Here is a 115,343-nt window from a genome sequence, read left to right as displayed (position 1 = left end):
ATACGTCACATTCATATTTCTCAGATAAAACTGAATCTCGTTGTAACGGTGTTTTAATAACGATATCTTTCATGCAATTATGAGCCATTAAGATATCTTCAATTTTCACTCTCTCCTTTACATTTTGCACCATTTTATATCATCCTTATCTCTTTTTATATTGGCTCAATCAAAATTCGGGATTTTCAGAACTGCACCTGTATTCGCCGATGTTACCATTTGTGCATAACGTCCAAGCCACCCAGTTTTCACTTTTGGTTCTGGTCGTTTCCACCCTTTTTTACGCTTCTCTAATTCCTCATCACTAACTCTCACTTCTAACAAGCGTTCCTCAACATCAATACATACAATATCTCCTTGTTCAAGAAGTGCAATCGTTCCGCCAGCTGCTGCTTCTGGTGAAATGTGCCCTACCGAAATACCACGTGAAGCACCGGAGAAACGACCATCAGTTAAAAGTGCAACATCTGCTCCTAATCCCATACCAGCAATTGCTGATGTTGGTGCTAACATTTCGGGCATACCAGGTCCGCCTCTTGGTCCTTCATAGCGAATAACAACTACATCTCCTTTCTTAACTTTCCCAAGCATAATGCCGGCAAGCGCCTCATCTTGTGAATTAAAAATAACGCAAGGTCCTTCAAATCGTTTTACTTCTGTTGCTCCGCTTTTAATAACCGCTCCGTCTTTCGCAAGGTTTCCTTTTAATATACGTAATCCTCCTTCTTCACTATGAGGATTTTCTAGAGAATGAATAACTTCCTTATCTTGAATCTCTGCATGAGCAATGTTTTCTCTTAATGTTTGCCCAGTAGCAGTTATACGATCAAGGTGAAGTACCCCTTCTTTTCGGCTCATCTCTTTCAAAATTGCACTAATCCCGCCTGCGCGATCGATATCTTCCATATGCCAATTAGAAGCTGGACTTACTTTACATAAATGCGGTACACGCCTTGAAACTGCATCAATGCGGTTCATATCGTAATCTAACCCCGCCTCTTGTGCGAGTGCTAACGTGTGTAATACTGTATTCGTTGATCCACCCATCGCCATATCAAGTGCAAACGCATCATCAATTGCTTCTTCTGTTACAATGTCGCGTGGTTTAATATCTCTTTCAATTAAAATTTTTAATTTTTCTGCTGCTTGTTTAATTAACTCCTCACGTCTTGGATCAATCGCTAAAATACTCCCGTTACCAGGAAGAGCTAAACCTAACACTTCACATAAACAGTTCATAGAGTTCGCTGTAAACATACCGGAACAAGAACCACAAGATGGACAGCCATGATCTTCAATATCCTTTAATTCTTCTTCTGAAATTTTCCCAGATTGATAGGCTCCTACCCCTTCAAAAACAGAACTTAAATCGACAACTTCCCCTTTAGATGTTTTCCCCGCTGCCATCGGACCACCTGAAACGAAAACAGTTGGAATGTTTATTCGAAGTGCAGCCATCATCATACCTGGTGTAATTTTGTCACAGTTTGGAATACAAATCATTCCGTCAAACCAGTGTGCATTTACAACTGTTTCTACTGAATCTGCAATGATTTCACGACTCGGAAGCGAATAACGCATACCGATATGACCCATCGCAATACCGTCATCCACTCCAATTGTATTAAATTCAAATGGAACCATGCCTGCTGCACGTACTGCTTCTTTAACAAGTTTCCCAAACTCATTTAAGTGCTTATGACCTGGAATAATTTCAATAAAAGAATTACAAATTGCTATGAATGGTTTATCAAAATCTTCATCTTTTAAACCAGTTGCTTTTAATAAACTACGATGCGGAGCTTTATCAAAACCTTTTTTAATCATGTCACTTCTCATCTTGTCAAATCCCCTCTTACACATTTTTTCTCTTACTTAATCTATTTTTTAAAATAAAAACTCTCACCTCAGCAATCAACTACTACTTAATAGTAGCTTTGATTGCTGAGGCGAGAGTTTCGCGTTACCACTCAGCTTCCTTACACTTCTCACGAAATATAAGCTTTGTAGGTCCAACCAGACCCCCGTCCTTTTACCGGAGACGATACCGCCGCCCTCTACTCAGTTTCCCTTTCGCAAGCGATGCTCCGAGGTGATATTCAATGATTCGATGCTTACTACTCTCGCAGCCTTGGAGTAGCTCTCTGAAACAATCATAATCATCTACTTTCCTCTTCTTTGCATATACATATATAAAGTCTGAAAATTCATAATTGACTTTTATTTGTTAAACGTATTATAGGACTTTGTTCTTTTCATTGTCAACATATTTTTTGGATTTTTTTCATTTAAGTTCAGTTCGTCTACTGGAGGGTTATTTGTTTTTTATTATGAACTTCTAATGCAGACTCATATATTTCTTAATAATTTATGTACACAAAAAAGCCAGCATTTTTGCTGACCTTTTTTCACTGTGTAAAACGATATCCTACTCCCCAAATTGTTTCGATGTATGATTTATCAAATGGATCGAGTTCAATTTTTTGACGAATATTTTTCACATGTACAGCAACCGTTGCTGCATCACCAATTACATCCATCCCCCAGACAGTTTCAAAGAGACGATCTTTACTAAATACTTGGTTTGGATGTTCCGCCATACAAGTTAATAAATCAAATTCTTTTCCTGTTAACATGACCTCAGTTCCATTTATAAATACACGTCGTGCCGATTTATCAATAAGCAATCCTCGAATACGAATTTCATCTTTTATTTGTTCTCGCTTTCCTGTTAAACGATCATAACGGGCTAGATGAGCGTTTACACGTGCCACCATTTCACTTGGGCTAAATGGTTTTATAATATAATCATCTGCTCCAAAACCTAACCCTTTAATTTTATCGATTTCCTCTTGTTTTGCGGACACCATAAGTATTGGAATGTCCTTTTTCAATCGAACTTGTTTACAAATTTCATATCCATCTATTCCTGGTAACATTATATCTAAAATTAACAAGTCATAATCTTTCAGCAAAACCCTTTGCAAACCTTTTTCACCGGAATAATCAATATCTACTGTATACCCGGCAACCTCTAAATAATCCTTTTCTAACTCTGCAATAACAGCTTCATCTTCAATAATTAAAATTCTTTTCAAGATGCTCTCCTTTTTCTAATTAATTTTTTGTAATGTGAATGCAAGTGTTGTTCCTTTACCTGTCTTGCTTTCTACCCAAATTTCGCCACCATGTTGTGTGATAATCTGATGTGCAATTGATAAACCAAGTCCACTTCCACCCGTTTTAGAATTTCTAGAATGATCTGCACGGTAAAATCTTTCAAATATATGAGGTAACGCCTTCTCTTCTATTCCTTTTCCATTATCTTTTATGTAAATCGTTACATAGTCATTAGATTCAGTCATACGAATTCCAATATATCCTTCTTCTTTATCCATATACTTCACACTATTCCAAATGATATTTGTAATAACACGACGTAATTTTTCACGATCACCTTTTACAACAATAGAAGCATCCTTTTGAGCATCCCATCTCACTCCAATTCCCTTATCTTGCAATTCAAGCTGTAATTCTTCTATACAATCAGATAAGTATTGGTTAATTTCAACCTCTTCAAATTGAAATGGTTCCTCTTTCAAATCAAGTTTTGAAAAGAGAAAAAGCTCGTCAATTAATTGATCCATATCAAACACTTTATGATAAATAATCGTTAAATATTTATCTAATTGTTCCGGCGTTCGAGCGATACCTTCTTTAATCCCTTGTACATAACCTTTAATAGCCGTAATCGGCGTCCGTAAGTCATGAGAAATATTTGAAAGCAACTCTTTACGATTTTTTTCATATTGCATTTGCAACTCGACCGATTCCTTCAACCTGCCACGCATCTCTTCAAACGATAAACTTAATTCACCTATTTCATCTTTCGCAAGTGGCTTTACTTGAAATTCTAAATCACCCTTTTGAATTCTTTCCGTTGCCTGCTTTAATGAATGCAATGGTTTAATAATACTCCGTGATATAAAATATGTTAATATTCCATTCGTAATAATTAACCCCAGTATTAAAGAGAATACGAAATACGGGAAAAATTCTCTAATCATTTCTTCTAAAGGGTTTACATACTCAAATACAAAAATACTAACCTTATCCTTCTCTGCATCGTAGTAATCAAATTGCTTATAGTAAAAAGAATTACCCTCTATTTTCACATCCATTCCTTTTCTTTGTCCTTCCGTTTCAAATGCGGGTAGGTATTTATCAAACGAAGAGATTTTAAAATATGGGGATGAATATTTAAGCTCATCATTTTTTCGAATTAGTAATCCTGCTTGATTATCGTTTAATTCTTTATCAGTTTCCTTTAAAAATTTTATATCCTCCAATTTATCTGGAGCATACGATGAAAGAATTTTCAACCTACTAAAAATATCATCTTCATCTTCTTTTGTACGAATAGCTCCCTCCTGCTCTTTATCAATGAGAGAATGACTATTTTGATTAAGACCAATGATTGCTTTTGCAATACGAATATCACCAAATAAAGTAACACTAATTAACATAACTGCTATACCGCAAAAAACGATTGGAATAATTACCATCGCAACATACGACAACAGCAATCTAATACGGATTGACATTACAGAACTCCTATGAACATTATAATTTTAGCTTGTTACAGAATTCACCGGAAACGAAACTTGACTCATCCAAATACCAGCTAATAATACGAGTATAGCTAGAACAATTTCTAAGAGCAATAAACGGCGATTAACTGTTCCGATATCGTTACCCCATGTTTTCGTTTGTCTCCATGCTACAATGGTAATTATACATACAGTAAGAATCTTTATATTTAAAAGGTTCGTCCATATTGAATTAAAATTAAAAAGTACCCAATTCCTCGTCTGTAAAAGCACAATTAATTCCCCAGAAAGAAATGCTAGAATAAATGAAGTACCAGCAATAATACTAAAATGTTTACGAAAACGCTTTTGATCAAATGTAATTTTGTATAATGTTGTCCACTCTATAACAAGAGCTAAATAAATAAGTGCTCCTAGCCACACTGCAATACTCATAACATGGATCATTCTAATTATAACTGCTGCCCAATTTGGATTAGTAATCCATACATGACCTGTGAAAGAAAAACTAGCCACAAGAAATCCCCAAATTAGCGCATACCATTCGTTCCCCATATGCTGCAAAGACATAAGAACTAATAATAGCAGTTGAATCATAATAATAACTGAAAATGGCGAATGAATAAGTAAACTCCCCTTCGGAATAATTGACTTATACACTATTAATTCGGCTATCAATCCTACTACAAGTATAGAGAAGAAAATCTTTTTCATATTCTTCATTCTTTGCAATATGGGAGGTAATCTATAACGTTTTACAAACATATCGAGCCACTTTACTCCTGCTCCAATTAAAATCATTCCCTCTACAATATAGCGTAGTGTTACTATCATAACATCTGAAAATACTGAGCCACTCGCATTTCCCTCTACCACTACATTAGTTTGTACTTCTTCTCCAATTGAAAAGGGATAGCCTCCTTCACTCGGATGTCCGTCTGCAGATATCATAGACCACCTTACTGTGTAAGTACCATTATTTAAGTTTGGTATTTTCACTTTTATTTTTGCTGGGTTATCTAATATTTCAACCTTTGATACTTGCACTCTCTTTGCACTTGGATCTAGCAATTCAATATTGACTACATTTCCTGTAACTGGTTCACTAAATTCAAGAATAATCTGTTCCGGTTGTACTGTAAGAACCTCACCCTCTTTAGGGGTGGCTCCTATAACACTTGTATGAGCAAATACACTACTATGAGAAAATAAAAATATACTTGTACTTATTACAATAAATACTATCATTCTATAGAGCATGAAAACCTCCGTATTATTATTCTGGATGATTACCTGAGTGATCTCCGGTAGAAAATGGAGTAGTTACCCCCTCATAATTCATCATCGTATGCATTCCTTTTTCCGCATGAACGAGATGATGACAATGAACCATCCATAGTCCACTATTATTTGCCTCTAAAGCAATTTCATATTCTTCTCCCGGAAAAACATTAACTGTATCTAAGTAAATCGGACTTCCCTCCATTGGTTTACCATTTTTAGAAATAACCTGGAATGTATGTCCATGCAAATGCATTGGATGAATTTCTTCCCCCTTATTTTTAAATCGAATCTTAACTTTATCCCCTTTCTCTACTTTAATTGGTGGAATGTCAGGTGATGTCTTTCCATTAATCGTATACACCCATTTTTCTTGTCCATTTACATCTTTCACACCTTCTGCCAAATCCATATCATAGACCTTTGTAAACTTTGAATCTATCGTAAACTTGCCAACTTCTTTTTCTCCATATTTCGTAAAGTCAAACCATGGATAACTCTTTATATCAACAGGTTTTTTCGGCAAAGAACCGTTCCCAATAGTCGTCGTTAACATTCGATTCATTTTCTTAGATGGATCAACATTAATAAGTTTTACACTCGTTGTTTCTGGCATTTTAAAAACAAGGTCATAACGTTGTGCAGCTCCCATCGGAAGAATTGCTTTATCTAGCTCGTCCCCACCTTTTATATCACGACCATCTAATGCAATAATTTGAAATGGCGCCCCAACTAATGTCATTAAATGCGTATTATTCCCAGCATTAATTAAGCGAAGGCGTACTGTTTCACCTGGTTTTGCATCCAATCGTAGTCCCTCACTTGTATCATTTAATGTAAATACATCGTAATCATCTCCATCAGATAAATCTTTGAGTTGATCATTACTTGGTATCATAAGCGGCCCTTCTAAAGTTTGTGCCTTTTCATTTCGAATATAATTGCTAGGATAGCTATCCCAATCTTTATCTTGTCCGCCATTATGCTTACGGGTTTTTATGGCTCCTGTTTTCCATTCATGGATCGCCACTGTATAATCCTTTTCATATTTTACAGCTGGTTTATTCGGTTCAATAACAATGGTTCCAAATAGTCCCCGTTCCGTTTGTATTGCACTTTTTTGATGTGAATGATACCAATATGTCCCTACCTGATCAGCATTAAATGCGTATGTATATGTTTCACCTGGTTTTATAGCATTTTGCGTAACACCTGGAACACCGTCTACTGCTGCTGGAACATCTAATCCATGCCAATGGATTGTAACCGGTTCTGGTAATTCATTTTTCAAATTTACAACAATACGTTCACCTTGTTTAACTCGAATTTGAGTACCCGGTGATGTTCCATCAAAGGTCCATGCATCTACCTTTTTCCCATTTCCCAAATCTAAACTTGCTACTTTCGCCGTAATATTAAAAGTTTTTGTAACCCTTTCTTCGGCAGCTGAATTAGCAAGAGACGTAATTGATTCTGAAGTAGATGTTGCATCTGTTAACTTCTTTTTTTCATTTGCACCTGGGTAATTATTAATTAAAAAATATCCGAAAATAACTAACCCTAATAGTAAGCATGCTGCAATCAATATATTTCTTAAATCGCTTTGTATAAATTCCTTTTTCATGTTAGTCTCTCTTTCATTTTTTCTTGTAAACTATTTATTTTCATACGTGGAGTCATTACCTATCACCTTGCATTTTCACTTCGGTTTACATCATAACACCCAGAAAAAAAGAAACTTTGAAGGAATTTTAAAGAATTTATAAAGAAATACATTTCAATTTTTATTCACTTCTAAATCTTTTTTATTGCGCAATAAAACAATTTATATAATACTGTATAAAACATATATATTTAGGAGGATTACAGCAATGTCTGAAAAAACATACGAACTCGCAACCTTCGCAGGCGGTTGTTTTTGGTGCATGGTAAAACCATTTGATGAGCTTCTCGGTATTCAAAAAGTACTTTCCGGCTATGCAGGTGGTCATGTAGAAAACCCAACATACGAACAAGTAAAGACTGGAACATCTGGACATTTAGAAGTTGTACAAATTACATTCGATCCTTCTATTTTTCCTTATCAAAAATTACTAGATTTATATTGGCCACAAATTGATCCAATTGATGACGGCGGACAATTTTTTGACCGTGGTCCCTCTTACCGCACAGCAATTTTTTATCATAATGAAACACAAAAAGAGCTTGCAGAAAAATCGAAGCAAACTCTAGCAGAAAGCGGTATGTTTAAAGATCCTATTGTGACTGAAATTCGCTCAGCTGCACCTTTTTATGAAGCAGAGGAATATCACCAACATTTCTATAAAAAGAATCCAGAGAAATATGCTACCGAGCAAAAAGAATCTGGCCGTGAAGATTTCATAAAAGAAAATTGGCAAAAAAAATAATAAAAATGCATCGTGCTTTCTTTTCAAAGTGCGATGCGTTTTTATCTTTGAGTAAAATAATATTACCAGCGATTTACTAGAAATTAAACATTCTTATTACCCATCAACAAATATTTAGATTGACAAAATGTTTGGATCGGGCAATCGGATACCGTGCCAGCTGTCTACATCGCATTGACCATATTCGTTATCACCCACAGCTACCACCGTGCCATCTAATTTCAGACCGACCGTATGCGCACAACCCGCCGCTATCGCTACAATATCGTGCCAATCACTTACATCACATTGACCATGTTTATTATTACCCACAGCCGTCACCATGCCGTCTGATTTAAGACCAATTGTATGATTACTCCCTGCCGCTATCGACACAATATCGCGCCAATCACTTACATCACATTGACCATGTTTATTATTACCCACAGCCGTCACTGTACCGTCTGATTTAAGACCAACTGTATGAAGATAGCCTGCCGCTATCGACACAATATCACGCCAGCCACTTACATTGCATTGGTCATACCGATTATTACCCACAGTCGTCACCGTTCCGTCCAATTTAAGACCGACTGTATGCCAGTCACCCACCGCGACCGCCACAATATCACGCCAGCTATTTATATTGCATTCACCTTCTTTATTTCGCCCCACTGCTACCACCGTGCCATCCGATTTAAGACCAATGGTACGACGCCACCCCGCCGCTATCGCTGCAATATCGCACCAATCGTTTACATCGCATTGGTCATGCTTATTCCACCCCACCGCTACCACAGTATTATCACTTTTAAGAGCGATTGTATGAGCGTTCCCAGTGTTCGTCGCCATATGAACATTGCCCGCAGCGACTGCTTCCATATCACACCAGCTGCTTACATTGCATTCTCCTTCTTTATTTCGCCCCACTGCTACCGCTGTGCCATCCGATTTAAGACCAACAGTATGACCACGCCCCGCCGCTATCGTATCTTTAGGCCATCGTTTCACCTTTAACCACTTATCTTTCGGTGAAATGTAATTCATGTTTTACCTCCTTACATATAAGTAACTGTATCCAAATAGATGTTTTTATCAAATTTCATTATAAATGACCTGACTTTTTTTATAAATCTACAGCTACAAAAGAAGCCTATTATTACTTCTTCAAAAAATAAAAACCTCCAGTTTAAGTACTAGAGGTCTTCCATTTTATTTCTTTAATCTCTCGATAAAATCCTGTAATTTATCAAGCGATTTCATATTATGATTACAAGCTACACCATCTTTGCAAATATAGTTTCCCTTTCTAACGAAAGTTCCTTGTACATCACCTTTAATTTCAACTAAAAACATTCCTACTTCTTCATGCCCATGACATAATGAACAAATGCTTTTTTTATTTAAACTTTGAAATGTTCCTTGCAGACCAACAAACTTATTTTTATCATTTTTCGCTACAATAAATTTCCTACTTGACCCTTTATCAATCCAGCTTAAATAAGATAATTCTTTCATGTCCAGTTCTTCCATATCAGGCAGTTTTAATTTTTTTGCTTTAGGGAATAGTTTTTTTAACGTTTGTGCTGTAACTTCCTGAAACGGAATGACATACGGATTTATTTTCATTAAAAACGATTCTGCATCTTCTCTATTTTGAACTGTTAATACTGTATCAATTAACTCTTTCTGTTCATCCGTTAAATTCTCAAATACATGTATTATCTTTTCAATTGCAAGTGACTTTAACGCTTGAATTACTCCTCTATCATTTGCCGTCGCGTGTCCATTTGCTAAAATATAAGCTTGTGACTTTATAAAATTGTATTGATCACTTCTAATAAAAGCTTCCATCTTTATCACTCCATACAAATTGTTGAATTAGTTTTATTGTATACAATAATTATCTTTTACGGTATGTAAAAGACGATTTACAAAAGAACATTACATAACAAAACCGCCTCTAAGTTTCCAATTAGAGGCGGCTTCCTTATTTAGAATACACGATTTTCTTAATCGTTTCTCCAGACAGAAAATATTCTTCTGCTAATTGATGAATTGCAATTCCACTTTTAAAAGCGTCTTTAATTGCTTTATTTCTTTCATCTAATTGTTTTCTTCCTCCAGATCGTGTACCCCATTTATAATGTTTCGTTTCTTGTTTTGGAATATAAATTGTTTCACCTTGTATATACTTTTGAATTTCAGCAATTAAACTTTCTGGTAAAACGGCCTTAGCCTTTACGTATTTCATTTCTGCTCGCCCCTTATTTTTTATGGTTCATTTCAATAAGGTGCAAAGCCAAATATAAAAAATGATACGAGCTCATTTTGGCGATTGATTGTATATTACTTGTCTACCTCACGCAAAGTATCGCCATTTCCATACTTGGCTTTGCATGAGACGCTGCAGTGTCTGGCAATTGAATTGTAATCGCCATATAAATACCTCCTAATATACCTTTTATATTTTATTATATGCTAATTTTTCTCGCCTTGCATCTTCATAATCTTTTAAAGAAAAAGCGCTAGTCTTTTCGTTAAAACGATAGACTAACGCTTTACATTAAATGATTCCTAATACATTTAGGAATACGATAATAATCGCAATTGGTGCAATATAGCGAAGTAAGAATAACCATAATACAAACAGTTTATAGCCTTTATTTTTACTTACACCAAGTTCTTTCATTAATACATCTTTCTTCATTTTTAAAGGGACAAAGATGGAAACTAATAAAACACCAAGTGGCATTAGTATGTTACTAACCGCATAGTCTGCTAAATCAAAAATTGTTTTCCCAAATGGTTTCACATCACTTAACAAACCGAATGATAAGGCTGATGGAACCCCTACAACAAAGATTAACAAGCCAACAATTAATGCCATTTTTTCACGTTTCCCTTTACTTTTACCTTTAGTTGTTAAAGACGCAACACTAATTTCTAACATCGAAATTGCTGATGTAATAGTAGCAAAGAAGAATAGTAATAAGAAAACAATGAAGAATAACTTCCCGAACGCCATTTTACTGAAAATAGCTGGCAGTACGATAAATAATAGCCCTGGTCCTTGAGATGGTTCCATCCCAAATGCGAACACTACTGGGAAAATTGCAAGCCCTGCAAGTAATGTAATAACAAGCGTTAAAGCTACGATAGAAAATGCTGAACGTGGTAAGCTTTCTTCTTTCGGTAAGTACGAACTATACGTTACCATAACGGCTACCCCGACAGATAACGAAAAGAACGATTGCCCCATTGCATATAAAATGATTTCTGATGTTACGTTTGAGAAATCAGGTTGTAAGAAGAATCGAACTCCTTCTCCAGCACCATCTAACGTAAGTGCACGAACAATTAATACGAAGAATAAAACGAATAATGCTGGCATGAAATATTTATTTACTTTTTCAACACCATTTTGTACACCTTTACTTACGATAAAAATAGTAATAAGGATGAATAATAGCTGTGATCCAACTGCTAAATACGGATTGGAAATGATTTCACCAAACGTAGCTTCGTATGCTCCATTTCCTTCCCATAGTCTACCTGTAATTGCATTCCATAAGTATAATATAATCCATCCTCCTACAACACTGTAGAAAGAAAGTAATATGAAACATGTTACAATCCCTAACTTCCCTAACCATGGCCATAATGTTTTTGGTGCGATTTCTCTATATGCATCAACGGCCTCTTTTTGTGTACTTCTTCCGATAACGAATTCAGCTAATAATAGCGGTAAACCAATTAATAATGTGAAACCGATGAAAATAAGGAAGAACGCGCCGCCCCCTCCAATTCCGGCCATATACGGGAACTTCCAAATCGCCCCTAGACCAATTGCTGAACCTGCTGCAGCTAATACGAAACCTAATTTTGATGTCCATTGCTGTGAATTCATTTATTAATCTCCTCTCTTTATCTTTTTCTGTTTTACAATCCGGTATTTATATTGTTCTATCCATACTCTTTTCTAATACGTTCACTTCCTCCCTAATAATAAAAAAAACGCCCCTACGTAAATACGTAGGGACGACAAAAATATCGCGGTACCACCCTAGTTATGAAGATACACCAAAGTTAGGACCTAAATAAAAAACGTCCCTACGCAAATACGTAGGGACGATAAAATATCGCGGTACCACCCTAGTTATGAAGCCACACCAAAGTTAGGACCTAAATAAAAAACGTCCCTACGTAAATACGTAGGGACGATAAATATCGCGGTACCACCCTAGTTGTGAAACAATCTTCACCACTTTATTTGATAACGGTATAAACTACCGTCTTTCATTTCCTCATAATGTGAGATTTATGAAAGATGCTCCAGGACGAACTTCATGAATAATCTATATACTGATTCACACCAACCATCAGCTCTCTGAAATAGGGAGATATTCACTACTATACCCTTTCATTGCCCAAATATTATTTTCCGAATTGATTACTATCATTTTTATCATACATTAAAAATAGTGTCAACTTATATTTTGAAATTTTATGCATTACATTCTATTTAAAAATTCAAAATATGACTTTTGTATGAATAGTATTAGAACATTTATGGTTTATACTGTATTAACTTCTCTAGCAGGTTTATAGTAGTATACGATAAAGTGAAACTTTAATCAGTGGGGTTTTGTTCATCCCTCACTGATTATTAGTTGAACCAATCGGGCGTTTACCGGCAGTTGATCTCCCACCTAACTTCTTTGCTCCAGTCGCATTTTGAGGTGGGAGTTTTACTGCCCGCAAATAGCGGGATAAATGCAAGACAGCACGAGTAGGAGGAAAGAATTTTGTCTACTTCAAAAGTTTTAAAAGGTACCGCTTTATTAAGTGGTGCAACAATGATTTCACGAATTTTAGGTTTTATATACTTTTTCCCCTTTCAATTATTAGTTGGAACGCAAGGCGTCGCTTTATATGGATACGCATACTCTTGGTACGGTATTTTATTAAGCTTTTCAACAGCTGGTATTCCTATTGCCGTCTCAAAATTTGTTGCAAAACATAATGCGCTCGGTGATTATAGTACAAGCAAAAAATTATACAACTCTAGCGTAAAATTAATGTTGTTTATGGGCTTTTTAGGGTTTTTAACTTTATTTATTGGGGCACCGTACATATCACAATTTATTATTCGCTCAAAAACGCCAGATCCACAATTTATCGCTGACGTAACACTTACGATGCGAGCATTAAGTTTCGCACTTATTATCGTACCAGCTATGAGTGTTACACGTGGTTATTTCCAAGGTTTTCAACATATGAAACCAAGTGCTGTTTCTCAAGTCGTAGAACAAATCGCACGTGTCGTTTTCATTTTAGTTGGTAGTTTTATCGTTTCAAAACTATTAGGGGGTTCAGTCGCCTCTTCTGTTGCAGTTGCTACGTTTGGCGCTGTTATCGGAGCGCTTGCCAGCGTCTCTATTTTAATGATGTACTGGAAAAAATATAACGGATTAAAGCCTCCCGAAGGTGAATTAAAGTCAAGGGCATCCGATATTCCATTAAAAAATATTTATATAGAATTACTTCGATATGCAATCCCAATTGTATTTGTCGGTATTGCAATTCCGCTCTATACGTTAGTAGATCAATATACCGTAGCTGATGTCCTTAGAGCGATGGGAGAGCCTTTAGAAACCGCGAATGCAGTTTTCGCTTATATAACGAACTATGCACAAAAGTTAATTATGATTCCCGCTTCACTTGCAACTGGATTCTCATTAACAATTATTCCGGCTATAACGAAATCATTTACAAGCGGGAAACTAGAAGAATTACAAGAACAAATTTCAAAGATATTCCAAGTATTGTTATTCTTCACTATCCCAGCCGCATTCGGTCTAGCAAGTATCGCTTACGATGCATTCCGCATGGTTTATGTAAATCCTGAAATTGCACTTGGTGGATCACAATATTTAATTTCATTTGCACCTTCTGCTGTATTAAGTGCAATTTTCACAGTTTCAGCCGCTATATTACAAGGAATTGATTATCAAAGAAAAACAATGATCGCATTCTCAGCCGGTATTCTCGTTAAAATTGTGATGAACACACCGCTCTTACATTTATTCGGTGGACATGGTGCTGTACTTGGAACAATTCTTGGATATCTCGTTTCAAATATTATTATGTTGTACTGCATCGTTAAGTTTGCGAAATTTAAAATTGGCGAAACGGCAAAAACAGTATTTCTTATTACGATTTACTCCGCAGCAATGTCTGCTGTTGTAATTGCATTAAGAGCAATTATAAGCTGGATTATTCCTGGACAATCTTATGTAGAATCACTGATCATTGTGTTTATATGCGCCGCAGCAGGAGGACTTGTTTATCTTTTATTCGTATTAACGAGTGGACTTGCCTCGCATATTCTCGGTGATAGGATTCAACGATTACCTATACTAGGAAAGTTAGTAAAATAAAAAAACAAGAGATGTAACGCGTTGTTACATCTCTTGTTTTTTCACTTCGCATATTGAATGCGCTTTTGTTGTTCAGCAATATTTAATTCTGGAGCATATTGTTCTACTAAATGTAATACCTCTTCGATCAACACTTCTAACTCCTGTACACTATACTCCGGTTCCCCTATCAGCGTATCCGCCATACGCTCATATAGATTTTCAGGTTTAATATTCATACGCTCTACATTATAAGCCATCCATTTAAATGCAGGATGGTGCACGTACATTCTATTCAAACCGAATAAAACACCGAATAAATCCCTTTGTACTTCACAAATAACATCATAAAGCATAAGCCAATCTTTCCGTTTTAAAAGCGCCTCTCGATTATGCCAACGATTACTAAACCAAAGATTTTCTGAGATCATCCTTTTCGCCAGTTCTTCTGGATATGCTTCAACCCTATCTTTTAGAGCATGTACTTTCACTTCTCCATACAAACTCACACCATCATGAACCGATGATACAATACATTGTTTCTCATAATTTATATCATACTGCTCTACAACATCTGAAATAACCTTTTTTGCTGTCACTGTTAAAAAATTACTAATCTCTAGTTTAATTCCTTCTTTCGTCAAATACGTTTCCGACCATTCTTCTTCCTCGTATGGATGATATGACAAAATAGTGCCACCTATAGTTTCGATTGGCTTTTGACGGTCTTTATCCTCAGGTAATGCTGACCATAAAATATGTAATTCGATATCCGAATGTTCATCTTCTAATTTTCTCGCTACAGAGCCTGCTAAAATAATAGATTCGACTTTCGGATTTCGCCTATAAATCTCCGATATTTCTATCGCTTTCTCTTTTAATCCCATCTCATTTCCCCCTAAAACTGCAGTACTCCCCTTACTTTTCATTTATCTATTTCGATATTAAACATTATATTACCTTTTCAAATTCCCACTAAATCATATTTCTACCCAATAACGTTGAACAATTTCGCCAGAATTAGAAGAAACTACTTCATTTTCTAGCACACCACCAACCTTTTGAATCGTTTTAGCCGAACCAATATTAGCTTTATCACAAGTTATTAGCACTTTCTTCAACCCTAACTTTTGCGCTTCACTTAATGCAAGTTTCAATTGTTTTGTCGCGTAACCTAGGCGACGTTTATTCGGATGGATACTATAACCGATATGACCGCTTTCCAGCAATAATTCTGGATTTAATCGATGTCTAATATTCACAAAACCGATAAGTTCTCCTTTTTCAAAACTTAAAAACTGACTAGATGGCACTCGATTTGCTTGTAAGTTTTCTCCTACTTCTTGTATACTCACTTTTTCAAACCATTCATCTAGTGAATCAAAATTTTGTAAAGAACAACTACCGTGCGGTTCCTCTCCTGCATGTAAAAATGCCTGCCTATACTCCATAATTTGTTCGCTATATTCGTATGTTGGTTTCAATAGCTTCATTGTCATTCTCCCCACTCACCCATTATCTATTTTTCTAAAAGAAACACCTTAATAGGGGATTTTCATCCTTACTATTAAGGTGTTTCCATCAATTTTATTCAAATAGCCCCATACTTAAATAGCGTTCCCCTGTATCAGGTGCAATACATAAAACCTTTTTACCAGCACCTAAACGCTTCGCTATCATTATTGCGGCGTACACAGAAGCTCCTGAAGATGGTCCTACTAATAAGCCTTCTTGTCTTGCTAAGTTTCTCATTGTAGTTAATGCTTCTTCATCCGCAATTTGAATAATTTCGTTATACACTTCTGTATTTAAGTTTTTGGGAATAAACCCTGGGCTTGTTCCGACTAGTTTATGAGGGCCTGGAACACCGCCAGATAACACTGGGGATCCTTTCGGTTCTACTACTGCAATATATAAGTTTGGTAGTTTCTCTTTTAACGTTTCACCGGCCCCTGTAATTGTTCCGCCTGTTCCTGCGGTTGCTACAAATGCATCAAGTTCTCCATCCATTTGTTCATAAATTTCAAGTGCAGTCGTATAACGATGAATATTCGGATTTGCTGGGTTTTCAAATTGCTGCGGAATAAAACTATTTGGAATTTCTTTTTGTAACTCTACCGCCTTCGCAATTGCTCCTGGCATTCTTTGTTCTGCTGGTGTTAAAACTACTTCTGCGCCGTATGCTTTCAATAAATTAATACGCTCTTTGGACATATTATCTGGCATAATTAAAATAGCTTTATATCCTTTAGCAGCTGCATTCATCGCTAAGCCAATTCCTGTATTTCCACTTGTCGGTTCAATAATTGTATCACCTGGCTTAATGAGACCGTGTTCCTCGGCAATATGAATTAAGTTATAAGCAGCACGATCTTTCACACTGCGTGACGGATTAAACATTTCCAGTTTTACATACACATCCGCTGCGTCCTCTGGAATAAATTTAGATAATCGGACAACAGGTGTATCTCCTATTAATTCTGTAACGTTTTCACATAATTTCATAGCGCATCCCCTATTCTATCGTTTTCTTATCATTTGGCAGTAACAATGAAGTAAGTCCAATTAATGGTAAACCACTACATAATAGCATAATAAATTGAAGACTATACATATCAGCTAATTTCCCAAGGACTACAGCACCTAATGCTCCAAGACCAAACGCAAGACCGACAATTAATCCTGACACCATTCCAACTTTCCCTGGAACAAGTTCTTGTGCATATACAACGATTACACTAAAACTACTAGAGCTAATAAATCCAATGCATAAAAATAACGGTACAACCCACATAAGAGAAACGTGAGGTAACAATAGTGCAAGCGGCGCTGAACCGAGCATCGAAAAGACAATAATCTTTTTCTTACCGAATCGATCCGCTAGCGGACCACCAAAGAAAGTACCTAATACACCAGCAATCATAAAAGCGAAGACGAAATACTGTGCATTTTTTATAGATAAACCGTAATGCTCTATTAAATAAAATTGATAGAAATTCCCGATACCAGCACCGTACCAAGAACGTACAAATGTTAGAAAAACAAGAAGTATAATAACAAATTTAATGTGCGTACTTACAATCGCATTTTCAGCCTCAAGTGCAGCCCTCTTTTTCCTTCTTACAGCACCAGTGGCTAATTCATTTTTATACCAATTTGATACGAAAATTAGTAATACAATTCCTACTGCTGCAAAGGCTGTAAAACCTAAAGAACCAATTTGACCGAGCGGAACGAAAATTAATGCTGTAAAAATAGGTGCTAGAGAATTCCCTGTATTTCCCCCCACTTGATAAATCGCTTGTGCTAAACCTCGTTTTGCACCGGCTGCCATATAAGCAACACGAGCGCCCTCCGGATGAAAGACCGCGGAACCTAATCCTATAAATAAAACAGAAATAATAACAACTATAAAGTTCGGTGCAAATGCGAGTCCAATCATCCCAAGCATACTCGAAAACATACCGAGCGGTAATAAAAATGGTGACGGCTTCTTATCTGAATACATCCCAAAAACCGGCTGCATAATCGATGACGTCATATTTAACGCAAACGCAATCCACCCTACTTGCATATAGGATAAATTCATCGTTTTTTCCAAAATAGGAAACAACGCTGGCACAACTGCTTGCATCGAATCATTCAAAAAATGTCCGAAACTAATCGCAAATAATATTCGATATATTGTCGGTGTTTCTACTGTATTTTTTTGTGAAACTGCCTGCATATGTGTATTTCTCCTTCCTGTACAAAATGTATATTTATTACAGTTATTGTAATAAATTTAGACTTTAATCAGAATAAATTCTGAGTTTTGAAACATTTCTATTCTATACTGGTTTCATTTCTTTTTCCAGAAATTCAACTTCTAAAAAAATATATTTTTTCTATCTGCTTTGTCGGATTTATTCATATGAACTCTTTGTATTTTCTTTTATACTAAGGCAGGACGAAAGGAAGGCTTGCAATTATGAAGAAAAAGACGATCCTAAAACATATTAGGATCGCCTTTTTTTATTAAATAGAAAAACGCTTATATTTCTCATAATCACTCGTCTTACATTCTAGTGCCATTTTCGTACCTTCGTTTTCATAACTCGTAGATAAAACGTGTGCATGATTGTTGAAATACGAAACTACCTGCCCTTGATCATACGGAATTAACATTTCACACGTCGTATACTCTTTATAAATGTGTGAGCGAACTACTTCTACAAGCTCTTTAATTCCAACATGTTTCTTCGCAGATAGATAAACGCGATCTTCTTGCACTTTCGGAATTTCAACATCTACCAAATCTGATTTGTTATATGCATAAATCGTCGGGATATTTTCCACGCCAATTTTCTTTAACGTTTCATTTGTAATATCAATTAATTGCTCATAATTGGGATTTGAGTAATCTACAACGTGAATAAGTAAATCTGCTTCCGCCACTTCCTCTAACGTTGAACGGAATGCTTTCACAAGATGATGCGGTAATTTACTTACAAATCCAACAGTATCCGTTAATAAAAATGATTTATTATCCGGCAAATCAATATTTCGTACAGATGTCTCTAACGTCGCAAATAACATATCTTTTTCAAATACTTGTTTTTCTACAGTACCATTAAAAATTTCAAGCATTGTATTCATTATCGTTGATTTACCTGCATTCGTATATCCTACTAATGATACAACTGGCATTTCATTTTTCTTACGTTGTTTACGCTGCGTTTGACGCTGTGCAACAAGTGCCTCTAATTCTTTATTTAGAGCTACAATTTGTTCTTCAATTTTACGACGGTCTAATTCCAACTTCTTCTCACCGACGCCTTTATTTTTCGTGCCAACTCCCCCGCTTTGTCTTCCTAAAGATTCACGAAGACCGATTAAACGAGGCATCATGTACTGAAGATGGGCCACTTCTACTTGCAACTGCGCTTCTTTCGTTTTCGCACGCTGCGCAAAAATATCCAAAATTAAAATGGTACGATCAATTACTTTACAATCTAAATCCTCTTCTAAATTTCGAATTTGTGAAGGAGATAATTCGTCATTAAAGATGACCATATTTGCATCTGCTTCTTTCACATATGCTGCTACTTCTTCAATCTTCCCTTTTCCAATATAATGCGACGGATTTACTCGTTGTAAATTTTGCGTCACTTGACCGATTACTTCCACATCACAAGCTTCCGTAAGATTTGCTAACTCTTCCATCGAATATGCAAAATCAGCTTCCTTACCTAAATTTACTCCAACTAATATTGCTCTTTGTAATAATTCTTCCATATATTTATTCCTCCATTTCGATTACGCAAAATAAAAAACACAGGTCACTGCCTGTGTTTTTGTAAACGGATAAGGGTTCACCAAAGAAATAGAAGAAAGCAGTGCTTTCGTCCTATACATGGTCAAAAAGTCCCAAGATAGTATACGTATCCAACAAGTGTTCACCTATACTATCCCATTCTATTTATAAAGGCAAAACAAAAAGAGGGCGTATTCGTCCCTCCCTCTTTTTCACATATAAGCTTAATAAAGGGTTCCTTTAAAATAGGCAGACCAATCCCGTTCACTCTGTACACAGACAGAGCCTTTGAGCGCTATTCAATTATCGGCACAAAGTATTGAGACGTAATCTGATTAAGATCAAAGGAAGCCCCTCCGTTCATTTTAAGTTACATAAAGTGTAGCATAAGTAATTCGCTTTCACAAGATTAAACCACCTATAGAAACCGAAAGAAAATCTTTATATTTTTACTTTAATCGTCATTTATTGCGAGTTCTTCTCACAATAAAAATAACAACAGCAATTAACAATAAAACACCTATAGAAATGATAGTTACTTGCCACCAACTTAAACCGCTTACCATTTCATCTTTTAAATCCACTTTCTTCGTCGGAACAGACTCTTTTGCAATATGACGTAAAGCCATTTTCTCTATCTCTGCCTCATCTAATCTCTTCGTTCCACTGCAGCTAGATGTCTCCAACAGTTTCACTTCTCCTCTATGAGAAGAGAACACTAGGTACTCTCCTCCCTCTGCAAAACGAAACGCACAACTACTACTACTGCTTGTATATATAATAATTTGCGAAGAACTTGTCCCTTTCCAAATTTTCTTCACTTCAAATAATGTTGTCATTCTTCCGTCCTTCTCTTGAACTTCTAATACCTTACCTTCAAACACTACATCATTTTGTTGTAACCTCTCTTCTGGTGATGCTTTAGTACAATCACAAGCATAAGATTTCTCTGGTAAAATAAAATAAGTAAAGCTACAAATTAAAACAAGAGACAATACATATACGATTCTTTTCAAGAATCTCAAACCCCTTCATTATCAAATTTAGAAGCTTTCCGTATATTATTTGGACATCACTCCTCAAATCCCTTTCCGTTTATTAAAATATATTAATTTTATTAAACAGAAAATCTTTATCAATATTTTTACGATCTAATATTAGTATCAGATTATAAAAATAAGTTAGGAGATGTTCTTATGAATTCTCAATCTCGTATTACTGCAATTGGTACTTATGTTCCAGATCAAATATTATCTAATAACGATTTAGAAAAGAAGGAAAATTAAATAATGGAGATACACTTTTACTGTAGGGATTTGGCGATGGGTGTATGCATTTAGGGCTTATTGTGGAGTGGGATTTAAACTGAAATTTCCTTTTATACAACTAACATTACGGTAAATGAAATTATATCAACGATTCCAGTTAGACTATTAGTTGATCACAAAAAAGCGGCATTCAAAGATTGATTATCTCCCTTTGAACGCCGCTTCTTTTATCTGAATTTTATTTACCTGTCCGAGACCATATCACAACTGGAATAAGCAGTAAGGCTACAGCCCCTCCCGCTAATGATAATGCCGCATAACTTGAATTAGCTACTACCATACCTGACATCGCTCCACCAGAAGCTCCAGCTAACGCAACAAATACATCTATTTTCCCTTGTGTTTTTGCACGTGTAGAAGGTATAGTTGCATCAACAATTTGAGCTGTACCACTTATTAAACCGAGGTTCCACCCTAACCCAAGTAAAGACAGAGCAACAATTAATAATAGTAAAGAATCACTCGGCGCTATCGCAGCTATGACACCCGCCGCTAGTAAAATTACTCCACCAGCTATACTCATCGTAGTTCGGCCGATTTTATCAATTAACATTCCTGTAACGAGAGACGGAAGATACATTGCACCTACATGAAAACCAATTACAAGCCCTATTGCACTTAAACCATGACCATGATGCCCCATATGAACTGGCGTCATCGTCATAATCGCAACCATCACTATTTGAGTAAGTATCATTACGATTGCTCCAACAGTAACACCACGTTTATTTTCTATCATTTCTTCTGTTACTGGTTGCCCTTTATATGTATGTTCTTGTTTATATGTTTCTATTATGTTAGCAATAATTAACGGATCTGGACGAAGCATAACAAAAAGTACAAGACCCGCAAGTATAAATGCCGCTGCTGATAATATGAACGGACCAGCAAGGTTAGGAATTCCAATTGAATGGGCAAAATCTCCCATTACGCCTACTAAATTTGGACCAGCTACCGCACCAAAAGTCGTCATAACCATCGTAATACTAATAGCAGTTGCTCGTTGTTTCTTATCTGCTAAATCGGTACCAGCATAACGAGCTTGTAGATTCGTCGCTGTACCCGCACCATATATGAGTAAAGAAACTAGTAATAGAATAATACTATTTGTTAACGCAGCCAATACAACTCCAATAGCTCCTAGTCCTCCTACTATAAACCCTGTTGCAAGTCCTATTCGGCGACCATATTTTTGCGATAACTTCCCAACAAAGAAAGCCGCTACCGCAGATCCCATTGTAAACATAGCAGCCGGTAATCCTGCATACGCATCCGTCCCAAGCATTTGCTGCGCAAGAAGTGCACCTACTGTAATTCCAGCGGCTAACCCGGCTCCGCCAAACATTTGTGAAATACTTACGATTATTAACGTTCGTTTATATAATTTTTGTTGCTCTTCTTCTGTATACATATGATTACTTATTGAAGCATCCGCCTTATCTAGCATTTTCTCACCCACTTAATAAAATTCATTACTCTTGTTAATGTACTATGTTTAACGTTACATATTCAATGTCATTTTTCATCCGTCTCTTTAATTATTAAAAAATCTCTAACTATAACTTATCTCATGCTATATTAAAAATACTACTATTCACAATATACAAGGAGAAAACAATAAAAAAAACACTAGAATTATGCGAAGCTTGCAAACATAATCCAGTACAGGAAATAGAAGAATCTGATGAAGCAAATCAACCTTATAAATTATGTAGCTTAGAACCTTGCATCGGCATAGATTTTGTTGGTTTTAATAATAAGAGGCATTACAGTCATAAGTTTAACGAATTAAACCCAGATTTTTCATACTAGCGTAAAGAAAAACAGGCTGCTATTAGCCTGTTTTTCTTTACACTTCCTCTACCACTCTTTCCCTTCTCTTTTTACTCAAAGCCTTTCCTTCCCAAAATAACAAACTTACTAAAGCACAAATTAAAATAACTGGAACACTCGCTTTATATAAATCAGTAAAACTCATAGCCATCTTATTTTTGGCATACCGACTTACATCTTTTGAAAATGCAAGTACTTCTTTCTTTATACTCTCCTCTTGTTTTTCAACTTCTTTTGTTACTTGATTCGTAATTTCTTCTCTTTTTATCTCTCGATATTCTACTGGAACGCCACTTAATACTTCATCCACTTTTTGGTGAATTAATTCGTCTTTTTTCTCTTTACTTAATCCCACCAATGTTTCATTTTGTTTCTTTTCTACATTTGTTTCTATACTTTGTTTCTCTATTTTTTCTTTTGTTATTTGTAATATCTCAGCTCGCTCGGCACTACTCACATGAATATTACGCACTTTTTCTTTTGCATAACGATATACATTCTCTTTATTTAAAGATAAGTTGTGAGTTAAATTAGATACAAATATTGCAACCGCTAATACAATACCTACTTGACGTAACATCGATACGACAGTTTGAGAAGCAGTTAATAATTCCCCTTCAAACGAAGATGCACTTAAAACTGTAATTGGCCCCACTACTAAACCATATCCAACACCTAATATCATACACGGAATAATAATTTCTATATTTGTTGAATTGACGTCAATCATTTGCAACCAATAGTAGGATAGGCCCATAACAAGAAACCCTGACAAAATAATAGTTACTTTTCCAAGCTTTTTAATTAAAGTTGCTGCAACAGGTGAGATAAAAAATATCATCGCTGAAATAGGTGTCACTAGAAAAGCAGCTTCAATTTCCGTTCGATGCTGTATTTTTGTCAAAAAAGTTGGAAGCAATACAGTAACGCCAATTAAGAATAAATTACTTAATATAACAACGATAGACGCTCCGACAAACATTCGATCTTTAAATAAATTTAAATTCACCATTGGATTATGAATCTTTCGTTCCACTAAAACAAATAGAATAAGAGAAATAGTGCTAATTGCATAACAAGACAAAGCAATATTACTTTGCCATCCCCACGTATTGCCTTTCACTAATACGAGAGTAAAAGAAAAAATCGCTAAACTACTTAATACGAGTCCAATCCAATCAATTTTTGAGATAATACGTTCTTCATTTTTTATTTGTAGCATAATACAGCATAAAATGATTCCAAGAATACAAATCGGAACATTGACGAAGAACACCCATCTCCATCCTACATTTTGCGTAATAATTCCGCCTATTACCGGACCAAGTGCAGCTGACAATCCTTGCGTTACTCCTAAAATAGCAAGTGCAACATGCCTCTTTGCTAACGGCATAGCTGATACACCTATTACCATACTCGTTGGAAATAAAATTGCAGCACCAACACTTTGTATAAAACGAGAAAAAATAAGGAAGTCACCTGTATTAGCAAAAGCACAAAGCACTGATCCACCACCAAAAATAATTAAACCGAGAATATACACCTTTGCTTTCCCAAAAATATCAGCTATCCGTCCTAGCGGGATTGCGAGTACTGCAATCGTCATTGTATAAACATTTAATACCCAAGACATCTTCTCTAATGAAGTATTTACACTCGATTGTATTGCTGGTAAAGCTATATTCATAATCGTTGTATCAATCATACAAAGAAAAATACCTAAGCACATTAAAAAGACAATCTTAATACCCTTTGACTGCTCCATGTTAATCTACCCCTTTATTTATTGTGAACGTGTTTTTCATTCTTCCGTTTTATTGTTTTCTTTTGCTTCTAATTGCTGTAACTTCCTCTTCAACATCTCTACTTGTGCACTATATGATGCAATACCTACATCGAGCGAAATTTCTTCAACAAAAGTAATACCTTCTCTCCATTTTTCATATTTCAAACGAAGATCCGCAATGTACGCTTCTTTCCTTTCAATTTCGTCTTCAATCCATTTTTTTATCGCCCTATCATCACTATAATTACCAAAATACATCCTCATTAAAAAATCTGAACGTAAAACGTCTTTCTCTACATCCGTTTGCATGTATTTATAAAACTCTTCACGCCCTTCATCTGTAATAAAGTACATTTTCTTATTCGGTTTCCCTTCTTGCATAACAACCTCTTTTTTTATTTTCCCCTCTTTTTCTAATTGTCTTAAAGTTGGGTAAATCATTCCAAAGCTTCCATCAAAAAAATGAGTAAATACATCTTCAAACAAAATTTTAATATCATAACCAGACAATTCTTTTTCCATTAATAAACCTAAAACAACATCTCTTCCCTTCAAAATAAGACCCCCACATAGTATATAATCAATAATCATATTAACAATGTTAATATGATTATTGATTATATACCTTATTCTGTAAATTGTAAAATGTTTCTAACTAAAAAAGCTGTCTTGTAATTTGGTTTTTCCAAATTACAGGACAGCCTCTATTCATAGTTCCTATACAAAACTTTTTACTATTTAACTCCTACATCTTGCATAGATTCAGTTTCCTTTTTCTTACCTTCTTTTATTTCATAGTAATAAGAAGGTAATTCTATATTATGTTCTAAGAAGTAATCCTCAATTAATGAAATAATCACTTTCAATGTTTTCAAACGAGCGTATAATTTATCATTACTCGCAATAATATTCCATTTAGCATTCGGCTTATTTGTTTCTTCAAACATATCTTCCATTGCTTCGACATACTCATCCCATTTTTCACGATTACGCCAGTCTTCGTCTGTAATTTTCCATCTTTTAAGAGGGTTGTTCTCTCTTTCTGTAAATCTCTTTAACTGTTCGTCATTACTAATATGATAGAAAAACTTTCCTATTATGTAATGATCATCAGTTAATAGTTTTTCGAAATCATTAATTTCACCATACGCTCTCGTCCACTCTTCCTTTGTGGCGAACTCTTCAACACGCTCAACTAATACACGCCCATACCATGAACGGTCGAATATAGTAATTTGCCCATATTGAGGAAGTTTCCGCCAAAAACGTTGCAAATAATGATACCGTTTTTCATGAGGAGCAGGCGCTCCAATTGGATTTACTTGGAATCCGCGTGGATCAAGATGCTCAGTCACTCGCTTAATTGCTCCGCCTTTACCTGCCGCATCCCAACCTTCCATAACAATCATAACGGCTATTTTCTCTTCTTTTAATATTTGTTGTAGTGCTAATAAACGCATTTGATATTTTTCAAGTTTCTTATTGTACTTAGATTTTGATTCAATTTTTTTCGTTAAATCTACTTTAGCAAGATGCTCTTTTTCCATCAAACGAATCCCCCTTGTTATATGACAATGTTATTTTAACATATTTATTGGTAATTTTTTCTTGTTTGAAAAAAGCTGTGTAGAAAATCTCTACACAGCTTCTTTCTCTAATTGTACATCCACCTCAATATTCTCTCTTCTATTCCTTACAGCTTTCATAAAGAATACAACAGTTAAAATAACTGTAATAATCGCACCTACAATATACGATGTATTTAGCGGAATATTAAAACCAATTTTCGCATTTAAAATATAAACAACTGTCATGAGCGTCATAAATATCGCTGGAATTAAAGAAACGATATACTGTTTCCCTTTTATAAATAAATACATCGTTCCAATCCATAACGCAATGGCTGCAGTCGATTGGTTAGCCCAAGAGAAATATCTCCATAATAGTGTAAAGTCAATTTTCGTTAAACCATATGCAATAACAAATAATGGAATCGCAATAATTAAGCGATTTTTTAATTTTGTTTGATTGAAATGGAAGTAATCCGCAATAATAGAACGTGCCGTACGGAATGCTGTGTCTCCAGATGTAATTGGTAATACAATGACACCAAGAACAGCTATTGTGCCCCCCACAGCACCTAACATCGTCTTCGAGATTTCACTTACAACCGCAGCTGGTGTACCCGATTTAATTAGCTCATTTAATTCACCGTAAGAGAAAATACTCATTGCCGCAGCTGCCCAGATCATTGCAATTATCGCTTCTGCAATCATCATACCGAAAAATACATAACGGCCATGTTTCTCCGTTTGAAGTGTACGTGAAATAATTGGTGATTGTGTTGCGTGGAATCCTGATAAGGCACCACACGTAATCGTCAACATTAATAATGGGAAAATAGGTGCATTGTCTGGATGCATATTTTCAAACGTTAGCTCTGGAATAGGAGAGCCTTTTATTATCATCATTCCCCCTATGCCAATAGCACTTATTAGCAATAATGCACCTAATACCGGATAAATTTTACCAATAATTTTATCAATCGGTAAAATAGTCGATAAAATGTAATATATGAAAATTACAGATAAAATAATAGTTATTGACACTTTTCCTTGCAATACAATATCAAGTAATGATGCTGGTGTTGTTATAAATACAGTTCCTACTAATACTAAAAGTAACAATGAAAAAACATTTACAATATGTCTCATTGCATTCCCTAAAAATTTCCCTGCTAATTCAGGAATATGCGCCCCTTTATTTCGTATAGAAATCATCCCTGTAAGATAATCATGAACGGCTCCTGCAAAAATCGCTCCTATCACAATCCAGACAAATGCAACTGGACCATATAAAGCACCTAATATTGGTCCGAATATAGGACCAGTACCTGCAATATTAAGTAATTGAATCATAGAATTCTTTCGCCTATCCATAGGTACATAATCTATCCCATCTTGATTCACATAAGCTGGTGTCTTTCTCGAATAATTTACTCCAAATATCTTTTCAATTAACTTTCCATATGTAAAATAACCGATTATCAATACGACGATTGACACTAAAAATGTAATCACTTCTATCCCCTCCCCCTTCAGAAAGCATTTTCTTATTTCCATATAAGAAATCGCTTTCAATTTATTCTAGCATATTTAACTATATTAAATAAATGATTTATACAGAATTTTTAGCATATTCTTTTTATAAGATAAAAAAACAGCCTCTCTTATTTACAATATCCCCTTACATTATATGGTATATTTTTTCACAAAGAGAAGATAATAACAAATAAATCCATTAAAGAATGGGAGCTCTCTAAAAATGAAACGAAAAATATTTTCTCTCTTTTCACTAATCTGCTTAGCACTACCAATACAAGCTAGTGCATACACATTTCAATCACTACCAATTGCGTCAAAGTCTAAACAGTGGTATATCGAAATTGACAAATCTCATAACTCAAACAAGCAAGCCGTGCAGCCAAAACAAGGTGTATATGATACGTATAGTTTACTCTTAAAAAATATTGGTAATGATGTTGCAAATGTATCGGTGGAAATACTTGATAACACACCTACATCTAAAGCTACCTTTAATCCTACTTCATCTAATAACAACGTTTCAAAAAGTCATACAAGCTTTGACTACATGGTATTCCCATTAGACTTTAATAGCCATAATTTTAAAGTTGTCATTACTTGGGAAGAAAAGAATTTCTCTTACAACGGTCATCCAGTACATGAGAGTAAAAAAATGAAGCAAACATTTGTGTTTAATGAAGAGTAAGTCCTAATTTGATTAGGGCTTACTCTTTATTTACAAAACCCGATTGAATTGCTTCTGTCACTTCTTTTGCAATATGTATTTTTGTAGCGTCTACACAGATTTTTTTGTCCCAAACATGTACGGAAGGCTCTTCATTAGACAAATGCTTAATTAAGATGAGTCGATTATATATCATTTTATTTTCTATAGGAGTAGCAATATACACCGTGAAATTCCTTGCTTCAAATACCTTTTCTCCCAAAACGTATTTACATCCCAACTCATGTACTACTAAATCATGTAGATTTTCTATAGTCATATACCATTCCCCCTTTTTGCCTACATAATCAATCGAACCGCCGAATACTTGGTACAGACAATGCCATTCCAATTGTTATGAGTACTAAAATAGCTAGCATTATAATTGTTATCTTTCCACCTATTACAGTAGCTAACCAGCCTACCACCACATACCCTAATGGTAATAAAGCAAATGAGCCTAACATATCAAGACTTGCCACTCTTCCAAAAGCTTCTTCTGGTACAAGCTCTTGTAAACTTGTTTCCCAAATAAGCCCAAATATCATGATACCGAATCCTTCAATTGCCATTAATCCAATTAAGGCGGGTGCCCAAGAAACGAAAGGCATAATTAATAACGCCATTCCACTAATTAAAACACCACCATACGCAAGTAATCCTCTCTTATGCCACCGCTGCCTCCCACCAAAAATTAGTGCTGCAATTACAGCTCCAGCACCAGAAGCAGCCATACCTAAGCCATACACGTAAGCTTCAAAATGATGATGAACATTAAACAACCATGGAATTAATACAACGATAATGCCTGCATAACAAATATTAACGAAAGAAAAGACTAGAATGGTAATCCACAACCACGGATGACTTTTTAAAACTAAAATACCTTCCATAAACTCTTGTTTGTAATCGATCTTACTCTTTTCAATGGGTTTTACTTTTTTAAACTTAATTTCTTTTAAAAATAATAAACATAAAAATGATAACAAATACGTTGCTGCATCTAGTCCGAATCCTATCCCTGCAGATGTAACCGATACTATTAACCCACCAAGTGCTGGGCCAATTAATCGTATTCCTTGATTACTCATTTGCGTTAATGCATTAGCTGCATTTCGAATTTCCGGTACAAATACTTTCGCTCTTACAGCTGAATACGCCGGCTGAAATATCCCTTCCATAAGTCCATATAACGCTACGAGTACATATAGAAGTGAAATTGTTAAAACGTCCATAAATATAAGCGTTGCAAGTAATAGCATTAATATGCAGCGGATTATATCTGTAAATAACATCAATTTCACCCGGTCAATTCGATCCACGACTAATCCAGCAAACGGTAACGCAAGAATATTAGGAAGCATGTACATTGCCATAGTCATTCCCATTACAACTGTTGAACCAGTTAATGAATACACAACGACTGGCAGAATAACCATCGTTATCGAACTACCTAAAGTCGAAAGTAATTGCCCAATCCATAAAAACTTAAAGTGCGGTGACACTTTAACTGGCAATAACAATTTACCGACATAACCTAAATTTTTCTCTGTTGGTATTTCTCCTTGCATATCTCTCTCCTCTTTTCAAATTAAGTCAATACCAAAAACAAACACAGAAAATTCAATCTTTAATAACTTTAATTATATATGGAACTGTTAAATTATTGGTAGAAATATAAAAAAGAACATCATAATGAATCTACACATATTACGTGTTGAATATAAATAAAAAAGGTGTTTTCATATATGAAAACACCTTTTTTATTTATAATTTTAAGTTCTTCTTCAATGTCCAATATTTTTCTGGAGCATTTTCAAGTGAGAATTCTACCCAGCCATTTGGATCTTCACGATATACGTTTACTTTTGTACCATTTTCTAATTTTCCAACTTCATTTTGTGTAACGTTTGGTACACTCTTAATTGGGTTGTTAAACGGGAATGGAACTTGATAGTAAGACCCTACCGACTGAACAGTAGTTTTTGCGTCTTTTGCATAATCTTTATATGGAATTGTTTCGCCTAATGCATCTACATTTAATGTATTAGGGTTTTTCGGTAATCGTTTGACATTTTGATAATCCTTGTTATTGAAAGGCTTAATACGTTCCATAATATTAGCAATTTTGCCAGCCCATTCTTTATCAGTTGAATACATTACATTCATCGCAGGTAATGTGTAACCTTTGAAATACTTAGCACCTTGTTCTAAGTAATTCTTTCTCACATAATCAGCATTGTATGAAATACTTAATCCATAAGATGGTAAATATTTTGCATGTGCGAATGGATCCCAATCATACGCTCGTAGTCCAAATAAATTATGTTTACGATATGCAATTTCTGATTTCCCGTATCCAGACTCTAAGATTGCATGTGCTGCTAAATATAAAGAGTTCACGCCATACTCGTTTTGCGCTTTAATAAAGTCTTGTCCAACTCCAACAAGCGGACTATCGGGATGATATCTTTTAATATAATTATCAATCTCTTGAGCTGTTACATTAGAAGGTAATGTTACATCTAAATCGATATATGATGCCATGGCGTTATATAAAAATTGTGCATATTCTTCACGTGTTAAAACACCTGTTGGATTAAATGCACCTGCTCCATTACCTGCAGCAACACCGTTAGACTCTAATGCACTAATCGCTTCATTTGCCCAATGATCTTTCGGAACATCATTAAATGTATGATTAGCTTTTACTTTTAGTTTAAAGGCTTTCTGTAAAATTACAGCCATTTCAGCACGAGTTAAAGATTCTTTCGGTCTAAATGTTCCTTTACCATCACCTACGAAAATCCCCATATCTGTTAAAGCTAAAATTTCTTTTTGGAACATTGTTGTCCCTTCGTTAATATCAGAGTATGGATTTTTATATTCGCTTTTCGCTTCTGGTTTTAATGCACGATATATTAATGCGGCTACTTGCTCACGATTTACAACATCCCCGAATCCAAACTTACCATTATCATATCCTGCAATAATTTCTTTTGATGTTAAATTAGTAATTGCTTTATACGACCAATGATCTTTCGGAACGTCTGGAAATTCTTTTTCAGCTGCAAATGAAGTTGCCGGAGCCATCACTACTTGAAGTGCGACTGTCACTGCTAACACATTAGAAATAACTTTTTTCATATTTTTTAACACGTTATGTATATGCTTGTCCCGTGTTAACTTGCCTCCCTTTATAATAAAATTTTCCCTATCAAACTAACAAACTCTTAATTAGTCAACAGTAAAAGTATACGTGATACAAATAAACTAATCTACCATTATTTTATTTATAATCAGTATAATACGATATATCTTTTTATTTTGATACAAAATTATATAAACTCATATGAAAAGCCCATCTCTATATAGAAGATGGGCTTAGCAAAAGATGTTTTTATTTAGCCAAACGATATTTTGAAACATTGAAACCTTTCCACTCATAATAATCTAAAATACCAGCATAAACTGCTTCAGCAGCAATTTGTCTTCCTGATTCTGAAGCCAACTTCTCATAATCTGCACTATTATCTAAAAATGCTAGTTCAGTTAATACTGCAGGCATCTCATTTTCTCTTAGTACATAAAAGTCTTCTGGTTTCGCACCACGATTTCTTGTATCTAGAGCTTTAACTACTCGTTTTTGTATTTTCTCTGCTAACATACGACTATCTTTTTCACGTTCAGTTAATTCTTTCGTTTCAGATCCTTTATAATAAAAAGTCTCCGTTCCATATCCATCATGATTGTTAGAGCCATTTGCATGAATACTTATAAAAATATCTCCATTATGCTCTTTCGCGAACTCTACACGGTTTTTAAGGTCCTCAGGTTGATTTTCACCAAGACGGATATCCGTTTCACGTGTTAACAACACATGGAATGGAGTATTTTTATCTAGTAATTTTTGTAATCTTTTCGATGTATCTAATACAATATCACTTTCATATAATCCTTGTGTCGGCTTCCCAGAATCTTTCCCACCATGACCTGGATCAATAATAATTACTTTTCCTTCTAATGCATCTGGAATTTTAAGAGAATCTGATTTTGCAATAAATTGCGCTGCTTCTGCCTTCGTTACAGTTTTATTAGGTAGCCAAGCTGTACTAGTTACACCTTGTGAAATATTCAATTCTACTAAAATGTTCGCTTTATCTTTTCCCCAACTAGGATTTAAATCTGCAAATTTTGTTGGTAATGGTTGTTTTACTTTCGCATCTAATTTATACGCCCCAACAAGCATCGCTGCCATAGAAACTCGGTCAATTTTACCGTCTGGATCAAAAATCCCGTTTCCTTTCCCTGCAATTACTCCTGCTTTTTCTACAGCGGCAATAAATCGAGTTGCCCAATGAGTTTTAGAATCTGTAAAGGTTGGCTGAGCCGCATTATCAATCGGTAACTTTAAAGTTTGCGCAATAATTGTTGCTGCTTCTGCACGAGTGATTTCTTTTCCAGGCTCGAACATTCCTGCATCATTACCTTTAATTGCACCTTTCTCTACTAAATAGTAAATAGAACCTTCTGCCCAGCCCCCTGCTGGGACATCTGGAAATGTTTTTGTTTGTGCGAAACTACTAGATGAATAAGATAATATACTAGCTGCAATTATTCCTGCTGCGATTATTCTATTTTTCATAGAATATATTCCCCTCTCAAGTACAATGTTTTTATGTAACAGACTAATTATAGTTCTGAAAATTAGTAATAGTCAATCGAATTTTGTATAATTTTGTATAATTTTGTATTATTATTGTATTTTTTGGAACAAATAACTATAGTTAAACTATAAGATTCTTATTATATAAGAGGAGAGATTCGTATGAGCACGAATTGGAAAAGCGTCGAACACCGCATTTATACAATGTGTATGATTCAGCATAATAACGAAGTATTACTAATACAACGGCCGGATCATCTAGGCTTCCCTGGTTACATCGCTCCTGGCGGTAAAGTAGATTTTCCAGAAAGTATCGTTCAAGCTGCTAAACGAGAAGTAAAAGAAGAAACTGGATTACTTGTTTCAAATTTAACTTTTAAGGGATTAGATGCATACGTAAATCCGAAAGAAAATGTTCGATATATGGTATTTAACTATTGGACAGATTCATTTGAAGGTGAACTCCTTTTGAATCCTCCTGAAGGCGAATTATTATGGGTGCCAATTGATACAGCACTCAATCTTCCTATGCAAGATTGGTTTAAAGAGAGATTCCCATTATTTTTTGAAAAAGGTACGTTTGAAATTCAGCGTGTTTGGGACCAAGACTTGGATAAACAAGTTGCTATGACAATTATCCATACGTAAAAAAGCTTGGAATCTCTCCAAGCCTTTCTTACTTTCCCTCTATTTTCTTAATCTCATAATCAATTTCTAAAAAATTAACTCCAAATATCCACATTCTATGATTAGCTTCTAATATTCGATCCTTTCTCTCTTTAATAATAAAAGTCTCTGCTAATGGTAAGCGTATTGTAAAGAAGCGGGTATGTAAGTATATCCCTTCATCTCCCTTACGACGCTCTCTTAGCTTACTTGTAATCATTAACTGGTTCGTATCATTGTACAACTTCAAAATACCAGTCATATTCGAATATGGTAAAGGCAATGCGATATTCATATATGTCTCGTTCTTGTATGCATGCTTTGAATAGAGGGCTACAAAAACAGACTCTCCTGCTTCATTTTTTCTTAGCCAAGCCCTTACATTCTCTCTTCCATCCTTCTCATCTATTATCCCAATGATAGAGCCATGCATCGTTTCCCACTTGCCGCCCATTCCTAAATGTATTTGTCCTACACGCTTACTCATTTTCTCATAACAAAATGCAACCGGGCGGAACCAACGAGTCCATTTAATATGCGATTGTAACTCATACTCTTTTGTATTTTCATAAAAACGAATAATACTTAAAGGAATCTTCGTCATGTCAAATGCCTCACTATGAAAATCATTCATTTTATCAACTAAACCTTTGTATTCCTTGCTATCTATTAAATTTCTGTTATGTAAAAATGCTTCACCAACTGTCGCATTTCCTCTTAACCTGCTCATTGTTTTCCCGTAATATTTATAATTCGGAGTACTCTTTTCAATCATCCAACCAAGAAAAGCTGGTAACGCTACTCCAATTCCATTTACAACACCGTGAATCCAGACCATTTGTGCAATTGTAATCGTCATTACTTGTTTGAAATTCCCGTATGAATATATGAGTGAAAACATTATTGTTACCATAAGTGTACTAGAAGAAAGAACTAAAAGTACCTTCGCACTTATAGTATTGAATTTCGTTCTCCACACGTAAACTCCATATCCATAAATGGCACATAAATATATGAACACTGCAAAAAATTCAAATACCCTCGAATACGTAATTCCTATTGCAACTGTCATTGGAGAAATGACGATGATAAACATAATAGCATCATATAACTTACTTCCCTGTTCTCTTTTTCTTCCAAGTAAACCAGCTGATAACGGCAATAGAAATGCCGAATAATGAAAGTGTGCCGCTGTAAGTAAAACAATGTCAGAACTAAAGTGCATAATTGAAACCTTTGCTACTGAAGCAAAAAACCAAAAACCACCTAAAAACAAATAAATAAACGCACTATCTATAGCTACTTCTTCTAGAGGCTTCCATCCTCTTTCTAGCAATCTACTTACACCAAATAATGCAACGATTCCTGTATATACAAACCAAAGTAGCGCAAAGAAAAAGTGATTTGTTACGAAAGCTAGCATTGCACTAACTGCTGCAATTGGATATAAAAGCGATACAAATTTATAAAATAATACATACGATCCATTTCTTGTTTTCTTATCAATAATGCAAAATGACATCGGTATAAATAACAAAATAGATAACAATATGATTGCTTCAACAGGATTTACATTCGACCACTCGTATATTAGAAATATAATATAACAAGCAAGCCCAAATAGTATATTTTTCATCTCGTTTATTTCCTTTCCACAAATGTTCCCTTATATGAAAATAACGAACCAATTAACGGATTCCGTACTTGTACATGAATTCGAAAACATTGCAGTGCATCATCATAACTTTCAACAATTTTTGCCTCTCCATATAAAAATTTTGGTAACGGAATTTTTCTACCAAACATATAAAACCATTGTTTCTTTGAGGAAATATGTATCCCGCCTTTTTCATCAATATAGAAATTCAATGTAGAAACGAGTATATGTGGCTCACCAAAATAATCTACAATTTCATTATTCTCTTCATCCAACTTCATAACAGCGTTAAAATATCTTTTCTTATTATGAAAATAAAAAGTACGATTCCACCGTACAAATTCTTTCCCCTGTCCATCTCGCTCAGCGGTATTATGTATCACAAACGGAACTTTTTGCCCTCGCTCAGAGAAAAACATACGGAACTTCGATGTAATTTTTAATATTAATTTAACGAAAAAAGATCCCCCATAAATTTCATCCATTTCCCCTTCCCCAATAAAGCTATTTTCCTTTGTTATCGCATATCGTCCCTGCAATTTTGGATGAAGCCTTTTATAAGAATCCCCTAATAATCTTTCATAAATATTAACCATATACTTATCCCTTTCTCGTCCTCTTGCAATTTTTTGCGCTTGGCAAATTAGTGCTATTTATATAACCGACAATCGATAACCCTATTAGAAGAAAATTTAATGTAATCGGATTAAACGGTTGCGTAAAACTAGCGATATTCGTCGATCCTGCCGCTAATGTTAAAACTATCAACAATATAATATGCAATATAAATAGTTTTCGCTTTTGAAGTGGCAATAGCCACATAACACCCCATATTATTTCTAAAAATCCAACTATTTTAAGTATAAAAATACTACTTTCATTCGATCCGATTAGTGCAGAAAGCATCTTTACTTCTTCTGAATGAGTAAACATCAATTTCGGTACAATCCCTTGATATAACCATACGAAAGCAAATAAAAAGCAAACTAGCCAATACGTCATCGTTCTTCTAATTAGCAACTTTGGATGAAGTCCCTTTTCTAACCATAATTTTAAAGCATCAAAACTCCATGCTGTTGCCCAACCTAATAGTGGACGAAAAATATATAAATCCATCACATTTCCTATACGACCTAACCTTGTATCATAATCATATTGCGTTTCAAAATGAATATGTTCTCCATTCGGGGTATACTTCCAATAACCACGCCCAATTTGTATAAGTGATAATTGATTGTCTGTCCAAAATTTCAAAGAGGAAATGCGCTCCCCAGTTTCTTTTCTTATTTCACCTATCGATTCCCCTTCTCCGGCTATTTCAAGACCAAATCCGATCTTTGTTTTATATAAAAACTTCTGTGGTTCTCCCTCTTTTTTTTCTAAATACGAAATTTCAGTAAAACGAGCATCCCATTCTGTATGTATATCAGGCTCTTGTGTATATGCCCATAGTTTCTCCATTGTTGTGTTCATTTCTGTTGCTACATAAATAGGTTTTTTCTTCCCCATCCTTCCACCTCCCATGCGCTATATTTTCAATGTACATGCAATGAATTTATTTTGCTACATTTTTCACAAACTAATTTAATAAAAAGATAGAATTTCAAAAAAATACAAAAAACACTTGATTCCCTGAAAAATTTAAATTATTATAAAACAAATGTTACCAACAACTTCATAAATCATACACTCTCGCCTAAAACGTGAGATAGAGGTTGCAACGCTTATAAGTATTCTAAAGGAGACACAGAGATGTCTATGATTTTAGAGGAAAGGAAGTGTTGCCGAAATTGATAAATTTCTCTGCATTTATCAATTGGGGCTGTTTTCGAATAGAAACAGAACTGTCATATGTACAGACGTGTACGTATGAAGAGCTATCTACAAAAAAGAGATATCATTTTTATGATATTCCTTTTTTGGCGGTTTTTTTATTAGCTCCGTTTTCTGTTTCCCTTTTCCTGTAACAGCACCATCCTCACTTATTTGAGATGGTGTTTTTTGTTTTTCTCTCTGGTAACTACAGGAATATTGGGATTTGTATATGTCCTAACCTATTCTTAAAAATGGACGAAAGAAGGAATTTGTAATGGAAACGATTGTACAAAAATTTGGCGGTACTTCTGTCGGAAGCGTCGAACGCATTCAACATGTAGCAAATTTAATTATTGAAGAATATGAACGAGGACATAGTATTGTCTCTGTCGTTTCAGCAATGGGAAAAAGTACGGATAAACTTGTAGCACTTGCTAACGCTATTACTGAGAATCCAAGTAAACGTGAAATGGATATGCTCCTATCTACAGGAGAACAAGTAACTATTTCATTATTAACAATAGCACTACAAACAAAAGGTTATAACGCAATTTCATTAACAGGATGGCAAGCTGGTATTACGACAGAATCTGTACATAGTAGTGCACGGATTACTGACATTAACACCACTCGTATTCAGTCTTACCTTACTGCAGGCACGATTGTTATAGTAGCTGGTTTCCAAGGAATAAGTGAAGAAAATGAAATTACCACACTTGGCCGCGGTGGCTCCGATACGACTGCTGTCGCATTAGCTGCTGCACTAAAAGCAAAAAAATGTGATATTTATACGGATGTGACCGGCGTATATACGACTGATCCACGAGTTGTACAAGATGCTTATAAATTAGATGAAATTTCTTATGACGAAATGTTAGAGCTTGCCAACCTCGGTGCTGGCGTATTACACCCACGCGCTGTTGAATTTGCTAAAAATCATAATGTAATTTTAGAAGTTCGCTCAAGTATGGAACAAGAAAACGGAACAATTGTAAGGGGAGAATGTAACATGGAACAACAATCAATCGTTAAAGGTATTGCATTTGAGGATAATATTACACGTGTCACAATTAAAGGGTTAGAACAAGGTGCACTTTCAACAGTTTTCTCTACATTAGCAGCAGCACATATTAATGTAGATATTATTATTCAAAGTATTACAAATGAAGGAACTGTTCACCTCTCCTTCTCAATCCATTCTAATGATTTAAGAGAAACATTAGAAGTATTGGAACAAAATCAAGAAGCACTTCACTATGAATCTGTAGAACATGAAAATCATTTAGCAAAAGTATCAATTGTAGGATCTGGTATGGTATCTAACCCAGGAGTTGCTGCGAATATGTTCACTACTTTAAAAGAAGAAGATATTCATATTAAAATGGTAAGTACATCAGAAATTAAAGTATCTGTCGTTATTGACCGTCTTCATTTAGTAACGGGTGTTGAAGCACTTCATCAATCATTTATGGCGAAAATTGAACCTTTAGTGCAGATGAGTTAATTTCCACCGGTAAAACTTTAAAAAATATATGAATCTATTTCCTTCCTATATAAATAGAAACAGGGTAGGACTGTTTTGTGGGAAAGTCGAAGTTATTCTATCGAATAGCAATTACAGTATCAAATTCTTGAAATGATAGCATTCACGAAATAAAGTTCTCGCATATTTCAATAGTAAAGGGTTTACGAAGTGTTATTCGTTAACAAGATTTTATATACTATGCCCGAAAACACCTTGTCACATTTTCCTACACTGTGACAAGATGTTTTTTGTTTAGAAGAGATTTTAGTATAATTATAAGGATAATTAAATAATAAATTTATACATAAAAGGAGATAAAAACTATGGCAAACAACCGATTACTACGAATGGACAATGTCAGCATCGTTGTAGAATCACTTGATGACGCAATCTCTTTCTTCGAGGAGATTGGCTTGAATCTCGAAGGGCGAGCTACTGTTGAAGGTGAATGGGCTGGTCGCGTAACCGGATTGGGTACTCAGTGCGTGGAGATTGCTATGATGGTTACGCCAGATGGCCACAGCCGAATTGAACTTTCGCGATTTCTCACCCCACCTACTATAGCAGACCATCGGACAGCTCCTGTAAACGCCCTCGGTTATTTGCGCGTCATGTTCACCGTCGAAGACATTGACGAAATGGTATCGAGACTGACTAAGCATGGTGCTCAGCTCGTTGGTGAAGTAGTTCAGTATGAGAACTCGTATCGACTCTGCTACATTCGTGGAACCGAAGGAATTTTAATCGGTTTAGCGGAAGAACTCGGTAATAAATAAGTAATGTTTTATTAGAAGTCTTTACTGAAGTAAAAATATTTGAAAGAACTTTACGCTTAATAAAACTTAAATTTTGAACCCCGTCCTAGCTTTAGAACGGGGCTATACTCGTTTGAGCTTTTAAAATTAAATAACTTTATTATCATTTTACACATAGATTTCAAGACTCTATACAAACAGCTTTTTAACATATTACCTATATATAAAAACCGCTATAAAACAATTAAATTATTCGCAATACCTTTTCCTAGGAAATATAACGGACTCTTCTCACTTCTTATCATATATATCTTTCCCTTTAAATAACGAGCGAAATTCATTCAAAATAACTTTCTTCACGTCGGAATAAAAGACCATCATGAATAGCGCAGCTCCTAATAAAATCTCTTGAATTCCTTCGTAATCAATGAAAGCACTCATAATTAGCAAACCAAACCAAATCCAATATAAAAACCAAACTCATTCTCTTTCTCAAAATCCTCATCTTCATCAATATGTATTTTCTCTTTAAAGCTTTGGTTTCCTTTTATTAATTCATCTAGCGTGACATTATACATTTCGCTAAGCAAAATTAAATTATCAATATCCGGACAGCTTTTATCATGTTCCCACTTATACACAGCTTGCCTTGTCACACCAATTTTCTTAGCAACATCTTCTTGTGAAAACCCTTTTGACTCTCGTAATCTTTTAAGTTGTTGTCCTAAGCTCATAACGTCCCCTCCTTTAACAAATTATTACATAAAAGGATCCAAAAAAGAAAGAAACCATTAGTAAAACCCACTGTAAACCACTCGTTTACACTATAAAAAAGAGAGAATAACTCTTTGAGCTATCCTCTCACTTCTATTAAAACAAATGAATGTTTTCTTTCTTGCAAGCTTCACGTAAATCATCAGGCCATACAGAAGATTGAACTTCACCGATATGTGCTTTACGTAAGAAGTACATACACATTCTTGATTGTCCAATACCACCACCAATTGTTAATGGTAGTACGTCTTCTAAAATACCTTTATGGAAATCATACTCACGTTTGAAGTCTTCACCAGTTTTCGTTAATTGCTCATCAAGTGCTTTACTATCAACACGAATTCCCATTGATGATAATTCGAACGAAGCTTGTAGTACTGGGTGCCAGAATAAAATGTCACCGTTTAATTTCCAATCATCATAATCGGATGCGCGTCCATCGTGCTTTTCACCTGAACGGAGTGCATCACCAATTCCAATAATAAAGACTGCACCGTGTTCTTTCGCAATTGCATGTTCACGATCTTTCGGTGTTAATTCTGGATATTTATCTTCCAGTTCTTGAGAAGTAATGAAAACAATTTCTTCTGGTAAATACTTTCCAAGGAACGGATACTTTTCAAATAAGTGATCTTCCAATTCTTTGAATATTCCATAAATTGTTTGTACTGTTTTTTGTAAGTAATCGACAGTACGCCATTCTTTTTGAACGATTTTTTCCCAATCCCATTGGTCAACATAAATGGAATGTGTTGCATCAAGTTCTTCATCACGACGAATCGCGTTCATGTTTGTATATAAACCTTCACCAGCTTCATATCCGTATTCATGTAATGCGAATCTTTTCCACTTCGCTAGTGAATGCACAATTTCTAATTCTTCTCCTGAATGTAACATATCAAATTCAATTGGACGTTCTACACCGTTTAAGTGATCGTTTAATCCTGATTTTTTCGTTACGAATAATGGTGCAGATACGCGGAATAGTTCAAGACGTTTTGCTAATTGATCCTCGAAAAATGTTTTAACTTCCTTAATTGCGATTTGAGTCTCTCTTACTGTCATTAATGATTGATACATGGTGGTTTCCTCCTAAAATGTTTGGATGTTGTGAAAAGAAGCCAACAAAAAAAGCCCTTCTTTCCCAAAAAACTGGGACGAAAGACTTTGGTTCCGCGGTACCACCCAAATTAGCAACAGAGGTTGCTCACTTATACAGTACGGAGATCAAAAAATCTCGATACTGCTCTTCTTGTAACGGCGAAGTTCCCGGCTAAGTCTACTTTCCTATAAAGGATTTCGGTTAGCGACTCCAGGAGGTTCTTCATAATAGGCTTCGTATCAGGCTCACACCGTCCCTGACTCGCTTAAACTACATCCTACTACTACTCGTCCTTTCATAGTCGTTTTATTGTCACATCTCTGAAACATTTTATTAATGATTATTCTATACAAAAAATAGATAAAGTCAACAAAAAGTTTTAAAAAATTTTTCAATTCTTTATTTTATGCCTTTACCGATTGTTCTTAATATAACATTTTTATTTCCTTTGTCTCTTCAATCCAAAAAACATTTCACTAATTGAAACTAACATATATACAACAACTAGTGTGATTGTTCGAAATATAGAATCCGCAGTATTTCTTATTATTTTCATTTTCTTTATAATTCCTTTCAGTTTACTTGCAATTTCATGATATACTATAGCATTCAAGCAGTTTGTTTTTATTTAAAGCAAGCATAGTCATTTATCGATAGTATTTTTCTAAAACATTGGCTATTATCAAATCAGATTTTTTATATAACGGAGTGATCATATGAGTAAAACGAAAGCAAAACCGAAAAAAGGTGTAGGACAAGGTACAGGAAGTAAAGGATGGAACCGTTGGCAATCAAGTGCGAAAAAGAAAGCTGCAAAACCATACAAAAGTAAAGGTACAAAGAAATAAAATAAATAGTGGGAGATGAACAACTCCCACTGATTAAAGTTTCACTTTATCTCTTTACTTTGTACAAAACAAAATATAATTATTACAACAAAAAAGCTATGCTTTCATCTCTATGAAAGCATAGCTTTTTCCATATTAAATCATAAGAATATCGCGGATTTCTTCCTCCGTAATAGAAGATAACTTCTCTTCTCCTGGCTCGATAATTTCAGCGATTAAATTTTTCTTACTCTCTTGTAACTCGTGTATTTTTTCTTCAATTGTTCCATGTGCTACTAACTTAATCACTTGCACTGTATTTTTTTGTCCCATTCGATACGCTCTATCCGCAGCTTGTTGTTCAACAGCTGGATTCCACCACAAGTCGTACAATATAACTGTATCTGCACCTGTTAAATTTAGTCCTGTTCCACCAGCTTTTAACGAAATAAGAAATAGATCCCCTTCTCCTTCGTTAAACCGATTGCATAGCTCTACACGTTCTTGCGCTGGTGTACTCCCGTCTAAATAAAAGTATGGAACTGCTTGACGATTTAATTCACGTCCGATTATCGAAAGCATCTTCGTAAATTGGGAAAAGATAAGAATTCTCTTCCCTGTACTTCTGCATTCCTCCAAAATTTCTAGCAACTGATCAAATTTAGCTGAACTACCTTTATAGTCATCAACAAACAAAGCAGGATGACAACAAATTTGCCGTAGTCTCGTTAAACCAGCTAAAACCCGAATTTTATTTTTACGTAACGTATCTTTATCCAAATGTTTTAACGTTTCTTCTCTTAACTTTGCTAAATAAGCTGCGTAAAGCCTCTTTTGATCTGGTAAAAGTTCTGATGATTGTAAGTGCTCAATTTTTTCTGGGAGTTCATGTAATACATCGCCCTTTAACCTTCTTAACACGAAAGGTTTTACCCGCTTCGCAATATCTTCACGTCTTAAATCACCGAACTCTTTTCTTCCCGGTAATAATTCTGGGAAGACGACGTGGAAGATAGACCATAGCTCTTCTAATGAATTCTCTACAGGTGTTCCCGTTAATCCAAAACGGTACTCTGCTTGAATCGTTTTTACTGCCTTCGCAGTTTGCGTCGTATGATTTTTAAACGCTTGTGCTTCATCAAGAAATAACGTATGAAATGGCTGCGCATATAACCTTATATCTCTTCTCAGTAAAGGATATGACGTAATTACTACATCAAATTTCGTTATATCTTTTAAAATTTTTCGGCGCTCTGCTTGATTTCCATCGGCAATAACTGCTCTAATATGTGGAGCGAATTTTTTTAACTCGCTAAGCCAGTTGTAAACGAGGGACGACGGAGAAACAACTAATATAGGCAGTTTCTTCTCTCGAATTTCCGGCAAAACAGAGTCTATAAAAGCAATACTTTGCAACGTTTTCCCCAGTCCCATATCATCAGCTAAAATGCCGCCAAAACGATAATAGGCAAGTGTTTTCATCCACTGAAATCCGTATGTTTGATACTCTCTCATTATCGCATCTAAGCCACTTGGCACCGCAAACTTCAGCTTTTTAGGGTTTTGAATGTTCTCTACCAATTCTTGAACAGACTCATCTAAACTTAATACGTTTCCTTCTTGCAGTGAATTCATCCATTTCACACTACGAATAAGAGGGACATCTATTTCTTCGCCCTTTAAAAATTCTTTTCGAATACTAGATTCTTTTATAAACTGATTAATATCATTAAACTCTTTACTCTCAAGTGATAGTAGAGCACCACTTGCTAAACGATAATATTTCCGTTTCTCCTCAAGAGCGACTAATACCCCTTTAATTTCTGCCTCTGGAATACCTTTTATATCAAAGCGGAATGATAACCAATCAATTCTCTCTTTCCTTCTAACTCTTATAAGAGGAGCTGTGTCTCCCTTATGAATTCGTAATTTGATGGCTGACGTCGCATAAATATCAACTAAACCTTTTAACGTTGGAACAGCATGATATAAAAAGTTATACTCAGCTTCTTCATTATGCATAAAATAACCGCCTTCCGTTTTCGCGAAGGCACTTTCACTCATAATGTCTAAAATCTCTTTTTCCTTTTTCTCATCACGATTAAAAACAGATGGCTGCCCATCCTCTTCTAACGGATTAATCACGACATTTCCATAATGAAATTCGAGACCTGCTAACAAGCGATTTTTCACTCGATCTAAATACAATTTTGCTTTTAGCGAAGGCGTTTCAACACGATCTGATATTACTTCATCAATTCGCACAGTACCAAGCTTCATTAACCCTGGTACAACTTTTGCTACAAAGTGTTCCATCTTATCTGCTGGAATATACAATTGGTTACTACTAGAACGATTCATCATTTTTTGTAATTCGATAAGCCGCTTACAATCCTCAGCGTTCAACTGATACAGTTTCCCTCCAAATAGAGCATAACTATACGTATCCATTACTTCTACTTGTTGTAAGCCGTCAATATAAAGTGTAAACCCACCGTTACTCCCTTTATTAAACTCAAAATGTAAAGGAAGTAGCCCTTTTGAAATTTGTAAACCGTGAAAAGATTTTCCATCTTGATTAAGTCCCACAAACTCAACTTTAGAAAGTAAAGAAAGCATATCCTTCCATGAAGCTGGCGGTATTAAAATCATACTATCATCTTGTTTTGCATGTACTTCCAGTGTATCCTCATACATTTTTTCATTATGATAAATTTTAATGAGCTGCTGAATAATCGCATCCGTTTCTTGCTTAAAGCTATGTACATCCGGTGTATATGTAAATTCATTCGAACAATTATAGGACTCTCTTTTCTCCACATTGGAAAGAAATTCTCTAATATGATTTACAAAATACATCTTGGCGAGTTTAAACTGAATACCTAGCAGTGCCCCACCATTTTTCGTAACTACTGGCGTACATATAAATTCAACATGAAGTATTTCACGTGTATCAAAACGGTGTTGTTTACTTTTTGGTCTTAATGGTTTTTCTGCAAATAAATGAAACATCCCGCTTGTTAATTGTTCATTTCCGCTACTAATAGTCACCATTCCACCGGTTTGCTGATTATAATTTATTTGTATCAATACTGCCGCAACATGTTGACAGTATGTTTGAAAAGACGCTAACGAAGGACAACTACATTTCGCAACAACATCACCTTTTTTAGCTTTTTCTACTGTAACATGAAAATCTTCGTTCCCTTTTACCGTCGCTTCGCAAATTTCTTTATTTTCATCATAATGATTTATTATTACTTTATTTGATTTATAATAAGCTTCGCCTCTTTTATATGAGGTTTCTCCGCATACTTCTTTAATAATCGATTTATTTAATGTAAAACCCATTGTTTTGACACTTCCTTACTTTAAAACCAGTTTCTCTTAACTAACATTTTACATGCTCCAAGAGAAAATATAAAATGTAGATTTAATAAAAAAAGATGCTTGTATATAAGCACCTTTTTTCACTCTATCTCCATCAACCGTTTCGCCTCAAAATACAACACTTGAATAAATTTCTTCGTATTAATTCGTATATGGCCAGAAGTTGCTACTTCATCCTTTGTCATTTCTGTCATTCGTTTTCTAACTACAGTGAAATCAAAAAATTTTGGAGCATAGCTTTCAAATTTCGGATTTGAAAAGTCTGTTAATCCAAGGGAAGCTAAGTGATTTAACGATTGATAAATCGCTCTACGTACCCTTTGTTCAGATGCTTTTCTCTCCTTATCTATATCTGCATCTGAAGCTATATTCTCTAATTTTCTTATAGTTATATGGTGAAAGATATCTTTTAGCGCAGGAAATCCAAATTCAAACGTTTGCTCTTTTTCTTGTCCATATAAATATTCCAACATACTAAGTAAATCTTTACTTCCATTCTCTCCCGCAATACCGAGTTCTGATAATAAATAGCGCCCTGAATCTGCTATTCTTTTTCCTTCCTGCATTGGCTCATTTCGAACTTGCGGCTGTTCCCACTTAAAAACGTTATTCAATGATTTTTGAATATCATGTATAGAGCGCTCTAAACGAATACGTTCCATTACTTTACGTACAACAGATACAACCTCAATTTTATTTAATGGTTTTGTAATATAATATTCAACACCAAGTGTATACGCCTCACCAATAAGCTGTTTCGATTCAACTTGAGAAATCATAATGATTTTCCCTGTAAAGGAGGACGCAATATGGCGAACTGTTTCAATCCCATCTCGCATTGGCATTAATAAATCAATAAATAAAATATCTACTTTTTTAAAATTTAGTTGATCTGCTTCAATAAAAGCTCCATCTTCCGACTCTCCAATTACTTCCCCAAGATCGCCATCTTCAATAATTTGTGAAAGCATGGAGCGGAAAACTTCATCATCATCTACGATATAATAAAACAACTTCATTCTCCTTCCCGCTTTAAACTGCACTCCGGTAAACAAACGATAAACTTACACCCTCCGCCAGTTTCTCGGTCTTCTAATCTCACTTCTCCACCTAGCTCTGTTACCATTTCGTTTATGTAAGAAAGTCCAATACCTGTTGAAGGTGTTCCCGCTTGATCATACTTTGAAGTAAATCCTGGCTTAAATACTAATTTCTTATACTTCTGTGCAATACCAGGACCATCGTCAATTACTTCAAAGAATATATGTTTATCTCGTTTATATAGCTTAATAATAATGAGACCTCTACCCTCAATTGCTTCAACTGCATTTGCAACTAAATTATTAAAAATTGATAAGACCGTGTACACATGATATTCTGCATGCTCACCTTCTATATGTTTAGAAAAACGTATATCTTTTCCCAACATTTCAGCGTACTTCTCATTTATTCTCACAATCATTTCCGCAAGCTCATGTCCTTCTACATACTCAGCCACACTTTTATCTAATAACAGTTTAGATAACCCTGCAAAAATTCTTTGATTATCCTTTTTTATTTCATGTACTTCTCCCGCTATTTTCAATGCTGTTTTACTACTCGAATCATCGTTCGCTTGTAAATTCCGATATAATTGATACGCTGTTTGTGTAATTAACTCCGCATTTTGTAACGTTTTTTTCAAATGAACAGATTCCACATATAAGTTAGAAAGATGCAGCAACATTTTTTCATTTTCTTTTCGCACTTGTGATTCTTTTAATTTTGTTTCATACAAGTTCATCATATTTAAAAAACCAAGCGCAAAGAAACTACGAAAAATAGCAATAATAATTAGTTTATTCACTTCAGAAACTGTTATCGTTGTCCCCAGCACTAACATATGATAAAACGCAAGTTCAGACATACTTGCGATAATTTCAATTGTAATTCCAAGACATCCTATCACAATTGGCTTCTGATGAAACTTATTCACCCTACAAAGCGAAAAAAGACTTCCATAAATAAAATAATAAAAGAACACAGGATAACGCAAATAAAATGATTCTGTCATATGGAATGAACCTTGCAATACCCAGTCAAGACATACACGAAATAAGACTACAGATATACCTACAAGAATACCTGCAGCTGCTGCTGGCACTCTTCTTAAAAATAGTAATAAAAAGAAGAAAAGTGGTGTCCCGAAACTAACACGAAACATATCATTAAAAGGATGAAAATTCAACTCTCCAGCAATCGGAACAACAACCATTAATATAATTAAAAGATACATATCTTTCTTCCATAATTGATTCCAATTCAAAGGTGCCACTTCCTATGCTTTTTTTCAATTGTAAAAGTGAAAGCCCGCTTATAATTATAAACGGGCTTTATTTCTATATTCTAACCTTTTCTACCGCTTTTATTTGGCGATACTCCGGTTCCCATATTGCTTCTTTTACTGCAATCTTAATATCGTCATCACTTAAGTTCTCTCTAGCAACACCTTCTGCAACTGCAACTTTTGCTACTTCAATCGCAACCAGTTCAGAGATATTACGTAACTCTTCAACTTCTGGCAAAATAGGCGCTCCTGGCTGACTTGTATCTACCATACTTGCAACTGCTTCTGCTGCTGCTGCGAACATTCCATCCGTCATGACGCTTGCACGAACAACAATTGTACCAAGACCTAGTCCTGGGAAAATAAGTGCGTTATTTGACTGTCCAATCACATACGTTACACCGTTATATGTAACCGGTTCAAACGGACTTCCTGTTGCAACTAATGCTTTTCCTTCTGTCCACTCGATTAAATCTGCTGGTTTCGCTTCAGCAAGTGGCGTTGGATTCGACATTGGTAAAATGATTGGTCTTTCTACATGAGAAGCCATTTCTTTAATAATTTCCTCTTTAAATGCGCCCGCAACAGTAGATGTACCAATTAAAATTGTCGGTTTTACATGTTTCACAACTTCAGCAAGTCCGATAGCATCATTTTGTTTCCAATCACTTACTTCATCTTCTTTTCTTGCATATGGAATTTGGAAATCAAGAAGATCTTCCATATTATCTGTAACCAACCCATTACGGTCAATACACCAGAAACGATTATGTGATTCTTCGTCTGATAAGCCGACACGAACCATTGCATCTCTTACTTGATCTGCGATACCGATTCCAGCCGTACCAGCACCAAACACAACTACACGGTGTTCACTTAACGGTACACCAGAAGCTTTTACTGCCGATAATACAGCAGCAAGTGAAACTGCCCCTGTACCTTGAATATCATCATTAAACGTACAAACGTCATGACGATATTTATCTAAAATTTTTCGTGCATTACGAGAACTGAAGTCTTCCCAATGTAGAAGTGCTTTCGGGAATTGTTTATTTACCGCTTGAACAAACGTATCAATAAATTTATCGTAAGCTTCACCTGTTATACGAGGGTGACGATTTCCAATATAAAATGGATTGTTTAATAATTCCTCACGATTTGTACCTACATCTAAAATTACCGGTAATACACGGCTAGGATCGATTCCAACTGCGGCCGTATATACAGCCAATTTCCCGATTGCGATGTTAATTCCACCAACACCCCAATCACCAATTCCTAATATACCTTCTCCATCCGTTACAACGACTAAATCAATGTTTTCAGCTGTTGCACCGATATTTGCAAATGCATCTTCAATACCTGATGGATCGTTAATTGATAAATAAATGCCACGTGGTTTACGGTATTCATGACTATATCTTTGAATTGCTACACCTACAGTTGGTGTATATACAATCGGTAACATTTCACGTAAATGCTCTGTTAAAATACGATAAAATAACACTTCATTTCGATCATGTAACGCTGTTAAGTATACATTCTTTAATAAATCATCCGGCTGAGAACTAAATTGTTCATATGCTCGGCGTGCTTGTTCTTCTAACGTTAAAACCGCTGGCGGTAATAACCCTTTTAAACCTAACTCTTCTCTTTCCTCTTGTGTGAAAGCTACCCCTTTATTTAAAAGTGGTGTTGATAATACTTCTGCTCCTCTTAATGTTGTTTCTAATGCACCATTAGAAGCCACTGTAAACTTACTCATAACATCCCTACCTCTATTCATATATAGCATTTCTATATTGTAAACAAAAAAGAGGGGATTGTCCCCCTCTTCTTTTAATTTTTCTTTAAAAGAGTTGCTCCTGCAATCCCTGGGTGTGTCATTTCGAATGGATCTAGAATTAACTCTAATTCTGCTTGTGACAATACACCATTTTTCACACATAGTTCTCGAACGGATTGCCCTGTCGCAATTGCTTCTTTCGCAACACGAGCTGCTGCTTCATAGCCGATATGAGGATTCACGGCTGTAATAATTCCTACACTCTTCTCAACGTACTCTTTTAAGCGATCTTCATTCGCTTCAATTCCTTTTAAGCAATTATCTGTAAAGGCACGGAAACCGTTATTCATAATGCTAATAGATTGAAGTAAGTTGAAAACAAGTACTGGTTCCATAACATTTAATTCTAATTGTCCTGCTTCTGAAGCAAGGCAAATTGTATGGTCGTTACCAATTACTTGGAACGCAATTTGATTAATTACTTCTGGCATAACAGGGTTTACTTTCCCTGGCATAATAGATGAACCTGGTTGACGAGCTGGTAGCATAATTTCCGCTAATCCAACGCGTGGACCTGATGCCATTAGACGAAGGTCGTTCGCAATTTTAGACATGTTCATCATACATACTTTAAGTGCTGCAGATACTTCAGTGTACGCATCCGTATTTTGAGTTGCATCTACTAAATCTTCTGCACCAACAAGTGGTAGTTCACTAATTGTAGCTAAATGTTTTACAACTGCTTCAATATATTCTGGATCTGCATTTAAGCCTGTACCAACTGCAGTTGCTCCCATATTTACTTCATATAAATGTTGACGTGATTGCTTGATACGTTTCATGTCACGTTCAAGTACGCGGGAGTATGCTTTAAATTCTTGTCCAAGACGAATTGGCACAGCATCTTGTAAATGTGTACGACCCATTTTAATAACATGATCGAACTGTTCTGCTTTTAATTCAAATACATCATGCATATAACCCATTGTTTGTAATAAGCCTTCTAATGCATTTAATGTTGCAATATGAATCGCTGTTGGGAATGCATCGTTTGTTGATTGTGCCATATTTACATGACTGTTTGGACTAATATAATCATAGTCTCCCTTTTCCATTCCTAATAATTCAAGAGCACGATTGGCAATGACTTCATTTGCGTTCATATTCATTGAAGTTCCTGCACCACCTTGAATTGGATCAACGATGAAATGATCATGCCATTTCCCCTCAAGGATTTCTTGTGATGCTTCTGCGATAGCACCACCCTTTTTCAATTCCAATCTTCCTACATCTGCATTAGCAAGTGCTGCCGCTTTTTTTACAATTGCTAACGCTTTAATTAAACCTTCATGGACTTTGTATCCTGTAATTGGGAAATTCTCTACTGCACGCATTGTTTGTACACCGTAGTACGCATAATTTGGTACTTCTTTTTCACCTAAAAAATCTTTTTCAATTCGTACTCCATTTTTAACTTCAGTTAATGTTGCCATGATTACTCACTCCTTAACAATCTCTTACGCTGCTTTTGTTTGTTTGACCGTTTCTACATATTGTTTTGCTTTCTCATCATCGAATTCGCCTTCCCACTTCGACATAACAATGGCAGCTAATGCATTTCCTAATACATTGACAGCTGAACGAATCATATCTAAAATGCGGTCAATTCCCGCAATTAATGCGATGCCTTCTAGCGGTAAGCCCATTGATCCTAACGTCGCTAATACAACAACGAATGATGCACCCGGAACTCCCGCCATACCTTTGGATGTTAACATGAGAACGAATAATAGCGTTATTTGCTCCGTCAGTGACATGTGTACACCGTACATTTGTGCAACAAACAATGCCGCTAACGCTTGATAAATAGCTGATCCAGTCAAGTTAAATGTATAACCTGTCGGAATTACGAAAGAGGCAACTGCCTTTGGACAACCGAACTCTTCCATTTTTCTCATTATATTAGGTAAAACAGCTTCTGAACTTGCTGTCGTAAATGAAAGAATAAGTTCTTCTTTTAAAATTTTCATTAATGTAAAAATATTTACTCCAACCATTCGCGCATTAATACCTAATACAATCACAACGAATAGTATAACAGTTACGTATACAGCTAGCACTAGTTTTCCTAAAGGAAGTAGTGTTGCTACACCAAATTTTGCAACCGTAACAGCAATTAATGCGAATACACCAAATGGTGCGAATTTCATCACTTGATTTGTAACCCAGAACATCGCTTCGAGCACACCTTCAAAAAAGTTAAAAACAGGCTTTCCTTTTTCTCCGATTGCTGCAACTCCTAAACCGAATAGTACTGAGAAGAATATAATTGGTAATAAGTCACCTTGTGTAATAGACTCAAATATATTTTTCGGTACAATATGAACAATCGTTTCTGCAAAGCCTTTCTTCTCTGTTGCATCTGCTGTTTGTTTATAAGAAGAAATATCACTTTGCTGTAAATTACTCATATCAACGCCAGTACCTGGTTGGAATATATTTGCTGCAAGTAATCCCATTAAAATAGCAATCGTCGTAATAATTTCGAAATAAAGAATTGTCTTACCACCCAGTTTCCCAAGCTTTTTCATATCGCCTACACCAGCTACCGCAACAATTAATGCTGAAATAACAATTGGTACTACAATCATCTTAATTAAGTGAATAAATATATCCCCAATTGGTGTGATATAAGAAATCGCCGTTTTATTGCCATAAAAGACTGCCCCTACTACAATCCCTAAAACAAGCGCGACAAAAATTTGTGTTGCCAATCCGAATTTTTTCATTTATGTTCATCCCCTTCATGCGAACGCTTTCAATTTGAATTTATAAAAGCTACTCACACATCATATAAGCGAACCTACAAAATCATACAAAAACCTACAAGTTCGTCACAAATAATTCAAATTTATTTCTTATAATATTCATTGACACTTTTTATATAAAAAAGAAATAAAATAACCTTGATAAAACATCAGATTATTTCGTATAATCTAAAAGATATACGTATTCTAAATAAATGGGGATGAAAAGGAGTGGATGTTATGAAAAATCACGCGAAGAAGTTCATCATATCTATTTCTTTTCTATTTCATTTTCTTACGAAGGAACAAAGGCATTCGCCTTTGTTCCTTTTTTATTGCAATCTATATAGGGGGAATTATTATGAAACCATATAAACGCGTCTTAATTAAACTAAGTGGCGGCGCACTTGCTGATCAATCTGGAAATAGCTTTAACTCCAAACGATTAGAACATATCGCAAACGAAATAATATCCATTATTGACCTAGATATCGAAGTATCCATTGTCATCGGCGGCGGTAACATTTTCAGAGGTCATCTAGCTGAAGAATGGGGAATTGATCGTGTAGAAGCTGATAATATCGGTACGCTAGGTACGATTATTAACAGCTTAATGCTTCGCGGCGTTTTAACAAGTAAAACAGATAGAGAAGTACGCGTTATGACTTCCATCCCTTTTAATGCAGTAGCTGAACCATATATTCGCCTACGTGCAGTACATCATTTAGATAACGGTTATGTTGTCATATTCGGTGGTGGTAACGGGCAACCATTCGTTACAACAGATTACCCAAGTGTACAAAGAGCCATTGAAATGAATAGCGACGCCATTTTAGTCGCAAAACAAGGAGTAGACGGTGTCTTTACAAGTGATCCGAAACATAACAAATCAGCGAAAATGTACAGTAAACTGAACTATAACGATATTGTTAGGCAAAACATACAAGTAATGGATCAAGCAGCTTTATTGCTTGCTCGAGATTATAATTTACCGGCACACGTCTTTAACTTTGATGAGCCTGGCGTTATGAAAAGAATTTGTTTAGGTGAACATGTTGGGACGTTGATTAATGATGATGTTTCGATGCTTGTGCATGAAAAATAGTATTTTTCATTAACAAAGGGTGCCTTTTATAGACACCCTTTGTTCGTTAATCGTCACAAATAAAAATCAACCCATCCAACTACTTTCTCCTTACAACGCTCCCAGAAAGATAAGTTGTCAAAAAATGTTTCTGTCATCTCTTTCGAATCACCAATGTCTTGCGTTAACGCCTCATTCACTTGCGCTATGATAGGTCCACCATGAATATACAAATTCATCTCATCATTAATATAGAAGCTACGTGCAGTAAAGTTTGTAGTACCGATAACAGTTAGTTCATTATCAATCAGCATTAACTTTCCATGAAACATCCCTTTTTTATAACCGTATACAGTAATCCCATTATTAACAGCTTGACGTATGTATGGATATGCCGCCTCTTTAATGAGAGGAATATCTGGTTTATATGACCAAAGTATTTTTACTGTAACGCCACGTTTTTGCGCCGCGATTAAAGCGTTCATTAATTTTTTATTTTTCGCTATAAAATAAGGTGTTGTAATTACAATTGAATGTTTCGCTTGTTTTATTAACCTTATATATTTTTCAGCGACATGATGTCCATTGTAGCTAACCATCGTATGTAATGTATTCCCTTTACTCGCTTTATTCGTACTTCTTTTTATATGTTCTTTCGTATCTCGTTTCCAATCTAAAGCGAATTGCTCTTCCAAATCTTTTGCTCCTTCTCCTCTAAGCCGCACATGATAGTCACGCCAATATCCAAATCGCTTATCTTTCCCTAAGTACTCATCCCCCATATTAAAGCCACCCGTATAGCCAATCTCCCCATCAATCGTCGTAATACGACGATGATTACGATGGTGAAGTGAATAAAATCCGAATGGCAATTCAGGTTTTCTACTATATGTAAAATGTACACCACTTTCCCGCAATTCATTTTTCATCTTTCTTTCAAATGATAAATCATTAATGCGATCAACTGATAAATAGACGTTTACTCCTTCTTTCGCCTTCTCCTTTAATAAGTTTAAAAAAGTATGGCTACTTTTATCATCCGATAAAATATAAAAATAAGTGTAAATAGATTGCTTTGCTTCACTTATATCAGTAAATAACTGTTTATAAAACGACTTCCCTTCTACATATAATTGAAAGTCACTATAATGAGGTGCATACTCTGTCGGCATATTTTTCCCGGCTTCCATTTTCCTTCCGAGCGTAACGTCAATATGCATCCAAATTAAAATAACAACGAAAATAGCAATAATAATAGAAGTGACTCGCAATATTTTTTTAATCATTTTGATTTCCTTCCACTCATATTACTTACTATTTCGTAGTGTTTCATTAAAATAAATTTTCATTCAAAATGCATTTCCTACTTTTTGGATGTTACAAAGTTAAAGGAGAGCAGAATATGAAAATAAGAAAAACTCCTATTATTTTTATCCCAGGTCTTTTCGGTTCAATGAGTAATATTATTATTCCTGGTACCGGTAATTGGAACTTTGGGCTTTCTTCGTTTATTTATGAACCATTCATTATAATGTTAGAAAGTATCGGCTATGAACGAAATAAAAACTTGTTTATCTGTTTTTATGACTGGCGTCAGCGTATTGCTTTTTCCACTCAAAAATATTTATTAAAAACAATTGCCTATGTTAAAAAATTTACAGGGTGCGACAAACTAAATTTAGTTTGTCATAGTATGGGTGGACTTCTTGCACGTTCTTACGTTCAAAGTGAAGAATATGAAAATGATGTGGAGCAACTTATTATACTCTGTACACCAAACGCTGGATCTCCCCCCAATTATAGTTATTGGACTGGAGGTGCTCTCCCAGTACATACATCTTCTAAAATAAATATCGTTCATTTTTATATGGAACAGTACATTCACTACGTAAGCACCTTACACAAAATGAATAAAGTTGAAGCGATACACCGTTACTTTCCAGGATTACAAGATGTTATTCCTTGTAAAGATTACGGAAATTATTTATTTATAAGATCCGGCTCTGCTATTACATTTCTTCCTTATAGTAAGATGAAAACGAAAAATCCATTCCTCGATACATTAAATGCAAATAGATTTATTATAGAGAAAAGAAATATTGAAACTACACTCATTGCAGGAGATGGAGTAGAAACGATTCAATATCTACAAGTCGTCCCTTCACATTCAAAACTGGAATGGACAGACGGAAAAGTCGCCGGTGATATACTTACAAAATATGGTGATGGTAACGCTGTTCTGCATAGCGTTTTTCTTCTAGAGGGAAATAAATATGTTGTGCATGCTTCACATAACGAAGTGCTCTACAAAAGCATTCCTATATTACAAAAGATACTTTAAATTACGAATACAAAAAAGGTGTGGCATTGCGCCACACCTTTTCATTAAATGAAGTTCCTTGCATCATTATTTCTTCCAAACTTATAAATCGCAATTAAGAAAAACGCTATCGCAAAGGCGAATAAGATTAGAATATTTAAATACAACTCTGAAAACGGAATTCCTTGCTGCAACTTCGAAATCGTGTCCATTAGCCAGCGTTGCGGTAAAAAATCAGCTATTTTTTGTACTGTTTTCGGCATAATATCATATGGAAAATAACATCCCGCTAATAAACATGTCGGTACAATAACAACATTTTGCATCGCATTTGAAGCAGTTGAACTTTTTGAAAAAGACACAATGACTAATGATAAACCAATTGCGATTAAAGCAAATATCATGAGTACACCAATCATAACTGTGAAAGGCATATTTATATTCGTATGAAAAACATTCGTCATAAATAATACTGCAATTACAATTTGTAATGTTAATATAATCATATTCACCGCGACATTAGATAATATAAATTTCTTTCCATCTATCGGTGTCGATAATAACCTAAAATACGTTCTGTTCTCTTTTTCTTTTAATATAAATCCTGATAAGTTCATCGCTGAAAATAGCATAAACATAATAAGATAACCAATCGTTTGATTTGTCATATCCTTATTTTTCGAAGTATCTTCAAGTGTCTCTGCTTTTACTTTAAATGAACTTTTTTGATAACCAGCGTACATACTATTAAACGTACTTTGATCCGCCCCTGCCACTTTACTAATCGCAGCGATGTTATCAACATAGTTATATAAATACGATTTTATAAATCCTGTTACTTGATCGCCTTTAATCGATGAAATCTCAATATGACTCGGTTTCCCTTCTCGAACACTTTCAGAAAAACCAGACTGTAATGTAATAACACCATCAAGTTTTTTTGAAGTGAGTTTATCCTCCACTTCAGATTCCTTAATTTTACTAACATTTACATGATTGAGTCCTTCTAAAAATTTCACTGTATCATTTGCGATAGGTTGATTTTCTTTATTTATAACCCCAATATTTAACGTTCCTTGCCCTACATTCCCATATATCGAAAAGGAAATGAGCGTTCCTATTATCGGCAAGCTAATAATAATGAGTAACCCCTTTTTATTTTTCAGAAGCACAGATAACGTTTTTTGTATGAGCCATAAAATATCTTTCATACTATAGCCCCTCCCGTCTACGTAATGCAATAATCGCAATTAATAAGAAGATTGCTGAAATCCCAAGATTTAAAGATATTACCGGCAGTGCCGCTCCTACATCATTTGCATAAATAATTTTCATAATAGCTGTGTTTGCCCACGTTAATGGTGATAAATTCGTAACGGAATTTTCTTCCACTACGAAATACGCACCACCAAAAATAGACGCTAATTGCACAACAACCATAATAATTGCTCTAGATGCCTCACCTGTTTTTGTAATAAATCCGATTCCTAAACCGAAGCTAATTGCTAGAAAGACTTCTGTTAGTAAAATAATAAATATGATTCCAAGATGGTCGCCCCAATTCGCTTGAAAAACAAATTTACTAAATAAAACGACGAGTAATAGACAAAGTGCATTCGCTACAAGACTACCGAGCACTTTCCCAATGAAAATTTCAGCCTTACTTATAGGTGCTGCAATTAAACGATCTCCTGTTTTACGTATTCGTTCTCCTCGAATTAAAAAACTCGCCCCCATTGCAGCGTACAGTGCAATCATCGTCGTCATTACAACCGCATAGTAATCCATAGAACCTGGTTTTTTAGCAGCTTGTAAAGATGTTTCTTTAATATAATCATTATGATTTCCGTTTGAAATAACTGCGCTAACCTTACTCGGATCTACTTTTGCAACTTCGGCCACTACGTTGTACTTATCAACAAATGTTGTAAGCATGCCTTCCACAATACTTCCCTCAATACTACTTTTGTCACTTCCGTAAAATTTTGCACCATCTTTATTTAACTCTACATAAGCAGCATATTTATTTTGCTTCACTTCTTCTTTCCCATCTATACCTTCGGAAGCCTTTTTAAAATGAATACCTGATTTATCGACTTCTTTTGTAAATGCTTCAAATGATTGAGAAAACGTGCTACTCGCTTCATCTTTATATAGCACTTGTATATCCTTAAACGATTGACTATCGCTATTAAATGCGTTACTTAACGCTGTTCCTAATACAAGCATAAGCACAATCGGAAATGCCAACATAAAAACTAAGGTTCTTACGTCCCTGAAATCTCTTTTAATGTGCATAACTGCAATATTGAAGATGTTCAATCGATGAACCTCCCTTTACTTTTTCTTCATTTACCTTTTATTTATCTCGTAAGTTTCTTCCGGTCAACGTAAGGAATACAGTTTCTAAGTTCGGAGCCTGCTCCTCTAACGAACGAATTTCAATGTCATGATTAATAAAGTGTTGAATAATTTTATTTAAATTATTTAATCCTGCATCAGAATTTACTTTGATTACGTTCTCTTCAATTTGAACAGCTTTCACACCGTTTATCTCTTTTAATTTTTCAACGTCTAGATTTTCTACTGACTTCACTTCAATCCAAATGTCTTTCGTATCGGTAATAATCGCTTTTAACTGTTCTTTCGTTCCTTCTGCAATTACTTTACCGTGATCGACAATTGCTATTTTCGTACAAATCTCTTCTACTTCTTCCATGTAGTGACTCGTATAAATAATCGTACTTCCCATTTCATTTAATTTTCGGACAGACTGGAGAATGTAGTTTCTTGACTGCGGATCAATTCCAACTGTCGGTTCATCCATAATAATTAACTTCGGTCTATGAGCGATTGCACAAGCGATATTCAGTCTTCGTTTCATCCCGCCAGAAAAGTTTTTCGGATAACTTTTATGTTTATCACTAAGGCCTACAAATTGAAGTGCTTCCTCTACTCTCGCTTTTAGCTCGGCTCCTCGTAATCCATACAATCCAGCAAAGAATTTCACATTTTCATAGGCAGTTAACTCTTCATAAATCGCAATATCTTGCGGAACGATACCAATATTCATTTTCGCAAATCGATTATGTTTCTTTATATTTTTTCCTAGTATACTAATTTCACCTTCATTACTTCTTAACAAACCAGCAATCATATTAATCGTTGTACTCTTACCAGCACCATTCGAACCTAAAAAGCCAAATATTTCTCCTTCTTTAATAGATAAAGACATATTATCTACCGCGATGAAATCACCAAATTTTTTCGTTAAATTTTTAATTTCCAATGTGTTCATCATTTCACCCCTATTTCGGTTTCTCTGCTTTTATCCCGCATCAACGGTCAGTAAGACTCCCACCTCAAAATTCAGCTGGTGCAATGAAGTTAGGTGGGAGTCTTACTGACCGTAAAAATGCCCGATTGGTTCAACTAACAATCAGCGGGGAAAAACACCCCCCACTGATTGAAGTTTCACTTTATTATAAACAAAAAGAATGAACCTGCTCAGTGCAGAAGTTCACTCTTTTCACATGAGATGATTCACTTTTTTCATATGAGATGATTCATCCTCGTCTCATCCTCTTATATCGGCAATAACATTGTTACTGAAAAACCACTTGTTCCATCTACAATAATTTTTCCGTTTACTGATGCTGTTCGCTCCTCCATCCCCATAATACCGAGGCCCTTCTTAACAAGAGCTGCACCTTTACCATTATCCTTCACTTGTACTTTCACCATCTTGTTCAGTACATGAATATCTATTGAAATGACTGTCGCATCAGCATATTTCATCGCGTTTGTTAGTGCCTCCATAACATTTTCACCAATAATCTTCCACTGAATTGGTGAAATCATATCTAAGTTCCCTTTATATACGAATGGAATATTTATATCATGCTTACCAGCAAATTCCTCTATGAATAATTTCATACGATGAATACCAATTTGCTCTGTTGGTGGCTTCATATTTTTTAATGTAATCCGAATGCTTTCAATTCCATCTTTTGAAATATGAATGGCATTTTGTAATAATTCCGCAGATTTTTCTTTATCTATTTCCATTAATCTCTTTGCTGCTTCCATTTGAATTAGTGCACCTGTCATTGAGTGACCGATTTTATCATGAATTTCTTGAGATAGTCGATTTCTTTCCTCTAATTTAAATGTGTATTCAGATTGCCTTATGTAATCTTTATTTTCATTTAAGCTTTTCGTAAGTCTTTGTATGTCTTTTCTCATTTTATCATTTTGCATTTCTAGTTTTAATAATCGTGCTATATAGCGGTGAGCTATCGTTAAGGAAAAAAAACAAAATGCACTAATAAGTCCATACGTCATTTGAATACCTTCACCTATAAAAATAATAGGAAGAATCATAATGAAAAAGATTAACCATTTCTTTTTTATGTAATAATTTGCAATTTCATATAAGTTCAAAGGTAAAAATAAAATAAAAAACGGATGAACCTTCCATGTAAATAACATAACTACGCCAATTGACACACAAGTTAATATGTTTTTGTACGTATCTTTTTTAAATATAGAGATCAACACATTGACAGAAAGATATAAAAGCAAAGTAAGTATAATCCACGGTAAGTTCGTAACATTTAAATGAATGTAGCTAAACACTATATATAAAAAGACAATAAGTTTACTTACAGTTAACCAAAATTCCATAACATTAATCTACTTTCCCTGTTAAGTAATAAATCGCAATTTGCGTGCGATGTTCTAGTCCGGTTTTCCCTAAAACTGATGTAATATAATTTGCAATCGTTCCTTCAGATATGAAAAGTTGCTTCGAAATTTCTTTATTTGAGAAACCTTTCGCAATTAATGCGATAATACTAAGCTCTCTTTCTGTGAAAAGGCTCTTATCAATTTTAGATTCTTCCTCTTTACTTTCCATTAAATTAGACTTAATTTTATCAAGCACTACATCTTGCATAACAGTTTGACCGTTATAAACTCCTTTTATCGCATCACGAATACGCTCCGGATCATTATTTTTTAATAAATAACCTTTCGCTCCGTTTTTTACTGCGTCCAAAATATATTCATCATCATCAAATGTCGTTAAAATGAGAGGCTTCGTTTTTGTCTCTTCACAAATTAACTTCGTCGCCTCTACCCCGTTCATGTTTGGCATACGAACATCTAAAAGCGCAATATCAACTTCATACTTTTTACAATACGCTACAGCTTCTTTTCCATCATTTACAGTATCTAATACTTCAAACTCTTCATATGTATTTAAAATAATTTTCATACCTTCTCTAATAAAAGAATTATCGTCCGCTATTAATATTTTAATTTTCATGTTTGTTAGTATGGACCTTATCCTACTAACATTCACATCCTTTCTCCATGTAGCATTTCCTCTTTGCTCATTATATACTTCTCTTTACCATTTTTTCACACCTTTTTCATATAGCCCTCCTGCTAAAAATATATTATTCTTTTTTTATAACATGTGTAGGGTGACTTATCATTTCTTACGTCTATATAATAGAATGCGTCAAAAAGGAGGGAGAGACCGATTGAGGAAAAACAATTAGTTGCAAAAGCACAGCAAGGAAGCGAACATGCTTTTCGTATCCTTGTACAAACATATCGTCATTATATTTTTCAAGTTATCTTTTCCATTTTAAGACATGAAGAAGATGCTAAAGATGTTACACAAGAAGTATTCGTAAAAATTCACGCCTCTCTCCCAAATTATCAATTTCGCGGATTAAAAACGTGGATGGCACGTATTGCCACCAATCACGCTATTGATTATAAGAGAAAAAAAGCTAGAGAAAACGAAGAACTCTCCTTATGTAAAGAAACTGCGGAAAATATAAAATCCTCTCATAATATCGAGGCATTATTATTGACGAAAGAGCAAAAATTACTCATTGCTCAAAAACTGCGAGAACTTCCCGACAATTACCGTGACGTCGTTCTCGCACATTACTTAGAAGAAAAAAGTTATCAAGAAATTGCTTTGCAAGAAAATATTGAAGTGAAAACAGTCGAAATGAAACTGTATCGGGCAAGAAAATGGATTAAAAAACATTGGAAGGAGGAAGAGTTTCTATGATGCATTATTCAAAAGAAGATTGGCGCAATTATACATTAGATGTTATATCAAACAATGAACGTGAATCTATGGAAGAACATCTTTATGAATGTGATCATTGTTTAGCACTTTATATGGAAAGTATTGATGAACAACATGAAAACCTTCCAATGATAAATGATGATTCATTTACGAACGAAGTTATGACGCAAATTAATTTTGAAACACTACAATCTAATGAAAATATAAAAACAAACTCACTAAAGCGCACAATTATTCACTACATAATTGCGACTGCGGCTACAATTATTTTTATGGTAAGTGGTTTATTCCAGTATATTTTCACAGCGACATCAAATTTCGAGAAATCTTCAAAACATAACGAGTCTTCTATCTCACAACAAATTGTAAACAAATCGGTAGACACATCAAAAAAGGACGGAGGTTCAAAGCATGAATAAAAATCCCTTTTTAGCACTTGTGTTAGGGCTAATTCCTGGGCTTGGACATTTATATTTAAAGAAATTTGGACGATTTATTTTATATAGCGGCGGGGCTTTATTTCTATTTATCCTTGCAGCATTTTGTACAATAGCATTAGGAGCGCGTGATATTGCTTTTCTTTCTCTATTTTTACTAGTCGTGTTATGGGCGATCAATTTATTAGACTTAGTTATCACTATTATTAATCAATCGAAAAAACAAGCAGCCGGAGAATTTATAGAGTCCTCTAAAGAAAGCGAACGATTTTATATCATTCTTCTATCAATCATTCCTGGGCTTGGTCATTTTCAATTAGGACTTATGCAACGCGGACTTACATTTTTAGTCGCTTGCACAGGAATCGGAAGTATGATTATATTCGTTGCACTCTTAACATCTCAAGGAAGTTTCCTTATCTTTCTTATTACATTACCTGTTTTATGGATTTATAATTTCTTCGATGTTGTTCAACAACTACAGAAAAAAGAACGCGGCGAGCAATTAGTGGATCGTACTATTTTTGAAGAATTTGAAGAGCACCGAGAACAAGGAAAGAAAAATAAAACATTCGCTTCCATTTTAGCAATGTTTCCTGGAGCAGGACATATGTATTTAGGCTTACAGCGCCGTGGCCTTCAGCTTATGGCAGCCTTTTTACTATCTATTTATTTGCTCGACTTATTAAGACTTTCTGCGTTTTTATTTTTAGTACCAATCATTTGGTTCTATAGCTTTTTTGATGCGTTACAGCAAACTGCAAAATACGGAAAAGAACGTGTAAATGACGAACCTATCATTGACTATTTTATCAATCATCAAAGATGGATCGGTATTGGGTTAATTACACTCGGTGGTTATTATTTATTAGATCAAACAGTCCTTCCTATTTTGAATGACTATTTTGCAACTATATTTAATATTCATCTTAGCGAACTATATTATCGCTATTTCCAAACATCTATCGTTGCTCTCCTTTTAATTGGTGGCGGCTTTAAATTGTTACTTGGAAATAAAGAAAACAAAGGTGGTACAAACGAATGAGAACATGGCGCGTTGGAACATTCTCAATGGGGCTCTCCATTATTACATTAGGTTGCTTTTTACTATTTTCAGTCGTAAAAGGAGTTCAAGCATTAGATACATTAACAGCCTGGTGGCCTGTTTTACTTATCATACTTGGCGCTGAAATTTTATTATACCTTCTATTTTCTAAGAAGGAACATTCATTTATTAAATATGATATTTTTAGTATTTTCTTTATCGGAGTTTTAGGAAGTGTTGGAATTGCTTTTTACTGCTTATTATCAACTGGATTGCTAGAAGAAGTTCGTCATTCTATTAACACAACTAGACAAACGAGTAATATTCCAGACGGACAACTTGATATACCTGAATCTATCAAAAAAATCGTAGTGGATGCGGGGCATCACCCTCTAACGATAGAGGGTGATAATACAAATCAAATTCATCTTTTTGGAACATATGAAATGACGACAAAAACAAATGAAAAACCTAATTTAAAAAGAGATGATTTCCTTTCAGTTCAAACGGCTGGAGAAACGATGTATATAACGTTAAAACCATTACCGGTTCAGCATACGTTTTTTAACTTCGCACCACAGGTGAAACAAACACTCGTTCTTCCGCAAAATAAAAATGTAGAGATCCGCGCTTCGAATAACGAACTATCTCTTTATCCAGGTCAATTACAAAATAATTGGTTTGTACAAAACAGTTCAAACGTATCTGTTCATTTAACTAAAGAAAGTGATGTTTCTTTAACAGCCGTAACAAATCAAAAAGAAACTCACGGAAACACACCTTGGGAACAAGTAGAAGATTTAGCGAAAAAAGAAAATAATTCTTCAGAAGAAAATCCAGAATTAAATGGGCAAGAACATTGGTATAAAAACTCGATAAAAACAGGAAATGGAACGTACAAATTAAATATTGAGAAAGCTTATAATTTAAATATGAGCGTTATCGAAAAATAAGAAACCTTCCACAATTGTGGAAGGTTTTTCTCATATAATCGCTTTTATTCCTTCTAAAATTAATCCAATCATAAAACCACAAACAGCCCCGTTCACACGAATCCACTGCAAATCTTTACCGACATTATTTTCAATCATTTCGATTAATGTTTTATCATCTAACTTATCAAGGTTTTCTTGCACAAGCTTTCCAATTTTCGAATGATTCTTTTCAACAATAGTAACAACTTGTTTTTGTAACCAATCTTCTATTTTTTGAACAGTCAATTCGTCTTCTTTTATTTTATTCATTTGTGTTTGTAAGAATGGAACAACATATTTATCAGCAAATTCTTCATTCTTCACAAAAGTAACTGCCCTACTCTGTACTTGCTCTAGCATCTCTTTTATTTTGTCAGTAGCATCCCAATTTGCAATCCATTTTTCTTTCCACTTCTCTAATTCCTGTAATAAAGATTCATTTTCTTTTACATTTATAATCTCTTGACGAATTTTCGCTAATATAAGTTGCCTTGTGCTATTATCTGCATCTTGTAAGCTGTTAATATTGCTAATGATAAACTTCTGCAAAATGCCGCCGATTTTATCCTCATCAACAATATTCATAAACGATTTCAAAGTAAACTGTAGGAATCCATCTACTTTTATGTTTTCCATCGCCTTCATGCCTAAGCTTCCGAGCTGATAACGTGCTTCATCTTGAGCTGTCCAATCTTTCACTTTTACTAATATGTAATCAAGTGTTTTTTCATCATATTCTTGCACTACTAATTGATCCACGAGAACTTGTAATATGTTACTTGTATTAATTGTATGCAAATACGTTTTTAATTCTTTTTCAATAATAACTGCTAATTTTTCCGTATCTATTTGAAGAATCGCTTTCTCAGCAATTGTTACAATTCCTTTTTTCACAGCGTCAGACTGTAACTCTTTCTCAGCAATTTGCAGTACCATTTGTGCTAGCTGCATTTCTTTTACTTTACTTGTAATACTTTCTTTCGTCAGCCATTCATTTTCTAACGTAGAAACGAGTCCCTTTGTTACCCGCTTACGATTTTTTGGTAATAATGCTGTATGTGGAATTGGAATTCCCAACGGATGACGGAATAAAGCTGTAACCGCAAACCAATCCGCAAGTCCACCAACTAACCCAGCTTCAAATCCCCCTTGTATAATCTCCCCAGCTACCGTTCCTTGAAAAGGGATTGAAGCCGCAAAACCTACGCCCATAACCCCAAGCGAAATACCCGCTATATATTTAGTCTGTAATGACATCGTATACACATCCTCTTATTATGTAAAATAAAGCTGTTTTGTTATATTTAATCGATATGAATAATCCTTTATAACTATACTATAAAGAACTAATGTGAAAATAACAAAGATTTTTATGTACATGAAAAAATGAGGCTTTAAATCGCCTCATTCTTCCTTACTCTGCTTTCGTTAATTCCGAACCTTTTTTATAATAACCACTCATCACGTCTTCCGGAACCATACTCCCACCAGTTCCCCACACAATATGAGTACCTTTCTTCACCTTCTCTGTTAAATGTTGTTTTTGTAAATACTCATTTTCAGCTTTACATACATTCAACGGCCCTATCATACCCGCTAATGCAGAAGGCTCTAAATAAATATTTTCAGTATCAGCCAGTTCTTTTAATAATCTATATAACTCTTCATCACTTACTGTGTAATTTCCACTCAAAAATGGTTCCATCGTTTTACCGACAAATCCAGATGGTCTTCCTACCGCAAGTCCATCCGCATCGGTTACATTATCAATTCCGATATCTTGAACGGAAATTTTATCGTGAAGCCCTGTCATTAAACCGAGTAACATACATGGAGAGTGCGTAGGCTCAGCAAAGAAACAATGCACATTGTCTTTGTACAATAACTTTAAGCCGAATGCTACTCCGCCGGGTCCACCACCTACCCCGCACGGAAGATAAACGAATAAAGGGTGTTCTTCATCTACTACAATCTCTAACTCTTCTAATTGTTTTTGTAAACGTGACGCCGCTACTGCGTATCCTAAAAATAAATCATGTGAGTTTTCATCATCAACAAAATAACAGCTAGGATCTGCATCTGCTTGCAGTCTTCCTTCTTCTACTGCTTTACTATAATCAGCTTCATATTCAATAACGTTTACACCTTTACTTCTTAATAAATCTTTTTTCCATTCTTTTGCGTCTGCCGACATATGAACAGTCACATTAAAACCTAATTTCGCACTCATAATACCGATGCTAAGCCCTAAATTGCCAGTAGAACCTACTGCAATTGAATACTTCGCAAAAAAACCTCTAAATCTATCATTATCTAAAATTGAATAATCATCTTTCTCTGTTAACATTCCATGCTGAAGTGCCAGTCGCTCTGCATGTTTCAGCACTTCGTATATTCCGCCTCTAGCTTTTATTGATCCTGATATCGGAAGCCCGCTATCACATTTTAATAGTAATTCCCCTAAAATAGGTTGCCCATAACTTTTCTCTAAAGATTGTTTCATAGAAGGTATTTTCACTAAAGGTGATTCTATAATACCGCCTGTTTCCTTCGTTTCAGGAAATACTTTCGCAATATATGGTGCAAAACGCTTTAATCTCTCTTCCGCGTCTTTTACATGTTCTTCATTAAGTGGCGAATTTTTTATTGCTGTTTCATACTTTTCCATATTCGGGTTTATCCAAAATACTTCTTCTGTTGCGATTAAGTTATTTACTAGTGGATATTGCTCTTTTAATGCCTCTATCTCCTTCATTCCTCTTCCTCCTCATATCCTTGTAGCTAGCCATATAATAAATTATAATTAAATTAATTTTAATATAGTTTAACATAAATAATTCATTTTAGTTAATTTTAATTTAATTTATTTAAATATAATTTAATAATTATTAAGGAGCATTTATTATGGAAAATATAGATATTGGTAAAAAGATTGAAAAACAAAGAAAAGAAAAAGGATTAACTAGTAAAGAATTAGCAAAGATGGCCGAAATCACACCATCAATGCTTAGTCAAATTGAACGTGGTTCTGCTAACCCTTCTATTCAAACATTAAAGGTACTTGCAAAAGCTCTTGATGTTCCAACATTTAGTTTTTTACTTGAAGAAAATAATACAGACGATTTAATTGTACGTTCTCATAAAAGAAAAAAAATGATTATCGATAATTTATCATATGAATTGTTATCACCTGATTTCACAGGAAATTTAGCAACAGCAATTATGACTATCCCACCAAATACTGCTTCATCAGAAAATGTTCTAGAACATAAAGGTGAAGAATTAGCATTTGTATTAGACGGAAAAATCACATTGCACTTAAATGAAGAAGAATACACATTAGAAACTGGTGATAGCGTAAAAATACCAGCTTATTTAAAACATAAATGGGTAAATCAATTCGAGAAAAATGCGATTGTTTTATTTTCTGTTACTCCGCCGATTTTTTAATTCATATGATGATACAAAAATAGCCATGCTCTCCGTGCATGGCTATTTTTATTTTTTTGGTACTAACAAAATCCCTAAACTAATAACAAAAAAACTGAGTATTTGCTGTATTGAAAGACCAAATAGAACTGAATTTTGTTCACTAATAAGTGAAATAATGATATGAGCAATTCCCTCGCAAATTAGAAAAAAGCTTATATTCTTTCCATTTCCTAATCTTTCATTTTTAATCCATAACGAGCCAATTATACCGAGTGCGAGTATAATCTCATACATGAAAATAGGATGATACAAAAATTTTGATTCATATATTTTCATCCCCCACGGCAGTGTCGTTTGTGCACCTACTTCTTGATGGAATATAAAATAAAAGATTATACTCACGCAAAATCCAAAAGGTAATGTATCAAGTAAAATCCGAAGAGAAAATTGCTCTTTTTTACTTTTCCAAACAATATATATACTCGCAATTACGCACCCTACTATAATATGCTGAATACTTCCTACAGCTAATAATGCTGGCATTGGCGCCCCAATGGCCCATACCGGATTTAAAATTGCCGGTGCGAATTTCCATACTAATACAATGATAAGAAAGCCATTCGTTACTGCATCCATCATTTTTTCATATTGAATATTTTGCTTTTTCATCCTTAGTTTCATTAGAGTAAATCCAAATAAACTTCCTATTATAAGAGAAACAGGTTGTAACCTCACCATCCACTCCATCACTATGAAATCCCCTCTTAATTCTCAATTATTTTCTTAAACTTCTCTTCTAATTGATCTGGAGGTAATACACCTCGTGCATGATCTACAATAATTCCATCTTTATTAACAAAAAATGTCGTTGGTAAAGAAAATACTTTATAATCTATTCCAGCTACTCCGTCCATATCTAATAGAACAGGAAATTTAAATCCGTGACGATCTGCAAATGCGCTCGCTTCTTGTACTGGATCCCCGATTGTTGCATTTACCGCAAAGATTTCAACATCCTCCTTATATTTATCATACAAATGAACTAGATCAGGAGCCTCCATTTCACATGGACCACACCATGATGCCCAAAAATTAATAACATATGGTTTTCCCTTTGCATCATTTAACGAATAAAGCTTCCCATCTAATCCTTTTAATGTTATGTTCGGCGCTTTAAATCCCACTTGTGGTAATACTTCCTTCTCTTGTAACTCCGCTTGTTTCGCTTTTCTTTCTTTTTCTTCTTTCTTAGTATTATAAAAGTTAACTCCTGCCCAAATTAGTGCCCCAGCTAGTATAATAGCAATTAGTTTCTTCACTTTTCTTCCTCCTCATTTCTAAAATCCCGTAAATCCGCCGAATAGACGAATAAAGAACGCTGTAATTTTCGTCATTTGATTTGTATATAATAAAACCCCTGTTAAAATCATCATTCCACCGCCGATTTTCATCATGACATTGGCATAAGTAACAATCCATTTTACCTTTCCAATAAAAAATGCCATCACGAAAAACGGAACTGCAAAGCCAAGAGTATATGCCGTAATATAAAGAAGCGCACTTTCAGGATTGGTCGCCCCGAGCATAAGCACTGCAGAAAATATCGGACCAACACACGGTGTCCATCCTGCTGCATATGTCATGCCGACCAAAACTGAGCGAATATATCCTGTCGATTTACTTCTATACTGCACTTTTTTCTCTGCCATAAGCCACTTAGGCTGAAACAATCCAGTCATAAATAACCCCATCAAAACAATAAAAATCCCACCAATTTGCTGAATCAATCTTTGATTAGATGAAAAAGTAATCCCAATCCAACTCACCGATAAACCTAACGCATAAAATATAACCGAGAAACCGATCATAAAAAATACTGTATGTATAATCGCTGACTTTTGCATAATCCCACGATTTTCTTTTAAATCTTGAATAGAGACACCTGTAATATACGATAAATAAGATGGATATAGCGGTAAAGAACATGGTGATATAAATGAAAGTATCCCAGCCCCTACTACTAGCCAAATTGTTAAATCCACCGCATTCATTTTATCCCTCCTAAACACACTACAATGCGTAGTGTTAATTATTAAAAAAAGAGGCTATATGCACTCTCCGACAATAAGTACAATCGACATACAAAATAGCCCTAACGTTACATATACTGAATTTGTATGTAATGGCATATTCAGCTTAACAACTTTCTCATTCAACACTTGCTCAATTCGTAAATTAATTGCGGTTTTCGCAAACGACGCTGTAATACATTGATTTTCCATCGTCTTTATTTTAATTAACTTTAATAATGCACTACCTAGCTCAAATGAAGATTTCATTTTTTGCATCGCATATTTATCTGCTGATAGCTCTTGATATACATGATAACGCTGCAACATCCCTTTTAATATAGGAATATACATCATTCCCTCAGCTAACAATGTAAAGAAAAATAACTTTAATGGATCTCGATTTTTTTGATGATATTCCTCATGTAATACAATCGCATCAATTTCTTCCTCAGAAAATGCCTGAAACATTCCTTCTGAAATGACAATTTTCGGTCGAAATAATCCAATTGTAAATGCCGTAATCTGTAACGTTGATAATACGTACACTTGCTTTCCTTTTCTAGTAATAGACACGAGATTTCTTTTCAATCTTTTACTATAAAAAAATTGTTTCCAAATTCTTTTACTCATAATGATTACAGTAAATAACAGTAATCCGGCTATCATTATACGAAGTATTGATAGTTCCCTCATATGTTTTTGTAATTCAAATAAACAAAATTGAGAAAGGAAAAATGCTTTATTTTGAAAAAGAAATGGGTATGTAACGTAGTATACTAACATGCTTAAAAAAAGCACACTAATAGTCATTGCTAACAAAACGATTTTACGCATTTTCCATTTCATTTTATCGGTCCTCTTTTTTTAGCCGACTTAATTTCTCTTCTAATTTTTTTATTAAAGATGGATCAGCTTGTTCTAACTCATCTATCATATGGTTCACAACAAGATCTCCAAATTCACCCATTAATTCCTGTGTCATTTTCTTCGTTTGATTAGATAAAAATTCTTCCTTCGTTTGTGTAGTACGATACATACCACTTCTTTTCACAATATGCTTTTCTAAATGTGCTTTCTCTACTAATCTGTTCATAACTGTCATTACAGTATTAAAATTCACCGGGGATTCTTCACTTAATTTCTGCTGCACATCTTTAATGGTAATACCCTCAGTAGCCCAAACAATTTCCATTATTTTCGCTTCAAGCGGTCCGAAAAAGTGATTTAACCCTTGCTCATTTAACTTGTAGTTTTGAGTAAACATCGTATGGCCCCTTTCACACTACAGATTGTAGTATAAAATATATAGAAGGTCAAACATAAATGATATTAACTGATACTTAAATGAATCCTAATCTCCACTAATTAGTTATCTGTACCACGTTCGATTCATTGTAAACCTAACTTCTCTCCAAATGTATCATAGAGATAATATTCTAATATTTGCACACTAAATTTCTCATTACGCCCAAGTGCAAATAATTCCCGATCTTTTGCTACGATAGTATCTAATGGAATCACCACATTATCCACTATTTTTGTAATTTCAATTACATTACTTTCTACGTTTACTTCTGTTTTAAATTCAATATTTTCTAATACTATATGTGAACGTCTTCCTGATGCAAAAAAAGTAAAGTTAGGATTTTTAAAAATTCCAATTTCACTCTCTAACGGATATAAATATTTATAAATTATATCTCTATGTCCATCTTTTATTATTTTTTCATCTTTTTCATCGTCTAAATATTCTTTCACCTTCGCTGCGAACTCAAATCGAAAATCCACTCTTTCACGCTCCCTCTTTTCAGTTTACGCTAATAAATATATCGATATAATTTTACCATATTATAGAATAAGTTCCTATAAAAAGTAAAAAACATTTTTGTAAAACTTCTGGTATTCCCCGTACTTTTTAATATAAATACTCTTTCAATATTCATTAGTACGTCGTTATATTCATTTAAACATATTGTTTCCATACTTTGAAACAATATTATCCAGTATTATATATCAATAAAGTGAAACTTTAATCAGTGGGGGTTTTGTTCATTCCCCACTGATTATTAGCCTTCACCAATCGGGCGTTTACGGGCAGCAGGGCTCCCACCTAACTGCTTTGCTCCAGTTGAATTTTGAGGCGGGAGTTTACTGCCCGCAAATAGCGGGATAAACTATCCACAGCTATCGACTCCTTATGCTATTTCAATATATTGTTCACTTTATTTCCCCTTATTCATTAAATCACAGAAGGAATGTAACTCCCCACTATCGAATTTTTACATAACAAATATTATTAGGTGGTGCTTTACTATGAAATTAGCTGTCATTGGTGGCGGTGATTTACAAGATCCAAATCACTTGCATATTAATGAACGACTTATAGAATTAACGAATAAACAATACCCAAAAGTATTATTCATTCCTACAGCTAGTCGTGATGATGAAGGATATATAAAGTTATTTTTAGAAACATTTGAAAAGCAATTACATTGTGAGGTTCAAATTTTACGCATTTCAACCGAAACACCTACTAAATATGAAATAGATGAGATGATTCATTCTGCCGATTTAATTTACCTTGGCGGTGGAAATTACGTTCACATGCTTGAACAATGGAAAGAACATAAACTAGATGAAAAGTTACTATTTGCTTTAAAACGTGGAACACTTATTGCAGGATATAGTGCCGGTGCTATGTGCTGGTTCACATCTAGCATTCGTTCAGATTATGAAGGTTCCGGTTATATAGAAAGTAGTGGCTGGGGTATTGTTAACAAAAGATTTTGCCCCCATTACAATCAATTAAATAGAATGAATGCCTTCCATACGTTTTTACAAACTCACCAAGGTAATATAGAAGGTATTGCATTAGAAGATAATTGCGCTTTATATATTACAGAAGGTTCATTTGAAATTATCGGTGAGCCAGATACAGCTTGGGAGTTTTATATGAATAATGGAGAACTCATTAGACAACATTTTGACATAACTTTAAAAAGTTATTTATAAGCATTCATAAAAAAATGTCCCTAAGTATAATGACTTAGGGACATTTTCATCTTTTAACTCACTAATCGTGTAATTCGTTTCTTCTGCCATGAAAGCTTATAATATGCATACTGTAATATTAAGCTGACGATGAATGCAGCTGGATACCCAATCCATATCCCTTCAATTCCAAGGCTCGTATGATAAGAAAGATAATACGCCACAGGTACTTCAACAAGCCAAATTGATACAACACTGATTACAGTTGGCCATAGTACAGTACCACTTGCTCGCATTGTCGCACTAATAATTTGTGCATGACCGAAAATTAAGTAGCTCCATAATGTAATCATGATTAGACTATGAGCAATGTCAATTGTATTTTGACTTGTTAAAAATAGTGCTAAAATATCTCTTGAGAACAAGTAAATAAGAGATATTAATACACCACCAATGATATAATTCATAATAATTCCGGCCTTAACAACTTTCTGCAATCGATCAAATTGGTTCGCACCAATTGATTGCGCTGCAAAAATTGATACTGTAATACCGAGGCTAACCGCTGGCATTTGTACATAACTTGCAACTTGGTTCACAACGCCATACGCCGCTGTTGCATCTGAACCGTACCGATTTACAAATGCGATTACCGCGATCTCTGATAATGAAACTAATATCATATTAATACTTGCTGGAATACCGAGGCGTAACAATAATTTTAATAACTCCCAGTCCATACGAAGATATTTTCTTACTGTCCCGTCTAATTGTAGTGGATGATTTTTCTTCTTTAAATACACTAGCATGACAATAAACGTAATAACTGTAGATATAACTGAAGCATAGGCTGCTCCGTAAACATCTAATTTCGGAGCTCCTAACCAGCCAAAAATAAGAATTGGTAATAAGATCATATTTAGCGCTGTACTTACGATTAAAAAGTAAAATGGCGTTTTAGAATCTCCTGTACCTCTCATAAATGTTGTGTATGCAAAATATAAAAATAATACTGGCATAGATATAAATAAAATTCTTGCATAATGCACACTTATTTCAATAATGTTTTCTGGCGTTCCCATAAGGCGCATAATATCCATCGCAAAAATACTACCTAGTATCGCCAACACGACTCCGATAATAAAAGTAAACGTAAGCGTCGTACCAACGATAGCTTTTAAGCGCTCCTCATTTTTAGCACCAAATGCCTGACCAATTAAAATTGAACTACCAGAACCAATTCCAATTACAAATGAAACGAGTAGGAAAAATAACGGGAAAAATGCCGATATAGCTGCTAGATCATTTACGCCAAGCCATCTTCCTACTACTACCATTCCAAATAACTGTCCAACTGATTGTAATACATTACTTAAAAGTAACGGCACTAAAAACATGGACATCGATTTCCATATCGGCTTATGTTCTGTTTCTGACTTCTGTGACTCTACACCTTCTTTATTGTTATCTGTAGGTGGTTTCAAATTTCATTTCTCCTTTTACTAAAAATCTGTTTTTCAACTTCTATCTCTTTGTATAGTTGTTATAACGATGTGCTTCCATTCATTTTCTTTTCCGTATTATTATAACTTCACCCAATATTGGCTTCCATCAGCTGTTCTATCTAAAAAACCATATTCGATTAAATATCTTCTCAAAGTTACAAAATCCGGATATATATTTTCTAAAACTGTATTTACTTCTTTTTCAGTATACTTTTTATTACTATCGAATTTCTTCACTAAATGACGTAATATAATTAATTTACGCTTTTGCTTTTTCGGAAATTTAGAAAGCGGTCCATCCAAACCTTCTGTAAAATGCGCTGTTAAAACTTCAGCATTTTCTTCCTCTGTAATATTGTATCGATCATCCACCATCGTAGCTGTTCTATGAATCGGTACAAATTTAGTTTGAACTTTTGATTTTTCTTCTGACAATTCCATTAACGCTAAAAATACTTTCGCTTGCTTCATTTTCTCGCGCAATGTAAATCGATGATTGCGAATCGTCGATGTGCTCCCGCCATCCATTTCTTTTACAATCTCTTTATCGTTAAGTCCCATATGGAAAAACTGAACCATTTTCTTTTGCAAATCAGTTAAGCCTGTAAACTTTTTATCAAGATTTAATAAATATTCAAACATAGATGTATGCTCATTTTGAATATGCAACTGTACAAACTTCTCTGCTTCATACAAAACTTGATTTTCTTGATAAATAACCCCTTTAATAAACGTTTCTCCACAAGCTAAACAAACGTACTCCTCTGCTTCCTTGTCAAATACATACCCTTTCTTCAATTCCTCTATCGACGCATCCCAAAACTTCTCTGAAATATCACTCATACTAAACACTCCTTTAAAAGGTTTACTTAAAAACAAACAAATTACAATAACGTTTATTACCACTTCACCATCTTAGCATAACACAAACAAACATTTCAACATTCCGTTTACCCATTTTATAAACTTTCACAAAAAAATCTATTAAATAAATTAAAAAAGAACTTAAAACAACGAAAAGCGAATGTATTTAATAAATGAATTACTATAGGATGTGAAACAAAACATGACTATTCTGCACGACCCTTGGTTTACTGTTAAACAAATCGCTCGAAATACATATGCGATTAGTGAATATGGGCATTGGGAGAAAGTACATTCCTTTCTACTTATAGGCGATACTACCGCACTTCTTATTGATACTGGACTAGGTATCGATAATATAAAGCGTATAACTGACAAACTTACCAATTATCGTTGTCACAACACACGTTCATTGGGATCATATCGGTAGTCACGCACAATATGAAAAACTCTATGTACATGCTTTAGAAGAAGATTGGCTCATTAACGGTATAAAAGGGCTTCCTATCTCTCAAATCCGGAAAGACATCGCTCGTGATATTACTTTACCTACCCCTAAAACATTTCAACCTGAAACATTCAAACCATTTCAAGAAACACCAACAAAATTACTAAAAGATGGAGATATTATTGATATCGGAAATAGGAAAGCTCAAATTATACATACTCCAGGTCACTCACCAGGGCATATTTGCATATACGATTATGAAACTGCGTTTTTATTTACAGGAGATTTACTTTATGAAGGCATGATTTTTGCATTTTATCCGTCGACAAACCCTGTAGACTTAGTTCAGTCTCTAAACAAAATTACAAACTTCTCTCCTATTAAACAAATTTACGGTTCACATCATACACTTGGTCTTTCTCCTACTATATTGAAAGAAGTAAAATACGCTATTCAATATTTAAGTGATAACAACCTCGTTCAACATGGAACCGGCATTCACTCATTCCAAAACTTCAGCATTCAATTTTAACTACAAAAAAGGTGTTTCCACATATAGAAACACCTTTTTACCTTTTATATATTTTATAAACAATTTCCACTAAAACTTTACTCGCTTGTACAAGTACATGTTTTCGCTTTCCATCCTCAACGAATCTATTTGAGCAGCCACTCATAATCATCATACAACTAATTATGACTAGCACTACACTTCTATTCTTGTTAGTCACTTTATGCCACTCCACTACTAAAAACTTCATTTAAATTTATCCTATCAAAAAATTTTACACGAATAATAAACCGAAAGAATATGCAATTCTGCATATTCTCACGTTTTATTACGATGTTATGATTTAATTTAGTTAATGAACACGTATAACGAGGTGACTAACTTGAAGTTTAAAGCGAAAAAAAATCCATTTCATGTCATTTTCATTACATTATTTATAATTATTTTTTTCATTTCGCTATTCTTCCAAAATGAAAATTCTATTTTTTTCACTCTTATGATGCTGTTAAATATCGTGAATCTCTCTTCATTCTATTTCTCTCACTACAACATAACGGAATCTTCTCTTATTGTAAAACACGGTTTCATATTACGTACTGAAATTCCATTTGAAAATATCCGTCACATTAAATACTCTGGCAAAACACTCCGTTCAGAAAAATGGACTAGGCAGCAATTAGAAATTGATTATAATTTATTTGACTCTGTGACAACTTTCGTACCACAAGAAGAAGAAAAATTCATTTCACTCTTAAAAGAGAACTGCCCACATATGAAAGTAATGAATCGAACACCCCACTAATATTAATAGTGAGGTAACGTTATATTAAAGCCTCTTCAATACATTTACTTATTTTTATCATAATGTCCATACCCCTACCTTTCTCTTACATACATTGTTAATAATGATGAAAGGAGGAACCGCAATGGAGAATACAAATAGCAAACCCTTTGTAAACATTGAGCAAGGTGTATTTACCTCTCAAAAACTTCAAGTAGCTATGGATCAAGCTTTTCGAGTTCCTGTATTTTTAAGTACTGTAAATACACTTAATCAAATACAACAGCAATTTTTAGACAGACTCATTTTTGAACTGGAGCAAGCTCTTCTTTTTCCTCGCACAATTCCACGAAGCGATCAATATCCTGAATCACCTTTAACAAGCATAAGAAGAATGATTTTATCAAGTTATGGCCTCGTGGCTGTAGATTTTCAGCGTTTTTTTGTACAAGGCGTGAAAACAAATGTGGGTCCATTTTTACCAGACACACCATTTTGGGAAGGGACTCCTTTTTCTCAAATCGAGCCAGCTATGGGGTACCAATACGGACTCCCCCTCCTACTAATTCGTGAAACGGGAACCGATGTAAGTAGAGGGATTTGGCAAATAGGAAATGCACCATTCTTAATTTTAGACTGGAATTCCGACACACAATCTATAGATTCATTTTTTAGTAGTGTTTCATGGAGACAATTTTTTGCGAATTGGACTGGTCATGTAAGAAATGGATATTATCTACAAACAGAACCTGCGTTTAAATATTAATTGCTTACTCTGGCTAACTCAATTCTAAGTTAGCCTATTTTTATTCCATAAAGGTAGCTCTATCTTTCTATTACAAACGATACGAACATACACTATTTCTAAAAAGTGGATCACTGCCCTTTGAGTGCAGTTAATTTCTCACAAAGAATTAAAAATGAATATCAAAAAAAGCCAAGATTCTAAACAAAGAACCTTGGCTTTTTCTATTATTCTTTCGGAGCAATCATTTTTTTCGGATCTACAATCTCATCAAATTGCTCTTCTGTTAGTAGTCCAGATTGCAATGCTGCTTCTTTTAAAGTTAACCCTTCTTTATGGGCATGCTTCGCAATTTTCGCGGCATTTTCATACCCGATATGTGGGTTTAGCGCTGTTACAAGCATTAATGAACGATTTACATTTTCATTAATTACTTCTTCATCTGCTTCAATACCAACTGCACATTTATCATTAAACGAAACGGTTGCATCAGCTAATAAGTGAGCAGATTGCAGGAAGTTGTAAGCAATAACTGGTTTGAATACGTTTAGCTCAAAATTACCTTGGCTCGCAGCAAATCCGATTGTTGTGTCATTCCCCATAACTTGTGCTACAACCATTGTTAGCGCTTCGCTTTGCGTTGGATTTACTTTCCCTGGCATAATAGAGCTTCCTGGTTCATTTGCAGGAATAATAATTTCTCCAAGACCACTTCGTGGACCACTTGCAAGCCAGCGCACATCGTTAGCTATCTTCATTAAATCTGCAGCTAATGCTTTTAATGCTCCGTGTGCAAATACAACTTCATCATGGCTCGTTAACGCATGGAATTTATTTGGTGCAGAAACAAATTGTTTACCTGTAAACAGACTAATTTCTTCTGCTACCATCTCACCAAATTTAGGGTGCGCATTAATTCCAGTTCCAACCGCAGTACCACCAATTGCTAATTCTTTCATATATGTATTGCTATCTGCAATCATACGCTCTGTTTTTTCAAGCATACGGTGCCATCCGCTAATTTCTTGTCCTAACGTTAAAGGTGTTGCATCTTGTAAATGCGTACGACCGATTTTAATAATATGTTCAAATGCAGTTACTTTTTCTGCTAATGTTTCTTTTAATTTCGTAATAGCTGGCAATACATGATTTTCTACCGCAATTACACACGCTACATGAAGTGCTGTTGGGAACGTATCATTTGAACTTTGAGACATGTTCACGTCATCATTCGGATGAATATGTACGTCAGATCCCTTTTCTTTCAAAATTTGATTACCGCGGTTTGCAATTACTTCATTTACATTCATATTCGATTGTGTACCACTACCGGTTTGCCATACGACAAGTGGAAAATGTTCATTCCATTTTTCTGCGATAACTTCATCAGCAGCTTCCACAATTGCTTGCGTCTTCTCTTCTGATAGCTTTCCTAATTTTTGATTACTAAGCGCTGCACTCTTCTTTAAAATCGCAAATGCTTTTACAATTTCAAGCGGCATATGCTCTGTTCCAATCGGGAAGTTTTCTTTACTACGTTGTGTTTGTGCTGCCCATAATTTATCAGCTGGAACTTTCATTTCTCCTAATGTATCTCTTTCAATTCTGTACTCCATTTTTTCATCCCCTTGAAAATATAATACCTACATCTCTTATATTAACAGACTTTTAATCAAATGATAAGAATTCTCACTCGTATATACAAATATTCAATATTTTTTTCATAAATTCCTCTTGACCTAAACTTAGGTTTAGGCTGTATCCTTTCCATTGTAACCTACTATAACGACACTGGAGGAATTCAAAATGAAAAAATATGCTTTCATAACAGGTGCGAATAAAGGGATCGGATATGAATTGGTTCGTCAATTAGCAGAAAAAGACTATCACGTATTTTTAGGTGCTCGTAATAAACAACTTGGACAACAAGCCGTAGAATCTTTAAATGTTTCAAACGTTTCCTATACTCAAGTAGACATTTCTAGTGCTCAATCCATTCAAGAAGCAATCAAAAAAATCCATGAAACGACTGACCACTTAGATTTATTAATCAATAATGCAGGCATAGCACTCGACTTCCATACGCTACCTAGTGAATTAAATATTGAAACTTTACGCCAAGGATTTGAAGTTAACTTTTTTGGAACATTCCAAATGGTGCAAGCCTTTTTACCATTATTAAAGAAATCAAGCAACAGTAAAATTATAAATGTAACAACTGACATGGCCTCACTAACAATGTTTGCTAGCGGTGAAACACACCCAATTAATACATTAGGATACAATTCTTCAAAAACAGCTATTAATGCTTTAACATTAGCATTTAGCAAAGAATTTGGTACTAACGGTCCAGCAATTTTCGGAGTAACCCCTGGTTTTACAACTACTGACCTAAATGGAAATTCCCCAGGTGGCCATACGACCAATGAAAGTGCTAAAATTATTATTAAATATGCATTAAGTGAAACAAACTATAATGGTAAAATACTAAATAAAGACGGCATTATACCTTGGTAATAAAGGGATGAATGATATGTATTATACAATTGGGCAAGTCGCCAAAATGCACCACTTAACTATTTCTCAAATACGTTATTACGATAAACAAGGACTGTTCCCTTTTCTTAAAAGAAATGAAAAAGGAGATCGCGTTTTTGATGAAGAAGCATTGAAATATTTAGAGATGATTTTATGTTTAAAAAACACCAGTATGCCAATTCAAAAAATAAAAAAATTTATCGACTGGTCTATGGTGGGGGAATCTACCATCCTTCAACGGTTGGAATTAATGAAACAACAGGAGACCAATGTCTTACAGCTCATTCAAGACACTGAAAAAAACTTAAAAAAGATACAACAAAAAATTGCTAAATATGAGGACGAAATAACTTCTTCAACTCCTATTATAAAATAAAAAATCACCTTCTACATATTGTAGAAGGTGATTTTTTATTTTATGATGCTTGCTTTCCTTTATCCGCATCATCTACATACCAAATGAACTTGCCTGTATATCCATAAATAACTGCTAAAATGAGTGATACGAAGCTTAGCCACATAAATGGAACGTATGATAATGTTGATACACCTAAAATACCAGCCATAAAAATACCATTATCAGACCATGGAACCATACCAGAAGTCAAAGTTCCACCTACTTCTGAGTTACGTGCTAATACGCGGCGATCTATTTTTAATTTATCATAGCTTTCTTCCATAATTTTTGGTGTTAAAATAAGTGATACGTACATCGCACAACCAAATATGTTAGCTAAAAACGCAACGATTAATGTAGACAATGTTACATTACCTGCAGAATTTAATTTCTTCTCAAATTTCGATACGATTACCTTTAGAACACCTAACTTTTCAAGTAATCCACCAAAACCTAAGCCGAAAATAATAACGGCTACTGAACCAAGCATACCATTAATTCCACCACGGTTTAATAACTTATCGACAAACTCGACACCAGATTGAATTGAGAATCCGTTATATGCTGTTCCAATTGCCTCTCCAAAGTGCATTCCTTGGAAAAGTGTTGCCCAAATTGCACCAATTAAAGCTCCCATAGCAATTGTTGGCATAGATGGTTTCTTCATCGCCAATAGCACAATAACGATTACCGCTGGAACAAGCATCCATATTTTAATATCAAAGTGCTTTAATAAAGATTCTTTTAAAAACTCAACTCTATTTAAATCTACATTATCCCCGCCATACATCCATCCAGCAACAGTAAACATAATGCTGGTAATAATATAAGCTGGAACGTCTAATACGAGCATAGCTCGAACGTGAGCAATAACATCTACTTTCGCCATAGAAGCTGCAAGAACTGTACTATCAGAAAGTGGTGATAATTTGTCTCCGAAATAAGCTCCTGAAAGGACTGCACCCGCAACAAGCGGAAGTGGTAATCCAAGCCCTTCACCTATCGCCATCATAGCAATACCTGCAGTTCCAACTGTTCCCCATGATGTTCCTGTCGCGATAGAAGTGATTGAACAAATAATTAAAGTTGCCAATAAGAATATGCTAGGGTGAATGAATTCTAATCCATAATAAATTAATGTAGGTACAACCCCACCAGCAATCCACGTTCCAATTAAAGCCCCAACTGCAACTAAAATAAGAATTGCTTCTAATCCATTAGAAATCCCTTTCGTAATTGCATCTTGCAATTCTTGATAACGAAATCCTAATCTTAATCCAAGCGCAATAACTAAAAACCATGAAATAAATAGCGCTAATTGAATTGGGAGATCAAAAATCGTTTGGAAGGAAAAGACGACAGCAAGAAATAGGCATAAAAGAATAATAATTTCTAGCATCGATGGTAATCTTACACTTTTCATTTTTTTCTCTCCTTACAAGTCGATAACATGATGTATGTAGTCTTACGTGTATGTAGTATACAATTAGCGAAGACAAAACAAAATTTTCATATTATTTCGATTTATTTTTTCAGTATAATATATTCACAACCCTTTCTATTGTAAAAGTAGATTGCGCTTTTCGCAATGAAAAATATAAAAAATGTTGTATTTTTATTTATTTAGATAAAAACACCTAATGAAATAAAACTTTAATCAATGAGGGTTTTATCCATCCCCACTAATTATTAACTCATAATAACCTTTTTAATATTTGCCTCAACAAAACTTTTTACTACCGCTTTCACCTCATATGTAATAATATATTTCCACATAAAAAAAGAGCACACATCATTTAATCGATGCATGCCCCTCTTTTATTTATACATATTTTGTATCTCTTCTTTATTTTTAAGTATTTCCGAAAACTTATCGCTACAACCTTTCGGAAATAAAACTCCAAGTCCATATGAATGCCCAAACTGAAAATGAGGGTATTTCACCTTGACCTCATCCCAAAACTTATACACACCGAAATCACCGTTTTTAACTTCAATATCATGAAATAATACAATACCGTTTTTCGCAACTTTAGGTAACCATGTTTTATAATCATGAGAAACAGCTTCATACGTATGATAGCCATCAATATGCAAAAGATTTATCGTTTCATCTTGAAACTCATCCAGAGCATCATCAAAAGTAGACCGAATTAAATTCCCTATATTCAGGTAGTTATCCCTCACCACTTTTTCTACTATTTGAAAAACCCCTTCTCCATATGGACCTGTATGCCCATCTCCAGCCCAAGTATCTACAGCAAAACATTTTGTGGCTAACCCACCATCTTTTACCCCCTGGCAAAAACTAAAAAAGGAAGCACCTAAATGCGTACCTAACTCAACTAAAGTTGCTGGTTCTTCAAATCTTACTAAATCATATGCGAAATCTAAATGCCCACTCCACGCAGATTGTGACCGAATAATAGGACTAAATTTTTCAAATTCAAACGATGGTTTATGAGTAACCCAGTTCATCGCGTATCTCCTTATACACATATTTTTAACAAACCAAATTACTCTTATCTTTATTTTTTTGGCGTCGCAATTATGATTATATTTCATAAAAAGATGAAGAATTAACCCATTCTTATTGGGGTAAAGCATCATATACATATGGATTTGCTGGCTTCTTAATCTTCTCTACTTTACTTATTTTCACAAGTGGAAATAGCATTCCTTAGAACCAGAAGCATTGAAAAACTTAGATGAACGATATGGAGATCAAATAACTGAACTTGTATTTATCGGCATCGATATGAATCGTTCTATTAACAGAAAAAGAAATGAACCAAAACTGGAATACATTTGTTGATCCTATTCCCGCTTTTACTTACACTTCATAACAAAAAATAAAAAGGCTTCCGTAGCATGAAGCCTTTTTCACTTTGTAGTACTCTTATTTAATCGACTTGCTTTAATAAGAAACACAATTGTACCTAAAACAATTAAGATAGCATATACGATACCAACTACATCACCTATTTTTTCTAAGCCAAACGGTAATAGTATAGTAGCAACTCCGACTATATAGGAAAACACACCTGAAAGCTTCGCTAATTTATTTTTATCTCCAACAAACGTTTCTTCCTGATAGCCTGCCAACAAAAACAATCTCTTTTTCACATGTATTTGATAGCCTAAAAAAATGATAAGTAATCCAACAAATAAACAAACCAAAAATCCTGCTAGCATTTTAATACCACCCTCTCTACAATATTTTACCACGCACAAAAAAATTTTCGTCTTCACCATAAATATTTTTCATCTAATTAGAAATTTCAGTTTATTACTATTCCTTTTTGTGATATATTGCATATTGTATCCAATATATATTTTGGAAAGGAGGACTATATGTCTTATGGATCCAAATCGATTAAAAGGAATTATAATGGTCATAATCGGTGCTTGTTTATGGGGCTTATCCGGAACAGCTGCGCAACAACTATTTCAATATGAAAATGTTTCTACTGAATGGTTAGTTACAATCCGTTTACTTATATCCGGTGCTATTTTGCTCATTATGTCATCATTCGGAGCGAACAAAAAAGAAATATGTGGAATTTGGAAACAAAAGTCTGATGCAAATAAGATAATTTTGTTCGGTCTTTTAGGCATGCTTGCTGTACAGTACACGTACTTCGCTTCTATTAAAGAAGGAAACGCTGCTGTTGCAACTTTGTTACAATATTTAGCCCCTATATTTATCACTATATACTTACTGTTCAAATGGAACTTCCGTCCATCAAAAATTGATTTTATTTCAATTGCACTCTCATTAGTAGGGACTTTTCTCTTACTAACAAACGGGTCTGTTCAAAACTTAGCTGTTTCCACACCAGCTATCATTTGGGGCATTTTATCTGGATTATCACTCGCATTTTATAGTTTGTATTCAAAAGAATTGTTAGAAAGATGGTCTTCATCTGTTATCGTTGGATGGGGAATGATTATTGGGGGTATTGGTGTAACGATTTTACACTTTATTTCTACAAACGAATTCATTTTATTATCAACTATGAAATATGTAAAACTAAGTACCCTCCCGCTCATTACATTTGTCGTCATTTTCGGGACACTCATCGCATTTTATTTATACTTAGATAGCATAAGATACCTTACGCCTAAAGAAACAACATTATTTGGCTGTACAGAACCACTCGCAGCTATTATTTCTTCCGTACTTATTTTGCACGTACCGTTTCAATCTTTTCAATTATTAGGTGCTTTTTGTGTCATTGTAATGGTGCTCATATTAGGCCAAAAACCAGATGAAGAAAAACCAAAATTAAAGCTTGTTAATACGAAAAAGAAACATATACAATGAAAGGATTGAATTCACTATGCCTGTCCCTCAAAATTATAAAAAACCAGGAAGAGTTTCAGCAAAGTCACTCGTTTTAAATCAACTGCAAGATTGGATTATAGAAGGTGTTTTACGACCTGATGAAAAAATAAATGATGGGGAATTGGCAGAAGCACTAGGAGTAAGCAGAACACCTGTTAGAGAAGCTTTACAAATTTTAGAGCTTTCTGGATTAGTTGAAATGGTACCTGGGCAAAAAACGAAAATCGCGCCTATTAAGTTAGACGACGTATCTATCATTTATGAGACGATAGCTGGTCTTCACTCAATTATAGGAAAGCAAGCACTTCAAAAAGTTACAGACGCTGATATTAAACTACTTTCCGAGATAAATGATGCTTTTCAACAATCTATACATGAAAAAGATTCAAAAAAAGCTTTAGAACTAGATATACGATTTCACAATACAATTACTTCTATTGCTAAAAACCGATATATTGAACCTTTTCTAGAAAATATGCAACTTCACATTTTACGCCTTGAATATTTATTTTTCCAAAACTTCGTACCTGCAAGTCAATCTATTAAAGAACATCACTCTATAATTCAAGCACTACAAAAGCAGGATGAAAAACGAATGGAACAAATGATGTCTCAAAACTGGCTCCGTCCAATGAAAGAAATACAAAAAATAATTTCTATGAAATAATAAAGCTGGTTACACAAAAGTGTAACCAGCTCCTTCTTTAATAATCTATATGCTATGCCTGAATATTTGCGTAATCTTCAATATGCTCGTACTCTTTTTCCAATTCCTCTAAAGACAGCTCGTATAATTGTCGGTCGCGAATCTTAAACACCCCTGCTCCAATTAACTCATCAATTAAATGTCTCTTACGATTTTCAACAGCAAAACGGAGTTGAATACTCATCTTTTAAAAAACTCCTTTCTACGATCATTGAAAATGATAATCTTTATCAATTACCACTTTTGATTATAAAAGATGATTCTTAATAAGTAAAGTAATCTTATGAAATATTTACCTTACAAAGTATTTGTGGCCACATTATATATATGTATGCCACGCGAAAAATGTTATGACACTTTTTCATACCCTTTTTCTTTCATACTTTGCAAGTTGTCTCATTATGGTTAAATTCACCTTCTATTTCAACTTGAATGGTGACATGTTCTACATGAAATTTCCCTTTTAATACATCCGTTGCTTCTTTTAATACGCTTGGCGTTTCATTACCTTCGATAATAAGATGGCAAGTTAATACTTGAAAATCTGATGTTACAGACCATATATGTAAATCATGAACTTCTTTTACAATAGTAATATTTAATAATGTATTTTTCACCTCTTCAGCATCTATGTGCTGCGGTGCACCTTCCATTAATATATGAACTGTATCACGTGTTACACGCCATCCACTTATAATGACTAAAATAGACACAAGAATACTAGCAACCGCATCTGCAGCAGTCCATCCAAAAAATTTAATAAGTAACGCAGCAATAATCGCTCCAACTGAACCTAATAAATCGCCTAGTACATGTAAGAACGCACTTCTTAAATTTAAATTACCTTTCACATCTCCGCCTCTCATTAATATCCAAGCTGATACAATATTAATAAGCAGACCAAGCACAGCAATAATGAGCATTCCATTACTAGCGATTTCAACTGGTTCCTTAAAACGACGAATTGCTTCAATAAAAATATATACTGAAATGACAATAAGAACGACACCATTACATAATGCCGCTAACATTTCGACTCGCTTATACCCATATGTTTTCGCGGCCGTTGCCGTTTTTTCCCCAAGCTTGAACGCAAGTAAACTTAAAGCTAAGGATACTGCATCACTTAACATATGCCCTGCGTCAGACAATAGTGCTAAGCTATTTGTTACAAATCCGCCAATAACTTCAGCAATCATAAAGCTTGTTGTTAATAAGAAGGCAATTAATAACGCTTTTTTATTTTTTGAATGACCGTGATCATGTGAGTGTCCCATACAAATGCTCCTTTAAGTGCAATATCTGTATGTTAGTATGAAACACATTCCCTATCTTTATCCCCCATTAACGCCCGATAGTGAATGCTACTAATCCGTAAAAGATGAACAATACCCCACTGATTAAAGTTTCACTTTATCCCGCTTCCTCTGTATACAAACTTCGCTACTTTTCAAACAAGTCCTTTTTCTCAACTAAAAACAAGACTACTTCTTTTTTATTTTCATATTGTTTACTAATGAAAGAATTTTTAAGGGGGTTACAAACTTGAAACGACTATTTCTTTGCATGGAGCGTGAACTTGTTGTAGTAAAAGAACAATATGGTAACTATGAAACCACATATCATTTACAAAATATGCAACCTACCTGTATTGTGGTTGATCCATTCCAAACAAATCGTGTATATTGCGGCACATTTGGACGAGGTTTATGGCTAAGTGACGATGGCGGGGATTCATGGAGACCAATTGGAGATTCATATCGTTACTTTGATTTCCCTAAAGAGGATGGTATTTTACACTCTTCTATTACTTCTATAACGATAAGCTCAAATGAACAAGTTAACGGCTACGGCGTCGTTTATGTCGGCACAGAACCGAGTGCTTTATTCCGTTCAGAAAATGGCGGTGAAACGTGGACTGAACTTAAAAATATGAAATCATTATTATCTTCCTATACGTGGGCTTTTCCGCCTAGACCTTTTACACATCACGTACGCTGGATTACAGTTGATCCAAACAATCCAAATACACTCCATGTTTCAATCGAAGCTGGTGCTGTTATTCAAAGTAATGATAAAGGGCATACATGGATTGATAAAAAATTCGGTGCTCCTATCGATGCTCATCAATTACTCATGCACCCTGAAGCCCCAAATCGCCTTTATGCATCATGTGGTGACGGATTTATGGGCGGACCTGATCGCGCATATCTTGAAAGTTATAACAGTGGAAACAGCTGGATCTCATGTAGTGACGGACTTGAGCATCATTATTTATACAGTATGGCTATCGATCCAGCTGATTGTAATACAATTCTCGTTTCTGCCGCACCAAGTGCCGACCTTGCTCATCACCGTATTCCTTATGAATCTTATATTTATCGGAAAACGAAAGATACTCCGTTCGAGCAAGTGCAGCAAGGACTACCATCTGCAATTGGTACAGTCATTTCAATGTTTGCTACAAATCCAGCCGAACCACATACGTTTTACACTTTAAATAACAATGGCATCTTTCAATCCACTGATAGCGGTGAAACGTGGGAACAACTAAACATTACATGGAAAGAGGAATATAAAACGCAGCATCCGCATGCGTTACTCGTTACTAGTTTTTAACGAAAAAGAGACTGCCTAATGTTTTTAGGCAGTCTCTCTTTTATTTCTTTAAATCAATTACGATATCATCTAGAACAATATCTTTACTCTTCGCTTCTTTTTTCGGCACTTCAATTTTCTTCTCTTTTCCATTCACATATTCCACTCCACCATGATTTTCAGGTGTATGAACTCGCAAGTGCACACGAGGTGTAACGATAAGCTTTGTAGCATTTTCGTTCAGCTTTTGGAATGTAGCACTCCAACTACTTTTATGTGGTTCTGCTACTGTACCAGTTCCTCCATTTCCTTCACCTGCATATTTATTTCCTAAATCATCTTTTATTTCTAATTCCACATCCGCGCTATCCCATATACTTCGTAATGCCTTAGATTCTTCTTGATTGTAAAAAACGATAAAGGACATTGGGGTTACTTCCATTTTGTCTATATTTACTTTTATTAATTCATTTTCAGAAACCCTATTAACCTTTACTTCCGTACTATCCATTGCTTTTAAACTAAGCGCGAAATTCCAGTTCCCCTTTATTACATTACCTTCATAATCCAACTCAATTGCCTCTATATCCCACCAAACATTTGCAACATCTAACCTTTCACTACCATGACCACTCATCGTAGTCATACCTACATATTTTCCCTCTCCAACTTTTGAAACGTTCGAACTACCTCCTCCGCCATTAAAGCCCATAACTTGCGGACTTCCAAATAGGAACGGTTTCTCTCCTAAATCTTTTTCACTCTCAATAGAATATGTGATTGTAATTGTTCTACCATCGAACACAGCATCATTAATTGTAACTTTAACCCCATTACTCTCTTTCGTCATATTCAATTCAGTCGAAAACTCTTTATAATTTTCATGTACCCCTGTTCTACCATTATCTAAAAATCGGAATATGTCACCTACAATTGGCAATCCCCCGGCATATGTAGGGAACCCAATACCAAGCGTTGCAACTGATAATCCTACTAAAATAGATGCAGCAGCAACACCTTTTTTCCAAGTTTTCATCTTTTTCTTCGTACGTATAGATCGTTTTAAATTACGTTTCACTTTTTCTTTTTCAATTTCAGAAGTCTCAAGTTCTTTTTCATCTATATCAATATCATTTAATAGTTCATAAATGTCTTTCATATTACACTACCTCCAAAACTAATATTCGTAGCATTTTGTTGTAGTTTCTTTTTTCCCCGGTACACACGATTATCGATCGCCGCCCTGGTTAATCCTAACTTGTCACCGATTTCCTCTGTCTTCATACCGAGAAGATATTTCATAACGAACACCTTTTGATCTAACGGTTCTAATTGATTAATAAGCTTCAATAACTCTTCCCTATCTTCCATAACGATTAATTCATCTTCTGCCGATTTTTCTGTACTAATATGAAACTCATCTGAAATAATTTCTACTGTTCTAGTCGCTTTCCGGTAATAATCAATCGCCTTAAACTTTGCAATCGCTGCAATCCATTTTTTAAAATCACTCGGCTCTCCATGAAACTTATTTGCGTTATTCCAAATGGAAAGAAATATATCATTTACACATTCCTCTATCAATCCATCATTTTGAACTGGAAGAAGTACTTTGTGCGTGATTCCTTTTATGAGTGGTAAGTATGTATCGACAACAAATTCTAGCGCATCTTCTTTTTGCCGCTGTAATCTTTTTATAAAATTTTTCTCATTTGATTTCATGTAGCGATTCCCCTTATTTTTTTGTAAAAGCTTTTACACCCTATATAACGTTTTGGAAATTTTTTTCTCTCATCTTTTTTTATTTTTTGTATGTAATGGAATACTTTTCCTTAGCCATTGTCTCATATAAATATAAGCTTGAAGAAAATTTTCTCAAGTCTGTAATTCAATTAGTGTAGTACACTATTTATGCAGACACTCTTTAACCTGATGTACATTTCATTTAATTAATCTACTTTTATAATTTTAAATTAGGAGATGAGATATGTATGTGTGGAATTACAGGTTGGGTAGATTGGAAGAAAGATCTTTCAAATGAACATGTTATTTTAGAAAAGATGGCGAATAGTATTCAGCATCGCGGTCCTGATGCTGAAGGATTTTGGTTTTCACCTCATGCGGCTTTTGCACACCGACGTTTAATTGTTATTGACCCAGAAGGCGGGACGCAGCCAAAAACATTCCGTGCCGGTGATTATACGTATGCTCTTACTTATAATGGAGAAATTTATAATTTTCGTGAGCTGAGAGAACAGCTTCAAAAATGTGGGCATGCATTTGAAACTCATTCAGATACAGAAGTGTTACTACATGCTTATTTAGAATGGAAAGAAGACTGCGTACAACATTTAAACGGAATTTTCGCTTTCGCCTTATGGGATGATCAGAAGCAACAACTGTTTTTAGCACGTGATCATTTAGGCGTAAAGCCACTCTTTTATACAGAAAGAAATGACAGTATTATTTTCGGATCTGAAATAAAAGCATTATTAGCTCATCCATCTGTTCCTGCTGAAATTGATGCGGACGGCATAAATGAAATATTTGGATTAGGCTTATTTCGAACTCCAGGATGTGGCGTCTTTAAACATATTCAAGAAGTTCGTGCTGGACATTCTATAACATTCACACGTGATAAAAAAGTAGTTAAGAAGTATTGGAATTTAGAAAGTAAGATTCATACAGATTCTACTGAAGATACATCATCACATATTTTATCTATTTTACAAGATACAGTAAAAAGACAATTAATTGCCGATGTTCCTCTCGTTTGTATGTTATCAGGCGGATTAGATTCTAGTGGTATTACTGCACTGGCAGGTAAAGAATTTAGAGAGGAACACAAAACACTTCACACATATTCAATCGACTTTTTAAATAGCGCGAAAGATTTCGAACTGACATTTGCTCGTACTGGTTTAGATGCTCCTTGGGTAAAACGCGTTTCTGAACATGTAGGGACATCGCATCATGACATTATTGTGAATGCTGAAGAGTTAGCAAATCACTTATTCGTTCCCCTTCACGCGAAAGATTTACCCAGTGCTGGCGAAATGGAAACTTCACTTTATTTACTATTTTGTGAAATGAAAAAAGATGCAACCGTAGCTTTATCTGGAGAATCTGCTGATGAAGTATTCGGGGGATATCCTTGGTTTCATCAAGAAGAACTATTATATGTAGATAAGTTTCCGTGGTTAACAAACTGGAAAAACACATCTTCTCTATTATTAAACGACGTAACAACTCAATGTAATCCTGAGCAGTATATTAATAAACGATTCCATGAAGCTGCTCTTGAAGTACCTACTCTTGAAGGTGAAAGTAAAAAATCCGCGAAACAACGTCAAATGTTTTATTTATTTTTAACACGATTCCTTCCGTTCTTACTCGACCGTAAAGACCGTATGAGTATGGCTGTCGGATTTGAAGTTCGTGTACCGTTTTGTGATTATAGATTAGTTGAATATTTATGGAACGTACCTTTTAACGTCAAAAGTATTGATAATATTGAAAAAGGTATTTTACGTAGAGCACTGAAACCGGCTTTACCTGACGATGTGCGAAATAGAAGAAAAAGCGCTTATCCTACTTCGCAGGATCCACACTATTTACAAACAATCCGCAATTTAACGCTTGATATGTGCAGCAATAAAAACAATCCTGTTTTCTCACTCATTAACCATTCCATATTACTTGCAATTGCTGATCAAAGTAACAAAGAGATTACCAATTTTGAAGCAAGAAGTGCTATGGAGTATATGCTACAAGTAAATGAATGGTTAAAAACGTATCATATTCATATTGCTTAACAAAAAAGAGTTCAAGGACAAAAACCCTTGAACTCTCTTTCATTTATTAATTGGCACATTGTCTATTTTCAGTATCGATGGACCATCCAATAATAGTGGCACAATCTCTACCTTTCCACTGAAGTACATTTGTTAATACAGGCTCAATCTGTAAGCTATTTCCGTCGTGTAATATTTCTACTAAAGATTGATCATCATCAAACTTTAGTTTATCACACTCTAAAATACCATCCGTTGCCATTACAATGTGATTCTGACCTTTTTCTAATCCCCTTATCCCTGATGTAAAACAAGGTGTATTCGCTGCAAAAACATTTTTTCTTCCTATATACTCATAGTTCTTACGCTTATTTAGCCTACCTTTTTCATTTTTCGTTTGCTCTGAATGGAATAAGTACGCGAAGCAATCACCAACTGATAGCCAATATAAGAACTCGCCTTTTCGTAAACAAATTAAACATGCAAGTTCCTCATCATCTTGGTCACATTTCTCGATAAAGAGCTCATCTGTAAATAATGCTAATAAATACATATGTGTATGATGAAAAGCTAAATGGATTGGGTATGAAAATAACTCTTTTAGTTTTTCTTCTCTTTCTGAAATCGCTTCTATTATATAATGTATATTTTTCGTTTTATGATGTGTATCAAAAATCATAACAAATTCAAATTCTAATTTCGGATCCCACCAAGCTAGCACTGCATCTCCTCTTTCATATGCATCACTCTCTTGATTTCCTCCATATACGCCGACTGAAAGAGGACCACATTTTTCAACATGTATTTGATCTACATACATCTTTTCATGACTAATCCATTTAAATGTATTCACAGCTATCATCCTCTCTCTTGCTAAATGTATACCTTTACACATAGATTACCTTATATTTCAATAAAAATAAACTTTTTCAACATTTTTAATGAAAATAAAAGGATTTTACTTCTGAATCAACGAATATATCTTACTATGCGATATAAAAATAGGAGGATTTATCATTATGAAAGACATTAATCAACATTGGGAAAGTATTTATTATCACTTACGATATGAATATGAAGACAACCTTTCTCACCAAGCTATTCGTATTTTACAAATCGTTTCTCGTGAGAAAGATATAACAATTGGAAAAGTTGCTACTGAGCTTAGTCTCTCTCATAACACAGCATCTGAACACGTAAAGCGCCTTATTCAAAAAGGATTTATTATAAAAGAAAGAAACAAGCACGATGAAAGAGTTGTAAACCTTACTTTAACGAAAGAAGGCATTGAAGTATTAGAAAAGCATACTTTACTAGATAAAGAAAAGATAAAAATATTAGAATCACAGTTATCAAAAGAAGAACAACAATTAATTGAAAAAGCCTTTTCGTTATTAGCTAAGGAGGCAAAATATGCATTTCCTCGTTAAGGTCATCGTTTCGGCACTTATTATCGGCGTTATTACTGAAGTCGCTAAACATTATAGTACGATAGGCGGCTTTATCGCTGCCCTTCCACTCGTTAGTTTACTAAGCCTATTTTGGATTTCTTTCGAAGGTGGGAGTAAACAAGAATTAAGTCAATTCGCTTTAGGCGTATTATATGGATTTCCTGCATCCGCACTACTATTATTTATTGTTTATATCGGTTTAAAGAACTCCTTTTCACTTAGTACATCTATACTCTTCGGCATATGTGCCTGGTGTATCGTCTTTACTTGCCAAAAAGTATTTCAAGCTTAGGGGGAATTACTATTAATAGATCAATAGAGATATTTGGACAAACTGTAGAAGTATATATAAGAGGTAACAGTAAACAAACTGTAGTCATTCAAACAGGAATGAGTTGCTCATTTTATGATTGGCTCCCTATTATAGAAGAGCTTTCACAACACTTTACAGTTGTTTCATACCATCGCCCAGGTTACGGAAAAAGTGAGCTAGGAAATACTCCACGTACAGCAAGGCAAGTTACAAAGGAACTACATATGTTACTAAACAAACTCCATATTCACGAGCCAATCATTCTAATCGGCCATTCCTATGGAGGGTTATGTGCACAACATTTTGCAATGTTACATGAAGATAGGCTGCAAGCACTTCTTTTAGTTGATTCTACTTCCATGAACTTACACCGATTAGATGAGCTTCATTTACCAGTTTCTGATCAAACTGATTCTGATGATATGTGGCTACAAAAATATCATACTTACTCCAACATGGATGCAGACGCACTTTATAATGAACTAAAATCTATGCTCGTCAATACAACAAAACAGCATATCAAATTTTCTACCTCTCCTTCATTATATAAAGCGACAGCTTCTGAACTGTCCGAGTGGAAAAATTGTGCTCGCTTAATAAAAAAACAACATAAAACATTAGAAATACCATTAATTGTTATCGGTAGAGATCCTCAATATTCTATTGCTCAATTAATTGAGGGCGGTATGCCAAAAGAAGAAGCTACACAACTTGAAGATATGTGGCAAGAACTTATTCGTGAACAATTAAATCTCTCAATAAACAGCCAATACATTTTGGCTGAACATGCTAGTCATGGGATAGAAAACGATCGTCCAGATGCTATCATTGAAGCCATTCACTTATTGTAAATAAAAAAAGGAAGCAACTAAAGCTGCTTCCTTACTTATCTATTCATAGTCTTCTTCGTCATCATCAACTTCTTCATAATACGAACTCCCATTGCTTACATATATAGGACCATTCGCAACATCAATACGTAGTACCCATGCCCATGGCACAGCTAAACGTTTATGTATTGCTCTCCAAAAGTTCATTGATTTTCTTTCGTACTCCTGGAACTCCTGAAGTAACTCTTTATAGGAGGAACCGTCTAACTGAATATTTGCTTCTAATAAACGAGAATGGGCATAGTACTGTAACTCTAGTTCAGCAGCAATCTCCATTTCTTCTTCCGTTGCCATACCTATAATTGCTCCATCTGCTGGTGCGATTTCATATACGTTGTGAACTTCAATAAGCCCTTCTTTCTCTTTCTCAAACATGTAAACAGCCTCCTTTAACCAATATTTTTTATGTTACAAAGTCATACTTCTACAATACTTTCTCTCTTTCCTCTTTTTTTGATAAACTTTTACAAAATGTTTATCCGATGACCTGTTTTCTCTACTCTTTCAGCAGAAATGAAACGATTATTATCAAAAGTTAATTTATACACATCAGGCATATGAAGGGTTTTCCAAAACTGAAAACCATATTTCGAATCAAAATAATTCATTAGTAATACCATAATATTCCCATGAGTACCTATTACAATATTCTTACCCTTATATTTTTTTAATATACTTTGCATACATATTACAGCGCGTCTTTGCGCTACATCATTTGATTCTCCATCTTCGTATGCAAAAGTCCAGTCTTCCCATACCTTCTGAATAGCATCGTTAAAATCTGTTACTGGCTCTTTACTTAATAACCTTTCCCGTAAATCTTCTTCCAGTTGTATTGATAAATTATATTTATTCGCAATTCCTTGCACAGTTTGAATCGCCCTTTTATACGGGCTAGAAATAACAACATCAATGTTTTTATCCTTTAACAAACTTGTTACATTACCTGCATCAATCTCTCCTTCTTCAGATAAGGGACGTTCCCTTTCTTCCTTTGTATATGTAGAGTGAGCGTGGCGAACGAAATATACTGTAGTCATTATTCAACTTCCTTTCTTAGTTTCAATCTATATTCCATGCAGTAAATAGGAAATCCTGTATCATGAATAGAAAAGAGCGCCTTTTAAAAAGCGCTCTTTTGTTTACATAATAAAATTATTCCATTATAACTTTCTTCTGAATTCTTCATCTGTTATAGCATCTTGAATAAAATAATCTATATTATTTCTCAGCTTTTGATATGCAACTTGATCTTCTATATCGTTAAACATAATTACAACTTCTACCTTATTCCCTTTCTTATCTGTAGTATACAAACTTTTTGTCAATACGAATGTGGTAGAACCACCTTTTTGACCAGCATATTCCAACTTACTATTTTCAACTGTTCCTTTAAAAACATTATCAATTTCATCTTGCATTGATTTTGGAAAATAATTTCTACTATTTATCTTTTCCATTAAACTCAAATAATCTTTAGCATTTGCACTCACTAATCGATCTGACCAAATACGCTGGAATTCCATATCTATTTTTAATGGTATATCACGTTTCTTCCATTCACTTTCATCTTTCATCCATTCATGTATTTGTAACACGTGTTTATTATATTCATCATTAGACATGTTACGTATCATTTCTAACGATTGATTTTCTGACTCATTAAGCTCTTTTTCTACATACCCTCTCATATATAGTGAAGCAGTATACGAAGAGAACTTGTCATGACTAGTAAGCTCTAACTCTTTTAAACTATCATTTACTCTTTCTATTCCAAGCTTATCTAACAAATATGTTGTATTCGCATTAGAACTATAATGAATCATCCCTTTAGCCACTTCTTCTAAAGCAATCTGTCCATTTTGCACTAACTCTCTCACTTTTGAATCTTCTAACCAGTCAGGATGCGCTCCACCATCAGTGTTTTTAACATAATATTTTTCTAAATCCTGCAATGAAATTTGTTCATCACGGCTTATCTTTCCTTCTGACACTTGCTTAGCAAACTCAACTGCTATGACGATTTTTGCCGTACTCGCTAATGGCAATTTTTTATTTTCATTTATAGATGTTACTACTTCACCGTTTTTTCTAATAAGTAATGAACATGTTTCATCATCTTTATGTTCTTTTATGTACTTTAATACGTAATGAGGATCTTCTTTTGACAAATAGTACTTCATAATAAAAAAGAAAGCTATAACAGCTACTACAATCACTCCTGCAACAATTCCTATAATCTTTAATATGTTCACAATATGCCCCCTTCTATATAATAATTATAACGAATAAAAATACAAAATTATACAAAACAGAGTAACTCTTCCTAAAAAAAGAAAGAGTTACTCTATTTCACATGATGTTATTTGTCCATTTAACGTAACAACTATATTTGAGTCGTCACTTTCTTTAACTCTATTTAGTCGATTTGAGTTAGGAGGACCAATTACAACCGACTCCTTAATTGGCGAAAGGTCCTTTCCTAATTTTTCTGCACTTACACCGTATGCAGCTTGAAATACTTCTGGCGGTGTTAATCTAAGTATGTCTGATCCTTCTGCTGTTTCAAACTGATCGTTATTGAAAAACAAATGTAATTGTACTTCTTCTGTTACCGCTGTAATCCAATGCCACCATCCCATTGGAATAAAGACCGTTTGCCCCGCTTTCACATGATAATTTTGCAATTGATTCGTTTCGGGATTTAAAATGGATGTAACTACTTCTCCTGATACAACAACATCTAATTCCCACGCATTCGGATGCCAATGTGGTTCCCGCATATGCCCTTTCGTCATAAATAAATCAACAAACGCCCCTCCTATCATCGCAGGTAACTGCGTTGACGTAACTTCATATGCAACGTTTTTCTCATCTCTTTTAAAAAAGACATTTTTTCTCGAATCAAAGAAAAGAAAAGGTTTGGAGTTCCTGAGCTTTTCTTTAAATTTTTATTACCTGGAACATAACCTGAACTACTCATTTTATCCCTCTTTTCCACTCCGAACATTTCCATCTGCACACTGTATCGTATGGAAAAAATGTATGTATGTGCCTAATCATTCACATAACAAAAAAACATGCCTTCATGATGAGAGCATGTTTTGTGATTTTTTTCACATTATTTAGTTGAAAAATAAACTTTTTACTTACCATGATGTAACATTAAATCACTAAGTTCTTCTTCAATGTGATTTAATTTCGCAACTCCTTCTTTCCACTTATGAATATAACGCGATACCCCGACAATAAATAAAACAATAATTGTAGAAAGAATAATACCATATACGATTGTTACAGTACTCATAGTTACACTTCCTTATAATTAGTAATGTTGTTATTAGTTATATTTTTATTATAAACCTTTTTCTTTTAAATTACTTCGATTTCAACTTTTTGTAACAAAATTGATTTTTCTAATATTTCATTCATAAAAATGGCATATTTTTCACAAATTATACAAAACTTCACCATATGTACTATTACCACATGAGTTATATTGTTAAATAGGATAAAGTGAAATTTTAGTCAGTACGGGGTATCTATCCCACACTGATTATTAGCCCGCACCAACCAGGATTTTACGGACCGTTACTGTGGGATAAAGGGGATGAAATACTATGACGACTTGGTTTATTGTAATGTTAGTTGTATTTGGAGCATTTAAAATTATTGTTTCTAGCCTTCCTAACTCTGCTATTGAATCCATTATTAGCAAGTACGAAACACATCCACAACTTGAGGAAGAGAATGTGACTGTTACAATCAATGGAAATAACTTAGAAGGCGAAAAGAAATCCAAAATTATTCATGATTTTAACGAAGGATTATTTTTAGATCGCTATTATGCACCACCACACAATGAAGGCACTCCTTTAATTATCAATGCAAAACGTGGCAAAAAAGATTTTACATTTTATATTTATAGTCATGAAGAGCATGTTGATGTAGTAAAACAACATAAAAAGAAGGTAGTTTCTTATAGTTTACGCTCTAAAAACCTTCAAAATAATGATATGTTCGTGTCAGCTGATTTAGCTTAATACTCATATATTAGAAGAAGGAATCCATGGCACATGGATTCCTTCTTTCCTATTTACTGAAAAATAAGCTCTGTCTTCAAACTATCTTTCGGTAACAGCCATCCTTTTTTCTCTATACTCGCCATTAATAATTCTCTTTGTTTTGTCGCGATACTTTCCTCAGTTGTTTTAAACGACACTTCTATTACGAAGTCATCTTCTATCTTCCCGGTATTACTTAATGGCCAAATTTCAATATTCGTTTTTATATTTTCAAATTCACCTGTATACCGTTTCATTAATACAGGACCATAAATGTGAGAATCCTTGAGCATCTCTTCTCCCCAATTCGTATACAACCATTTGTTCATTTTCCCTGGCAACTTTTCTATTAACATATTTTGAGCAGCTTGTTCATTTGGTAAATCAAGTACCCCATATCCTTTAGCACTGTAACTTTTCTTATTTGAAATACTTAATGTTTTCTTCTCAAATCCCCAATCTATTTCTGCCTCATAGTTATCAGTTTTACTATCAAATCCATCCTTCTTAGCTACTTCTAATACATCTTGAATCATAACATTTTGAATCGGGTATCTCTTTTTATATGTTAGCTCAAAATCTTTACTAAATTCTTTCTTTCGAATCCTTGCAAACCAACCTTCATTACTTAAACTTTTATTCGCTGTATCTAAAAATTGCACTTGTATTCTTTCATAATTTGTACCAGCCTGGAAATGTTCTAGTACCTCTTGCTTCATCTCTTTGTTATAACCTAATACTTGTTCTGGCTTTAATAATAACTTCACTTCAAAACTAGGTTTCATTGGACTGGCGGCAAAGCCTTCCTTAACGTTATAAAGGAAACAACAAAAGAAAATACTTACGAATACAAATACTTTTTTCATATACATATCCCCTTTACTTTTTAAATGACTTTTATACGTTCCATTGCAAGTGAATACACATTTTCATATCCTGCTATGCTAAGCTTTTCCTGCAATCGATCCGTATCCTCTTTCAGTGCGTGTACTAACACCGTATGTTCTGGTAATAATGTATTTAACATCGCCTTAACGTCACTTATACTTTGATGAACCTTATATGGAACTCGCTCTACCCTACATTCTCTACTTACACATTCTTTCATCACCTTTTCTGCAAAACTTCCTTTAGCAATATGTCCAGTAAAGATAATAGAATTTCGTTCTTTATGCCGAAGCTGTTCATAATACAACTGTGCTCGTTTCGTTTGCATATTCGCATCACTCATTACAACTATTCCGTAACTATTTTGCATACAAATGTCATTATCCATAACTATTATGTTTCTTTTTAAACTCTCCACAACTCGTTCAAGTTTTTCATTATTTTTTAGCCAATCTTTATATATGAACATTTCTTCAAAACCAACCAAAATTTCTTTATCTACTATAAGCGGAAACTCTTTATATCGTTCATATAAATACAATACTATATCTTGCGCCCTACCAAGTGGAGGCAGTGGTAGTAATGCTATTCCTTTATTGTGCGCAACTCGTTCAATTTCTGCACATAATTCGTCCACTCGTTCATTTTGCGAAACATCATCAGTGTGATAAGCGGCATCTACAATTGCAATTTTTATATCGCTTCGCAAATTTTCAGGTAAATTAGCTCGTAGTATATTAGATTCTGCTGAATAATCACCAGAATAAAATACGTATGTATTACACATATCCACTAAAAACCAAACAGCTCCTAATACATGCCCACTATACCCCCATTGAAACCTCAACGTTGGTGTAATCTGTATCCATTCATTTGGATTACTAATCTCATCAATACATACATAATTTAAATCTTTAATATTTTGATCGTTATAAGGTAAATTCCACCCTTTTGAAAGATTGTAGTTTCCCCATTTTTCAAAATAAGCTGGAAGTTGCTCCTTCGTATAACGAGTCGTCCAAATTTTTTTCTTATATCCATACTTCGTCAATAAAGGTAAACCCATCGTATGGTCTTCATGAATATGTGATAAAAATACTGCATCCAAAAATGGAACAACTTCTCTTTCTATTTTGGGATAACTATCCTCATATGATCGATTGATACCACAATCAAATACTATTTTTGTCTCTTTATTTTTTACAAAATAGCAGGAACGACCGTATTCTCCCGCTCCTCCCCATACTTCCATCCTCATCATGCTACCCCTTTTCGTTTTTGCTCCATATGTTGCAGAAGTAATAAGCACATTGTTGTAAGCCCAACAGAAACAACAGCCATTGCCATTCCTATAGATACTTCTCCTTGTTCAAATTGAGCAAAAATAAACGTTGCTGACGTTTCTACTGATGGAGGTAGTACGAGAAGCGATGCTACTAACTCTCGTATCGAAATCGTAAATGTCATCGCCCATCCAGCAAGAATTCCTGGAATAATAAGCGGCAATATTATTTTTCTAAAAATATAAATGTAATTCCCGGAAAAAATACTTCCTGCCTGTACAAGAGAATCATCAATTTGTCCGAGCGATGCTTTTACATACTGCACCGTATAAGGTAAAAAGAGAACAACATACGTTACGATAACCATGACTGGTGTATTGTAAATTGACATAGGCATATAGGGTGAATTCCAAAATAAAATAAGCCCTACAACCATCACTATTCCTGGTACCATATTCGGTAACATGCCGCACATATCAAGCCATTTTTCAGAGGACTTTTTCCCCTTTCGAATCATAAGCGCCAAAAACACGCCAATAATTACAGCAACAATCGCCGTTACGAGTGAAAAAAGAAAACTGTTCCATAAAGCTTCTAATCCCGGAGAACCAATTGTAAATAATGCTTCATAATGGCTTGTTGTAAAGTTATTAAAATGTAAGCCACCGCCTCTTAACTTCGACAAAGAAGCAATAAGTATAGAAAAGTATGGGATTCCAATTGCTACTATTAGTAAACCAATTACATAAACCCATGCTATAACGCGCGCAAATATAGACAAAGTATACCTTTTAGATTTCACACCTTTTCCACTAACCATTGCATATGTATACTTTCGATTCAATACATTTTGCATATACCAAATGAGCATACACGCACTAAGTAATAAAGAAGATAATGCTGTGGCACTGCCAAAATCAATCGGCCAACTAGAGATAAATTTATGAATCTCAGATGTTAACACATGGAATCCTATTCTACGTCCGAATGTAGCTGGTGTTCCAAATTCAGCAATCGTCTTTACGAAAATGAGTAAAGCACCCATTACATAACTTGATAACAATAACGGTAGTATTATTTTTCTTAAACGATAGAAAAAACTTCCACCATGAACTGCTGCAGCTTCTTCTTTACTACTCCCAATCTGAAGTAACGTGTTTTTCAGCATGAAGTAAAGGAATGGGAATAAATGCAGACTCATAATTAAAACCATACCGCCTAAACTAAAAAACGATGATGAAATCGGCTTTAAAGCCGGAAAAAATTGTTCAAAATAACCGTTAGGTTGCATGAACAAAATCCAGCCCATCGATCCGATATAGGGCGGGGTCATAAATGGGATCATAAAAACAATATCTAACTTACTATACTTTCCTACATCTGTTTTGCTCATAATGAACGCCAATGGAAACGCAAATATTGTAGCTCCTATTACAACGAGTACACCTAGAAGCATCGAATTTAGAAAAATCCCAGCTAATCCACCACTCTGCATGACTTCAAAAGGCTTTAAAAAATTCCAACTGCTATTTTCATATACACTAGAAAATAAAATGAGAAAAAGCGGAATGACGATTAACATCGCCACAAGTAACAACGCTACTGTCATTCCAACTTGTCTTACTGATACGAATCGATTTACCATGTAATCACCATCTTATTGAAATACTTTCTTAAATTGTTTTGCTATTTCATCTTGTTCTTTCTCAACTGTTTTCCAATCAATATTTAATACTGGAATCTCTTCTACATTCGGTCTATTTTCAGCTTTTATATCTTTTCTACCTGGCAACAAATACGCTTTAGAAACTTGTTTTTGCACATCATCTGATAATAAATAATCAATAAACTCTTTTGCACCTTCTACATTTTTACTATCCTTCATAATGCCTGCTGCACGTGGACTAATGACTGTTCCGCTTTTTGGATATACGATATCGACCGGTTCACCCTTTGCTTTTGCACTGTACGTCATATAGTCAACACCTGCGATTATCATATCTTTCGCACCTGTTACAACTGGGTCTAACGCTTCTTGGTTTGCCCCAGCTACTGTAACTTCATTTTTCTTAAGCTGTTCAAATAAATTCCATCCATCTTGTCCATTCTTTTTCACATATCCTGTTACAAAGTCTAAAGCTGAACCTGAAAGTGCTGGATCTGGAAGATTCACTTTCCCTTTCCATTCTCCTTTCGTTATATCGCTCCAATCTTCAGGTGCTGTCTTCACATTTTTTGTGTTATACACAATTCCTAATGCTGAAGCACTATATCCAAAATAATGTCCTTTATCATCCGACCATTCAGAACGAAGCTTATCAGCTTGTTTTGCTTCTTTATAAGCTAACGTTTGCCCATCTTTTTTTAATCCTTCCATCGCTGGTAAAGAAGCAAGTACGACAACGTCAACGACTGGATTTTTCTTTTCAGCCTCCATTCTTGCTAAAATCTTACCTGTTGTTCCTTGAAACATTTCTACTTTTATCCCTGTTTTCTTTTCAAAGTCCTTTTGGATTTTTTCTGCTAATCCTTTTGGTCCTGCACTATATACAACAATTTTCTTTTCATTGGCGTTTTTATTTTTTGCATCTACACTGCCTGTCTTTGAGCTACAACCTGTTACTACAGCAGAAAATAGTAAAGTACATACAAATAAAGACTTAAGCGAACTGAATTTCTTCATACGATTCTCCCCCTATATGATGAATACATTTTTTTGGTACATATAACGATACCGGTTTACCAACGCTTAGCTTACTATTGTGATAAGCTGTCCATACACCGAGTGTCCCCATGTTTACTTTCACTTCATAACGTTCTCCTACATATGTAACGTGCTGAACTTCACCTGTATACATTTCGCATAAGTCATTTTTTGTCCAGCTCACATGCTCTGGACGAATCATTTTTTTCCCCTCTACAAGCCAATTTGCCTTACCAACAAATTTTGCAACAAATTCATGAGACGGTTTCACATAAATGTCTTCTGGTGTTCCTTTTTGTAATACTTCACCCTGCTTCATGACAATAATTTGGTCTGACATTGACATAGCTTCTGTTTGATCATGTGTTACATACAATGCCGTTAAACCAATTGAATGAACGATGTCCATAAGTTCTAATCGCATTTCTTCTCGCAAAATTGCATCGAGTGCACTTAACGGTTCATCGAACAAAATAAAATGAGGTTTCGTTACAATTGCTCTAGCAAATGCGACACGTTGCTGCTGTCCACCTGAGAGTTCATGCGGATATCTTTTCTCCATACCTTGCAAACGAACTCGCTTTATCGCATCTTCTACCTTTTTTCTTAATTGATTCGTTTGCTTTGTAGCCCTTAAACCAAATGCAACATTTTCAAATACAGTCATATGCGGCCATAAAGCAAAATCTTGAAATACCATGCCGATATTCCGCTCATGAGGAGATGTTTTTATCTTTTTAGCAGAAGAATACATGCACTTATCTCCAAAATATATTTCACCTTTATCCGGTTCCTCAAGCCCTGCAATCATTCTAAGTAAGGTCGTTTTCCCGCATCCTGAAGGTCCTAAAAGTGTGGTGAATTCCCCTTTTTTCATTACAATCTGTAACGGCTTTAACGCCTGTGTTTTCCCAAATGCCTTTTCTAATCCATGAATTTTAATATCCATCGTTTCACCTCTCTCCCCTCATTCTTAACCTGCTTTCATTCTATCTGGAAGTTTTATACTGAATGTTAATGTACTGTAAAGATTAAATTAAAAAATCTCTAATAAACTATTTATTTCTATAGATTTTTTCTATAGTTAGAAGAAAAAGGGGCCAACTTATCATGAATCTCTTAAAATTAGAAATTGTAGTGCTTATTAAGAAATACAAAAAGCTTACTATTGTTGCAGAAAAACTTGGCGTTAAACAACCTACTATTACGTTTCATATAAAAAGCTTAGAAGAGGAACTTGGTGTGCCTTTATTTGAATTACGTTCCGGAAGGTATTTCTTAACAGAAGCTGGTGAGGCATTGCATCATTATGCTTGTAAAATAGATGCACTTATGAAAGAAGCTAGGCGGGTCACACAAGAGTTTAAAGATTTTAATAAAGGCGCTATAACAATTGGTGCTAGTTATGTACCAGCGACTTATCTTTTACCAGAAGTTGTTCACCAATTTCAATGCGAATTTCCAAATATAAAAATAACACTCATAGTAAAAACAGCTCCTGAAATTCGAACGATGCTACAAAATCATGAAATTGATCTCGGGGTAATTTCTGCGGCACCGTTTGACGAACCACTTCTAAAACAAATGAATGTAATGCCTGATACACTTGTTCTTGCCTTTTCCAAAGAACATCATCTTTCTAAAAGAACAAATGTATCATTACAAGATATCGAAAAAGAACGTATATTATTGCATCGTAACCCATCTACAACGAGAGATTTACTTACACAATGGACGTTAGCACATAACATTACATTCCAATCAGAAATTGAACTAGATTCATTAGAAACGATGAAACAAATTTTAAAATATGGTAATGGGGTTGCCTTTATTTCAAAACTTGCTATTGAGCAAGAAGTACAACGAAATGAGCTATGCTATATACCAATCCCTGATTTTGAATTTCAGCGTAATATTTATACCATTCATCATGAGGACAGATGGAATTCTAAAATAATTTCTTTTTTACTACATAGCATTACTTCTTTTGCAGAAAAAAATTAAAAGGCTGTCGTTATACACGACAGCCTTTTAAACTATAACTCTATTTGTTTTTCTTATCCTCAATTTTTGCTTGTGCCTCTTCAGCCTTATCTAATGCTTCTGAAACTTTTTTCTCTTTTTCTTTTACATCATCTATACTATCAACAGCTTTAATTAATTTATCGATTCCTTCTTCATTTACCTTTTTTCGTTTCGCTACTCTTTCATTTACTTTCTCTTCCACATCTTTTGCTTTTTGAAGCATATTCTCTGCATTTGATGTCACAGCTTTTTCAAGTGCATCATCTTTTTTCTTTTGTAACACTTCATTTGCAATATCTTTCGTTTCTAAATACTTACCGTCTTTTAATGCTGTCGCACCGCGATCTAGTAACTGAGCGACTTCTTTATATGCCTTCGCTTCATTTCCTGATTTCTCTTTTTCCGCTTTTTCAAACCACATAATCGCATCACTATATTTTTCATTTTTCAATGATTGCATACCTGTTTCAATATACGTGTCATAATTACTACATCCAGTCATTACGACTAACAGAAAAAGCATTACAAAACTTAATTTTCTCATGATGTTTTCTCCTTTTCTTTGCCTGCTCACTTTACTGTAACATACATGAAAAATAGTTTCAAAAACTAAAATACTAATATGGTCATTTTTATTATTTCCAGTCTTATTACTTTCTTATTTTTAAGCCGACACATCTACTTGTTTTTTCGCCATATGTTGCTTTACTCCAACTAATACAACTAACAATAAACCTCCGCCTATCGTCATCATAACAATGCTAGTTGGCAACATATCTAATAATAATCCATATACAATCATACCGAGTGGTGCGATTGCAGTAGCAATTGTTTCAAGTAGGCCAAACACACGCCCTAAATAGCTCGGATCTGTCGTTTTTTGCATATGTACTTGCATCGGAATATTTACAATCATAATTGAAATACCCGTTAACATCATAAAAGCAATATAGTAAATAAAACTTGCCACTTTGGGAATGGTAACTAACAACGGGAAGACTGTACATAAACTTAAACCCGCAAATAAAAACAATCCAGTATAAATAGAACGAAACGGATTATTCACTTCTTTACGCACTGATAAAGCAATCGCACCCATTAGCATCCCGACTGCTAACATTCCCTCTACAGTACCGAGTTGCTTTGAAGATAGATGCAATGTATGGACGATAATATATGGAAGTGCTACTGTTAGCCCACACGCAAAAAAGTTTACCCACAATGCTATTTTCATTAAACCATATATTTCATGCTGTCGTTTTACATATGAAAATCCTTCTTTTATACTCGTCAAGAAACGCTCTTTACTCTCAGCCACTTCTTTTTTGTACAAATCAAATACGATAAATAATTGCAAAATAACCGCTAAAAAGAACGTAACACTATTTAACAAAAAAAACGACTTAATTGAAAAGAAACCAAATACAACGCCACCAATAATCGGCCCTAAAATATTTGATAAAGAAGCTGCCGTTTGATTTAAAGCACTCGCTTTTTGAATACGCCCCGCATCTACTAAATTAGGAATAGACGAAGTTAATGCAACAGAATAAAAACTTGCACAAATTGATAATAATGCCGCTGAAATATAGATAACAAGAAGTGACGGTCCAAATATAGTAGCAAGAATAAACATAATAAGCATCGTTAAACTACTTAATAAATCCGTGCCAATGACAAGCCATTTTCGATTCACACGATCAGCTACAGCACCTGCAATCGGACCACAGATCATCCTTGGTAGTGATCCGCAAACGAGCGTAATAGCAAACCCCATCCCTGAACCAGTTGTCTTTAATACGTATAACCCCATTGCGAATGTATAAATACCTGCCCCTAATAAAGACGTCATCTTTCCAATCATCATCAAAATAATATTTCTCGTTGCAACTTTCATCCTTGTATCATGTTGTCCTATACTTATATCTCCCATAATGACTCTCTCCCCTTAAAAGTTAAATTGTGTTAAACTTATTATATAATCAACTTTCCAATTTTCACAACAAAAAGTTTAATTGTATTTAACTTTTTGATTATAAAGGAGCATATGATGGCTACTCTCGGCGAGAAAATTAAAACGTTACGAAAAGAAAAAAAGCTTACTCAAACTGAATTAGCAGGTTCAGAACTGACAAAAAGTATGCTAAGTCAAATTGAAAATGGAAAAGCTACACCTTCCATGAAAGCATTACAATATATCGCTAATAAACTTGGATGTGAAATGAGTTTTTTACTAGAAGAAGATGATGGAGAAATTGTAGAACTCATTCAAAAAATGGAGGAACTAATAAAGACAAATAAATGCGATGAAGTATATGATACTTTACTACCTATCGTTCAAAAAGAGCTACCTTCTACTTTAAATACGGCTCGTATATATAAACAGTTCATAACTGGAGCAGCTATTATGAACGATTATAATATTGAATATTACGTCGAAACCGCTATTTCTATATTTGAAAAATATACTTTATATCGAGAAAGCACTGAAACGAAACTACTGTTTTACTATATGCTCTTCAAACGTAAAAAATATAAAGAATGTTTACAGATGATTACCATTATTCGTGATGAATATAAAACGAAGAATTTAGAAATGGATCTTATTACGCATATACAGTTATACTTAAAAGAAGCAATTATTTTACTCGCATATGGCAATTATGAAAAATGTGAAAGAGTCATCTTAGATGCACTTGCCTTTTCCAAAAAACATCAAGTGTATTATAAAACAGATGATTTTTATCGTATTTTATCTTATCAAAAAATCATTACGGCGGATAAAGAAAGATATTTATATTACATAAAAAAATCTGAGCAATTTGCCATTTTTACAGAAGATACTTTATCCGCTGCAAATATAGATATATTAAAAGCTTATTACTACAATACAATTACGAATGAATATACAATCGCATTAGAACATTTAGAACAATTTCGAGAAAAACTAAAAGATGAACCAATTTTTCAAGACGATGGATTGTATTATCTTGAAAAAGGAAAATATTTGTATGGTTTAAAACGTTACGAGGAAGCTTTAGAAGTATTAGAGCGTGCTATCATACCGGATTATATGAGTCATCCACTTGATCAATCGTGGTTATTAACAGCTGGATCTTATCGTGCTCTTTGCTATATAGAACTTCAAGATAAAAAATCTGCTCTGAAAGAAGCAAAAGAAGCAGTTCAAGCGATAGATGACTATCCTGATTCCATCTTCTCTTCATTTATTAAAGAAACATTACAAATAATACAAAAACTTTAAAAATGTCTCGAAATGGTATATTATTCCTCCTTTTTTGCAAAGATAATAATGATGGGAGGAATATAAATGAATATACAACGCGCAAAAGAGCTTTCCGAGTCATCTGAAGAAGCCAATGTCAGTTTTCAAGGCATGCCTGTTATGATTCAACACGTTGACGAAAGCAACGAAACCGCCCGCATATATGAAGTAACAAATCCAAAACGCGAATTAACTGTTCCAGTTAATAGCTTAGAGGAAATATAAAAAATGCCACTTCTTTTTTTGAAGTGGCATTTTTCTTTTATTATATATTTCATCACTAGTTTTTCCTTTTTAGTAAACCATACAGCCCAATACAAATTACAATTAGACCTACTATGCCAAAAGCCAGTTTCTCAAATGAATCTCTTGTTTCATGACTCCTAACTTCTACTATACTTTTGTTTTGTCGTTCAATTTCATTTTGGTCTGTTTCTACTCGCTCTCCATATACTAACAATCGATATTTACTAGATGTATATGGTTCACATGTAAGTAATGTAACTCTATCTTGTCCTTTTATTACACTCAATTTATCAACTTGATTTGGATTAATTATCTCACGCCCAATTACTTTATAAACAAGTTGTTTCCCTAGTACACTGACATAAAATGTGTCGCCATCAGCTAATCGATCCAGGTGGCGAAACATCATTGCGCCGTGATATCCACGATGTCCTGCTAATACAGCGTGCGTATCTTGTCCACCGATTGGTAAAGAAGTCCCTTCAATTTGTCCGACTCCTTTACTCAAGTTATCTTGACTTGCTCCTAAGTATAATGGTAACTCTTCATCTATTTTCGGAATTGTAATTGTACCAAATACTTCATCTTTATTTATAAAATCTAACTGTTTGTTATTTACTTTTATATCATGAACAAATGGATCATTCATTTTAAAAGTAGTTCTACCTAATAAGCTATTATATGCTTCCATCCTACGAAATTTCTCATTAACATCTTCTACTTTTAAATTAGCAACCATTTTCTCATAACTTATTACTCTTGTTTTATATACATAATTGTTTATATAATTAGCAACCGTTGGGTATATAAATAATGAAAGCCCTACGAGGAACAATAATAAACTTATAAATCCCCTTCTCACACACTCACCACTCAATACATACTATTTTCGTTTTTTTAAATAAATCATTAGAAGGACGATACAAATAATAACAATAGGAAAAACGATCATCCAATCTTCTAAAATGAAAGGTTTTGTAATCATTTCTTTTGCTCCAGCATCATATGGAACCCGGTGTCCTCTCACTAGTAACCTGTGCGTGTTCACTCCATAAGGGGTACACGTAATTAATGTTGCATAATCTTCTCTTTGTACAACTAATAAATCTCCTGTTTCATTTGGTAATACAACTTTTATTTGATCTACCTTATAGGCAAGTACTTTATCTAATGAATGAATATAAAATATATCGTCCTTTTCAACTTTATCTAAATGAGTAAACATTAGTGCTGAAGGTAAACCACGATGCCCCGTTAAAACTGTATGCGTATTTTCTCCCCCTACTGGTAATGAAGATTCGTTCAGTTGTCCAACTCCGCGGGTTAGTACGTCTTCAGTCGTCCCTTGATAAATCGGAAGATTCACATCAATTTTTGGAATTTCTACATATCCCATAACATCACCGATATTTAACATATCTATATGCGAACTTTTGTTCTCATCACTATTTTCATGAAATGGGTCCGAAAATGTTTGCATCGTACTTTGAACTTTTTCATTATATTCCCGTGCTTCTTTCTCCTTACGTTCAATTTCTTCTTTTTGTAAATTACTTACTGCTTCATCGTACGTACTTACTTCCGAATAGTGCGTTCTCGTTGCAAACCAATTACTTGCAATCGGATATAAAAATATACTTAAACCTAGCAAAAATATACTTCCAAAAATAATATTTTTTTTCATAACAGCCTCTTTCGCTACGGATAAAATGTGGAAAAGAGGAAAGCAATATGCCTTTCCTCTTTTCCAAACTCAATTATTATAAAAATATTAATTAAGAATTCTTCACAGGTTTCTTTCTAAAGAAAATAAACGCCGCTGTCACCATTAATAACAAACCAACTACTGTGAATAAAACTGTTCCTATACCACCTGTTTGTGGGATAATCCAGCCGCTTTTATTGTTCTCTACTTGTAGCTCTATTTTTTGATGTTTTTCATCAATCTTAATCTCAATCGGATCTCTTAATTTTTGATATTGCTCTACTGCGCCATCTTCATCTATATACTTTGGTGCTTCTGTTTCAACAATTTGGTATTCACCGTACGGGATTTCATTCCATGTAATAATACCATCTGCATCAGTGATATCATCCATTTTCTTTTTGTTTACTACTACAATATTTCCCTTTTTATCTCGTAATTCGAATCTTGCACCTTCTAATTTCAGAGACTTATTCTTACCATCAATTTTTTCGATTTTTATATTTCCCATTGTTGGTGTAACCACTACTTCGTTTGATGGTTTTCCATCTTTTTCTGATGAAACATCATCTTTGTTTACAAAATCAAGTACTGCTTTGTTCGGAATTTCCACTCCAGATTGAACATCCCCTTTAATTTTTGCAGTAATTTGCAAGTGTAATTCTTTCCCTGTTACTTTCGAAAAATCTTCCACTGAAGCAATAACCTTTTGTCCAGCAACAATTACATTTACAATACTCTCATCAACTTTTTTACCATCAATCATTACAATTGGTGTTCCAACAACCTCTAAACGATCATCTAAAACATCGGTTACAACATAATTTTGATACGTTTGAATATCCTCAGGAAGCAATGTTTTAATATCATACGTATACTCTGTTTCACGATTTATTCCCGCGTTTTTCGAATTGTCGTTAATCGTTTTTTCAATTGTAGGCTCTTTATAGTTTTTTACATCTTTTTCTAACTTAACTAGTTTACCAGTTTCTTTAATAGAAAAAGGATATTCTTCTTTACTTGTTAAATAACCTTCTGGAGCCTTCTCCTCTATAAAATAATAGTTTCCATACTCTAATGACTCCACATGAATCTTACCATCTGATCCTGATACTAGTGGATGTGGTGTTTTTACTTGCGTTTTTGTGCCATCTTCATTTTTTTTGAATAAATGGAATTCCGCACCTGGTAACACCCTGCCCTCTTCACCTTTTTTTATTAATTCTACTGAACCACGTTTCGTTTCATTCTTTGGATAAATATGAACATCGTAGTTTAAATCTTTACCATCTGCACTTGTCATTGGAATATCAACAATAAAAGTACTCTTATCTAATTCAATATGGTCTGGACCTTTAACAGCTTTTACTTCATAACGTCCTAATGGAAGATTATTAAAGACTGCCATTCCATTTGTATCTGTTATTTTTGTAATAACGCTATCCGTTACTTTATTAATATTTTCTGTTACTACTTTTCCATCAGAAGTTTGTTCAAATGATGCAATACGTTTAATTTCAAATGTTACATCCTTTAAAGGCTTTGCCCCCTCTGGAACGCTTTGTCCTTCTTTGCCATTGCCCTCTACACCAGGCTTCGCATCCTTACCTTGCTCATACTTATGAATCGTTAAAGTACCTATATTTTTTGATTCAGCACTAACCGTCATATTCATTAATGTCGAAAAAGCTAAAATACATATTAGAAATGTGCTAAAAATCTTTTTCATCAAATTCCACTCCCCTATTGTGTATACCATTTTTGCAAACTACTAATCTATTTCATAATCTTTCTTTTTCTAAAGAAGAAGAAAGATGTAATGAACATCAATATTCCACCAATTACATAAAAAATAATTGTTCCTATACCACCCGTTTCCGGGATAATCCATTCATTTTTATGATTTTCTATCTTTATTTTCTGTGCAGTTGTTTCTTGCGTCACATTAATTTCAATTGGCTCTTTCAAAAGCATGTATCCGTTTGGTGCTTGTACTTCTTTCAGCGTATATTTCCCTACTAATAATGCATTAGAAATCGCTATACCATCTTTATTCGTTGTTAATTCAGACTCTACAGTTCCAGCTTGATTTATCACTTGAAATACTGCACCTTCTAATTTGAGATTTTCATCCTTCGCATCTACTTTCTCAATCTCAATTTTCCCAAAAGATGGTGGTATGATAAATGCTTCATTCGATACAATTTTCTTTTGATCAAATAGTAACTCCGCTTTATTTCGTATACCACCCTTTGCAGTATAAGCTTCTAAAGCTTCCACACCTTTACTTACATCCAACTTTGATTTAATGTGCATCGTATATGCTTGATCAACTAGATACTCGTAACTACCTTCTCGCTTCGGCAATTCGATTTTCACCTTTTTCGACTGCTCATCGATTTCTGGTATAACTTGTACCTCTTCACCATCTGCATTTACAAGTCTTACTTGTACTACTTTTAAAATATCTTCTAAATCATCTTGTAATATTATTTCTTCAACATTTGCTACGTCATTTCCAAAATTATAGTTTACATGCCATGTAAACTCTTCATTCTCACTTTGCAATGTTGCCTTTTCTACCCCTGTTTCATCTGCATCAGAAACTGTCTTTATAATCTTTGCTTCCTTCGCTTCCACTTTCGTTTTTACAGTTGGCTTTTCTGGTGGTAAATCTTCACCATCTGGTGTTTTCCCTTCCACAATCGCTATATTTTCTATTTCTTTTGTTTTTAGCGATTCCTTTGTAACTTTCACCTTGAAAGTTACAATTCTTTCTTCTGTATCAAGTACATCACCAAAGTTTACTTTAACTGTATTGTCCTCATATGATCCTGCATCTTCATCCACATTATCTGTCAATGAATTGCCGTTCATTTTCAAACTACCTGCTATATACTCCACTCCGCTAGGAAGCTTATCAACAATGCGAACATCTTTTATGAGTCCATTTTCAACTTTATTTTGAAGTTTAATTTTATATTCAAGTTCATCATCTACGTGTACTTTTCCATCTACCCCACCAGTTACTTCTTTCTTTGATTCTAGTTGTCCATACAACCGATCAACCAATGTTTCGACTTCTGGCTTCTCTTGATCTGGTACACTAATAGATTCAACAACTGCTATATTTTTTATTTTCTTATTTGCCATTTCTTGTTTTATAACTACTTCAAACGTAATAACCTTCTCTTCTTCACCTTTAAGGTCACCGAGATGAGCAAATATCGTTCCATCTTTTATATGTGCCTGATCATCATCTTCTACATCCGTTTGTTCCTTTTCGTCTATCTTGATCGTATTCGGAACATATTCTACACCTTCAGGAAGTTTATCTGTAATTTTCACAGATTGTAAGGTAGAATTTTGCACAGTATTTTTAGCTTTAACAGTATACTCTAGTTTCTCTCCTACTTTAAGAGTTCCACCATTTATATCTCTAGCTAATTTTTCTACTGCCAATTTGCCTTTCTGCTCTATATCACGGTTTCGTTCTGGTTTGACTTTCACGATTACTTTATTAGAATCATTCGCTTCAATACGACTCCCTGTTAACTCATCAATCCCTTGAACAACAGCCGTATTAGGAATTTCACTTTCTATTTTTTCTCCCTTTAATTTCGCTTTAAATTCAACAATTGTTTCAGGCGTTTTATCAGTATAAATTCCGCCTTTTGTGGCATTAGCACCTTCACCAATTCTTATTGTTAATTTTCTTGTCTTTACATCATAATCAACTTGATCATCCATCACTAACTCTGTTTGATCCCCCACGTTCGGGCCAGAAATAATCTTCACTGATCCAGGTATAAACTGTAAACGACGGTCTAAAACATCTTCAATTTTTGTATCAATTGAAGTTGAATTCGGCTCAACATTTTTTACATGTAAACGATATATAACCTCATCATCGGATTCATACTTTTCTTTCGGATTT

108 protein-coding genes, 5 pseudogenes, 1 riboswitch and 2 other annotated features (2 of these 116 running past the window's edge) are annotated in these 115,343 nt (G+C 34.5%); of the genes and pseudogenes, 33 read left to right on the top strand and 80 right to left on the bottom strand.

Annotated features, from left to right (window positions below; all coding sequences use genetic code 11):
* The 6 genes from ilvA to ABH959_RS02075 all read right to left on the bottom strand — a co-directional run.
* Positions 1-133, bottom strand: partial view of a threonine ammonia-lyase IlvA gene (gene ilvA / locus ABH959_RS02100; protein WP_002012149.1) — the 5' portion only. The gene continues 1,130 nt to the left of window position 1, outside the view; 133 of the gene's 1,263 nt are visible here — the first part of the coding sequence; the start codon lies at positions 131-133; its stop codon lies beyond the left edge, outside the window.
* Positions 134-165: 32 nt separating this feature from the next.
* On the bottom strand, positions 166-1,839 hold the full coding sequence (gene ilvD, locus ABH959_RS02095; RefSeq protein WP_002012150.1) for a dihydroxy-acid dehydratase: 1,674 nt from the start codon (positions 1,837-1,839) through the stop codon (positions 166-168).
* A 569-nt stretch (positions 1,840-2,408) separates the two neighbouring features.
* Entirely contained in the window at positions 2,409-3,098 is a 690-nt protein-coding gene (locus ABH959_RS02090; RefSeq protein ID WP_404492230.1) for a response regulator transcription factor, read from the bottom strand.
* Between the two features lie 15 nt (positions 3,099-3,113).
* Entirely contained in the window at positions 3,114-4,604 is a 1,491-nt protein-coding gene (locus tag ABH959_RS02085) for a sensor histidine kinase (RefSeq protein ID WP_404492229.1), read from the bottom strand.
* 27 nt (positions 4,605-4,631) lie between these two features.
* Entirely contained in the window at positions 4,632-5,870 is a 1,239-nt protein-coding gene (locus ABH959_RS02080) for a copper resistance CopC/CopD family protein (RefSeq protein WP_404492228.1), read from the bottom strand.
* Positions 5,871-5,886: 16 nt separating this feature from the next.
* Entirely contained in the window at positions 5,887-7,515 is a 1,629-nt protein-coding gene (locus ABH959_RS02075; RefSeq protein ID WP_404492227.1) for a multicopper oxidase family protein, read from the bottom strand.
* Between the two features lie 247 nt (positions 7,516-7,762).
* On the opposite strand from ABH959_RS02075, the gene msrA reads away from it, so the two are divergent.
* A complete protein-coding gene (msrA, locus tag ABH959_RS02070) occupies positions 7,763-8,299 on the top strand; it encodes a peptide-methionine (S)-S-oxide reductase MsrA (RefSeq protein ID WP_404492226.1) in 537 nt (178 codons plus the stop codon).
* A 114-nt stretch (positions 8,300-8,413) separates the two neighbouring features.
* On the opposite strand, the gene ABH959_RS02065 is transcribed toward msrA, so the two are convergent.
* From ABH959_RS02065 to ABH959_RS02050, 4 genes are all read right to left on the bottom strand, one after another.
* Complete coding sequence (locus ABH959_RS02065; protein WP_404492225.1) at positions 8,414-9,325, bottom strand: RCC1 domain-containing protein; 912 nt, start codon at positions 9,323-9,325, stop codon at positions 8,414-8,416.
* 165 nt (positions 9,326-9,490) lie between these two features.
* Positions 9,491-10,132, bottom strand: coding sequence for a FusB/FusC family EF-G-binding protein (locus ABH959_RS02060; protein WP_113938104.1), 642 nt, complete (start codon positions 10,130-10,132; stop codon positions 9,491-9,493).
* A gap of 136 nt (positions 10,133-10,268) precedes the next feature.
* The gene (locus ABH959_RS02055; RefSeq protein ID WP_000878314.1) at positions 10,269-10,532 is read right to left on the bottom strand and encodes a CD3324 family protein; all 264 of its coding nucleotides are present in this window, start codon (positions 10,530-10,532) and stop codon (positions 10,269-10,271) included.
* A 312-nt stretch (positions 10,533-10,844) separates the two neighbouring features.
* Positions 10,845-12,188, bottom strand: a complete 1,344-nt coding sequence (locus tag ABH959_RS02050) for a sodium-dependent transporter (protein WP_002012165.1) — start codon at positions 12,186-12,188, stop codon at positions 10,845-10,847.
* 303 nt (positions 12,189-12,491) lie between these two features.
* Positions 12,492-12,714: a binding site (T-box leader), on the bottom strand.
* A 372-nt stretch (positions 12,715-13,086) separates the two neighbouring features.
* Here ABH959_RS02050 and ABH959_RS02045 point away from each other — a divergent pair.
* Positions 13,087-14,721 carry a putative polysaccharide biosynthesis protein gene (locus ABH959_RS02045; RefSeq protein WP_113938103.1) on the top strand — a complete coding sequence of 545 codons (1,635 nt, stop codon included), beginning with the start codon at positions 13,087-13,089 and terminating at the stop codon, positions 14,719-14,721.
* Positions 14,722-14,762: 41 nt separating this feature from the next.
* Here ABH959_RS02045 and ABH959_RS02040 read toward each other — a convergent pair whose 3' ends face one another.
* From ABH959_RS02040 to ABH959_RS02015, 6 genes are all read right to left on the bottom strand, one after another.
* Complete coding sequence (locus ABH959_RS02040) at positions 14,763-15,587, bottom strand: DUF4037 domain-containing protein (protein WP_113938102.1); 825 nt, start codon at positions 15,585-15,587, stop codon at positions 14,763-14,765.
* A gap of 93 nt (positions 15,588-15,680) precedes the next feature.
* On the bottom strand, positions 15,681-16,193 hold the full coding sequence (locus ABH959_RS02035; protein WP_002165982.1) for a GNAT family N-acetyltransferase: 513 nt from the start codon (positions 16,191-16,193) through the stop codon (positions 15,681-15,683).
* Positions 16,194-16,287: 94 nt separating this feature from the next.
* Positions 16,288-17,205, bottom strand: coding sequence for a cysteine synthase A (gene cysK, locus ABH959_RS02030; RefSeq protein ID WP_404492224.1), 918 nt, complete (start codon positions 17,203-17,205; stop codon positions 16,288-16,290).
* Between the two features lie 10 nt (positions 17,206-17,215).
* Positions 17,216-18,427, bottom strand: coding sequence for an MFS transporter (locus ABH959_RS02025; protein ID WP_002012170.1), 1,212 nt, complete (start codon positions 18,425-18,427; stop codon positions 17,216-17,218).
* Between the two features lie 290 nt (positions 18,428-18,717).
* Complete coding sequence (gene hflX / locus ABH959_RS02020; protein ID WP_404492223.1) at positions 18,718-19,977, bottom strand: GTPase HflX; 1,260 nt, start codon at positions 19,975-19,977, stop codon at positions 18,718-18,720.
* A gap of 480 nt (positions 19,978-20,457) precedes the next feature.
* Positions 20,458-21,012, bottom strand: coding sequence for a cobalamin biosynthesis protein CbiN (locus ABH959_RS02015; RefSeq protein ID WP_404492222.1), 555 nt, complete (start codon positions 21,010-21,012; stop codon positions 20,458-20,460).
* A gap of 180 nt (positions 21,013-21,192) precedes the next feature.
* On the opposite strand from ABH959_RS02015, the pseudogene ABH959_RS02010 reads away from it, so the two are divergent.
* Positions 21,193-21,270, top strand: a pseudogene (locus ABH959_RS02010) (3-oxoacyl-ACP synthase); the annotation flags it as partial.
* A gap of 232 nt (positions 21,271-21,502) precedes the next feature.
* Here ABH959_RS02010 and ABH959_RS02005 read toward each other — a convergent pair.
* A complete protein-coding gene (locus tag ABH959_RS02005; RefSeq protein WP_078184293.1) occupies positions 21,503-22,771 on the bottom strand; it encodes an MFS transporter in 1,269 nt (422 codons plus the stop codon).
* A gap of 170 nt (positions 22,772-22,941) precedes the next feature.
* Here ABH959_RS02005 and ABH959_RS02000 point away from each other — a divergent pair, with 170 nt between their 5' ends.
* Positions 22,942-23,136 carry a hypothetical protein gene (locus tag ABH959_RS02000; protein ID WP_404492327.1) on the top strand — a complete coding sequence of 65 codons (195 nt, stop codon included), beginning with the start codon at positions 22,942-22,944 and terminating at the stop codon, positions 23,134-23,136.
* 37 nt (positions 23,137-23,173) lie between these two features.
* Here ABH959_RS02000 and ABH959_RS01995 read toward each other — a convergent pair whose 3' ends face one another.
* The 4 genes from ABH959_RS01995 to ABH959_RS01980 all read right to left on the bottom strand — a co-directional run bounded on the left by ABH959_RS01995 (position 23,174) and on the right by ABH959_RS01980 (position 28,023).
* A complete protein-coding gene (locus ABH959_RS01995; RefSeq protein ID WP_404492221.1) occupies positions 23,174-24,922 on the bottom strand; it encodes an MFS transporter in 1,749 nt (582 codons plus the stop codon).
* 36 nt (positions 24,923-24,958) lie between these two features.
* Positions 24,959-25,498, bottom strand: coding sequence for a PadR family transcriptional regulator (locus ABH959_RS01990; RefSeq protein WP_219301977.1), 540 nt, complete (start codon positions 25,496-25,498; stop codon positions 24,959-24,961).
* Between the two features lie 179 nt (positions 25,499-25,677).
* Positions 25,678-26,490: a polyphosphate kinase 2 family protein gene (locus tag ABH959_RS01985; RefSeq protein ID WP_404492220.1), complete on the bottom strand. Its 813-nt coding sequence runs from the start codon at positions 26,488-26,490 to the stop codon at positions 25,678-25,680.
* 90 nt (positions 26,491-26,580) lie between these two features.
* Positions 26,581-28,023, bottom strand: a complete 1,443-nt coding sequence (locus ABH959_RS01980; RefSeq protein ID WP_404492219.1) for a carbon starvation CstA family protein — start codon at positions 28,021-28,023, stop codon at positions 26,581-26,583.
* A gap of 244 nt (positions 28,024-28,267) precedes the next feature.
* Between ABH959_RS01980 and ABH959_RS01975 the strand changes: the two genes are divergently transcribed.
* Positions 28,268-28,732, top strand: coding sequence for a hypothetical protein (locus ABH959_RS01975; protein WP_404492218.1), 465 nt, complete (start codon positions 28,268-28,270; stop codon positions 28,730-28,732).
* Between the two features lie 19 nt (positions 28,733-28,751).
* Here ABH959_RS01975 and ABH959_RS01970 read toward each other — a convergent pair whose 3' ends face one another.
* From ABH959_RS01970 to ABH959_RS01955, 4 genes are all read right to left on the bottom strand, one after another.
* Positions 28,752-29,030 carry a hypothetical protein gene (locus ABH959_RS01970; protein WP_404492217.1) on the bottom strand — a complete coding sequence of 93 codons (279 nt, stop codon included), beginning with the start codon at positions 29,028-29,030 and terminating at the stop codon, positions 28,752-28,754.
* A gap of 28 nt (positions 29,031-29,058) precedes the next feature.
* Entirely contained in the window at positions 29,059-30,321 is a 1,263-nt protein-coding gene (locus ABH959_RS01965) for an MFS transporter (RefSeq protein WP_113938094.1), read from the bottom strand.
* A gap of 196 nt (positions 30,322-30,517) precedes the next feature.
* Positions 30,518-31,897: an S-layer homology domain-containing protein gene (locus tag ABH959_RS01960; protein ID WP_404444758.1), complete on the bottom strand. Its 1,380-nt coding sequence runs from the start codon at positions 31,895-31,897 to the stop codon at positions 30,518-30,520.
* Between the two features lie 253 nt (positions 31,898-32,150).
* Positions 32,151-33,395: an N-acetylmuramoyl-L-alanine amidase gene (locus ABH959_RS01955; RefSeq protein WP_113938093.1), complete on the bottom strand. Its 1,245-nt coding sequence runs from the start codon at positions 33,393-33,395 to the stop codon at positions 32,151-32,153.
* A 183-nt stretch (positions 33,396-33,578) separates the two neighbouring features.
* Here ABH959_RS01955 and ABH959_RS01950 point away from each other — a divergent pair, with 183 nt between their 5' ends.
* A complete protein-coding gene (locus tag ABH959_RS01950) occupies positions 33,579-34,064 on the top strand; it encodes an 8-oxo-dGTP diphosphatase (RefSeq protein WP_404492216.1) in 486 nt (161 codons plus the stop codon).
* A 28-nt stretch (positions 34,065-34,092) separates the two neighbouring features.
* Here the strand turns inward: ABH959_RS01950 and ABH959_RS01945 are convergent, their stop codons facing one another.
* Genes ABH959_RS01945 through ABH959_RS01935 form a run of 3 tightly spaced genes read right to left on the bottom strand, consistent with a single transcriptional unit; the run spans position 34,093 to position 37,248 of the window.
* Positions 34,093-35,718 (bottom strand): YndJ family protein, encoded by a 1,626-nt coding sequence (locus tag ABH959_RS01945; protein WP_404492215.1) that lies wholly within the window; start codon positions 35,716-35,718, stop codon positions 34,093-34,095.
* A gap of 5 nt (positions 35,719-35,723) precedes the next feature.
* Positions 35,724-36,335, bottom strand: a complete 612-nt coding sequence (locus tag ABH959_RS01940; protein WP_113938090.1) for a DUF4166 domain-containing protein — start codon at positions 36,333-36,335, stop codon at positions 35,724-35,726.
* A 4-nt stretch (positions 36,336-36,339) separates the two neighbouring features.
* A complete protein-coding gene (locus ABH959_RS01935) occupies positions 36,340-37,248 on the bottom strand; it encodes a DoxX-like family protein (protein ID WP_404492214.1) in 909 nt (302 codons plus the stop codon).
* A 192-nt stretch (positions 37,249-37,440) separates the two neighbouring features.
* Positions 37,441-37,627, top strand: a riboswitch (Lysine riboswitch).
* Between the two features lie 201 nt (positions 37,628-37,828).
* Between ABH959_RS01935 and ABH959_RS01930 the strand changes: the two genes are divergently transcribed.
* Positions 37,829-39,058 carry an aspartate kinase gene (locus ABH959_RS01930; RefSeq protein WP_113938088.1) on the top strand — a complete coding sequence of 410 codons (1,230 nt, stop codon included), beginning with the start codon at positions 37,829-37,831 and terminating at the stop codon, positions 39,056-39,058.
* A 344-nt stretch (positions 39,059-39,402) separates the two neighbouring features.
* The gene (locus tag ABH959_RS01925) at positions 39,403-39,855 is read left to right on the top strand and encodes a VOC family protein (RefSeq protein WP_113938087.1); all 453 of its coding nucleotides are present in this window, start codon (positions 39,403-39,405) and stop codon (positions 39,853-39,855) included.
* A 270-nt stretch (positions 39,856-40,125) separates the two neighbouring features.
* Here ABH959_RS01925 and ABH959_RS01920 read toward each other — a convergent pair.
* Positions 40,126-40,568, bottom strand: a pseudogene (locus ABH959_RS01920) (helix-turn-helix domain-containing protein).
* A gap of 136 nt (positions 40,569-40,704) precedes the next feature.
* Positions 40,705-41,688, bottom strand: a complete 984-nt coding sequence (gene asnA / locus ABH959_RS01915; protein ID WP_016104478.1) for an aspartate--ammonia ligase — start codon at positions 41,686-41,688, stop codon at positions 40,705-40,707.
* 70 nt (positions 41,689-41,758) lie between these two features.
* Positions 41,759-42,018: a binding site (T-box leader), on the bottom strand.
* Between the two features lie 408 nt (positions 42,019-42,426).
* On the opposite strand from asnA, the gene ABH959_RS01910 reads away from it, so the two are divergent.
* Positions 42,427-42,558, top strand: coding sequence for a DUF3934 family protein (locus tag ABH959_RS01910; protein ID WP_000047589.1), 132 nt, complete (start codon positions 42,427-42,429; stop codon positions 42,556-42,558).
* 135 nt (positions 42,559-42,693) lie between these two features.
* On the opposite strand, the gene ABH959_RS01905 is transcribed toward ABH959_RS01910, so the two are convergent.
* The 6 genes from ABH959_RS01905 to ABH959_RS01880 form a co-directional block, all read right to left on the bottom strand.
* Positions 42,694-45,888, bottom strand: a complete 3,195-nt coding sequence (locus tag ABH959_RS01905) for an SNF2 helicase associated domain-containing protein (protein WP_404492213.1) — start codon at positions 45,886-45,888, stop codon at positions 42,694-42,696.
* Between the two features lie 119 nt (positions 45,889-46,007).
* Positions 46,008-46,940 (bottom strand): response regulator, encoded by a 933-nt coding sequence (locus ABH959_RS01900; RefSeq protein ID WP_002135525.1) that lies wholly within the window; start codon positions 46,938-46,940, stop codon positions 46,008-46,010.
* Between the two features lie 2 nt (positions 46,941-46,942).
* A complete protein-coding gene (locus tag ABH959_RS01895) occupies positions 46,943-48,241 on the bottom strand; it encodes an ATP-binding protein (protein WP_181777955.1) in 1,299 nt (432 codons plus the stop codon).
* A gap of 64 nt (positions 48,242-48,305) precedes the next feature.
* Positions 48,306-50,018, bottom strand: coding sequence for an oxaloacetate-decarboxylating malate dehydrogenase (gene malS / locus ABH959_RS01890; RefSeq protein WP_113938146.1), 1,713 nt, complete (start codon positions 50,016-50,018; stop codon positions 48,306-48,308).
* 74 nt (positions 50,019-50,092) lie between these two features.
* Positions 50,093-51,532 (bottom strand): aspartate ammonia-lyase, encoded by a 1,440-nt coding sequence (gene aspA / locus ABH959_RS01885; protein WP_002200956.1) that lies wholly within the window; start codon positions 51,530-51,532, stop codon positions 50,093-50,095.
* A 24-nt stretch (positions 51,533-51,556) separates the two neighbouring features.
* Positions 51,557-52,828 (bottom strand): cation:dicarboxylate symporter family transporter, encoded by a 1,272-nt coding sequence (locus ABH959_RS01880; protein WP_002086365.1) that lies wholly within the window; start codon positions 52,826-52,828, stop codon positions 51,557-51,559.
* Between the two features lie 379 nt (positions 52,829-53,207).
* On the opposite strand from ABH959_RS01880, the gene pyrH reads away from it, so the two are divergent.
* Positions 53,208-53,951 (top strand): UMP kinase, encoded by a 744-nt coding sequence (gene pyrH, locus ABH959_RS01875; RefSeq protein WP_002012233.1) that lies wholly within the window; start codon positions 53,208-53,210, stop codon positions 53,949-53,951.
* 53 nt (positions 53,952-54,004) lie between these two features.
* On the opposite strand, the gene cls is transcribed toward pyrH, so the two are convergent.
* Positions 54,005-55,216, bottom strand: coding sequence for a cardiolipin synthase (gene cls, locus ABH959_RS01870; protein WP_404492212.1), 1,212 nt, complete (start codon positions 55,214-55,216; stop codon positions 54,005-54,007).
* Positions 55,217-55,332: 116 nt separating this feature from the next.
* On the opposite strand from cls, the gene ABH959_RS01865 reads away from it, so the two are divergent.
* Complete coding sequence (locus ABH959_RS01865) at positions 55,333-56,271, top strand: esterase/lipase family protein (protein ID WP_404492211.1); 939 nt, start codon at positions 55,333-55,335, stop codon at positions 56,269-56,271.
* Positions 56,272-56,315: 44 nt separating this feature from the next.
* On the opposite strand, the gene ABH959_RS01860 is transcribed toward ABH959_RS01865, so the two are convergent.
* The 5 genes from ABH959_RS01860 to ABH959_RS01840 all read right to left on the bottom strand — a co-directional run bounded on the left by ABH959_RS01860 (position 56,316) and on the right by ABH959_RS01840 (position 61,579).
* On the bottom strand, positions 56,316-57,461 hold the full coding sequence (locus tag ABH959_RS01860) for an ABC transporter permease (RefSeq protein WP_113938075.1): 1,146 nt from the start codon (positions 57,459-57,461) through the stop codon (positions 56,316-56,318).
* A gap of 1 nt (position 57,462) precedes the next feature.
* Positions 57,463-58,572: an ABC transporter permease gene (locus ABH959_RS01855; protein WP_113938074.1), complete on the bottom strand. Its 1,110-nt coding sequence runs from the start codon at positions 58,570-58,572 to the stop codon at positions 57,463-57,465.
* Positions 58,573-58,609: 37 nt separating this feature from the next.
* Positions 58,610-59,548, bottom strand: coding sequence for an ABC transporter ATP-binding protein (locus ABH959_RS01850; RefSeq protein WP_002148977.1), 939 nt, complete (start codon positions 59,546-59,548; stop codon positions 58,610-58,612).
* Between the two features lie 287 nt (positions 59,549-59,835).
* The gene (locus ABH959_RS01845; protein WP_078203058.1) at positions 59,836-60,936 is read right to left on the bottom strand and encodes a sensor histidine kinase; all 1,101 of its coding nucleotides are present in this window, start codon (positions 60,934-60,936) and stop codon (positions 59,836-59,838) included.
* A gap of 4 nt (positions 60,937-60,940) precedes the next feature.
* On the bottom strand, positions 60,941-61,579 hold the full coding sequence (locus tag ABH959_RS01840) for a response regulator transcription factor (RefSeq protein WP_002012250.1): 639 nt from the start codon (positions 61,577-61,579) through the stop codon (positions 60,941-60,943).
* A 219-nt stretch (positions 61,580-61,798) separates the two neighbouring features.
* Between ABH959_RS01840 and ABH959_RS01835 the strand changes: the two genes are divergently transcribed.
* The 4 genes from ABH959_RS01835 to exsE are packed head-to-tail and all read left to right on the top strand — an operon-like array spanning position 61,799 to position 64,800.
* On the top strand, positions 61,799-62,344 hold the full coding sequence (locus ABH959_RS01835) for an RNA polymerase sigma factor (protein ID WP_307897080.1): 546 nt from the start codon (positions 61,799-61,801) through the stop codon (positions 62,342-62,344).
* A complete protein-coding gene (locus ABH959_RS01830; protein WP_002086380.1) occupies positions 62,341-62,784 on the top strand; it encodes a hypothetical protein in 444 nt (147 codons plus the stop codon). The genes ABH959_RS01835 and ABH959_RS01830 overlap by 4 nt, the downstream gene beginning before the upstream one ends.
* A complete protein-coding gene (locus ABH959_RS01825) occupies positions 62,777-63,847 on the top strand; it encodes a hypothetical protein (RefSeq protein ID WP_113938072.1) in 1,071 nt (356 codons plus the stop codon). The genes ABH959_RS01830 and ABH959_RS01825 overlap by 8 nt, the downstream gene beginning before the upstream one ends.
* On the top strand, positions 63,844-64,800 hold the full coding sequence (gene exsE, locus ABH959_RS01820; RefSeq protein WP_002141220.1) for an exosporium protein ExsE: 957 nt from the start codon (positions 63,844-63,846) through the stop codon (positions 64,798-64,800). Before ABH959_RS01825 ends, exsE begins: the two co-directional genes overlap by 4 nt.
* 30 nt (positions 64,801-64,830) lie before the next feature.
* On the opposite strand, the gene ABH959_RS01815 is transcribed toward exsE, so the two are convergent.
* Positions 64,831-66,078 carry a DUF445 domain-containing protein gene (locus tag ABH959_RS01815; protein ID WP_002086386.1) on the bottom strand — a complete coding sequence of 416 codons (1,248 nt, stop codon included), beginning with the start codon at positions 66,076-66,078 and terminating at the stop codon, positions 64,831-64,833.
* A 157-nt stretch (positions 66,079-66,235) separates the two neighbouring features.
* Positions 66,236-67,576 (bottom strand): D-serine ammonia-lyase, encoded by a 1,341-nt coding sequence (locus ABH959_RS01810; protein ID WP_404492210.1) that lies wholly within the window; start codon positions 67,574-67,576, stop codon positions 66,236-66,238.
* Positions 67,577-67,725: 149 nt separating this feature from the next.
* On the opposite strand from ABH959_RS01810, the gene ABH959_RS01805 reads away from it, so the two are divergent.
* Complete coding sequence (locus tag ABH959_RS01805) at positions 67,726-68,271, top strand: helix-turn-helix domain-containing protein (protein WP_002012259.1); 546 nt, start codon at positions 67,726-67,728, stop codon at positions 68,269-68,271.
* Positions 68,272-68,319: 48 nt separating this feature from the next.
* Here ABH959_RS01805 and ABH959_RS01800 read toward each other — a convergent pair whose 3' ends face one another.
* The 6 genes from ABH959_RS01800 to ABH959_RS01775 all read right to left on the bottom strand — a co-directional run bounded on the left by ABH959_RS01800 (position 68,320) and on the right by ABH959_RS01775 (position 72,113).
* Positions 68,320-69,003, bottom strand: coding sequence for a prolipoprotein diacylglyceryl transferase family protein (locus tag ABH959_RS01800; RefSeq protein WP_002086390.1), 684 nt, complete (start codon positions 69,001-69,003; stop codon positions 68,320-68,322).
* Positions 69,004-69,017: 14 nt separating this feature from the next.
* Entirely contained in the window at positions 69,018-69,572 is a 555-nt protein-coding gene (locus ABH959_RS01795) for a TlpA family protein disulfide reductase (protein ID WP_404492209.1), read from the bottom strand.
* 18 nt (positions 69,573-69,590) lie between these two features.
* On the bottom strand, positions 69,591-70,304 hold the full coding sequence (gene ccdA, locus ABH959_RS01790; protein ID WP_404492208.1) for a cytochrome c-type biogenesis protein CcdA: 714 nt from the start codon (positions 70,302-70,304) through the stop codon (positions 69,591-69,593).
* A gap of 54 nt (positions 70,305-70,358) precedes the next feature.
* On the bottom strand, positions 70,359-71,171 hold the full coding sequence (locus ABH959_RS01785; RefSeq protein ID WP_404492207.1) for a M56 family metallopeptidase: 813 nt from the start codon (positions 71,169-71,171) through the stop codon (positions 70,359-70,361).
* A gap of 1 nt (position 71,172) precedes the next feature.
* On the bottom strand, positions 71,173-71,589 hold the full coding sequence (locus ABH959_RS01780; RefSeq protein WP_002135483.1) for a BlaI/MecI/CopY family transcriptional regulator: 417 nt from the start codon (positions 71,587-71,589) through the stop codon (positions 71,173-71,175).
* A 125-nt stretch (positions 71,590-71,714) separates the two neighbouring features.
* Complete coding sequence (locus ABH959_RS01775; RefSeq protein ID WP_002012266.1) at positions 71,715-72,113, bottom strand: DUF3942 family protein; 399 nt, start codon at positions 72,111-72,113, stop codon at positions 71,715-71,717.
* Between the two features lie 525 nt (positions 72,114-72,638).
* On the opposite strand from ABH959_RS01775, the gene ABH959_RS01770 reads away from it, so the two are divergent.
* On the top strand, positions 72,639-73,337 hold the full coding sequence (locus ABH959_RS01770; protein WP_002064712.1) for a peptidase E: 699 nt from the start codon (positions 72,639-72,641) through the stop codon (positions 73,335-73,337).
* Between the two features lie 53 nt (positions 73,338-73,390).
* Here ABH959_RS01770 and ABH959_RS01765 read toward each other — a convergent pair whose 3' ends face one another.
* Positions 73,391-74,800, bottom strand: a complete 1,410-nt coding sequence (locus ABH959_RS01765; RefSeq protein WP_002135482.1) for an MATE family efflux transporter — start codon at positions 74,798-74,800, stop codon at positions 73,391-73,393.
* A 99-nt stretch (positions 74,801-74,899) separates the two neighbouring features.
* The gene (locus ABH959_RS01760) at positions 74,900-75,664 is read right to left on the bottom strand and encodes a DUF2087 domain-containing protein (RefSeq protein ID WP_113938067.1); all 765 of its coding nucleotides are present in this window, start codon (positions 75,662-75,664) and stop codon (positions 74,900-74,902) included.
* 223 nt (positions 75,665-75,887) lie between these two features.
* Between ABH959_RS01760 and ABH959_RS01755 the strand changes: the two are divergent.
* Positions 75,888-76,665 (top strand): annotated as a pseudogene (locus ABH959_RS01755) (MBL fold metallo-hydrolase).
* Positions 76,666-76,702: 37 nt separating this feature from the next.
* Here ABH959_RS01755 and ABH959_RS01750 read toward each other — a convergent pair.
* Positions 76,703-76,894 carry a hypothetical protein gene (locus ABH959_RS01750; RefSeq protein ID WP_113938066.1) on the bottom strand — a complete coding sequence of 64 codons (192 nt, stop codon included), beginning with the start codon at positions 76,892-76,894 and terminating at the stop codon, positions 76,703-76,705.
* 132 nt (positions 76,895-77,026) lie between these two features.
* Here ABH959_RS01750 and ABH959_RS01745 point away from each other — a divergent pair, with 132 nt between their 5' ends.
* Both ABH959_RS01745 and ABH959_RS01740 read left to right on the top strand, forming a co-directional pair.
* Positions 77,027-77,446 (top strand): PH domain-containing protein, encoded by a 420-nt coding sequence (locus ABH959_RS01745; RefSeq protein ID WP_113938065.1) that lies wholly within the window; start codon positions 77,027-77,029, stop codon positions 77,444-77,446.
* Between the two features lie 124 nt (positions 77,447-77,570).
* Positions 77,571-78,191 carry a hypothetical protein gene (locus tag ABH959_RS01740; RefSeq protein WP_404492206.1) on the top strand — a complete coding sequence of 207 codons (621 nt, stop codon included), beginning with the start codon at positions 77,571-77,573 and terminating at the stop codon, positions 78,189-78,191.
* Positions 78,192-78,397: 206 nt separating this feature from the next.
* On the opposite strand, the gene fumC is transcribed toward ABH959_RS01740, so the two are convergent.
* Complete coding sequence (fumC, locus tag ABH959_RS01735; RefSeq protein ID WP_002035171.1) at positions 78,398-79,786, bottom strand: class II fumarate hydratase; 1,389 nt, start codon at positions 79,784-79,786, stop codon at positions 78,398-78,400.
* A 190-nt stretch (positions 79,787-79,976) separates the two neighbouring features.
* Between fumC and ABH959_RS01730 the strand changes: the two genes are divergently transcribed.
* Positions 79,977-80,687, top strand: a complete 711-nt coding sequence (locus tag ABH959_RS01730) for an SDR family NAD(P)-dependent oxidoreductase (protein ID WP_113938063.1) — start codon at positions 79,977-79,979, stop codon at positions 80,685-80,687.
* A 7-nt stretch (positions 80,688-80,694) separates the two neighbouring features.
* Positions 80,695-81,084, top strand: coding sequence for a MerR family transcriptional regulator (locus ABH959_RS01725; RefSeq protein ID WP_080019756.1), 390 nt, complete (start codon positions 80,695-80,697; stop codon positions 81,082-81,084).
* Between the two features lie 40 nt (positions 81,085-81,124).
* On the opposite strand, the gene nhaC is transcribed toward ABH959_RS01725, so the two are convergent.
* The 4 genes and pseudogenes from nhaC to ABH959_RS01700 form a co-directional block, all read right to left on the bottom strand.
* Positions 81,125-82,528, bottom strand: coding sequence for a Na+/H+ antiporter NhaC (gene nhaC / locus ABH959_RS01720; protein WP_002086402.1), 1,404 nt, complete (start codon positions 82,526-82,528; stop codon positions 81,125-81,127).
* A gap of 395 nt (positions 82,529-82,923) precedes the next feature.
* Positions 82,924-83,583 carry a class I SAM-dependent methyltransferase gene (locus ABH959_RS01715; RefSeq protein ID WP_002168696.1) on the bottom strand — a complete coding sequence of 220 codons (660 nt, stop codon included), beginning with the start codon at positions 83,581-83,583 and terminating at the stop codon, positions 82,924-82,926.
* Between the two features lie 112 nt (positions 83,584-83,695).
* A pseudogene (locus tag ABH959_RS01710) lies at positions 83,696-83,785 on the bottom strand (TIGR03943 family putative permease subunit); the annotation flags it as partial.
* 203 nt (positions 83,786-83,988) lie between these two features.
* On the bottom strand, positions 83,989-84,300 hold the full coding sequence (locus ABH959_RS01700; RefSeq protein ID WP_113938062.1) for a DUF3784 domain-containing protein: 312 nt from the start codon (positions 84,298-84,300) through the stop codon (positions 83,989-83,991).
* A gap of 166 nt (positions 84,301-84,466) precedes the next feature.
* Between ABH959_RS01700 and ABH959_RS01695 the strand changes: the two genes are divergently transcribed.
* Both ABH959_RS01695 and ABH959_RS01690 read left to right on the top strand, forming a co-directional pair.
* On the top strand, positions 84,467-85,432 hold the full coding sequence (locus ABH959_RS01695; RefSeq protein ID WP_404492205.1) for a DMT family transporter: 966 nt from the start codon (positions 84,467-84,469) through the stop codon (positions 85,430-85,432).
* A gap of 16 nt (positions 85,433-85,448) precedes the next feature.
* On the top strand, positions 85,449-86,120 hold the full coding sequence (locus tag ABH959_RS01690; protein ID WP_002030983.1) for a GntR family transcriptional regulator: 672 nt from the start codon (positions 85,449-85,451) through the stop codon (positions 86,118-86,120).
* Between the two features lie 52 nt (positions 86,121-86,172).
* Here the strand turns inward: ABH959_RS01690 and fbpA are convergent, their stop codons facing one another.
* Positions 86,173-86,343, bottom strand: a complete 171-nt coding sequence (gene fbpA / locus ABH959_RS01685; RefSeq protein WP_113938060.1) for a Fur-regulated basic protein FbpA — start codon at positions 86,341-86,343, stop codon at positions 86,173-86,175.
* 193 nt (positions 86,344-86,536) lie between these two features.
* A complete protein-coding gene (locus ABH959_RS01680; protein ID WP_113938059.1) occupies positions 86,537-87,436 on the bottom strand; it encodes a cation diffusion facilitator family transporter in 900 nt (299 codons plus the stop codon).
* Between the two features lie 268 nt (positions 87,437-87,704).
* On the opposite strand from ABH959_RS01680, the gene ABH959_RS01675 reads away from it, so the two are divergent.
* Complete coding sequence (locus ABH959_RS01675) at positions 87,705-88,778, top strand: beta propeller repeat protein (RefSeq protein ID WP_113938058.1); 1,074 nt, start codon at positions 87,705-87,707, stop codon at positions 88,776-88,778.
* Positions 88,779-88,818: 40 nt separating this feature from the next.
* Here ABH959_RS01675 and ABH959_RS01670 read toward each other — a convergent pair whose 3' ends face one another.
* Together ABH959_RS01670 and ABH959_RS01665 are read right to left on the bottom strand one after the other, a co-directional pair.
* Positions 88,819-89,916: a DUF4179 domain-containing protein gene (locus tag ABH959_RS01670; RefSeq protein WP_404492204.1), complete on the bottom strand. Its 1,098-nt coding sequence runs from the start codon at positions 89,914-89,916 to the stop codon at positions 88,819-88,821.
* Positions 89,913-90,479 carry a sigma-70 family RNA polymerase sigma factor gene (locus tag ABH959_RS01665; protein WP_088292890.1) on the bottom strand — a complete coding sequence of 189 codons (567 nt, stop codon included), beginning with the start codon at positions 90,477-90,479 and terminating at the stop codon, positions 89,913-89,915. The genes ABH959_RS01670 and ABH959_RS01665 overlap by 4 nt, the downstream gene beginning before the upstream one ends.
* A gap of 269 nt (positions 90,480-90,748) precedes the next feature.
* On the opposite strand from ABH959_RS01665, the gene asnB reads away from it, so the two are divergent.
* Positions 90,749-92,572, top strand: a complete 1,824-nt coding sequence (asnB, locus tag ABH959_RS01660; RefSeq protein ID WP_404492203.1) for an asparagine synthase (glutamine-hydrolyzing) — start codon at positions 90,749-90,751, stop codon at positions 92,570-92,572.
* A gap of 46 nt (positions 92,573-92,618) precedes the next feature.
* On the opposite strand, the gene ABH959_RS01655 is transcribed toward asnB, so the two are convergent.
* Positions 92,619-93,446, bottom strand: a complete 828-nt coding sequence (locus ABH959_RS01655) for a PP2C family serine/threonine-protein phosphatase (protein ID WP_404492202.1) — start codon at positions 93,444-93,446, stop codon at positions 92,619-92,621.
* A gap of 124 nt (positions 93,447-93,570) precedes the next feature.
* On the opposite strand from ABH959_RS01655, the gene ABH959_RS01650 reads away from it, so the two are divergent.
* The 3 genes from ABH959_RS01650 to ABH959_RS01640 are packed head-to-tail and all read left to right on the top strand — an operon-like array spanning position 93,571 to position 95,166.
* Positions 93,571-93,981, top strand: a complete 411-nt coding sequence (locus ABH959_RS01650) for a MarR family winged helix-turn-helix transcriptional regulator (RefSeq protein WP_002030991.1) — start codon at positions 93,571-93,573, stop codon at positions 93,979-93,981.
* On the top strand, positions 93,965-94,294 hold the full coding sequence (locus ABH959_RS01645; protein ID WP_002086410.1) for a DUF3147 family protein: 330 nt from the start codon (positions 93,965-93,967) through the stop codon (positions 94,292-94,294). Before ABH959_RS01650 ends, ABH959_RS01645 begins: the two co-directional genes overlap by 17 nt.
* On the top strand, positions 94,246-95,166 hold the full coding sequence (locus ABH959_RS01640) for an alpha/beta fold hydrolase (protein WP_404492201.1): 921 nt from the start codon (positions 94,246-94,248) through the stop codon (positions 95,164-95,166). Before ABH959_RS01645 ends, ABH959_RS01640 begins: the two co-directional genes overlap by 49 nt.
* Positions 95,167-95,205: 39 nt before the next feature.
* Here ABH959_RS01640 and ABH959_RS01635 read toward each other — a convergent pair whose 3' ends face one another.
* The 6 genes and pseudogenes from ABH959_RS01635 to ABH959_RS01610 all read right to left on the bottom strand — a co-directional run bounded on the left by ABH959_RS01635 (position 95,206) and on the right by ABH959_RS01610 (position 98,694).
* Complete coding sequence (locus tag ABH959_RS01635) at positions 95,206-95,580, bottom strand: hypothetical protein (RefSeq protein ID WP_000461761.1); 375 nt, start codon at positions 95,578-95,580, stop codon at positions 95,206-95,208.
* A gap of 89 nt (positions 95,581-95,669) precedes the next feature.
* A complete protein-coding gene (locus tag ABH959_RS01630; RefSeq protein WP_113938052.1) occupies positions 95,670-96,245 on the bottom strand; it encodes a histidine phosphatase family protein in 576 nt (191 codons plus the stop codon).
* Positions 96,246-96,368: 123 nt separating this feature from the next.
* Complete coding sequence (locus ABH959_RS01625) at positions 96,369-97,460, bottom strand: serine hydrolase (protein ID WP_113938051.1); 1,092 nt, start codon at positions 97,458-97,460, stop codon at positions 96,369-96,371.
* Positions 97,461-97,547: 87 nt separating this feature from the next.
* A pseudogene (locus ABH959_RS01620) lies at positions 97,548-98,188 on the bottom strand (cupin domain-containing protein).
* Between the two features lie 162 nt (positions 98,189-98,350).
* Positions 98,351-98,512 carry a hypothetical protein gene (locus tag ABH959_RS01615; RefSeq protein ID WP_000109008.1) on the bottom strand — a complete coding sequence of 54 codons (162 nt, stop codon included), beginning with the start codon at positions 98,510-98,512 and terminating at the stop codon, positions 98,351-98,353.
* A gap of 65 nt (positions 98,513-98,577) precedes the next feature.
* Entirely contained in the window at positions 98,578-98,694 is a 117-nt protein-coding gene (locus ABH959_RS01610) for a multidrug transporter MatE (RefSeq protein WP_269481863.1), read from the bottom strand.
* Between the two features lie 131 nt (positions 98,695-98,825).
* Here ABH959_RS01610 and ABH959_RS01605 point away from each other — a divergent pair, with 131 nt between their 5' ends.
* Positions 98,826-99,248 (top strand): YfmQ family protein, encoded by a 423-nt coding sequence (locus tag ABH959_RS01605; protein ID WP_113938049.1) that lies wholly within the window; start codon positions 98,826-98,828, stop codon positions 99,246-99,248.
* Between the two features lie 53 nt (positions 99,249-99,301).
* On the opposite strand, the gene ABH959_RS01600 is transcribed toward ABH959_RS01605, so the two are convergent.
* From ABH959_RS01600 to ABH959_RS01580, 5 genes are read right to left on the bottom strand one after another with little or no spacing between them, the layout of a single operon-like run.
* Positions 99,302-100,135: a hypothetical protein gene (locus ABH959_RS01600; RefSeq protein WP_404492200.1), complete on the bottom strand. Its 834-nt coding sequence runs from the start codon at positions 100,133-100,135 to the stop codon at positions 99,302-99,304.
* 20 nt (positions 100,136-100,155) lie between these two features.
* Complete coding sequence (locus ABH959_RS01595; RefSeq protein WP_404492199.1) at positions 100,156-101,418, bottom strand: MBL fold metallo-hydrolase; 1,263 nt, start codon at positions 101,416-101,418, stop codon at positions 100,156-100,158.
* Entirely contained in the window at positions 101,415-103,085 is a 1,671-nt protein-coding gene (locus ABH959_RS01590) for an ABC transporter permease (protein WP_002031009.1), read from the bottom strand. The genes ABH959_RS01595 and ABH959_RS01590 overlap by 4 nt, the downstream gene beginning before the upstream one ends.
* 12 nt (positions 103,086-103,097) lie before the next feature.
* Positions 103,098-104,123, bottom strand: coding sequence for an ABC transporter substrate-binding protein (locus ABH959_RS01585; RefSeq protein WP_404492198.1), 1,026 nt, complete (start codon positions 104,121-104,123; stop codon positions 103,098-103,100).
* Positions 104,101-105,093 (bottom strand): ABC transporter ATP-binding protein, encoded by a 993-nt coding sequence (locus ABH959_RS01580; RefSeq protein ID WP_404492197.1) that lies wholly within the window; start codon positions 105,091-105,093, stop codon positions 104,101-104,103. Before ABH959_RS01580 ends, ABH959_RS01585 begins: the two co-directional genes overlap by 23 nt.
* Positions 105,094-105,254: 161 nt before the next feature.
* Here ABH959_RS01580 and ABH959_RS01575 point away from each other — a divergent pair, with 161 nt between their 5' ends.
* A complete protein-coding gene (locus ABH959_RS01575) occupies positions 105,255-106,148 on the top strand; it encodes a LysR family transcriptional regulator (protein ID WP_002126660.1) in 894 nt (297 codons plus the stop codon).
* A 40-nt stretch (positions 106,149-106,188) separates the two neighbouring features.
* Here ABH959_RS01575 and ABH959_RS01570 read toward each other — a convergent pair whose 3' ends face one another.
* A complete protein-coding gene (locus tag ABH959_RS01570; RefSeq protein WP_002086429.1) occupies positions 106,189-106,713 on the bottom strand; it encodes an outer membrane protein assembly factor BamD in 525 nt (174 codons plus the stop codon).
* A gap of 120 nt (positions 106,714-106,833) precedes the next feature.
* The gene (locus tag ABH959_RS01565; RefSeq protein WP_404456130.1) at positions 106,834-108,102 is read right to left on the bottom strand and encodes an MFS transporter; all 1,269 of its coding nucleotides are present in this window, start codon (positions 108,100-108,102) and stop codon (positions 106,834-106,836) included.
* Between the two features lie 117 nt (positions 108,103-108,219).
* On the opposite strand from ABH959_RS01565, the gene ABH959_RS01560 reads away from it, so the two are divergent.
* Complete coding sequence (locus ABH959_RS01560; protein ID WP_215591101.1) at positions 108,220-109,434, top strand: helix-turn-helix domain-containing protein; 1,215 nt, start codon at positions 108,220-108,222, stop codon at positions 109,432-109,434.
* Positions 109,435-109,500: 66 nt separating this feature from the next.
* Positions 109,501-109,680, top strand: coding sequence for an H-type small acid-soluble spore protein (locus ABH959_RS01555; RefSeq protein WP_001025736.1), 180 nt, complete (start codon positions 109,501-109,503; stop codon positions 109,678-109,680).
* A gap of 55 nt (positions 109,681-109,735) precedes the next feature.
* Here the strand turns inward: ABH959_RS01555 and ABH959_RS01550 are convergent, their stop codons facing one another.
* The 4 genes from ABH959_RS01550 to ABH959_RS01535 all read right to left on the bottom strand — a co-directional run.
* Positions 109,736-110,563, bottom strand: coding sequence for a class C sortase (locus ABH959_RS01550; protein ID WP_113938040.1), 828 nt, complete (start codon positions 110,561-110,563; stop codon positions 109,736-109,738).
* Positions 110,564-110,584: 21 nt separating this feature from the next.
* A complete protein-coding gene (locus ABH959_RS01545; RefSeq protein WP_113938039.1) occupies positions 110,585-111,385 on the bottom strand; it encodes a class C sortase in 801 nt (266 codons plus the stop codon).
* Positions 111,386-111,476: 91 nt separating this feature from the next.
* Positions 111,477-113,135, bottom strand: coding sequence for a SpaA isopeptide-forming pilin-related protein (locus tag ABH959_RS01540; RefSeq protein WP_404492196.1), 1,659 nt, complete (start codon positions 113,133-113,135; stop codon positions 111,477-111,479).
* 47 nt (positions 113,136-113,182) lie between these two features.
* Positions 113,183-115,343: the 3' portion of an isopeptide-forming domain-containing fimbrial protein gene (locus tag ABH959_RS01535; protein ID WP_404492326.1), read on the bottom strand. 1,178 nt of this gene lie beyond the right edge of the window; the window shows 2,161 of its 3,339 coding nt (coding positions 1,179-3,339); the start codon falls outside the window, past its right edge; its stop codon occupies positions 113,183-113,185.

This window comes from Bacillus sp. RC51, assembly GCF_044908115.1.
GTDB classification, from domain to species: Bacteria; Bacillota; Bacilli; order Bacillales; family Bacillaceae_G; genus Bacillus_A; species Bacillus_A mycoides.
The sequence above is the reverse complement of the archived record's forward strand: the minus strand, read 5'-3'. Positions and strand labels throughout refer to the sequence as shown.

What these genes read in the sequence shown, in the direction of transcription:
- ABH959_RS01940 (WP_113938090.1), bottom strand. Translation starts at nt 36,335, where the DNA reads ATGGTTAATATTTATGAAAGATTATTAGGGGATTCTTATAAAAGGCTT.
- ABH959_RS01630 (WP_113938052.1), bottom strand. Translation starts at nt 96,245, where the DNA reads ATGACTACAGTATATTTCGTTCGCCACGCTCACTCTACATATACAAAG.
- fumC (WP_002035171.1), bottom strand. Translation starts at nt 79,786, where the DNA reads ATGGAGTACAGAATTGAAAGAGATACATTAGGAGAAATGAAAGTTCCA.
- ABH959_RS02065 (WP_404492225.1), bottom strand. Translation starts at nt 9,325, where the DNA reads ATGAATTACATTTCACCGAAAGATAAGTGGTTAAAGGTGAAACGATGG.
- ABH959_RS01555 (WP_001025736.1), top strand. Translation starts at nt 109,501, where the DNA reads ATGAATATACAACGCGCAAAAGAGCTTTCCGAGTCATCTGAAGAAGCC.
- ABH959_RS02025 (WP_002012170.1), bottom strand. Translation starts at nt 18,427, where the DNA reads ATGCAGGCAGTTTCACAAAAAAATACAGTAGAAACACCGACAATATAT.
- ABH959_RS01925 (WP_113938087.1), top strand. Translation starts at nt 39,403, where the DNA reads ATGGCAAACAACCGATTACTACGAATGGACAATGTCAGCATCGTTGTA.
- cls (WP_404492212.1), bottom strand. Translation starts at nt 55,216, where the DNA reads ATGATTAAAAAAATATTGCGAGTCACTTCTATTATTATTGCTATTTTC.
- ABH959_RS01840 (WP_002012250.1), bottom strand. Translation starts at nt 61,579, where the DNA reads ATGAAAATTAAAATATTAATAGCGGACGATAATTCTTTTATTAGAGAA.
- ABH959_RS01665 (WP_088292890.1), bottom strand. Translation starts at nt 90,479, where the DNA reads ATGAAATCAAATGAGAAAAATTTTATAAAAAGATTACAGCGGCAAAAA.
- exsE (WP_002141220.1), top strand. Translation starts at nt 63,844, where the DNA reads ATGAGAACATGGCGCGTTGGAACATTCTCAATGGGGCTCTCCATTATT.
- ABH959_RS01655 (WP_404492202.1), bottom strand. Translation starts at nt 93,446, where the DNA reads ATGTGTAAAGGTATACATTTAGCAAGAGAGAGGATGATAGCTGTGAAT.
- ABH959_RS01740 (WP_404492206.1), top strand. Translation starts at nt 77,571, where the DNA reads ATGGAGAATACAAATAGCAAACCCTTTGTAAACATTGAGCAAGGTGTA.
- ABH959_RS01695 (WP_404492205.1), top strand. Translation starts at nt 84,467, where the DNA reads ATGGATCCAAATCGATTAAAAGGAATTATAATGGTCATAATCGGTGCT.
- ABH959_RS01955 (WP_113938093.1), bottom strand. Translation starts at nt 33,395, where the DNA reads ATGAAAAATAGAATAATCGCAGCAGGAATAATTGCAGCTAGTATATTA.
- ABH959_RS01715 (WP_002168696.1), bottom strand. Translation starts at nt 83,583, where the DNA reads ATGAACTGGGTTACTCATAAACCATCGTTTGAATTTGAAAAATTTAGT.
- ABH959_RS01905 (WP_404492213.1), bottom strand. Translation starts at nt 45,888, where the DNA reads ATGGGTTTTACATTAAATAAATCGATTATTAAAGAAGTATGCGGAGAA.
- ABH959_RS01780 (WP_002135483.1), bottom strand. Translation starts at nt 71,589, where the DNA reads ATGTTTACTCAAAACTACAAGTTAAATGAGCAAGGGTTAAATCACTTT.
- pyrH (WP_002012233.1), top strand. Translation starts at nt 53,208, where the DNA reads ATGAAACCATATAAACGCGTCTTAATTAAACTAAGTGGCGGCGCACTT.
- ABH959_RS01560 (WP_215591101.1), top strand. Translation starts at nt 108,220, where the DNA reads ATGGCTACTCTCGGCGAGAAAATTAAAACGTTACGAAAAGAAAAAAAG.
- ABH959_RS01605 (WP_113938049.1), top strand. Translation starts at nt 98,826, where the DNA reads ATGACGACTTGGTTTATTGTAATGTTAGTTGTATTTGGAGCATTTAAA.
- ilvD (WP_002012150.1), bottom strand. Translation starts at nt 1,839, where the DNA reads ATGAGAAGTGACATGATTAAAAAAGGTTTTGATAAAGCTCCGCATCGT.
- ABH959_RS01565 (WP_404456130.1), bottom strand. Translation starts at nt 108,102, where the DNA reads ATGGGAGATATAAGTATAGGACAACATGATACAAGGATGAAAGTTGCA.
- ABH959_RS01950 (WP_404492216.1), top strand. Translation starts at nt 33,579, where the DNA reads ATGAGCACGAATTGGAAAAGCGTCGAACACCGCATTTATACAATGTGT.
- ABH959_RS01850 (WP_002148977.1), bottom strand. Translation starts at nt 59,548, where the DNA reads ATGAACACATTGGAAATTAAAAATTTAACGAAAAAATTTGGTGATTTC.
- ABH959_RS02055 (WP_000878314.1), bottom strand. Translation starts at nt 10,532, where the DNA reads ATGAAATACGTAAAGGCTAAGGCCGTTTTACCAGAAAGTTTAATTGCT.
- ABH959_RS02040 (WP_113938102.1), bottom strand. Translation starts at nt 15,587, where the DNA reads ATGGGATTAAAAGAGAAAGCGATAGAAATATCGGAGATTTATAGGCGA.
- ABH959_RS01815 (WP_002086386.1), bottom strand. Translation starts at nt 66,078, where the DNA reads ATGTCATTACAGACTAAATATATAGCGGGTATTTCGCTTGGGGTTATG.
- ABH959_RS01985 (WP_404492220.1), bottom strand. Translation starts at nt 26,490, where the DNA reads ATGGAAAAAGAGCATCTTGCTAAAGTAGATTTAACGAAAAAAATTGAA.
- ABH959_RS01690 (WP_002030983.1), top strand. Translation starts at nt 85,449, where the DNA reads ATGCCTGTCCCTCAAAATTATAAAAAACCAGGAAGAGTTTCAGCAAAG.
- ABH959_RS01640 (WP_404492201.1), top strand. Translation starts at nt 94,246, where the DNA reads ATGTGCCTGGTGTATCGTCTTTACTTGCCAAAAAGTATTTCAAGCTTA.
- ABH959_RS01935 (WP_404492214.1), bottom strand. Translation starts at nt 37,248, where the DNA reads ATGGGGAAGAAAAAACCTATTTATGTAGCAACAGAAATGAACACAACA.
- ABH959_RS01810 (WP_404492210.1), bottom strand. Translation starts at nt 67,576, where the DNA reads ATGAAGGAGATAGAGGCATTAAAAGAGCAATATCCACTAGTAAATAAC.
- ABH959_RS01540 (WP_404492196.1), bottom strand. Translation starts at nt 113,135, where the DNA reads ATGAAAAAGATTTTTAGCACATTTCTAATATGTATTTTAGCTTTTTCG.
- ABH959_RS01575 (WP_002126660.1), top strand. Translation starts at nt 105,255, where the DNA reads ATGAATCTCTTAAAATTAGAAATTGTAGTGCTTATTAAGAAATACAAA.
- ABH959_RS01760 (WP_113938067.1), bottom strand. Translation starts at nt 75,664, where the DNA reads ATGAGTGATATTTCAGAGAAGTTTTGGGATGCGTCGATAGAGGAATTG.
- ABH959_RS01930 (WP_113938088.1), top strand. Translation starts at nt 37,829, where the DNA reads ATGGAAACGATTGTACAAAAATTTGGCGGTACTTCTGTCGGAAGCGTC.
- asnA (WP_016104478.1), bottom strand. Translation starts at nt 41,688, where the DNA reads ATGTATCAATCATTAATGACAGTAAGAGAGACTCAAATCGCAATTAAG.
- ABH959_RS01860 (WP_113938075.1), bottom strand. Translation starts at nt 57,461, where the DNA reads ATGAAAGATATTTTATGGCTCATACAAAAAACGTTATCTGTGCTTCTG.
- ccdA (WP_404492208.1), bottom strand. Translation starts at nt 70,304, where the DNA reads ATGAATGCGGTGGATTTAACAATTTGGCTAGTAGTAGGGGCTGGGATA.
- ABH959_RS01585 (WP_404492198.1), bottom strand. Translation starts at nt 104,123, where the DNA reads ATGAAGAAATTCAGTTCGCTTAAGTCTTTATTTGTATGTACTTTACTA.
- ABH959_RS02080 (WP_404492228.1), bottom strand. Translation starts at nt 5,870, where the DNA reads ATGCTCTATAGAATGATAGTATTTATTGTAATAAGTACAAGTATATTT.
- ABH959_RS01910 (WP_000047589.1), top strand. Translation starts at nt 42,427, where the DNA reads ATGAGTAAAACGAAAGCAAAACCGAAAAAAGGTGTAGGACAAGGTACA.
- ABH959_RS02085 (WP_404492229.1), bottom strand. Translation starts at nt 4,604, where the DNA reads ATGTCAATCCGTATTAGATTGCTGTTGTCGTATGTTGCGATGGTAATT.
- ABH959_RS01725 (WP_080019756.1), top strand. Translation starts at nt 80,695, where the DNA reads ATGAATGATATGTATTATACAATTGGGCAAGTCGCCAAAATGCACCAC.
- ABH959_RS02075 (WP_404492227.1), bottom strand. Translation starts at nt 7,515, where the DNA reads ATGAAAAAGGAATTTATACAAAGCGATTTAAGAAATATATTGATTGCA.
- ABH959_RS01880 (WP_002086365.1), bottom strand. Translation starts at nt 52,828, where the DNA reads ATGAAAAAATTCGGATTGGCAACACAAATTTTTGTCGCGCTTGTTTTA.
- ABH959_RS02035 (WP_002165982.1), bottom strand. Translation starts at nt 16,193, where the DNA reads ATGAAGCTATTGAAACCAACATACGAATATAGCGAACAAATTATGGAG.
- ABH959_RS01680 (WP_113938059.1), bottom strand. Translation starts at nt 87,436, where the DNA reads ATGGGACACTCACATGATCACGGTCATTCAAAAAATAAAAAAGCGTTA.
- ABH959_RS01670 (WP_404492204.1), bottom strand. Translation starts at nt 89,916, where the DNA reads ATGAAAGACATTTATGAACTATTAAATGATATTGATATAGATGAAAAA.
- ABH959_RS01785 (WP_404492207.1), bottom strand. Translation starts at nt 71,171, where the DNA reads ATGAAATGGAAAATGCGTAAAATCGTTTTGTTAGCAATGACTATTAGT.
- ABH959_RS01595 (WP_404492199.1), bottom strand. Translation starts at nt 101,418, where the DNA reads ATGATGAGGATGGAAGTATGGGGAGGAGCGGGAGAATACGGTCGTTCC.
- ABH959_RS02060 (WP_113938104.1), bottom strand. Translation starts at nt 10,132, where the DNA reads ATGGAAGCTTTTATTAGAAGTGATCAATACAATTTTATAAAGTCACAA.
- ABH959_RS01965 (WP_113938094.1), bottom strand. Translation starts at nt 30,321, where the DNA reads ATGCAAGGAGAAATACCAACAGAGAAAAATTTAGGTTATGTCGGTAAA.
- ABH959_RS01730 (WP_113938063.1), top strand. Translation starts at nt 79,977, where the DNA reads ATGAAAAAATATGCTTTCATAACAGGTGCGAATAAAGGGATCGGATAT.
- ABH959_RS01975 (WP_404492218.1), top strand. Translation starts at nt 28,268, where the DNA reads ATGAAACGAAAAATATTTTCTCTCTTTTCACTAATCTGCTTAGCACTA.
- ABH959_RS01865 (WP_404492211.1), top strand. Translation starts at nt 55,333, where the DNA reads ATGAAAATAAGAAAAACTCCTATTATTTTTATCCCAGGTCTTTTCGGT.
- ABH959_RS01700 (WP_113938062.1), bottom strand. Translation starts at nt 84,300, where the DNA reads ATGCTAGCAGGATTTTTGGTTTGTTTATTTGTTGGATTACTTATCATT.
- aspA (WP_002200956.1), bottom strand. Translation starts at nt 51,532, where the DNA reads ATGGCAACATTAACTGAAGTTAAAAATGGAGTACGAATTGAAAAAGAT.
- ABH959_RS01635 (WP_000461761.1), bottom strand. Translation starts at nt 95,580, where the DNA reads ATGTTTGAGAAAGAGAAAGAAGGGCTTATTGAAGTTCACAACGTATAT.
- ABH959_RS01600 (WP_404492200.1), bottom strand. Translation starts at nt 100,135, where the DNA reads ATGAAAAAAGTATTTGTATTCGTAAGTATTTTCTTTTGTTGTTTCCTT.
- ABH959_RS01545 (WP_113938039.1), bottom strand. Translation starts at nt 111,385, where the DNA reads ATGAAAAAAAATATTATTTTTGGAAGTATATTTTTGCTAGGTTTAAGT.
- ABH959_RS02050 (WP_002012165.1), bottom strand. Translation starts at nt 12,188, where the DNA reads ATGAATTCACAGCAATGGACATCAAAATTAGGTTTCGTATTAGCTGCA.
- fbpA (WP_113938060.1), bottom strand. Translation starts at nt 86,343, where the DNA reads ATGAGTATTCAACTCCGTTTTGCTGTTGAAAATCGTAAGAGACATTTA.
- ABH959_RS01580 (WP_404492197.1), bottom strand. Translation starts at nt 105,093, where the DNA reads ATGGATATTAAAATTCATGGATTAGAAAAGGCATTTGGGAAAACACAG.
- ABH959_RS02005 (WP_078184293.1), bottom strand. Translation starts at nt 22,771, where the DNA reads ATGCTAGATAAGGCGGATGCTTCAATAAGTAATCATATGTATACAGAA.
- ABH959_RS01750 (WP_113938066.1), bottom strand. Translation starts at nt 76,894, where the DNA reads ATGAAGTTTTTAGTAGTGGAGTGGCATAAAGTGACTAACAAGAATAGA.
- asnB (WP_404492203.1), top strand. Translation starts at nt 90,749, where the DNA reads ATGTGTGGAATTACAGGTTGGGTAGATTGGAAGAAAGATCTTTCAAAT.
- nhaC (WP_002086402.1), bottom strand. Translation starts at nt 82,528, where the DNA reads ATGAAAAGTGTAAGATTACCATCGATGCTAGAAATTATTATTCTTTTA.
- ABH959_RS01825 (WP_113938072.1), top strand. Translation starts at nt 62,777, where the DNA reads ATGAATAAAAATCCCTTTTTAGCACTTGTGTTAGGGCTAATTCCTGGG.
- ABH959_RS01645 (WP_002086410.1), top strand. Translation starts at nt 93,965, where the DNA reads ATGCATTTCCTCGTTAAGGTCATCGTTTCGGCACTTATTATCGGCGTT.
- ABH959_RS01590 (WP_002031009.1), bottom strand. Translation starts at nt 103,085, where the DNA reads ATGGTAAATCGATTCGTATCAGTAAGACAAGTTGGAATGACAGTAGCG.
- ABH959_RS01945 (WP_404492215.1), bottom strand. Translation starts at nt 35,718, where the DNA reads ATGAAAAATATACTATTTGGGCTTGCTTGTTATATTATATTTCTAATA.
- ABH959_RS01995 (WP_404492221.1), bottom strand. Translation starts at nt 24,922, where the DNA reads ATGGAGCAGTCAAAGGGTATTAAGATTGTCTTTTTAATGTGCTTAGGT.
- ABH959_RS01970 (WP_404492217.1), bottom strand. Translation starts at nt 29,030, where the DNA reads ATGACTATAGAAAATCTACATGATTTAGTAGTACATGAGTTGGGATGT.
- ABH959_RS01770 (WP_002064712.1), top strand. Translation starts at nt 72,639, where the DNA reads ATGAAATTAGCTGTCATTGGTGGCGGTGATTTACAAGATCCAAATCAC.
- ABH959_RS01650 (WP_002030991.1), top strand. Translation starts at nt 93,571, where the DNA reads ATGAAAGACATTAATCAACATTGGGAAAGTATTTATTATCACTTACGA.
- malS (WP_113938146.1), bottom strand. Translation starts at nt 50,018, where the DNA reads ATGAGTAAGTTTACAGTGGCTTCTAATGGTGCATTAGAAACAACATTA.
- ABH959_RS01615 (WP_000109008.1), bottom strand. Translation starts at nt 98,512, where the DNA reads ATGAGTACTGTAACAATCGTATATGGTATTATTCTTTCTACAATTATT.
- ABH959_RS01805 (WP_002012259.1), top strand. Translation starts at nt 67,726, where the DNA reads ATGGAAAATATAGATATTGGTAAAAAGATTGAAAAACAAAGAAAAGAA.
- ABH959_RS01960 (WP_404444758.1), bottom strand. Translation starts at nt 31,897, where the DNA reads ATGAAAAAAGTTATTTCTAATGTGTTAGCAGTGACAGTCGCACTTCAA.
- cysK (WP_404492224.1), bottom strand. Translation starts at nt 17,205, where the DNA reads ATGAAATTATGTGAAAACGTTACAGAATTAATAGGAGATACACCTGTT.
- ABH959_RS01845 (WP_078203058.1), bottom strand. Translation starts at nt 60,936, where the DNA reads ATGGAATTTTGGTTAACTGTAAGTAAACTTATTGTCTTTTTATATATA.
- msrA (WP_404492226.1), top strand. Translation starts at nt 7,763, where the DNA reads ATGTCTGAAAAAACATACGAACTCGCAACCTTCGCAGGCGGTTGTTTT.
- ABH959_RS01570 (WP_002086429.1), bottom strand. Translation starts at nt 106,713, where the DNA reads ATGAGAAAATTAAGTTTTGTAATGCTTTTTCTGTTAGTCGTAATGACT.
- ABH959_RS01830 (WP_002086380.1), top strand. Translation starts at nt 62,341, where the DNA reads ATGATGCATTATTCAAAAGAAGATTGGCGCAATTATACATTAGATGTT.
- hflX (WP_404492223.1), bottom strand. Translation starts at nt 19,977, where the DNA reads ATGGAAGAATTATTACAAAGAGCAATATTAGTTGGAGTAAATTTAGGT.